General features: G+C 68.2%; 103 protein-coding genes, 1 tRNA gene, 1 rRNA gene and 3 riboswitches. Of the genes, 47 read left to right on the top strand and 58 right to left on the bottom strand.

The features are described from left to right. Positions 1-20 precede the first annotated feature (20 nt). The 3 genes from AB4Y91_RS00525 to AB4Y91_RS00515 all read left to right on the top strand — a co-directional run bounded on the left by AB4Y91_RS00525 (position 21) and on the right by AB4Y91_RS00515 (position 2779). Positions 21-953 carry a 3-keto-5-aminohexanoate cleavage protein gene (locus AB4Y91_RS00525; protein ID WP_441416642.1) on the top strand — a complete coding sequence of 311 codons (933 nt, stop codon included), beginning with the start codon at positions 21-23 and terminating at the stop codon, positions 951-953. Positions 954-957: 4 nt separating this feature from the next. Continuing rightward, positions 958-1947 (top strand): glycerate kinase, encoded by a 990-nt coding sequence (locus tag AB4Y91_RS00520; RefSeq protein ID WP_441416641.1) that lies wholly within the window; start codon positions 958-960, stop codon positions 1945-1947. 313 nt (positions 1948-2260) lie between these two features. Beyond that, positions 2261-2779 (top strand): carboxymuconolactone decarboxylase family protein, encoded by a 519-nt coding sequence (locus tag AB4Y91_RS00515; protein WP_441416640.1) that lies wholly within the window; start codon positions 2261-2263, stop codon positions 2777-2779. Positions 2780-2786: 7 nt separating this feature from the next. Here the strand turns inward: AB4Y91_RS00515 and AB4Y91_RS00510 are convergent, their stop codons facing one another. The 5 genes from AB4Y91_RS00510 to AB4Y91_RS00490 form a co-directional block, all read right to left on the bottom strand. Continuing rightward, on the bottom strand, positions 2787-3869 hold the full coding sequence (locus AB4Y91_RS00510) for an SDR family oxidoreductase (RefSeq protein ID WP_441416639.1): 1083 nt from the start codon (positions 3867-3869) through the stop codon (positions 2787-2789). Between the two features lie 132 nt (positions 3870-4001). Next, on the bottom strand, positions 4002-5051 hold the full coding sequence (locus tag AB4Y91_RS00505) for a sulfate/molybdate ABC transporter ATP-binding protein (RefSeq protein ID WP_441416638.1): 1050 nt from the start codon (positions 5049-5051) through the stop codon (positions 4002-4004). Further along, positions 5048-5881, bottom strand: coding sequence for an ABC transporter permease (locus AB4Y91_RS00500; RefSeq protein ID WP_441416637.1), 834 nt, complete (start codon positions 5879-5881; stop codon positions 5048-5050). The genes AB4Y91_RS00505 and AB4Y91_RS00500 overlap by 4 nt, the downstream gene beginning before the upstream one ends. Further along, positions 5878-6648 carry a molybdate ABC transporter substrate-binding protein gene (modA, locus tag AB4Y91_RS00495; protein WP_441416636.1) on the bottom strand — a complete coding sequence of 257 codons (771 nt, stop codon included), beginning with the start codon at positions 6646-6648 and terminating at the stop codon, positions 5878-5880. The genes AB4Y91_RS00500 and modA overlap by 4 nt, the downstream gene beginning before the upstream one ends. Continuing rightward, the gene (locus tag AB4Y91_RS00490; RefSeq protein ID WP_441416635.1) at positions 6645-7055 is read right to left on the bottom strand and encodes a TOBE domain-containing protein; all 411 of its coding nucleotides are present in this window, start codon (positions 7053-7055) and stop codon (positions 6645-6647) included. The genes modA and AB4Y91_RS00490 overlap by 4 nt, the downstream gene beginning before the upstream one ends. A gap of 94 nt (positions 7056-7149) precedes the next feature. Between AB4Y91_RS00490 and AB4Y91_RS00485 the strand changes: the two genes are divergently transcribed. Continuing rightward, positions 7150-8019 carry a DUF4031 domain-containing protein gene (locus tag AB4Y91_RS00485; protein WP_441416634.1) on the top strand — a complete coding sequence of 290 codons (870 nt, stop codon included), beginning with the start codon at positions 7150-7152 and terminating at the stop codon, positions 8017-8019. An 88-nt stretch (positions 8020-8107) separates the two neighbouring features. Here the strand turns inward: AB4Y91_RS00485 and AB4Y91_RS00480 are convergent, their stop codons facing one another. From AB4Y91_RS00480 to AB4Y91_RS00465, 4 genes are all read right to left on the bottom strand, one after another. After that, entirely contained in the window at positions 8108-8596 is a 489-nt protein-coding gene (locus tag AB4Y91_RS00480) for an SRPBCC family protein (protein WP_441416633.1), read from the bottom strand. Between the two features lie 44 nt (positions 8597-8640). Further along, a complete protein-coding gene (locus AB4Y91_RS00475; RefSeq protein WP_441416632.1) occupies positions 8641-9042 on the bottom strand; it encodes a YccF domain-containing protein in 402 nt (133 codons plus the stop codon). A gap of 76 nt (positions 9043-9118) precedes the next feature. After that, positions 9119-9670, bottom strand: coding sequence for a YceI family protein (locus AB4Y91_RS00470; protein ID WP_441416631.1), 552 nt, complete (start codon positions 9668-9670; stop codon positions 9119-9121). A gap of 154 nt (positions 9671-9824) precedes the next feature. Next, entirely contained in the window at positions 9825-10424 is a 600-nt protein-coding gene (locus AB4Y91_RS00465) for a phosphoribosylanthranilate isomerase (protein WP_441416630.1), read from the bottom strand. 130 nt (positions 10425-10554) lie between these two features. Here AB4Y91_RS00465 and AB4Y91_RS00460 point away from each other — a divergent pair, with 130 nt between their 5' ends. Beyond that, a complete protein-coding gene (locus tag AB4Y91_RS00460) occupies positions 10555-11169 on the top strand; it encodes a HutD/Ves family protein (RefSeq protein WP_441416629.1) in 615 nt (204 codons plus the stop codon). On the opposite strand, the gene AB4Y91_RS00455 is transcribed toward AB4Y91_RS00460, so the two are convergent. From AB4Y91_RS00455 to AB4Y91_RS00440, 4 genes are read right to left on the bottom strand one after another with little or no spacing between them, the layout of a single operon-like run. Continuing rightward, positions 11166-11993: an ABC transporter permease gene (locus tag AB4Y91_RS00455; protein WP_441416628.1), complete on the bottom strand. Its 828-nt coding sequence runs from the start codon at positions 11991-11993 to the stop codon at positions 11166-11168. The two genes, AB4Y91_RS00460 and AB4Y91_RS00455, sit on opposite strands and share 4 nt — an antisense overlap. A gap of 24 nt (positions 11994-12017) precedes the next feature. Next, positions 12018-12944 carry an ABC transporter permease gene (locus AB4Y91_RS00450; protein ID WP_441416627.1) on the bottom strand — a complete coding sequence of 309 codons (927 nt, stop codon included), beginning with the start codon at positions 12942-12944 and terminating at the stop codon, positions 12018-12020. Between the two features lies 1 nt (position 12945). Beyond that, on the bottom strand, positions 12946-14130 hold the full coding sequence (locus AB4Y91_RS00445) for an ABC transporter substrate-binding protein (protein WP_441416626.1): 1185 nt from the start codon (positions 14128-14130) through the stop codon (positions 12946-12948). A 47-nt stretch (positions 14131-14177) separates the two neighbouring features. Beyond that, positions 14178-15251, bottom strand: coding sequence for an ABC transporter ATP-binding protein (locus AB4Y91_RS00440; RefSeq protein ID WP_441416625.1), 1074 nt, complete (start codon positions 15249-15251; stop codon positions 14178-14180). A 249-nt stretch (positions 15252-15500) separates the two neighbouring features. Here AB4Y91_RS00440 and AB4Y91_RS00435 point away from each other — a divergent pair, with 249 nt between their 5' ends. The 6 genes from AB4Y91_RS00435 (at position 15501) to AB4Y91_RS00410 (ending at position 19669) form a co-directional block, all read left to right on the top strand. Then, on the top strand, positions 15501-16241 hold the full coding sequence (locus AB4Y91_RS00435) for a FadR/GntR family transcriptional regulator (RefSeq protein WP_441416624.1): 741 nt from the start codon (positions 15501-15503) through the stop codon (positions 16239-16241). A 40-nt stretch (positions 16242-16281) separates the two neighbouring features. Further along, positions 16282-17022, top strand: coding sequence for a cache domain-containing protein (locus tag AB4Y91_RS00430; protein WP_441416623.1), 741 nt, complete (start codon positions 16282-16284; stop codon positions 17020-17022). Between the two features lie 16 nt (positions 17023-17038). Continuing rightward, positions 17039-17106: riboswitch (guanidine-III (ykkC-III) riboswitch) on the top strand. A gap of 9 nt (positions 17107-17115) precedes the next feature. Beyond that, a complete protein-coding gene (locus AB4Y91_RS00425; protein ID WP_441416622.1) occupies positions 17116-17439 on the top strand; it encodes a DMT family transporter in 324 nt (107 codons plus the stop codon). Then, entirely contained in the window at positions 17439-17840 is a 402-nt protein-coding gene (locus AB4Y91_RS00420; protein WP_441417824.1) for a DMT family transporter, read from the top strand. The genes AB4Y91_RS00425 and AB4Y91_RS00420 overlap by 1 nt, the downstream gene beginning before the upstream one ends. A 147-nt stretch (positions 17841-17987) precedes the next feature. Then, positions 17988-18998 carry an aldo/keto reductase gene (locus tag AB4Y91_RS00415; protein ID WP_441416621.1) on the top strand — a complete coding sequence of 337 codons (1011 nt, stop codon included), beginning with the start codon at positions 17988-17990 and terminating at the stop codon, positions 18996-18998. A gap of 20 nt (positions 18999-19018) precedes the next feature. Then, positions 19019-19669, top strand: coding sequence for an MBL fold metallo-hydrolase (locus tag AB4Y91_RS00410; protein WP_441416620.1), 651 nt, complete (start codon positions 19019-19021; stop codon positions 19667-19669). A gap of 113 nt (positions 19670-19782) precedes the next feature. Here AB4Y91_RS00410 and AB4Y91_RS00405 read toward each other — a convergent pair whose 3' ends face one another. The 3 genes from AB4Y91_RS00405 to AB4Y91_RS00395 all read right to left on the bottom strand — a co-directional run bounded on the left by AB4Y91_RS00405 (position 19783) and on the right by AB4Y91_RS00395 (position 24635). Next, positions 19783-21690, bottom strand: coding sequence for a DEAD/DEAH box helicase (locus AB4Y91_RS00405; protein ID WP_441416619.1), 1908 nt, complete (start codon positions 21688-21690; stop codon positions 19783-19785). A 409-nt stretch (positions 21691-22099) separates the two neighbouring features. Then, positions 22100-23506 carry an MFS transporter gene (locus AB4Y91_RS00400; protein WP_441416618.1) on the bottom strand — a complete coding sequence of 469 codons (1407 nt, stop codon included), beginning with the start codon at positions 23504-23506 and terminating at the stop codon, positions 22100-22102. 94 nt (positions 23507-23600) lie between these two features. Then, positions 23601-24635: an Lrp/AsnC family transcriptional regulator gene (locus tag AB4Y91_RS00395; protein WP_441416617.1), complete on the bottom strand. Its 1035-nt coding sequence runs from the start codon at positions 24633-24635 to the stop codon at positions 23601-23603. A 130-nt stretch (positions 24636-24765) separates the two neighbouring features. On the opposite strand from AB4Y91_RS00395, the gene AB4Y91_RS00390 reads away from it, so the two are divergent. Further along, positions 24766-26028 carry a M20 metallopeptidase family protein gene (locus AB4Y91_RS00390; protein WP_441416616.1) on the top strand — a complete coding sequence of 421 codons (1263 nt, stop codon included), beginning with the start codon at positions 24766-24768 and terminating at the stop codon, positions 26026-26028. Positions 26029-26052: 24 nt separating this feature from the next. After that, positions 26053-27342 carry an MFS transporter gene (locus tag AB4Y91_RS00385; RefSeq protein WP_441416615.1) on the top strand — a complete coding sequence of 430 codons (1290 nt, stop codon included), beginning with the start codon at positions 26053-26055 and terminating at the stop codon, positions 27340-27342. Positions 27343-27367: 25 nt separating this feature from the next. Here the strand turns inward: AB4Y91_RS00385 and AB4Y91_RS00380 are convergent, their stop codons facing one another. Then, positions 27368-28648: an MFS transporter gene (locus AB4Y91_RS00380; RefSeq protein ID WP_441417823.1), complete on the bottom strand. Its 1281-nt coding sequence runs from the start codon at positions 28646-28648 to the stop codon at positions 27368-27370. A gap of 163 nt (positions 28649-28811) precedes the next feature. On the opposite strand from AB4Y91_RS00380, the gene trmB reads away from it, so the two are divergent. Both trmB and AB4Y91_RS00370 read left to right on the top strand, forming a co-directional pair. Next, positions 28812-29735 (top strand): tRNA (guanosine(46)-N7)-methyltransferase TrmB, encoded by a 924-nt coding sequence (gene trmB / locus AB4Y91_RS00375; protein WP_441416614.1) that lies wholly within the window; start codon positions 28812-28814, stop codon positions 29733-29735. Between the two features lie 152 nt (positions 29736-29887). Then, positions 29888-30706 (top strand): DUF1206 domain-containing protein, encoded by an 819-nt coding sequence (locus AB4Y91_RS00370; RefSeq protein WP_441417822.1) that lies wholly within the window; start codon positions 29888-29890, stop codon positions 30704-30706. Positions 30707-30714: 8 nt separating this feature from the next. Here the strand turns inward: AB4Y91_RS00370 and AB4Y91_RS00365 are convergent, their stop codons facing one another. Both AB4Y91_RS00365 and AB4Y91_RS00360 read right to left on the bottom strand, forming a co-directional pair. Further along, positions 30715-31389, bottom strand: coding sequence for an anti-sigma factor family protein (locus tag AB4Y91_RS00365; protein WP_441416613.1), 675 nt, complete (start codon positions 31387-31389; stop codon positions 30715-30717). Further along, positions 31386-31886, bottom strand: coding sequence for a sigma-70 family RNA polymerase sigma factor (locus AB4Y91_RS00360; protein WP_441416612.1), 501 nt, complete (start codon positions 31884-31886; stop codon positions 31386-31388). The genes AB4Y91_RS00365 and AB4Y91_RS00360 overlap by 4 nt, the downstream gene beginning before the upstream one ends. Before the next feature lie 153 nt (positions 31887-32039). Here AB4Y91_RS00360 and AB4Y91_RS00355 point away from each other — a divergent pair, with 153 nt between their 5' ends. Then, the gene (locus tag AB4Y91_RS00355; protein WP_441416611.1) at positions 32040-32606 is read left to right on the top strand and encodes a COG4315 family predicted lipoprotein; all 567 of its coding nucleotides are present in this window, start codon (positions 32040-32042) and stop codon (positions 32604-32606) included. Here the strand turns inward: AB4Y91_RS00355 and AB4Y91_RS00350 are convergent. Further along, positions 32603-33502: a DMP19 family protein gene (locus AB4Y91_RS00350; protein WP_441416610.1), complete on the bottom strand. Its 900-nt coding sequence runs from the start codon at positions 33500-33502 to the stop codon at positions 32603-32605. The genes AB4Y91_RS00355 and AB4Y91_RS00350 overlap by 4 nt on opposite strands. A 163-nt stretch (positions 33503-33665) precedes the next feature. On the opposite strand from AB4Y91_RS00350, the gene AB4Y91_RS00345 reads away from it, so the two are divergent. Together AB4Y91_RS00345 and AB4Y91_RS00340 are read left to right on the top strand one after the other, a co-directional pair. Beyond that, on the top strand, positions 33666-37124 hold the full coding sequence (locus AB4Y91_RS00345) for a DEAD/DEAH box helicase (protein ID WP_441416609.1): 3459 nt from the start codon (positions 33666-33668) through the stop codon (positions 37122-37124). 109 nt (positions 37125-37233) lie between these two features. After that, positions 37234-38859 (top strand): FG-GAP-like repeat-containing protein, encoded by a 1626-nt coding sequence (locus AB4Y91_RS00340; protein WP_441416608.1) that lies wholly within the window; start codon positions 37234-37236, stop codon positions 38857-38859. A gap of 16 nt (positions 38860-38875) precedes the next feature. Here the strand turns inward: AB4Y91_RS00340 and AB4Y91_RS00335 are convergent, their stop codons facing one another. The 7 genes from AB4Y91_RS00335 to AB4Y91_RS00305 form a co-directional block, all read right to left on the bottom strand. Then, positions 38876-39274 carry a hypothetical protein gene (locus AB4Y91_RS00335; protein WP_441416607.1) on the bottom strand — a complete coding sequence of 133 codons (399 nt, stop codon included), beginning with the start codon at positions 39272-39274 and terminating at the stop codon, positions 38876-38878. Positions 39275-39532: 258 nt separating this feature from the next. Further along, entirely contained in the window at positions 39533-39955 is a 423-nt protein-coding gene (locus tag AB4Y91_RS00330) for a heat shock protein transcriptional repressor HspR (RefSeq protein ID WP_441416606.1), read from the bottom strand. A 10-nt stretch (positions 39956-39965) separates the two neighbouring features. Continuing rightward, the gene (locus AB4Y91_RS00325) at positions 39966-40949 is read right to left on the bottom strand and encodes a DnaJ C-terminal domain-containing protein (RefSeq protein WP_441416605.1); all 984 of its coding nucleotides are present in this window, start codon (positions 40947-40949) and stop codon (positions 39966-39968) included. 94 nt (positions 40950-41043) lie between these two features. Continuing rightward, entirely contained in the window at positions 41044-41694 is a 651-nt protein-coding gene (locus AB4Y91_RS00320) for a nucleotide exchange factor GrpE (protein ID WP_441416604.1), read from the bottom strand. A gap of 2 nt (positions 41695-41696) precedes the next feature. After that, entirely contained in the window at positions 41697-43556 is a 1860-nt protein-coding gene (dnaK, locus tag AB4Y91_RS00315) for a molecular chaperone DnaK (protein WP_175322345.1), read from the bottom strand. 324 nt (positions 43557-43880) lie between these two features. Further along, positions 43881-44333: a hypothetical protein gene (locus tag AB4Y91_RS00310; protein ID WP_441416603.1), complete on the bottom strand. Its 453-nt coding sequence runs from the start codon at positions 44331-44333 to the stop codon at positions 43881-43883. A 206-nt stretch (positions 44334-44539) separates the two neighbouring features. Beyond that, a complete protein-coding gene (locus AB4Y91_RS00305) occupies positions 44540-46765 on the bottom strand; it encodes an MMPL family transporter (protein WP_441416602.1) in 2226 nt (741 codons plus the stop codon). A 176-nt stretch (positions 46766-46941) separates the two neighbouring features. On the opposite strand from AB4Y91_RS00305, the gene AB4Y91_RS00300 reads away from it, so the two are divergent. The 4 genes from AB4Y91_RS00300 (at position 46942) to AB4Y91_RS00285 (ending at position 49646) form a co-directional block, all read left to right on the top strand. Continuing rightward, a complete protein-coding gene (locus AB4Y91_RS00300) occupies positions 46942-47445 on the top strand; it encodes a MarR family winged helix-turn-helix transcriptional regulator (RefSeq protein ID WP_441416601.1) in 504 nt (167 codons plus the stop codon). Between the two features lie 63 nt (positions 47446-47508). After that, positions 47509-48324 (top strand): methyltransferase domain-containing protein, encoded by an 816-nt coding sequence (locus tag AB4Y91_RS00295; protein ID WP_441416600.1) that lies wholly within the window; start codon positions 47509-47511, stop codon positions 48322-48324. A gap of 86 nt (positions 48325-48410) precedes the next feature. Then, a complete protein-coding gene (locus AB4Y91_RS00290) occupies positions 48411-48962 on the top strand; it encodes a dihydrofolate reductase family protein (protein ID WP_441416599.1) in 552 nt (183 codons plus the stop codon). A gap of 60 nt (positions 48963-49022) precedes the next feature. Beyond that, on the top strand, positions 49023-49646 hold the full coding sequence (locus AB4Y91_RS00285) for a LysE family transporter (protein ID WP_441416598.1): 624 nt from the start codon (positions 49023-49025) through the stop codon (positions 49644-49646). A 19-nt stretch (positions 49647-49665) separates the two neighbouring features. On the opposite strand, the gene AB4Y91_RS00280 is transcribed toward AB4Y91_RS00285, so the two are convergent. The 6 genes from AB4Y91_RS00280 to AB4Y91_RS00255 all read right to left on the bottom strand — a co-directional run bounded on the left by AB4Y91_RS00280 (position 49666) and on the right by AB4Y91_RS00255 (position 56286). Further along, positions 49666-51258 carry an acyl-CoA synthetase gene (locus AB4Y91_RS00280; RefSeq protein ID WP_441416597.1) on the bottom strand — a complete coding sequence of 531 codons (1593 nt, stop codon included), beginning with the start codon at positions 51256-51258 and terminating at the stop codon, positions 49666-49668. Between the two features lie 42 nt (positions 51259-51300). Continuing rightward, on the bottom strand, positions 51301-52644 hold the full coding sequence (locus AB4Y91_RS00275; protein ID WP_441416596.1) for an MFS transporter: 1344 nt from the start codon (positions 52642-52644) through the stop codon (positions 51301-51303). A gap of 41 nt (positions 52645-52685) precedes the next feature. Beyond that, positions 52686-53141, bottom strand: a complete 456-nt coding sequence (locus AB4Y91_RS00270) for a MaoC family dehydratase (protein WP_441416595.1) — start codon at positions 53139-53141, stop codon at positions 52686-52688. A gap of 79 nt (positions 53142-53220) precedes the next feature. Continuing rightward, a complete protein-coding gene (locus tag AB4Y91_RS00265; protein WP_441416594.1) occupies positions 53221-54441 on the bottom strand; it encodes an acyl-CoA dehydrogenase family protein in 1221 nt (406 codons plus the stop codon). 1 nt (position 54442) lies between these two features. Beyond that, positions 54443-55336: an amidohydrolase family protein gene (locus AB4Y91_RS00260; RefSeq protein ID WP_441416593.1), complete on the bottom strand. Its 894-nt coding sequence runs from the start codon at positions 55334-55336 to the stop codon at positions 54443-54445. Further along, positions 55333-56286 carry an SDR family NAD(P)-dependent oxidoreductase gene (locus AB4Y91_RS00255; protein WP_441416592.1) on the bottom strand — a complete coding sequence of 318 codons (954 nt, stop codon included), beginning with the start codon at positions 56284-56286 and terminating at the stop codon, positions 55333-55335. Before AB4Y91_RS00255 ends, AB4Y91_RS00260 begins: the two co-directional genes overlap by 4 nt. Positions 56287-56409: 123 nt before the next feature. Here AB4Y91_RS00255 and AB4Y91_RS00250 point away from each other — a divergent pair, with 123 nt between their 5' ends. Further along, positions 56410-56889 carry a MarR family winged helix-turn-helix transcriptional regulator gene (locus AB4Y91_RS00250; RefSeq protein ID WP_441416591.1) on the top strand — a complete coding sequence of 160 codons (480 nt, stop codon included), beginning with the start codon at positions 56410-56412 and terminating at the stop codon, positions 56887-56889. A gap of 54 nt (positions 56890-56943) precedes the next feature. Here AB4Y91_RS00250 and AB4Y91_RS00245 read toward each other — a convergent pair whose 3' ends face one another. Further along, positions 56944-57972: a S1C family serine protease gene (locus AB4Y91_RS00245; protein ID WP_441416590.1), complete on the bottom strand. Its 1029-nt coding sequence runs from the start codon at positions 57970-57972 to the stop codon at positions 56944-56946. A gap of 191 nt (positions 57973-58163) precedes the next feature. On the opposite strand from AB4Y91_RS00245, the gene AB4Y91_RS00240 reads away from it, so the two are divergent. Both AB4Y91_RS00240 and pabB read left to right on the top strand, forming a co-directional pair. Beyond that, a complete protein-coding gene (locus AB4Y91_RS00240; protein ID WP_441416589.1) occupies positions 58164-58751 on the top strand; it encodes a low molecular weight protein-tyrosine-phosphatase in 588 nt (195 codons plus the stop codon). Then, on the top strand, positions 58748-60844 hold the full coding sequence (gene pabB / locus AB4Y91_RS00235; RefSeq protein ID WP_441416588.1) for an aminodeoxychorismate synthase component I: 2097 nt from the start codon (positions 58748-58750) through the stop codon (positions 60842-60844). The genes AB4Y91_RS00240 and pabB overlap by 4 nt, the downstream gene beginning before the upstream one ends. A 21-nt stretch (positions 60845-60865) precedes the next feature. Here the strand turns inward: pabB and cls are convergent, their stop codons facing one another. After that, complete coding sequence (gene cls / locus AB4Y91_RS00230) at positions 60866-62341, bottom strand: cardiolipin synthase (protein ID WP_441416587.1); 1476 nt, start codon at positions 62339-62341, stop codon at positions 60866-60868. Between the two features lie 93 nt (positions 62342-62434). On the opposite strand from cls, the gene AB4Y91_RS00225 reads away from it, so the two are divergent. From AB4Y91_RS00225 to AB4Y91_RS00210, 4 genes are all read left to right on the top strand, one after another. Continuing rightward, positions 62435-63412 (top strand): aminodeoxychorismate lyase, encoded by a 978-nt coding sequence (locus tag AB4Y91_RS00225; protein WP_441416586.1) that lies wholly within the window; start codon positions 62435-62437, stop codon positions 63410-63412. A 121-nt stretch (positions 63413-63533) separates the two neighbouring features. Then, a riboswitch (SAM riboswitch) is annotated at positions 63534-63648 on the top strand. Positions 63649-63662: 14 nt separating this feature from the next. Beyond that, positions 63663-63980, top strand: coding sequence for a DUF1737 domain-containing protein (locus AB4Y91_RS00220; protein ID WP_441416585.1), 318 nt, complete (start codon positions 63663-63665; stop codon positions 63978-63980). Continuing rightward, positions 63977-64423, top strand: a complete 447-nt coding sequence (locus AB4Y91_RS00215) for a rhodanese-like domain-containing protein (protein ID WP_441416584.1) — start codon at positions 63977-63979, stop codon at positions 64421-64423. Before AB4Y91_RS00220 ends, AB4Y91_RS00215 begins: the two co-directional genes overlap by 4 nt. Beyond that, positions 64420-65628, top strand: a complete 1209-nt coding sequence (locus AB4Y91_RS00210; protein ID WP_441416583.1) for an O-succinylhomoserine sulfhydrylase — start codon at positions 64420-64422, stop codon at positions 65626-65628. The genes AB4Y91_RS00215 and AB4Y91_RS00210 overlap by 4 nt, the downstream gene beginning before the upstream one ends. Here the strand turns inward: AB4Y91_RS00210 and AB4Y91_RS00205 are convergent. The 5 genes from AB4Y91_RS00205 to AB4Y91_RS00185 all read right to left on the bottom strand — a co-directional run bounded on the left by AB4Y91_RS00205 (position 65625) and on the right by AB4Y91_RS00185 (position 71601). Next, positions 65625-66854, bottom strand: a complete 1230-nt coding sequence (locus AB4Y91_RS00205) for a glutamate--cysteine ligase 2 (RefSeq protein WP_441416582.1) — start codon at positions 66852-66854, stop codon at positions 65625-65627. The genes AB4Y91_RS00210 and AB4Y91_RS00205 overlap by 4 nt on opposite strands. A 61-nt stretch (positions 66855-66915) precedes the next feature. Continuing rightward, the gene (locus AB4Y91_RS00200; RefSeq protein ID WP_441416581.1) at positions 66916-68439 is read right to left on the bottom strand and encodes a UDP-N-acetylglucosamine 1-carboxyvinyltransferase; all 1524 of its coding nucleotides are present in this window, start codon (positions 68437-68439) and stop codon (positions 66916-66918) included. Positions 68440-68535: 96 nt separating this feature from the next. Then, positions 68536-69339: an energy-coupling factor transporter transmembrane component T family protein gene (locus AB4Y91_RS00195; RefSeq protein WP_441416580.1), complete on the bottom strand. Its 804-nt coding sequence runs from the start codon at positions 69337-69339 to the stop codon at positions 68536-68538. Then, positions 69336-70955, bottom strand: a complete 1620-nt coding sequence (locus AB4Y91_RS00190) for an ABC transporter ATP-binding protein (protein WP_441416579.1) — start codon at positions 70953-70955, stop codon at positions 69336-69338. Before AB4Y91_RS00190 ends, AB4Y91_RS00195 begins: the two co-directional genes overlap by 4 nt. 13 nt (positions 70956-70968) lie before the next feature. Then, entirely contained in the window at positions 70969-71601 is a 633-nt protein-coding gene (locus AB4Y91_RS00185) for an ECF transporter S component (protein WP_441416578.1), read from the bottom strand. Between the two features lie 69 nt (positions 71602-71670). Next, a riboswitch (TPP riboswitch) is annotated at positions 71671-71814 on the bottom strand. Between the two features lie 146 nt (positions 71815-71960). On the opposite strand from AB4Y91_RS00185, the gene AB4Y91_RS00180 reads away from it, so the two are divergent. Both AB4Y91_RS00180 and AB4Y91_RS00175 read left to right on the top strand, forming a co-directional pair. Then, positions 71961-72506 (top strand): heme-degrading domain-containing protein, encoded by a 546-nt coding sequence (locus tag AB4Y91_RS00180; RefSeq protein WP_441416577.1) that lies wholly within the window; start codon positions 71961-71963, stop codon positions 72504-72506. Positions 72507-72542: 36 nt separating this feature from the next. Continuing rightward, complete coding sequence (locus tag AB4Y91_RS00175) at positions 72543-72806, top strand: DUF4235 domain-containing protein (protein WP_441416576.1); 264 nt, start codon at positions 72543-72545, stop codon at positions 72804-72806. 21 nt (positions 72807-72827) lie between these two features. On the opposite strand, the gene mnhG is transcribed toward AB4Y91_RS00175, so the two are convergent. Genes mnhG through AB4Y91_RS00145 form a run of 6 tightly spaced genes read right to left on the bottom strand, consistent with a single transcriptional unit; the run spans position 72828 to position 79223 of the window. After that, positions 72828-73226, bottom strand: a complete 399-nt coding sequence (gene mnhG / locus AB4Y91_RS00170; RefSeq protein ID WP_441416575.1) for a monovalent cation/H(+) antiporter subunit G — start codon at positions 73224-73226, stop codon at positions 72828-72830. After that, entirely contained in the window at positions 73216-73494 is a 279-nt protein-coding gene (locus tag AB4Y91_RS00165; protein WP_175322314.1) for a monovalent cation/H+ antiporter complex subunit F, read from the bottom strand. The genes mnhG and AB4Y91_RS00165 overlap by 11 nt, the downstream gene beginning before the upstream one ends. Continuing rightward, complete coding sequence (locus tag AB4Y91_RS00160) at positions 73491-74036, bottom strand: Na+/H+ antiporter subunit E (RefSeq protein WP_441416574.1); 546 nt, start codon at positions 74034-74036, stop codon at positions 73491-73493. The genes AB4Y91_RS00165 and AB4Y91_RS00160 overlap by 4 nt, the downstream gene beginning before the upstream one ends. Further along, positions 74033-75646, bottom strand: coding sequence for a Na+/H+ antiporter subunit D (locus AB4Y91_RS00155; protein WP_441416573.1), 1614 nt, complete (start codon positions 75644-75646; stop codon positions 74033-74035). The genes AB4Y91_RS00160 and AB4Y91_RS00155 overlap by 4 nt, the downstream gene beginning before the upstream one ends. Further along, positions 75643-76209, bottom strand: a complete 567-nt coding sequence (locus tag AB4Y91_RS00150; RefSeq protein WP_441416572.1) for a Na(+)/H(+) antiporter subunit C — start codon at positions 76207-76209, stop codon at positions 75643-75645. The genes AB4Y91_RS00155 and AB4Y91_RS00150 overlap by 4 nt, the downstream gene beginning before the upstream one ends. Next, complete coding sequence (locus AB4Y91_RS00145; RefSeq protein WP_441416571.1) at positions 76206-79223, bottom strand: Na+/H+ antiporter subunit A; 3018 nt, start codon at positions 79221-79223, stop codon at positions 76206-76208. The genes AB4Y91_RS00150 and AB4Y91_RS00145 overlap by 4 nt, the downstream gene beginning before the upstream one ends. Positions 79224-79455: 232 nt before the next feature. On the opposite strand from AB4Y91_RS00145, the gene AB4Y91_RS00140 reads away from it, so the two are divergent. From AB4Y91_RS00140 to AB4Y91_RS00130, 3 genes are read left to right on the top strand one after another with little or no spacing between them, the layout of a single operon-like run. Next, on the top strand, positions 79456-80856 hold the full coding sequence (locus AB4Y91_RS00140; RefSeq protein WP_441416570.1) for an MFS transporter: 1401 nt from the start codon (positions 79456-79458) through the stop codon (positions 80854-80856). A gap of 39 nt (positions 80857-80895) precedes the next feature. After that, a complete protein-coding gene (locus AB4Y91_RS00135) occupies positions 80896-81378 on the top strand; it encodes a cation:proton antiporter regulatory subunit (protein ID WP_441416569.1) in 483 nt (160 codons plus the stop codon). A 5-nt stretch (positions 81379-81383) separates the two neighbouring features. Continuing rightward, positions 81384-82580: a cation:proton antiporter gene (locus tag AB4Y91_RS00130; RefSeq protein ID WP_441416568.1), complete on the top strand. Its 1197-nt coding sequence runs from the start codon at positions 81384-81386 to the stop codon at positions 82578-82580. 16 nt (positions 82581-82596) lie between these two features. Here AB4Y91_RS00130 and dcd read toward each other — a convergent pair whose 3' ends face one another. The 3 genes from dcd to AB4Y91_RS00115 all read right to left on the bottom strand — a co-directional run bounded on the left by dcd (position 82597) and on the right by AB4Y91_RS00115 (position 85463). Then, positions 82597-83172 (bottom strand): dCTP deaminase, encoded by a 576-nt coding sequence (gene dcd, locus AB4Y91_RS00125; protein ID WP_441416567.1) that lies wholly within the window; start codon positions 83170-83172, stop codon positions 82597-82599. A gap of 66 nt (positions 83173-83238) precedes the next feature. After that, a complete protein-coding gene (locus AB4Y91_RS00120; protein WP_441416566.1) occupies positions 83239-83682 on the bottom strand; it encodes an SRPBCC family protein in 444 nt (147 codons plus the stop codon). Positions 83683-83885: 203 nt separating this feature from the next. After that, on the bottom strand, positions 83886-85463 hold the full coding sequence (locus AB4Y91_RS00115; protein ID WP_441416565.1) for a sugar transferase: 1578 nt from the start codon (positions 85461-85463) through the stop codon (positions 83886-83888). A 498-nt stretch (positions 85464-85961) separates the two neighbouring features. Between AB4Y91_RS00115 and AB4Y91_RS00110 the strand changes: the two genes are divergently transcribed. The 3 genes from AB4Y91_RS00110 to AB4Y91_RS00100 all read left to right on the top strand — a co-directional run bounded on the left by AB4Y91_RS00110 (position 85962) and on the right by AB4Y91_RS00100 (position 87447). After that, a tRNA-Gly gene (locus tag AB4Y91_RS00110) sits at positions 85962-86035 on the top strand. Between the two features lie 105 nt (positions 86036-86140). Further along, entirely contained in the window at positions 86141-86290 is a 150-nt protein-coding gene (locus AB4Y91_RS00105; protein ID WP_441416564.1) for a hypothetical protein, read from the top strand. Next, complete coding sequence (locus AB4Y91_RS00100) at positions 86287-87447, top strand: N(5)-(carboxyethyl)ornithine synthase (protein WP_441416563.1); 1161 nt, start codon at positions 86287-86289, stop codon at positions 87445-87447. The genes AB4Y91_RS00105 and AB4Y91_RS00100 overlap by 4 nt, the downstream gene beginning before the upstream one ends. A gap of 110 nt (positions 87448-87557) precedes the next feature. On the opposite strand, the gene AB4Y91_RS00095 is transcribed toward AB4Y91_RS00100, so the two are convergent. Continuing rightward, positions 87558-88922 (bottom strand): MFS transporter, encoded by a 1365-nt coding sequence (locus AB4Y91_RS00095; RefSeq protein ID WP_441416562.1) that lies wholly within the window; start codon positions 88920-88922, stop codon positions 87558-87560. Between the two features lie 160 nt (positions 88923-89082). On the opposite strand from AB4Y91_RS00095, the gene AB4Y91_RS00090 reads away from it, so the two are divergent. Further along, entirely contained in the window at positions 89083-89937 is an 855-nt protein-coding gene (locus AB4Y91_RS00090) for a LysR substrate-binding domain-containing protein (protein ID WP_441416561.1), read from the top strand. A 218-nt stretch (positions 89938-90155) separates the two neighbouring features. Beyond that, complete coding sequence (locus AB4Y91_RS00085) at positions 90156-90512, top strand: hypothetical protein (RefSeq protein ID WP_441416560.1); 357 nt, start codon at positions 90156-90158, stop codon at positions 90510-90512. A 157-nt stretch (positions 90513-90669) separates the two neighbouring features. Here AB4Y91_RS00085 and AB4Y91_RS00080 read toward each other — a convergent pair whose 3' ends face one another. Beyond that, complete coding sequence (locus tag AB4Y91_RS00080; RefSeq protein WP_441416559.1) at positions 90670-94230, bottom strand: bifunctional proline dehydrogenase/L-glutamate gamma-semialdehyde dehydrogenase; 3561 nt, start codon at positions 94228-94230, stop codon at positions 90670-90672. A gap of 250 nt (positions 94231-94480) precedes the next feature. After that, positions 94481-95944: an amino acid permease gene (locus AB4Y91_RS00075; RefSeq protein ID WP_441417821.1), complete on the bottom strand. Its 1464-nt coding sequence runs from the start codon at positions 95942-95944 to the stop codon at positions 94481-94483. A 142-nt stretch (positions 95945-96086) separates the two neighbouring features. Between AB4Y91_RS00075 and AB4Y91_RS00070 the strand changes: the two genes are divergently transcribed. The 3 genes from AB4Y91_RS00070 to AB4Y91_RS00060 all read left to right on the top strand — a co-directional run bounded on the left by AB4Y91_RS00070 (position 96087) and on the right by AB4Y91_RS00060 (position 98581). Then, the gene (locus AB4Y91_RS00070; RefSeq protein ID WP_441416558.1) at positions 96087-96995 is read left to right on the top strand and encodes a LysR substrate-binding domain-containing protein; all 909 of its coding nucleotides are present in this window, start codon (positions 96087-96089) and stop codon (positions 96993-96995) included. A gap of 70 nt (positions 96996-97065) precedes the next feature. Then, positions 97066-97494: an aspartate 1-decarboxylase gene (gene panD / locus AB4Y91_RS00065; protein WP_441416557.1), complete on the top strand. Its 429-nt coding sequence runs from the start codon at positions 97066-97068 to the stop codon at positions 97492-97494. 160 nt (positions 97495-97654) lie between these two features. Next, entirely contained in the window at positions 97655-98581 is a 927-nt protein-coding gene (locus AB4Y91_RS00060; RefSeq protein WP_441416556.1) for an AEC family transporter, read from the top strand. A gap of 56 nt (positions 98582-98637) precedes the next feature. Here AB4Y91_RS00060 and AB4Y91_RS00055 read toward each other — a convergent pair whose 3' ends face one another. Then, on the bottom strand, positions 98638-100785 hold the full coding sequence (locus AB4Y91_RS00055; protein WP_441416555.1) for a discoidin domain-containing protein: 2148 nt from the start codon (positions 100783-100785) through the stop codon (positions 98638-98640). 383 nt (positions 100786-101168) lie between these two features. Here AB4Y91_RS00055 and AB4Y91_RS00050 point away from each other — a divergent pair, with 383 nt between their 5' ends. Then, complete coding sequence (locus AB4Y91_RS00050) at positions 101169-102281, top strand: GmrSD restriction endonuclease domain-containing protein (protein WP_441416554.1); 1113 nt, start codon at positions 101169-101171, stop codon at positions 102279-102281. A 72-nt stretch (positions 102282-102353) separates the two neighbouring features. Here the strand turns inward: AB4Y91_RS00050 and AB4Y91_RS00045 are convergent, their stop codons facing one another. Next, positions 102354-103343 carry an LLM class flavin-dependent oxidoreductase gene (locus AB4Y91_RS00045; protein WP_441416553.1) on the bottom strand — a complete coding sequence of 330 codons (990 nt, stop codon included), beginning with the start codon at positions 103341-103343 and terminating at the stop codon, positions 102354-102356. Positions 103344-103521: 178 nt separating this feature from the next. Between AB4Y91_RS00045 and AB4Y91_RS00040 the strand changes: the two genes are divergently transcribed. The 4 genes from AB4Y91_RS00040 to AB4Y91_RS00025 all read left to right on the top strand — a co-directional run bounded on the left by AB4Y91_RS00040 (position 103522) and on the right by AB4Y91_RS00025 (position 108042). Then, positions 103522-104391, top strand: a complete 870-nt coding sequence (locus AB4Y91_RS00040; protein WP_441416552.1) for an aldo/keto reductase — start codon at positions 103522-103524, stop codon at positions 104389-104391. Between the two features lie 60 nt (positions 104392-104451). Beyond that, a complete protein-coding gene (locus AB4Y91_RS00035) occupies positions 104452-105153 on the top strand; it encodes a type 1 glutamine amidotransferase domain-containing protein (protein ID WP_441416551.1) in 702 nt (233 codons plus the stop codon). 75 nt (positions 105154-105228) lie between these two features. Then, positions 105229-106929 (top strand): helicase HerA-like domain-containing protein, encoded by a 1701-nt coding sequence (locus AB4Y91_RS00030; protein WP_441416550.1) that lies wholly within the window; start codon positions 105229-105231, stop codon positions 106927-106929. Between the two features lie 120 nt (positions 106930-107049). Further along, positions 107050-108042, top strand: coding sequence for a hypothetical protein (locus tag AB4Y91_RS00025; protein WP_441416549.1), 993 nt, complete (start codon positions 107050-107052; stop codon positions 108040-108042). Positions 108043-108165: 123 nt separating this feature from the next. On the opposite strand, the gene AB4Y91_RS00020 is transcribed toward AB4Y91_RS00025, so the two are convergent. From AB4Y91_RS00020 to rrf, 4 genes are all read right to left on the bottom strand, one after another. Continuing rightward, complete coding sequence (locus AB4Y91_RS00020; RefSeq protein ID WP_441416548.1) at positions 108166-110130, bottom strand: NHL domain-containing thioredoxin family protein; 1965 nt, start codon at positions 110128-110130, stop codon at positions 108166-108168. Then, on the bottom strand, positions 110130-112283 hold the full coding sequence (locus AB4Y91_RS00015; RefSeq protein WP_441416547.1) for a cytochrome c oxidase assembly protein: 2154 nt from the start codon (positions 112281-112283) through the stop codon (positions 110130-110132). Before AB4Y91_RS00015 ends, AB4Y91_RS00020 begins: the two co-directional genes overlap by 1 nt. 110 nt (positions 112284-112393) lie before the next feature. After that, a complete protein-coding gene (locus AB4Y91_RS00010) occupies positions 112394-112681 on the bottom strand; it encodes an HU family DNA-binding protein (RefSeq protein ID WP_011776355.1) in 288 nt (95 codons plus the stop codon). Between the two features lie 318 nt (positions 112682-112999). Next, positions 113000-113087, bottom strand: a 5S ribosomal RNA gene (rrf, locus tag AB4Y91_RS00005); the annotation flags it as partial.

Genomic DNA, 113087 nt, shown 5'->3' with positions numbered 1-113087 from the left:
GCCCCGAAGGAGCAACCCCCATGGCTGCTGCACGCAAAGTCATCATCACCAGCGCCGTCACCGGCGCCATCCACACCCCGTCCATGTCCCCACACTTGCCGGTCTCCCCGGACGAAATCGCCGACGCCGCGATCGGCGCCGCAGAGGCCGGCGCTGCGATCGTCCACATGCATGCCCGCGACCCGAAGGACGGCCGGCCCTCGCAGGACCCGGAGCACTTCGCCCCGATCCTGGACAAACTCAAGCGCAACACCGATGCCGTCATCAACATCACCACCGGCGGCTCCCCCCACATGACCGTGGAGGAGCGCATGCAGCCTGCCGCGCTGTTCAAGCCCGAACTGGCCTCGCTGAACATGGGGTCGATGAACTTCGGCCTCTACCCGATGCTGGACCGTTTCACGGACTTCGGGCACGAGTGGGAGCGCGAAGGACTCGAAAAGAGCCGCGACCTGGTCTTCAAGAACACCTTCCAGGACATTGAAACCATCTTAGGGCTGGGCAACGAGAACGGCACCCGGTTCGAATTCGAGTGCTACGACATCTCCCACCTGAACAACCTGGCCCACTTCCACGCCCGCGGCCTGGCCCGCGGCCCCCTGTTCGTCCAGTCCGTTTTCGGCCTGCTCGGCGGGATCGGCGCCCACCCGGAAGACCTCATGCACATGCGCCGCACCGCTGACCGGCTGCTGGGCGATGATTACCAGTGGTCCATCCTGGGCGCCGGCAAGAACCAGATGCCGCTCGCAACGATCGGTGCGGCCATGGGTTCGCATGTCCGCGTCGGACTGGAGGACTCGCTCTGGATCGGCCCCGGCCAGCTCGCCACGTCCAACGCCCAGCAGGTCACCCGGATCCGCACCATCCTGGAGGCGCTCAACTTCGAGATCGCCACCCCGGACGAGGCCCGCGAAATGCTGCAGCTCAAGGGCCGCGACAAAGTGGGATTCTAGGCCGGTGAGCATCCTCGTTGCCCCGGACAGTTTCAAGGGGACCTTCCCGGCAGCGGACGTCTGCGCCCACATCGCTGCCGGGATCCGCGCGGCCGGGGCGGCCGCCGTCCAACTGCCGGTGGCCGACGGCGGCGAGGGGACCTTCGACGTGCTGGTCCGGGGCCTCGACGCCCGGCCGGTCCGGGTTCGCACGGTGGGACCCTGGGGCGATGACGTCGAGGCGGTCATCGCGCTGGCCCCGGACGGGACCGCCGTCGTCGAACTTGCGTTTGCCAGCGGCCTGAACCTGCCCAGCACCGGCGACCGGGACCCCGTCCGTGCCAGCACGTACGGCACCGGGGTGATGATGGCGGAGGCCGTCCGGCTCGGTGCCCGGCGGGTGCTGGTGGCGGCCGGCGGCTCCGCGACCACCGACGGCGGGGCCGGGGCCATCGCCGCCATCGAGGAGCGCGGCGGCCTGGACGGCGCCGAGGTGGTGGTGCTCAGCGACGTGACCACCCGCTTCGCCGACGCCGCCCGGGTCTTCGGCCCGCAGAAGGGCGCGGACCCGGCAACGGTGGAGGTACTCACGTGGCGGCTCAACGAGCTGGCGGACGGGTTTGCCCGCGAACTGGGCCGGGACCCCCGGCCGTTGGAGCGGACCGGGGCCGCCGGCGGCTTCTCCGGCGGCATGTGGGCGAAGTACGGGGCCCGCCTGGTCTCCGGCGCCGACCATGTGCTGGACGTGCTCGGCTTCGAGGCCCACGCCGCCGCCAGCACCGCGGTGGTGGTCGGGGAGGGCCGGCTGGACTCCCAGACCGGCCAAGGCAAGATCATCGCCGCCATCCTGGCCCGCAGCGGCACGACGCCCGTGTACGCCGTCGTCGGTTCCGTCCACGAGGACCTGGGCGACTATGCCGACCACTTTGCCGGCGTAATCGTGGCCAGCGATGCGAAAGCCCTGGTGGCCGCGGGGTCGCAGGTGGCACGCATCGCCGGACACGCCCTGCCCTGACCCGGGGCCGCTCCCCCGGAGGACGGACATGCCCATTCCCGGCCTCGAACGGTGGGCATAATCCCACTATGTCCATTCTTCGTGCCAAGGGTTGGGCATGTCCCAGGGGCGGCCGCGGGGAGAGGGGGCATGCGCGGCGGCAGGCGTCGAGGGTTGGACATGTCCCGCAAAAAGAAGCGATCCGGCGGTCGGCTCCCCCAAGGAACCGACCACCGGATCGAATTATGGCTACACGCAAAGCTTGTCACACGTTTGACAACTTTGTCACATGACGCGCGGGCGGTACTGGCCGGACCTCTGTAATCTGGGAGTCATGGATGAGACTCCGGCACCCGGGCACAGCACCCGCAGCGTTTTCCTGGACAAGGCGCACCCCGCCGCGTGGCGCGCGCTCAACGGCCTGGGCCTGAAGGCCAAGGAAGCCGCGGAGGAGGCAGGGCTGGACCAGACGCTGATCGAGTTGCTGAACGTCCGCATCTCGCAGATCAACGGCTGTGCCTTCTGCCTGGACCTTCACGTGGGGGACGCGGTCAAGAACGGTGAATCAGCCCAGCGCCTGTCGGTGCTCCCGGCCTGGCGCGACACCACCCTTTTCAGCGAAAAGGAACGTGCGGCCCTGACTCTGGCCGAGGCGATCACCAACATCTCCGACGCCGAGGCCCGCGAGCGCGAAGGAGGCCGGGCGCGCAGGCACCTCACCGACGTCGAGTTCTCCGCCATCAGCTGGCTGGCGATCACGATGAACGCCTTCAACCGCGTCTCGATCGTCAGCCAGCACCCGGTGCGGAACAAGGCCCAGGGCAGCAAGGACCAGGAAACCCAACCCAAGTAACCGGCGGCTACGGGATCAGCCGGTCCGCCCGGAGCCGGTCAAAGAGCACTGTGAACGAGTCCAGGGTCCGGCGGTATCCGGTGAAGCCCGCGAGGCGGCTCTTGCTCATGTCGGCCAGCACCTCGATGTTGCGTCCCAGGTCGCCGTCGGTGTGCCACCACGAGGAGACCCGCGCGAGGTCCGGTTCGGCGAGTCCATGCCGGGCGGCCAAATCTGCCCACACCGTTTCCATGCCCCGCATCTGCTCTTCCAGCGGCCTGGGTTCGTTCTCGAAGCCAACGGCTTCGACGCCGAAATATGCGGCAAGGCGCGGCCACATCCAGCGCCAGCGGAAGACGTCGCCGTCGACGATGTTGTACGCCTGATTGCCTGCCGACTCCGCGGTGGCTGCCCAGAGCATGTGCTCTGCCAGCAGTCCACTGTCGGTCATATCGGTGAGGCTGTTCCACTGCGTCTCCGAGCCGGGGAAGATGAACGGCCGGTTCAGCTCCTTGCAGAGTGACGCCTGTACCGCGAGGGTGGTCCCCATGTTCATGGCGTTGCCCACCGCGTGGCCGATGACCGTGTGCGCACGGTGAACCGACCAGCTGAACCCCTGTCGTTCGGCCGCGGCCCACAGTTCGTCCTCCTGGGCGTAGTAGAAGTTGGGCACCGGCAGCCGCGGTTCCTCCTCATGGAAGGGCGTGTCCGGCATTTCCCCCGCGGCGTAGGCCTCAAAGGGGCCCAGATAGTGCTTCAGCCCGGTCATCAGGGCGACGTGTTCCACCGGGCTGTCGCGCAGGGCGTTAAGCAGGTTCCGCAGCAGCGCGGCGTTGACTTCGATGTTTTCCCGTTCGGTGTCCTGCCGCGACCAGGCGGTGAAGAACACGTGGGTCGGGCTTTCGCCCGCCAGCGCGGCCGTAAGGCTCTCCGGTGAGCTGAGGTCCGCACTAACGGGCCGCACCCCGGGACGGGCAACGACGCCGCGGGACAGGGCCAAGACGTCCCAGCCTGCTTCCCCAAGGAGGGTGACGAGGGCGGACCCGGCGATGCCGCTGGCTCCGACCACCAGTGCGGTGCGTCCATGGGCTGGGGCTGGGTTGTTCTGCACGAGATTCCTCCTGGTTGCGGGGCGGGCCTCTCTCCAGCCTAGGCCGTGGGGCCGGCCCGGCTGATACCGGGGCGTGGCCCAGAGGCGCCGGGCCCGGGGCGTGGCCTAGACCCGGCCGGCACTCCAGTGCCCCTACGCCGGGTAAATCGACACCGCCGCCGCCTTGACCACGAAGTAGACGCCCACTCCGGGCGCCAGGCCAAGGTCCGCCGACGCGGCGGGCGTGACGTCCGCGGACAGTTCCCCGGCCCGGACCCGGATCTGGTCGCCGTGCGGTTCCAGGTCGGTGACCGTGACCGGGAAGGAGTTGCGCGGGCTGCCGTGTGCTTCGCTGAGGAAGACTGAGACGGCCGACGGCGGGAAGGCCGCCACGCCGCTTTGGCCGGGAACCGCCGGATCCTCATGCCGGCCGGCGAATTCCTGGCCCGCGGCCGTCCGGAGCCCGGCCGCGGTGACGGTGCCGGCCACGAGGTTCAGCCCGGCCAGCCCGGCGGCGAAGCGGCTGCGGGGCCGCTGGAGCACGTCCCGGGTGGGGCCGTCCTCGGTGATCCGGCCCTGTTCCAGCACGATCACGCGGTCGGCGAGCATGTAGGCGTCCAGGACATCGTGCGTGACGATGATGGCCCGGCGCCCGGCCAGGACCCGCTTCAGCAGCCGCCGCAGCAGCGGGGCCGCATGGACGTCTAGGGCGGCCATCGGCTCGTCCAGCAGGAGCAGCCCGGGATCGGCGGCCAGCGCCCGGGCCACCGCGACCCGCTGGGCCTGACCGCCGGAAAGTTCCCCGGGCCGCCGTCCGGCGAGGTCCGCCGCATCGACCTCCGCCAGCCAGCGCCGGGCCGTCCGCCTTGCGTGGGCCCTCGGGGCCCCGGCACTCCGGGGGCCGAAGGCAACGTTTTCGAGGACCGTCAGATGCGGAAACAGCAGCGGCTCCTGGGCCAGCAGGGCGATGCCGCGGCGGTGCGGCGCGGTCCAGGTGTTCTGCCCGGGTCCCAGCTCGAAGAGGATCCGGCCGTCCACCTGCGCCCGCCCGGCATCGGGGCGGAGCAGGCCCGCGACCACGGAGAGCAGGGTGGACTTCCCGGCCCCGTTCGGCCCGAGCACGGCCACCGTCTCCGCGTCCGCCAGGCTCAGCGAGACGTCGAATCCGCGGGCGGCGACGGCGGCGTCGAGCGTGAACGTCATCCCCGCACCTGCCCGGCGGCCGCGGGGCTGCCCGCCCGGCGGCCGGCCGCGGCCGGTCCGCGGTAGCTGAGCCCGACGACGATGACCGCCACCGCGACGAGCAGCAGCGAGAGGGCGACGGCGGCGTCGGCGTCGGTCTCGCGCTGCAGGTAGATTTCCAGCGGCAGGGTTCGGGTGACGCCCTGGAGGCTGCCGGCGAAGGTGAGGGTGGCGCCGAATTCGCCGAGGCTGCGGGCGAAGGAGAGCACGGCCCCTGAGGCGAGGCCCGGCAGGACCAGCGGTACGGTGACACGGCGCAGCACCGTGGTGGGACGGGCGCCGAGGGTTGCCGCCACCGCCTCGTAACGGCTGCCCGCGGAGCGCAGCGCCCCTTCGAGGCTCACCACGAGGAAGGGCAGCGCGACGAAGGCCTGGGCGAGCACCACCGCCGTCGTCGAGAACGCGATCTGGATGCCGGCCACCTCGAGGCTCCGGCCCAGCAGGCCCTGCCGGCCGAAGGTGTAGAGCAGCGCGATGCCGCCCACCACCGGCGGCAGCACCAGCGGCAGCAGCACGAACGAGCGCAGCAGCCGCTGGCCCGGGAAGGCGCCCCGGGCCAGCACCAGGGCCAGCGGGACGCCGAGCAGCACGCAGAGCACGGTACTCGCCGCCGCCGTGCGCAGGCTGAGCCCCAGGGCCGTGAGCGAGGCTTCCGAGGTGAGCAGCGGGACGAACTGCGGCCAGTTGACCCTGGCGACCATGGCGGCGAGGGGCAGCAGGACGAACAGCGCCCCGGCCGCGGCGATGGCCAGCACCCAGCGCGGAATGCCGCTGTAGCCGTGGCGCGTCACGGGCTGCCGAAGCCCGCGTCGGCGAGGACCTTCCGGCCCCCGGCTCCGGTGACCAGCGAAACGAAGGCGTCCGAGAGCTCCTGGTTTCTGCTGGTCTTCAGCGCGGCGATCGGATAATGGTTGACGGCGGCGGCCGCCTCGGGGAACGGGATCCCCCTGACCTTGCTCCCGGCCGCCCGGACGTCGGTGACATAGACGAGTCCGGCGTCGGCTTCTCCCGAGGTGACCTTGCCCAGCACGTCGGTGACGGAGGATTCCTCACTGACGGGCTTCAGGGCCACGCCGCTCCTCCCCTCGACCGACTTCGCCGCCGCTCCGCACGGGACCTGGGCCGCGCACACCACCACTTTGACCCCGGGTTTCGCCAGATCCGCGAAGGAGCCGATGCCCGCGGGGTTGGCCGGAGGCACGGCGATGGCCAGGACGTTGCTGGCGAAGTTCCGGGGCGCGCCTGCCACCAAGCCTGCGTCGGCGACCTTGGCCATGTTCTTCAGGTCCGCGGAGGCGAACACGTCCGCGGGTGCGCCTTGGCTGAGCTGCGTGGCGAGGTCGGCGGACCCGGCGAAGCTGAGTACCACCTTGGTTCCGGGGTGGCCGGCCTCAAACTCCCGGGCCAGGGCAGTGAAAGGCGCCTTGAGCGAGGCCGCCGCGAACACTGTCAGGTTCTTCTCCGCCCCTCCCCCGCCGGCCGGTGCGGCGCAGGCGGCGGTCCCTGCTGCGAGGGCTCCCGCCAGCAGGAGGGCGGCGACCTTCCGGAGCCGGCTCATACGAGGGCCCTTCCATGCGGGCTTTCGATGATCACCGTGGTGGCTTTCACGACGGCGGTGGCCACGGAGCCCAGTTCCAGGCCGAGTTCGCGGACCGCCTCGCTGCTCATCAGCGACACCACCCGGAAGGGCCCGCACTGCAGCTCCACCTGGGCCATGACGGTGTCGGCCGTGATGGCCGTGACCAGTCCGACGAAGCGGTTCCGGGCCGAACTCCCGGCACGGGCAGGGTCCTCGGGCAATTTCGCCTGCTCCCGGGCCAGGGTGGCGAGCTCGAGCCCGTCCACGGCGAGCCGGCCCGATTCATCCCTGAGCGGCGTGAGGCTCCCGTTTTCGGTCCAGCGGCGGACGGTGTCGTCGCTGACGCCGAGGAACCGGGCGGCTTCCGAGACGCGAAAAGTAGGCATAGAGACACTGTAACCCGCATTTGCGGAGAATCCGGCCGTTTTCCTTTTCATCTCCGGGTCACCGCCCAATTCGGCCGCCTCGTAGACTTCCTGCATGGCCGTATACCTCGATCCCCCGCTCTGGCCCGCCCACGGAACGCACTTTTCGCACCTCATCTCGGACAGCTCGCTGGATGAGCTCCACACCTTCGCGCGGGCCGCGGGCATCCCGGAGCGGGCGTTCGACGGCGACCACTACGACGTGGCCGAGGCCCGCTACGACGCCCTGGTGGCGGCCGGCGCCGTCCCCGTCGAGGGCCGGATCCTGGTCCGCAAACTGATCGAAAGCGGCCTGCGGATTCCTGCGCGGCGACGCAACGGATCGCTGAAACTGCCGCTGCTGACCCGCTGGAACGAGGCCCTCCCCGGTCACGACGCGCTCTTCCTCGACCTGCTGGACCGCTGGGGCGAGGAGCACCGGAAGTACCACGGCCGCACCCACCTGCTCGCCGTGTTGGAGGCCCTGGACCGGCTGACCGCGCCGGCACGGCCACCGCGGACCGTGCTGCTCGCGGCCTGGTTCCACGACGCCGTCTACCTCGGCATCGCCGGCGAAGACGAGGAGGAGTCTGCCCGGCTCGCCGAGGAGCGGCTGGAGCGCGCGGGGCTTCCCGCCGACGAGGTCGACGAGGTCGCGCGGCTGGTCAGGATGACGGCGGACCATCGGCCGGATCCCGACGACGAACCCGCCGCCCTGCTCAGCGATGCCGACCTCTCCGTCCTGGCCGGCGATCCCGGCGCCTACGCCCGCTATCTTGCGGCCGTCCGCGAAGACTTCGCCCACATTGGCGACGCAGATTTCGCCGCCGGACGCGCCGCCGTCGTCCGCCAGCTCCTTGAACTGGACCCCCTCTTCCACACCGCGCGCGGCCGCGAACTGTGGCAGGACACGGCCCGCCGGAACCTGCAGGGCGAACTTGCCTGACTCGGTCCCGCCACCACATCGCGGGGTCACTTGGCGCCTATAAATCCCTTCGGGATGGCGCTAAGTGACCCCGCGATGCTTGGTTGTTTCAGGCCGCCTTGCGGAGGTGGTCGGCGAGACGGTCGAAGGACTCCCGCCAGCCGGTGCCGTTGCTGTCCCGGTTCTCCGCCGTGTCAAAGGGTCCCTGCGTGAACGCCATCCGGGTACCGCCGTCGATCTCCTCCAGCCGGAAAGTCACCTCGGTCTCAAAGCCGCGGGTGCCGTCGGCCTTGTCCCAGGCATGGGTGAACACGAACAGGTTCGGCGGTTCGATGTCCGTGTGGACGCCGCTCCACCAGTACTGCTGGCCAGTGGCGTCCTGGATCATGCAGGCGCGATAGAGGCCGCCAATTTCCAGGTCGGCATCGATGCTCTCCCGCGGGGTATGGAAACCGCGCGGCCCCCACCACGCGGGCGCCTGCTCCGGGTCGGTCAGGGCGGACCATACCGCCGAAATCGGGACCTGGAACTCGCGGGTGATGACCAGCATCAGTTCATCGCTACTGGTCTCTGCCTCCGGGATTGTTGGCTCTGGCATTGCTCTTCCCTCGGCTTCCTGTGGTTGTCCGGACCGGGCGCGCCCTAGCGGTAGGTGACGGCAAACGGCCGGTCTGTGGGCACGATCTGCTTGCCCAGCGGCATCAGGGATACCGGAATGAGCTTGAGGTTGGCGATGGCCAGCGGGATGCCGACAATCGTGATGGCCATGGCGAAGGCCGTGACAACGTGCCCGATCGCGATCCAGATGCCCGCCACGAGCAGCCAGATGACGTTGCCCAGCAGGGTGAACACGCCGTTTCCGCCGGGCTTGTCCACCACCATGCGGCCGAACGGCCACAGGGTGTAGGACGCGATACGGAACGAGGCCAGCCCCCACGGAATGGTGATGACCAGCAGGCAGCAGACGATGCCGGCAAGGAAATACCCGAGCGCCAGCCAGAGGCCGCCGAAAAGCAGCCAGATGATGTTGAGCAGTGTCTTCATGGCTTCATTGTCTCCCGCGAGCCGCAGATTCGGATCAGGGGTTGGCCCTGATCAATCCCTGATCTTCGGACCGTTCTTAGGTGTCAGCCTGCTTGACCATGGCCGCTTCGACGTTGATCTTGACCTTGTCGCTGACGAGCAGTCCGCCCGCCTCGAGGGCGGCATTCCAGGTCAGGCCGAATTCCTTGCGGCTGATGTCCGCCTCGGCGCTGAAGCCGGCCCGGGTCGCTCCGAAGGGATCCACCGCGACGCCGGTGAACTCGACTTCCAGGTCCACCGGCTTGGTGACGCCGCGGATGGTGAGGTCGCCGGTGAGCACGTAGTCCTCGCCGTCGCCCCGGACGGACGTTGCGCGGAAGGTCATCTCGGGGAAGTTCTCGACGTCGAAGAAGTCGGGACCGCGCACGTGGCCGTCGCGGTTGGCGTCGCCGGAATCGAAGCTGGCGGTCTTGATCGTGGCGTGCAGGCTGGCATCGGCCAGGGAATCCCGGACCCGGGCCTCCGCCGACGCCTCGTTGAAGCGGCCCCGGACCTTGCTGATCCCGGCATGCCGAACGCTGAAGCCGATCTCACTGTGGGACATGTCCAGCGTCCAGACGCCGGGGGTCAATCCATTGGGCAGGGTCATCGCCGTTTCTCCTTCACGTGGGTGACGAGGGGGCTCGCCTGGATTCGGAGGGCCTAAGAAGCATGCTAACGAGGAAGCCCGCACGGCGATAGGTCCGTCCGCCGGATGGTGCCGCCTCACGCCGTCGGGCCGCCGTCGGGACGTCAACTGGCCGTCAGAACCCCTTGGCTGCCGCCACGAAAGCCCGGATTTTCGCGAGGTCCTTGACCCCCCGGGATTGCTCGACGCCGGAGGAGACGTCCACGCCCCAGGCGCCGGCCGCCGCGGCCGCCACGGCCACGTTTTCCGGGTCCAGCCCGCCGGCCAGCAGCCATTCCCGGTCATCCAGCCCCAAGGCGCGGACCGACGCGTAGTCCCAGGCCTCACCGGAACCGGGAACCGCCGCGTCGATGAGCAGCAGCTCCTCGCCCCAGTCCGCAAACGCGTCCGGAGCCGCGGACATGGTGACGGCGCGGACAATTTTGAGGCCGGCGTCGTGCACCGTGCGGACATCATCGGCGGTGCGGTCGCCGTGCAGCTGCACCCATTCCAGCCCGGCTTCGCGGGCCACGGCGACGGCGTCGGCCGCCGCCTCGTGCCGGAAGACACCTACCGCGGGAAGCCCGCCCGGCACCGCGGCGAGGAGTTCACGGACGAGGTCCGGGGACACCTCGCGCGGGCTGCGGGTCAGCACGAAGCCGAGCGCATCGGCCCCGGCGTCGACCGCGGCCAGCACCGATTCTGGGGTGCTGAGGCCGCACACTTTGACGAACATTCCGGCTCCCTCCGCAGTTTTTCGCTGCTTTGACGTTAGCAAGCCCGCACCGGCCGTGCTGACGTTACGTTCATTGGGCCCCGCGCCGGGAGGTCCCCGGGGGCCTGCGGCCGGCGGCTAGGCTGGGTTGATGGAGATCATCCGGTATGCCGAGCTCAAGCCCCGCCCCTGGAGCAACGGCGGCGGGGTGACCCGCGAACTGGCCAGGTTCCCGGAATCAGCCGCCGGGCGGGCTGCCGCTGCGGATGACGCCTGGGACTGGCGGGTGAGCATCGCCGAGGTGGCGCGGGCCGGCGCTTTCTCCCGCTTTGCCGGGATGGAGCGGGTCCTCACGGTGGTCGAGGGCGAGTTGCTGCTCCTGACCGTGGACGGCGCCGAGCATCCGCTGGAGAAATACCGGCCGTTCCGGTTCTCCGGCGACGCGGACGCCGCCGGCGCCCTGCCTACCGGCGACGTCCGGGATCTGAACGTGATCACCCGCACGGGCGCCTTCAAGGGCTACACCTCCATCATCGAACTCTCCAAGAAGCGCGCCCACCCGGTCTTTGCCGGCCAGTTCGGCATCCTGATGCAGGGGCAGGCCACCGTCAGCGTCGGTGACACAGCCGACCCGGCGCCGCAACCGCTCGGCCGGTACGACGCCGTCGTCGGCTCCGACAGCGACACCCCGGAAATCCTAGGCCGCGGCTTCCTCGCCGTCGTGTCAATCGACCCGGCTGAGCCGGCCGGCGAGGGCACCGGCTAGCTTTCGTCGGCCTTCGCCCTCGCCGCACCGACCCCCACGGATTCGGCCGAGAGCCGCTGCGCCAGCCAGATCGGGACGATTGAAACAACGATCAGCACAACGGCCACGACGTTGACCACCGGCGCCTGGTTAGGCCGGAAGAGGTTCTGCAGGATCCAGATCGGCAGCGTCGTATCGCCGGCGCCGATGGTGAACGTGGTCACGATGATCTCGTCGAAGCTCAGGGCAAATGCGAGCAGGCCTCCGGCCAGCAGCGCCGAGCGGAGTTGCGGGAAAGTCACCAGCCGGAAGGTGGTGAACACCCCGGCGCCCAGGTCAGCGGAGGCTTCCTCCAGGCCGCCGTGCATCCGGCGGAGCCGGGCAATAACGTTGTTGAACACGGTTACCATGCAGAACGTGGCGTGCGCTATCACCACTGTCCAAAGGCTGAGCGATACGCCGAGGATGGTGGTGAACATGTTGTTTAGGGCGATGCCAGTGACGATTCCGGGCAGGGCGATCGGCAGGATCACCAGCAGGCTGATGACGTCCCGGCCGAAGAACTTGTAGCGTTGCAGGGCGATCGCCAGGAGGGTCCCCAGCACCAGCGAAATGACAGTGGACACCACCGCCACCCAGACCGAGGACAGCAGAGCCTCCCGCACGCCGGTGGAATCGAGGGCCCGGCCCCACCACTCCAGGGTGAAACCCTTGGGCGGCCAGCCGAACGTCCGGTCCGAGTTGAAGGAGTTCACCACCACCAGCAGCAGCGGGAGGTAAATGAAGAGCAGCACCAGTGCGGTGACGACGCCGAGGATGGCCTTGGCGCTTCGGGAAAGTCTCACGGTGCTCCTTATTTCCGGCGGTCGTCAAAGGTTGTTGAGGGCGCCCGAGCGACGGACGATAAACAGGTAAGCCATGATGATGACGATCGGAACGAGGGACACCGCCGCGGCCAGCGGCAGGTTGTTCGCGGCGCCGACATTGGCGTACACCACGGTGCCCAGCATCTGGGTGGTTCCGCCGACAATCTGGGCCGTGATGTAGTCGCCCAGCGAGAGCGAAAACGTGAAGATCGTCCCGGCGATGATGGAGGGCACCAGCAGTGGCAGCATGACTAGCCGCATGGTCGCCAGAGGTTTCGCGCCGAGGTCGCCGGACGCCTCCAGGAGCGAGTCCGGGACACGGTCGAAGCCAGCGTAAATGGGCAGAATCATGTACGGCAGCCAGATGTAGGACAGGGTCAGAATGACGGCGGTCTCGCTGTAGCCGGGCGACGCCAGGCCGATCGGTGCTCCCACCCACTCCAGCAGGCCGCCCTCGGCGAGGACATTGCGCCAGGCGTAGGCCTTGACCAGGTAACTGGCCCACAGCGGCATCAGCACCGCGATTACCAGCAGCTTCTGCCAGCGGGCACTGGCCACCTTGGCGATGAAGAACGCCATCGGCAGCGCGATGACCATGTCGATCACGGTCACGGCCGCCGCGATCCACAGAGTCCGGAGCGCGATCCGCTGGTAGACCGGATCGGTCACCACCGTCACCAGGTTGTCAGTTGTCCAGACCGTGGACACCTTCCCGGTGAACGTGTCCACGGTCCACAGCGAGGTGATCAGCAGGGCCGCGAGCGCGGCGATGTACACGAGCACCAGCCAGCCGGCGGGAGCCGTGATCAGCCCCGCCAGCCGTAATCCGGGCGAGCGGTGCAACATCGCTGAGAACTTGTTGGGACGTGCCCGCGGCACGCCGGCGGCCGGCGGCGAGCCGGGCGCCGGGTGCAGCGTCTGCAATGCCATGTCAGCCCTTGATCTCGGTCCAGGCCTTGGTCCATTCGGAGTAATCCGTGCACTTGGCGTCCTTGCGGCCGTCAAGGCATTCGGCCACCGGCGTGGTCCAGTACCAGATCTTCTCTGCGTACGCCGCGTCACCCGAGTGGTAGGTTTCGCAGTGCTTCTTATCCTTGGTCAGCTCGCAGGCCTTCGGGTTTGCTGGTGACTCACCGAAGTATTCGGCCACCGCAGCATTGGCCTTCGGGCTGGCGATGTAGTCCAGCCACTTGTACGCGCAGTTCTTGTTCTTGGACTGCGCCCCGATCATCCAAGTGTCAGACCAGCCGGTGGCACCCTCCTGCGGGAGCACGGTCGCTACCTTGGTCCCGTTAGCGGCGGCGATATTGGCACCCACCTGCCACGTGGTTCCGACCACGGTGCTACCGCCGGCGAAAGCCTGGACCTCCTTGACGACGTCGCTCCAGTATTCGCCGATGTGCTTGCGCTGCTGCTTGAGCAGATCCACGGCGGCGGCAAGCTGGTCCTTGTCCAAGGCGTAGGGGTTCTTTATGCCGAGTTCCGGCTTGTGCGCCATCAGGTACACGGCGGCGTCGGCGATGTAGATGGGTGAGTCGTAGGCCGTGACCTTCCCGGTGTACTTGTCGGCGTCGTCAAAGACGGCGCTCCAGGAGGTGGGGGCGGGCGTGACCTTGGTGGTGGAGTACATCAGCAGGTTTGCGCCCCAGCCGTGGGGCATCCCGTAGTTCTTGCCGTCCACCGTGTTCCAGGCCTTGTCCTTGAGGAACGGGTAAACGTCGGCGTAGTTCTTGAGCAGGCTCATGTTGACCGGCTCCACGTTGTTGCCGGCGATCAGGCGCAGGGAGGCGTCACCGGAGGCCGAGACGACGTCGTACTGGCCGGTCCGCATCAGCGTCACCGCTTCGTCGGACGTGCCGAAGGGCTTGAAGCTGACCTTGCACTGGGTCTCTTTTTCGAAGGGCGTGACCCAGTCGACGGCGGGGTCGTTGCTCCCGTTCTCGACGTAGCCGGGCCACGCGAGGATCGAGAGCTGCCCTTCGCCCTGGCCGATTTCGGTTTTGAGCGGCTGCGCCGACGGGGCGGCCCCGCCGCCGCCGCTGGTTCCGCAACCCGCCAAGGCGAGGGCGGCTGCGGCCACCCCGGCCACGAGGGAGGCCTTCATTCTTGTAGCCATGATTCTTACCTTTCGTTGTGGGGTGGAAAGTTACCTGCGGCTCGGCCTCAGGCGACGTCGGACGGCAGCCAGACGACGGCGTCGTCGTCCCAGCTCACCGACACGCGGCGCCCCAGCAGCTCGACATCGCTGCCCGGCAGCGAATCCGGCTCTAGGACAACGACGACGGGGCCGTCGTCGAGCTGTACCCGTACCTGCGTGGCGTGCCCCACGTACACGAGTGAGGTCACAGTGCCGGGACGAGCCGTGACACCGACGCCCGTCTCCGGCGCGCCCGACCAGGACAGGCGCAGCCGTTCGGGGCGGACGCACACGGGCTCGGGGCGGCCGTAGAGCTGCCGGGCGTGTGCGGCGTCGAAGATGTTGGAGGTCCCCACGAAGTTGGCCACGAAGGTCCCCGCCGGGCGTTCGTAGATCTCATGGGCGGTACCGATCTGTTCCAGGCTGCCGTTGTTGAAGACGCCGATCCGGTCGCTCATGGTCAGCGCCTCCTCCTGGTCGTGGGTGACGAAGATGAAGGTGATGCCCAGCGAGCGCTGCAGTTCCTTGAGTTCCACCTGCATCTGCTGGCGGAGTTTGAGGTCGAGCGCGCCGAGTGGCTCGTCCAAAAGCAACACTTTGGGTTCCACCACGAGCGCCCGGGCCAGGGCTACCCGCTGGCGCTGGCCGCCGGAGAGCTGGGCCGGTTTGCGGCCCACGAATTTGCCCAGTTGCACTCGTTCCAGGGCCTCGCGGGCACGTTCACGGCGCTCGGCCCTCGGCACTCCCCGCACCCTCAGGCCGTACGCGACGTTGTCCACGAGGGACATGTGCGGGAACAAGGCGTAGTCCTGGAAGACCGTGTTGACGTCGCGTTCGAAGGGAGCCAGCCTCGTGACGTCCCGGCCCTCCAGTTCGATGCTCCCCGAGGTCGGCAGTTCGAATCCTGCGATCAGCCGCAGCACGGTGGTTTTCCCGGAGCCGGACGGGCCCAGCATGGAGAAAAATTCGCCCTGCCGAATGTCCAGGTCGATGCCGTCGACGGCGACCGTGTCTCCGAAGACCTTGGTGAGTTTGCGCAGGCGGATAGCCGGGACGCTGCCGGAGGCGGTCGACGTTCCGGCCGTGCGCGTTTCGGTCATGTGGATGCCTAACTCAGTTGCCGGAAGACCGTTGCCGGACCTCCGGTAAGGTGACGCCGCGTGATGTGATTCACGCCACAATGCGGTATTGGGCCAAATACTATTACTTCATAGGTTTTGTGTATAGACCCTGGCCACGGGCGGCCATAGGATGGCATCACCCGCCGCGCGGCCGGCAACCGCACCGCTTCCGGAAACCGCGGGCGGACCGGACGGGAGACGCCAGACCGGAGTGCGAGGGAGGAACGGATGCTGCTTTCACCACAGGGCGCATCCCGCAGCCTTGCAGCGGTGTTTACCCCCATCAAGTCCCGCGGCCTGGTCGACGAGGTGTGCGGGAGAATCGAGCAGGCGGTCGAGACCGGACTGCTCACCAGCGGTCAGCGGCTTCCCAACGAGACCGAACTCGCCTCCGCGCTCGGCGTTTCAGCCGTTACAGCCCGCGAGGCCCTGTCCCAACTCCGTTCCTCGGGGATCATCCGGACCGTCCGCGGGCGCAGCGGCGGAAGCTTTATCGCTGACAATGTCCTGCCATCCCGGGAACGCGCCCTGGAGCAACTCGATGAGCTGACCCGGCTCCAGATCAGCGACCTGGGGCTGCACTATCAGGCCATCGCTTCCGTCTGCGCCAGCCTCGCGGCACGCCGCTCCGACGCGGCCGACGTGGATACCCTGCGCTCCTTCATCCCGGCCACCGACGCCGACCCGCTGAGTTGGCGGCTGGCGCTCTCGGAGTTCCTGCTGGAGGTGGCCGCCATAGCCCGCTCCGCACGACTGGCCCGCGAACTCATCCGCCTACAGGCCGATCTGGGCACGCTGACACTCCTGCCGTGCGCCGACGCCGGCTACCGGAACGCGTCCGCCCGGATTCTGGAGGGGACCGCCGGCGCCATCGAGGCACACCAGCCGGCCGAGGCGGAAACCGGAGTCAAGTCGCTCATTTCGACAACGACTAGTTGGCTCCTGGCCGAGCACGCCAGGCGCATTTGAATGCCTGCGCCGCCATCTCCAGACCGAGGGAAGGATCCCAATGACGGATAGCTCCACTTTCAGCTCCGGCGGTGCCGATTCTGCCGCTACCGACGACGCCGCCCGGGCCGCGGCGTGCGAGCTGGACGCCGTCGTCGTCGAAATCGAGTCGAGGCTCTCGGTCTGGGCCCGGGAGGCAGGTGCGGCCTTGGCGGCACTGGACGGCAAAGTGTCCGGAACTGCGGTGGACAAGCTTATCCGGCCGGTGGTGGAGGGACTGGTTCGCACCCCGGAGGGCTACGCCGCGGGCGCCGGCTTCCTTGCCAATGCCGGGCTGCTTGGTCCCGAGCGCAGCTACATCGCTTGGTGGCAGGGAACCGAGATGGAGCATGTGGACGCCCTGGCCAATTTCAGCCCGAACGCCATCAGCCGCTACGTGCGGGCCGAGTGGTTCCGAATTCCGGTGGAAACCGGCCAGCCACACGTCACGGGACCCTACGTTGATTTCCTCTGCACGGACGAAAATGTCCTGACTTTCACCCACCCGGTGTTTTGCCGCCCGGACGGCCCGGTGGCAGGCATTGTGGGCATGGACGTCACCGTTCAGCGCCTGGAACGCGGTGCAGTGCCGGCGCTGAGGCGCATCGGGGACCGCGCCACTCTCGTCAACCAGGACGGCCGTGCAATCGTGTCCGCGGCGTCCGATATCGACGCCGGGGATCTCGCCGTCGCCGCTGAGGGATGCCGGGTCTTCGGGGTGGGCCGACGCTTCAGTATCTGGAGCGGCGCCGCGGGCATCTAAGCTTGCTACGCTGGAATCAAGGCCCCTCCTTCGGCGGCCTCCGGACGACGGTTCAGTACCCGGCACGCGACAAGACTGGCCACAGGAGCAGTCATGTCGTGGTTGATTCTCATCCTTTCCGGGTCGCTGGAAGCCGTGTGGGCCGCAGCCCTGCACCGGACCTCGCAGGCCACCGGCCGCGGCCGGATCGCGCCGGCCGCCGTCTTCCTCGTGTCCGTGCTGGCCAGCACCGGCGGGCTCGCCATCGCCATGCAGTCCATCCCGACCGGCACCGCCTACGCCGTCTGGGTGGGCGTCGGCGTCGTGCTGACCGCCGTCTACGCGATGGTCACGAAAGTGGAGTCGGCAACCCGCGGTCGGATCCTGCTGCTCGGCGGAATTGTTGTCTGCGTGGCCGGCCTGAAGGTCGTGGCGTGATGGCAGCGGACCGCACACCCGCGGCGGCAAAGGCACCGGCGGCGACGCTGGCCTGGCTGATCCTGCTCGCCTCCGCCGTGCTGGAGGCTGTCTGGGCCACGGCCCTGGGACTGTCCGACGGCTTCACTCAGCCGCTGCCCACGCTCGTGTTCGCCGTGGCCGCCACCCTGAGCCTGGCCGGGCTGGGCCTGGCCGTGAAGAGCATCCCGCTCGGCACCGCCTACGCCGTCTGGGTGGGGATCGGCGCGGCCCTGACGGTCGGCTGGGCGATGGCGACCGGCGTCGAGCCCGCCAGCCCGCTAAAGCTGGTGTTTATTGCCGGAATTGTGGGCTGCGCGGCCGGGCTGAAGCTGTTGCCGGCCGCGAATCCTGCGTCATCCCGGACGCTCCCGCCCAGTTAGTGCGCGCCCCGAGGGGCAATCCCGGGCGACACGCCGTGGCTCCGGACCGCCCGCCGGCATGAACTGGGCGGGATCGCCGGAATAGCCGCGCGCTTGCCGGGGTTCTTGGCTGGGACGGCAAATTCCGGCAGTGATAGGAGATCAAAGATGACTTCAGCAACAGTCCAGCTCGGCGACGGACTCAGCGTCAGCCCGCTGGGGTTCGGCGGCATGGCCCTGACCCCGGTGTACGGGGAAGTGGATCCTGCGGAGGCCCTGGCCACCCTGCACCACGCGGTGGACGCGGGCGTGAGCTTCATCGACACGGCGGACATCTACGGCGGCGGGAGCAACGAGGAACTGATCGCCCAGCTGCTCAAGGATCGCCGCGGCGAGGTGCAACTGGCCACCAAGTTCGGCCTGGTGGGAACCCCGTCGACCGGCTACTCGGACATCCGCGGTGACGCCGCCTACGTGAAGCAGGCGGTCGACCGCAGCCTGCAGCGCCTGGGCACCGACACCATCGACCTGTACTACATGCACCGCCGCGACCTCCGCGTTCCGATTGTGGAAACCGTGGAGGCCATGGCGGAGCTGGTGCAGGCCGGGAAGGTGCGGCACCTTGGACTGTCCGAAGTGACGGCCGAGGAACTGCGGGACGCCAGCAGCGTCCACCCGATCACCGCAGTCCAGAGCGAGTGGTCCATCTGGAGCCGCGACGTGGAACGCAACGTTGTTCCTGCCGCCGCCGAACTTGGCGTAGGTTTTGTGCCCTACTCGCCGCTGGGCCGGGGATTCCTCACCGGCACAGTCGACGCCTCGAAGCTGGGCAGCAACGACTTCCGCCGGAACATCCCGCGCTTCGCCGAGACCGCGTTGGACGCCAACCAGGCCGTAGTCGCCGCGGTCCAGTCGGTCGCAGCGGAGCTCAGCAGCCCCGGTCACGCCGCGACGCCGGCCCAGGTGGCGCTGGCCTGGCTGCTCGCGCAGGGCCGGAAACTGGGGCTGCCGGTGGTCCCGATCCCCGGGACGCGCAAGGCCTCCCGGATTGATGAAAACCTCGGCGCCCTGTCGCTCGACCTGACCCCGGCGCAACTGGAGAGGCTCGACGCCGCCGCGGACGCCGTCGTCGGCTCCCGCTCGGCAGACCCCAACTGGGTCTCCCAGGGCCGCGAATAGGCCGTCCTAGACTAATGCCCATGGACTCGCTCATTCATTCACTTCGTGACATCACCATCCGCCGGATTTCGGTCAGCGAGATGGACAACAACGTGTACCTGCTCACCGCCAAGGCGTCCGGCGCGCAGCTCCTGATCGATGCGGCCGATGATCTGGCCGCCATCCAGGGGCTGCTGGCCGACGCCGCCGCGGATACCACCGCGACGCCGAAACTTGCTCTGATCGCCACCACCCACCAGCACTGGGACCACGTCCGTGCGCTGCCGGGCCTGGTGGAAGCGACCGGGGTGAAGACGGCTGCCGGGACGGATGACGCCCCGGAACTGCCGGTGAAGGTCGATGTGCTGCTCGATCACGGCGACGTCGGCAATTTCGACGGGTTCGACGTGACGGCGGTGCACCTGCGCGGCCACACCCCGGGTTCGGTGGCATTCGTGTACCAGGACCCGGAGGGACCGGCGCACATCTTCTCCGGCGACTCGCTGTTCCCCGGTGGAGTGGGCAATACACAGCAGGATCCGGAGCGGTTTGCCCAGCTGCTCACGGATGTCAGCGAGCGGCTGTTCGACGTGTATCCGGACGACACCGTGGTGCACCCGGGCCACGGGAAGCCGACCACTCTGGGCGCGGAACGCCCGCACCTGGAAGAGTGGCGCGCCCGCGGCTGGTAACTGGCGCTAGAGGTTGTGACTTGCGCTGCGCATAATGCCGGTCGCTGCGGGAATTCCCGTAGCGACCGGCATTTTGCGCGTCATCAGCTACTTTATCTAGCGCACAAGCGACCTTAGCGGCTGCGGCGTTCGTTCGACGCCGGGGCCGACGCGCGGCGGGGTCCGCCGCTGCGGGCCGGACGGCCTTCGCCGGAGCGGCCGTTGCCGCCGCCTGCGTAGGATCCGCCGGAGGTGCCGCCGGTGTTGGAGGACCAAACCGCTGCGGAGCCGCCGGACTTGGCGCCTGCCGCGGCACGCTGGCCGGTTGCGGGGCGTCCGCCGCGCTGGCCGCCGGTCGAGGCGCCGGTACGGCCTGCGCCGGCGCGGGGTGCGCCGCCGGTGCGCGGTGCAGAACCGGTGCGGGGTGCGGAACCGCCGCGGGAGTCGCTACGACCCTCCGCAGCGCGACCGTCCGAGCCACGGCCAGCCGAGGCGCGGCCGCCGGCTGCGGGAACATCGTTGTGGTGCGCGTAGGCCGTGGTGCGGCCACGGCCCCGGGCGTTGCGACGCTCGGCGCGCTCGGCGTCGGCCCGGTCCTGGTTCTTTTCCGCGACGCGCTCTGCGGCGTTGCGGGCAGCGGCCTGGCCTTCGTAGGCCACGGCGCGGCGCTCGGCACGGGGAAGATCGGTGCGGGGAGCCTCGGCTCCGACGCGTCCTCGTCCGCCACGGCCGCCACGGCCACCCGCGGTGGGTGCAGCCTGGGTGGTGCGGCGGGCGCGCTTGCGCTCGGCGTTGGCACCGGTGGAGGTGCCGCCGCCCTGCTGCTTGGCCTTGGTGGCCAGCAGCGCGGCGCGGGTGCGCGGATCGATCTTATCGGCCATCTCGCCGACCAGCTCGGCAACCAGCGGGGAGTTGGCAGTGACGCGCTCGAAGTTGACCTCGACGCCGGCAGCCTTCATCAGCTTCTTGACGTCGGACTGCTGCTCCGGCAGGGTCAGCGTGACCACGGTGCCGTCGGAACCGGCGCGGGCGGTACGGCCCGAGCGGTGCAGGTACGCCTTGTGCTCCGTGGGCGGATCCACGTGGATGACCAGCTCGACGTCGTCGACGTGGACGCCGCGGGCGGCGACGTCGGTGGCCACCAGCACGCGGACGTCGCCGGAGGAGAACTCGGCGAGGTTGCGGTCACGGGCGTTCTGCGAGAGGTTGCCGTGCAGATCGACCGCGGGGATGCCGGCGTCGGTCAGGGTCTTGGCCAGCTTGCGGGCATGGTGCTTGGTGCGCATGAAGAGCACCCGGCGGCCGGCGCCCGAGGCGAGCTCGACGATCAGCTGCTTCTTGACGGTCTGGTCGTTGACGACCAGGACGTGGTGCTCCATGGTGGTGACCGCAGCCTGTGATTCGTCCACGGCGTGGGTCAGCGGGTTGGAGAGGTAGCGCTGCACGATCTTGTCCACGCCGTTGTCCAAGGTGGCGGAGAAGAGCAGCCGCTGGCCCTGGCTGGGGGTCATGTCCATGAGCTTCTTGACCACCGGGAGGAAGCCGAGGTCGGCCATGTGGTCTGCCTCGTCCAGGACGGTGATCTCGACGGCTTCGAGGGTCAGGATGCGCTGGCGGATCAGGTCCTCCAGGCGGCCCGGGCAGGCGATGACAATGTCCACGCCGGAGCGCAGCGCCTTTTCCTGGCGGGCCTGGGAGATGCCGCCGAAAATGACGGTAGTGGTCAGGCCCATGGCCTTGGCCATCGGCTCGATGGTCGCGTTGATCTGGGTGGCCAGCTCGCGGGTGGGCGCCAGGACCAGGCCCATCGGGCGGCCGGGCTTGCGGAAGTGCGCGGCTTCCCGCTCGGCGAGCCGTGCCACCAGCGGAATGGCGAAGGCGATGGTCTTGCCGGAGCCGGTACGGCCGCGGCCCAGGACGTCGCGTCCGGCCAGGGTGTCCGGGAGCGTCTTGACCTGGATGGGGAACGGTTCAACGATCCCCTGGGCGGTGAGGGTGTCGGCGAGGGCCTTGGGCGTGCCGAGGGCAGCAAAAGTAGTCATGTGTTTCAAAGGTCTTTCAGGCGGTATCCAAGCGGATATCGGCCCCCGGTGCCGGTTGGCCCAGGGGTTCGCCGAAGAAAAGTCAGGTGATCAACCGGGCCGCTTGCAAAGTTTTGCAGGCCGCCGGGACCAAATAGAACGCGTTCATCGACGCAGGATGTGCCTCTCACATGAATAAAGCCCACGGCCTGCATTTGGAGTCCGGAGGAATCCTGCAGGGGATCCGGCCGGTGAACCGAGGCTGACCAAACCGAATCCAAAGTGGGCATCACTGCACATCAAGTTCCTCCAGTCTAGCATCTGCGCGTGCCCTCCCGTTTTCAGGGCCTCCCAACTAGCTCGCAGTTGTTGTCGTTTTGCGCGCTCATAACGACAACAATTGCGAGTCAGTTGGGCGGGCCTGCGGCGCCTAGGCTCGCCCGGATCCGGACACCCGGGGAGCGACCGCCACGCCCGCCACGCCGATCGCCGCAGTAAGCGCGAAGACCCCCGCGAAGGGCGCGACGCCGGTGCCGGCCGCCGTCGTGAACGCCGCGAAGACGATCCCCGTCGCGGCCAGCGCCAGGGCGCCGCCGAGGGAGTCGGAGATGGACATTGCCGAGCTGTTGAAGCCCTCGGTGTCCTTCGTGGACAGCGCCAGGGTCATCACACTCAGCCGCGGATACATCAGCCCCATCCCGCCGCCGGCGAAGATCCAGCCGGTGATCGCGACGGCGGCCGGCCACGCCAGGAGCGTGGTCGCCAGCGCCAGCAGCACGGCGCCGAGGACCAGCGCCGAGCCGATCCTGATCGCGCGGCGGTGGTCCAGCCTGGCCCCGAGCCGGCCCTGGATCGCGGAGGCCGCGGCCCAGGCGAGCGCTCCGCCGGTGAGGGTCAGGCCGGCGAAGGTGGGCGAGAAGACATAGCGCTCCACCAGCAGGTAGGGCAGGTACACCTCGGCGCCGAAGAACGCCGCGGACGCGAGCCCGCGGGCGAGGATGACGGCGGGCAGGCCGCGGCGGGCCGTCAGCGTCCCGCTGGGCACCAGGGGGCGGACGGCCACCAGCGCGACGACGACGGCGGCCGCCGCCAGCACCCAGCCGGCCGCCGGCAGCTCCACGGACAGGTTCAGCCCCAGCACGGCGAGCGCCGCGAGGCCGGCCCAGGCCAGCCGTCCGTAGTCCCACGGTCTGGGCGACGCCGCGCCGTCCTCGGCGCCGCCGGAGAGTCCGCGCAGGGCCGGGACGATCATCAGCAGGGCCGGCACCACCAGCCCCACCACACCGAGGAAGACCCAATGCCAGCTGGCCAACTGGGCGACCAGCCCGGCGGCGAAGGGGCCCACCAGTGAAGGAATGACCCAGGCCGCGGCGAAGGCGGCGAAGATCTTGGGATGCAGCACGGGCGGATAGACGCGGGCCACCACCACATAGAGGGCCACCGTCACCGCGCCGCCGCCGAGCCCCTGAACCAGCCGTCCGGCCAGGAGCATGGCCATGGTCCCGGCCGATCCGGCGATCAGCAGGCCCAGGACGAACAGCGCCACGGAAGCATAGAGCGGGCCCACCGGGCCGCGCCGGTCCGACCAGTTCCCGGCGGCCACCATCCCGATGACGCCGGTCGCCAGCGGCCCGGCGAATGCGAGGGCGTAAAGGCTGGCGCCGTCCAGTTCGCGGCTGACCAGCGGCATGATGGTGGTTACCGCCAGCGATTCAAAGGCCGCCAGGAAGACGAGGGCCAGGGCGCCCAGGGTCACCAGCAGGTAGCTGCGGTGGAAGATGCCGCCGGTATCCGGGGCGGTATCAGTGCCCGGTACGGGAGGGTCTATTTGAGGCACGTGCCACAGCCTACTAGAGGGGTGCCGGGCGGGTGCCCCAGCCGGGACGGAGCGCCCAGCCCGCCGGGCGGTCCCCGGCCATCACCGAAAATGCTCACCCGGGCGCGTCGAGCCCCTGGGCCGAAACCACCACGGCGCCGCTCGCCCTGGAATCCGGATTCAACATCCAGCCCACCCGTTTGACCGTGCTGAGCATGACGACGCTTTCGACCAGCTCGATCCCGGGCACCTTCTCCTGAAGCGCCAACTCGATGCCCATGACATCCGCCAGGGACTGCAGCCACATGATGATCACGAAGTTGGTGGGACCTGTGGTGGAAGCGCTGAGCCGCACATTCCGCATCGTCTTCAGCTCGGCGGCCGCCGCCTCGTGCCGGCCGGCCGGGACGTTGACGAACCACTGGCAAGTGACGGGGAAAGCCGAAAACCTCTGGGCAACCTCGCAGCGGAAAGACAGGATCCCGCTCGCGAGCACCCGGTTCAGCTGCCGCTGGACGGTGGCCGGGTGCCTGCCCAGTCCGCGCGCGATCTCCGCCGCCGTCGCCCGGCCGTCCTTGGCCAGGAACGGCAGGAGCGCCAGGTGGCTGGCCGGCAGGCTCTCCCTGGCGGCAGTCGGGGCGACGCCGGTGGCCTCGGGGCCGGCCATTGCCTTCACGGCGGCCTGCTGTGCGCGGCTGAGCACGTTGAGCCGCCAGGACCCGCCGCTTGCGTGCAGCCTGGTGCACAGCGCGGTCTGATATTTGAGCAAGCCGTCAATCTCCTTCAGCCGTTGGATCACTTTCGTGCTGAACTCGTCCAGGGAGGGCGTGATAACGGTCAGCATCAGGTCCCGGTTGCTGGCCGCCTCCTCGACCGTGATGATTTCCGGCATCCTGGCGAGCCTGGCCGTGACTTCAGCGCGCCGGTGCATTTCGCAGTCAACGGCAACGAACGCCAGGCACATCTGATGGGGGTCGCCGATCAGGTGGGCGGTAATCCAGGAGACGCCCGAAGCCCGCAGCCGTTCCCAGCGGGCGGCCAGGGTGGTGGCGTGGACGCCCAGCACCTCCGCAGCATCCGCCCAGCTCAGGCGCGGCGCGATCTGCAGGACGTTGATCAGGGCGAGGTCGTCCTCGCTGAGTTCCACCATTCACTCCTTCACTCATGCACAAAAACTGTGATGCAGATCAGTTCCTGCATATTTCCAGCCCTTTGGCCGCATGTGAACCACGTCACTTCAGAATAGACGAGAAAGCCGAACCCACCACATAGGAGAACACGTGCCGATCACCGCAGACGCCCGGGAAATGCAGGCTGACCTTGCCCGGTTCCGCCACGAGCTGCACCAGGAGCCCGAGATCGGACTGACCCTGCCCCGCACCCAGGAGAAGGTGCTCCAGGCACTCGACGGGCTCGGCTACGAGGTCACCCTCGGCACGGACACAACGTCCATCACCGCGGTTCTGCGCGGCCAGGCGGCCGGGAACGGCGTGGATACCCGACCGGCGGTACTCCTGCGCGCGGACATGGACGGCCTGCCGGTGCAGGAGAAAACCGGCGTGGACTTCACGTCCAGGGTCGACGGCGCCATGCACGCCTGCGGCCACGACCTTCACACCGCCATGCTCACCGGCGCCGCGACCCTTCTGGCCGAGCGGCGGCACCGGCTGGCTGGCGACGTCGTGCTGATGTTCCAGCCCGGCGAGGAGGGCTTCGACGGCGCCGGCCACATGATCCGCGAGGGCGTGCTCGATGCCGCCGGCCGGCGCGTGGACGCTGCCTACGGCATGCACGTGTTCTCCGCGCTGGAACCGCACGGCACCTTCTGCACCAAGCCGGGCGTCATGCTCAGCTCCTCCGACGGACTGATGGTCACCGTGCTCGGCGCCGGCGGCCACGGTTCGGCCCCGCATTCAGCCAAGGACCCGGTCACGGCCGCCGCCGAAATGGTCACCGCCCTCCAGGTCATGGTCACCCGCCAGTTCAACATGTTCGACCCCGTTGTCTTGTCCGTGGGGGTGCTCCAGGCCGGCACCAAGCGCAACATCATCCCGGAAACCGCGCGCATCGAGGCCACCATCAGGACCTTCTCCGAGCAGTCCCGGCAGAAAATGATGGACACCGTGCCGCGCCTGCTGAAGGGCATCGCCGCGGCGCACGGCCTCGACGTCGACGTCGACTACCAGCAGGAATACCCCCTCACCATCACCGACGAGGACGAGACGCGCACCGCGGAAACCGTCATCGAGGGCCTATTCGGCGACTCCCGGCTCGCCCGCTGGGCCACCCCGCTGAGCGGCTCCGAGGACTTCTCGAGGGTCCTCGCCGAGGTCCCCGGCACCTTCATCGGGCTGAGCGCCGTCCCCCGCGACGCCGACCACGCCACCGCCGCGTTCAACCACTCCCCGTACGCGACGTTCGACGACGGTGTGCTGGCCGACGGTGCCGCGCTCTACGCGGAGCTCGCCATTTCCCGGCTTGCCGCACTTGCGGCAGCCAACGCCCCCGCCGCGGCCACGGCCGCCGGCTCAACCCTTTCCTAGCCCCATCCCCTGAGGGAGAAGACCATGACAGCAACCGCGTCCAAGCCGACGGCAACCCGGACCTCCACCCGCAAGACAATCATCGGCACCGGCATCGGCAACGCCGTCGAATGGTACGACTGGGCCATCTACGCCACGTTCACGCCATTCATCGCCAGCCAGCTCTTCAGCAAGGCCGATCCCGCTTCGGCGGTGCTGTCGACGCTGGCGATTTTCGCCGTCGGCTTCGTGGCCCGGCCCTTCGGCGGCTTCCTGTTCGGCTGGATCGGTGACCGGATCGGCCGCAAGGCTTCGATGACCCTGGCCGTGGGGCTCGCCTCGGTGGGCAGCCTGATGATCGGCATCGCGCCGACCTTCGCTGCGGTCGGCGCGTGGGCCTCGCTCATGCTCCTGGTGGCGCGCCTGGTCCAGGGGCTGGCCCACGGCGGCGAGCTGCCGTCGTCGCAGACGTACCTGTCCGAGATGGCGCCGAGGGAACACCGCGGCTTCTGGGCCACCCTGATCTACACCTCCGGCACGGTGGGAATCCTGTTCGGAACCCTGCTGGGCGCCGTCCTGAACATGGTCCTCAGCACCGAAGTGATGAACGCGTGGGGCTGGCGCATCCCGTTCCTGGTGGGCGCAGCCATGGGCCTCTACGCGCTGATCATGCGGTCCCGGCTGCACGAAACGGACGTCTTTGCCGGCGAAGCCTCGGCGGAGAAGCACGCTCCGATCTGGCCGCAGATCGTCCGCCACCGCAAGCAGGCCCTGCAGGTGATCGGATTGACGGTCGGCTTGACGGTGATCTACTACATCTGGGGTGTTGTCGCTCCCAGCTACGCCACCACGGCCCTGAAGATTGACCGCGGCGAAGCCCTGTGGGCCGGCGTGATCGGCAACATCGTCTTCATCGCGGCACTGCCCTTCTGGGGCAAGCTCTCAGACCGGATCGGCCGCAAGAAGGTCCTGTGGGCCGGGGCGATCGGCGCAGGCATCATGCACTTCCCGATGACCGCGCTGCTCAAGGACTCCGCCTGGCAGCTGGCCGTCAGCATGTCCGTGATGCTGGTCTTCATCGCCGCCAGCGCTGCGATCGTTCCGGCCGTCTACGCCGAACTGTTCCCCACGAGCATCCGCACTGTCGGCGTCGGCGTTCCCTACTCGATCTGTGTGGCACTGTTCGGCGGCACTGCGCCCTACCTGCAGCAGTGGCTCGGAACCAGCCTGCAGATGCCGCAGCTGTTCAACGTCTACGCCGTGCTGCTGCTCGCCATCTCCGCCGTCTTCGTCTTCACCATCCCGGAAACGAAGGGCAAGGACCTCACCCTCTGAGGTGGCGCACCAGGGCCGGCCTGCGTCAGTCGCCGACGAAACGATCCTTGCCGGCCCGGTACCCGAACACGGCGGCCAGCGAGCCGACCACCAGGAAGAGCACGCCCGCCGCGGCGAAGGATCCGGTGGCCTGGTGCAGCTGTCCGACCAGCAGGGTTCCGGCCGAGCCGACGCCGTAGCCCACCCCCTGCATCATGCCGGACAGGTGGGCGGCGGTGTGGCCGTCGCGGGTGCGGAGCATGATCATGGTCAGGGCCACCGCGGTGAGGCTGCCTTGTCCCAACCCCAGCAGCCCGGTCCACACCCAGACCAGGTCCAGGGGGCCGAAGATGCTCAGGGCGAAGCCGCCGCCGGTCATCAGCGCCACCACCGTGTTGATGGCGCGCTGGTCCCGGAGCCGGGCGGCGAGGGCGGGGGCAAACAGGGAGCCGAGCATCTGCAGCACGATCGAGGCGGACACGATCAGGCCGGCCGTACCGCCGTCGACCCCGCGTTCGCGCAGGATCGGCGCCAGCCAGGCGAAAACGCTGAAGGACATCATGGCCTGGAGCACCATGAACCCGGTCACCTGCCAGGCGACCGCCGAGCGCCACACGTTGATCCCGCTGGTCGCGATCTGGTGCCGCCCGTGGCGCTGGGCCGCCGCCAGCGGCAGGAACAGCAGGAGCACGACGCCGGCCGGCAGCGCCCAGAACCACAGCGCCGCCGTCCACTGGCCGCTCGCGCTGAACAGCGGGTAGGTGAAGCCGGCGCCGAGGGCCGCGGACGCGCAGATCGCGGTGGTGTAGAGCCCGCCCATCAGGCCGAGCCGGTGCGGGAAGTCGCGCTTCACGAGGCCCGGAAGCAGGACGTTGCAGAGTGAGATGGCAGCGCCGCAGGCTGCCGTGCCGGCCAGGAGCGCGGGCAGGTGGCCCAGGCCGGGTACGTCCAGGGGGCGCAGCAGCAGGCCTGCGGTCAGCACGGCCATGGCTCCAAGCAGCACCCGTTCGGCCCCGAACCGGCGGGCCAGCCGCGGCGCGAGCGGGGCGAACACACCAAGCAGGGTCACCGGCGCCGTGGTCAGCGCGACGACGGCCCAGCCGGGCAGGCCGACGTCGGCCGTCACTTCCGGAAGGACCGCGGCGAAACTGGAGAAGACGGTGCGCAGGTTCAGTCCGATCAGCACCAGGCACACGCCCAAATAGGCCAATGCGCGGCGGCTGCCGAGTAGGGTGGGCTCCGCGGCGGGAACGTCGTCTATCTCCGCGTCCACCAGGGGATCCAGCCGCTGGTGCGGGTGGCCGCCGGCAGCGGTGCGGGCGGGCACGGGTGCGTTTCCAGGTGTCGTCACCGACCCATTCTGGCAGGCGCGGGGCGCCGCTTCGAAAGAATGGCGGAGCGACGCATGGACGCCCGGACCGTCCTCCGCGTGGCCGTATGGTGGTTCCCCGGTCCGTCGGGCCTGCGCGAACTCCACTATTCTGGGAGTGATGAGCGAATCCCCAGAATCCCCCCAGACGCCGCAGCCTCCCCGCCCGGTTACTCCCGGCAGCCAGGCATCGTTCGGCACCTACGGCGGCCGGCCGGTCAGCTTCGTACGCCGCGGCACCCGCCTACAGGGACGCCGCCAGGCCGCGTGGGAAGAGCACTCGGACCGGTGGGCGGTGGAGGTCCCCCGGCACATCGCCAACACGTCCGTGCACCCCGCTTACGTGTTCGACGCCGAGGCCGAGTTCGGCCGGACGGCTCCCTTGATTGTCGAGATCGGCTCGGGGCTGGGCGACGCCGTCTGCCACGCGGCCGAGGAGAACCCGGACAAGGACTTCCTGGCCGTGGAGGTCTACACCCCGGGCCTGGCCAACACCCTCATCAAGATCAACAGCCGCGGGCTGAGCAACGTCCGGGTGGTGGAGGCCAACGCCCCCGAGGTGCTTGCCACCATGCTCCCGGCGGGCTCGGTCACCGAGCTCTGGGTCTTCTTTCCCGACCCCTGGCACAAGTCGCGGCACCACAAGCGGCGCCTTATCCAGCCGGCCTTCGCCGAGCTCGCGGCCCGGGCGCTCAAGCCCGGCGGTATCTGGCGGATCGCGACCGACTGGTCCAACTACGCCGTGCACGTACGCGAGGTCCTGGCCGGCTCCGCCGACTTCGAGAACCTGCACGAGGGCGAGCGCAGCGGCGCTGACAGCCCGCTCACGCAGGTCTGGGAGTCCGGGGTGGAGTCCGTTGTGGGCGGGGCCCCGGTCAAGGAGGGCCGCGCGCCGGTCAGCACCGAACACACCGGGCCCAACGAAGGCGTCGACGAGACCGGCGGCTGGGCGCCTCGGTTCGAGGGCCGGATCCTGACGAGCTTCGAGAACAAAGCCCACGAAGCGGGCCGGCTGATCTTCGACCTCTGCTACCGGCGCCGCTGACACACGCACCCGCCCGGTCCCGGTGCCGGGACAGCGGCCGGCGTGGCACAAGTGCTGTTGCGCAGCAGGTTCCCGTGGCACGATTACCGAAGATGCATGGCTAGCGGCGGCACGAAGGCGCCGGCCGAGCCAGAAGACGCGAAGGACCGATCATCAAAAAAGAACTTAAGGACGCCGCGGAAGTCGCCGAGGACGTCACCAACTCCAAGCCACTCGAGTACGCGGCACGGGCAGGGTTCGCCGTTTCCGGCGTCCTGCACTTCCTGATCGGGCTCGTCGCGATCCGGCTCGCGATGGGCGGGCAGGGGCAGGCTGATGTCAGCGGCGCCGTTGAGGAACTCGCCAAGCAGCCGGCTGGACCGGCGCTGCTGTGGAGCGCCTTCGCGGCCTGCGTCGCCCTGGCCATCTGGCAGACCAGCGACGCGGTGTTCGACTTCAACCGCCTGCCCACCAAGGACAAGGTCGGCAAGAAGCTCAAGGCCGCCCTCCAGGCCGTGGTCTATGCCGGGTTCGGGCTCACGCTGGCGTCCGTGGCCCTCGGGGCCCACGCAGACCACCGCCGCTCCACCAGCGACCTCACGGTCCAGCTCATGAAGGCCCCGGCCGGCGTGCTGCTGCTGATCGTCATCGGCGCTGCCATCGCGGTCACCGGCGTCGTCTACGCCATCCGTGGCTTCCGGAAATCGTTCCTCAAGTACCTGCGCCTGCCCGCCAACGAGCACACCCGCACCGCGGTGACCGTCGCCGGTGTCGCCGGCTATGCCGCCAAGGGTGTGGCCCTGCTGTTGACCGGGCTGCTGATAGTCATCGCCACCGTGAAGGCTAACCCGGCGGAATCAACCGGGCTCGACGGCGGGCTGAAGGCCCTGCGCGAGCAGCCGCTCGGGATGTACATGCTCGCCGCCGTCGGCGCGGGCCTGATCTGCTACGGCATCTTCCTGGCCGTCCGGGCCCGGCTCGCCCGGATGTAGGGGCTTCCCTACCGCGGCGGCACGGTGATGACCGCGACGGTCTGCTGCTGGCCGTTACGCATCTCGATGCTGGCGATGCTGGCCAGCTGCAGCGGCGTGGCCCCGGTGATGCGCACCTTGCCGCTGGGGGTGGCCGTCCAGGCGCACGCCCGGTCCTCGCCGCCGTCGCGGCCCTTCACCCAGAGCGAGAGGGTGCCGTCCACTGGCATGCTCCTGCCATCGACTGCCAACTCGGTGCCCCACGTTTTCTTCACGAGGCCGACGGTGAACTGCGGCCCGTTGCCGGCCGCCACGGAATAACTGGCGTCCGGCTGGGGCTGCTGTGCCAGCAGCGGCCCGGCCAGGAAACCTACCGCCAGACAGGCCGCGGCAACCGCCGCCAGCGCCGCCGACCACAGCCGTCGCGCCTTCCGCCGGCGGGCCGCGAGCGCGGCCAGCAGCCCCCGAGGGACGGACACCGGAGCAGCCTCGGCGGCCGGGGCGGGCCGCGTGAGTGTGGTGAGCGCGACGGCGTCGGGCACGGGGACGGCGTCGAGCAGCGCCGGGAGGCTGGCGAGTTCGTCGAGGGCCGTGCGGCAGTCCCGGCAATCGGCCAGATGCCGTTCGAAAGCCGCAGCCTCACCGGGTTCCAGGCCGCCGAGCAGATACGCGCCAAGCAGCTGGTGGAGTTCGGTTCCGTTCACTGCTGCACCCCCATTTCGTCGAGGATCGTCCGCAGGGCCCGCACCGCGTAAAAGGCCCGGGACTTCACCGTACCGGCTGGAATGTTCAGGTGCGCGGCGGCTTCCTGGACGGTGAAGCGGCGGTAGTGGAGGGCGACCAGGACGTCCCGGTGCTCGGCACTGAGGCGCAGCAACGCCTCCTCCATCAGGACCCGGTTGAGCAGCTCATCGACGCGTTCCGCGGCGCCCGCAGGGTCGGCGACCTCACGCTCGGCGGCCTCCCGCGGCCGGCGCTGGGCCTTGCGGTAGTTGTCGATCATGATGTTGCGGGCGGTCCGGAATAGATAGCTGCGCAGGCTGCCGGTGATCTGCGGCGCCTGCTGCCAGACGCGCAGCACCGTTTCCTGCACGACGTCGTCCGCCAGCTGCGGGTCGTGGCACGCGCCCAGGACGAACCGCCGCAGCGCCGTTCCGTGCTCGCGATAGATCGCGGCCACCACGTCTTCATCCAGCGGCATGCGGCACCTCCCGGGCTTGGTCCCTCTGCCCCACTAGGACGTACACGCCGGCCCGAAAGTTCAACGGAACACCCTTGAACCATTCTTCACCCGCCGCCGTCGTAACAGCTAGCCGGACAGCGAGATGGCCGGCACCTAGCCTAGGAGCCAACAATGACAAAGCACTTCGGCGCCACCCTGTCTGCCCTCGCTCTTGCCGTCGTCGTTTCCGGCTGCGCTGGGGGCAGCGGGACCACGACGCCGGCGCCGGCTGCCGGCACAACGGCGGCCTCCGCCACCACAGCGGCTGCCTCCCCGGCGCCGGCAACTTCGGCGACCGGCACCTCCGGGTCCAGCGCCCCGGCGTCGGCCGCTGAGCTTAAGACTGCCGCGACCAGCGCCGGGCAGGTGGTCGTGGACGCCAAGGGCATGAGCGTCTACCTCTTCGCCAAGGACACCAAGGACTCCGGCACGAGTGCCTGCACCGGTTCCTGCATCGCCGCCTGGCCGCCGGTGCTTGCCGGCTCCGACGCACCGGCGGCGGAAGGCGTCACCGGCAAGGTGGGCACCATCCCCACGCCGGACGGCAAGAAGCAACTGACCATTAACGGGATGCCCTTGTACTACTACGCCAAGGACCGGGCGCCCGGTGACACCACCGGCCAGGGCGTCGGGAACGTTTGGTACCTCGTCAACCCTGCCGGTGAAATGATCACTTCCGCCGCTGGCGGCGGCTACTAGGCCCCGGACGCGAGGCCGTCGTCGGACTCGTCCTCGAACTCGACGGCGGCCACGATCTCCCGGGTCTCCGGGTGGATCATGTACGCCTCCTCGTCGTCCTCCAGCATGAGGAACTCGCCCTGGTCCGTGGTGAAGTGCCAGGCCAGGACGCGTTCGCCGTTGTGGTCATGGTTCGGGTCGCCCATGGTGATCTTGAGCAAGCTGTGTCCGGCCACCTCGCAGAGCTCCCGGATGATCAGCTCAAACTCCGGCGCGCTGCTGAGTTCCTCCTCGGTCGCCGCTGCCTGACGCTCCGACAGGTTCGGGATCCGGGACACCCGTTCGTGGATGTGCCGGTCGAGTTCGTCCTCGTCCAGGACCAGCAGGTCCGGCTGGCCGCGGAGCCAGGCGGCATTGAGCGCGACAATGTCCTCGGTTTCCAGCAGCGGCTCGAATTCGTCGTCGAGCTGCTCCAGGAGCTGGACCGCCTCGGGTACCGCCGCCGCACCGCCGTCTTCACCACCCAGCTCGGCGTCGCCGTCGAGATAGGCCTCCGCTTCCTCCTCCGAGAGCGAGTCATAGGCTGCCACGCTGCGGTTGAACAGGTCCAGGTGCGCGGCGGCGCCCATGCCGGCCAGCCCTTCGCGGACGTACTCGTCGATCTCCTCGCGCTCCGGCACGGTGAAGACGTACTGGGCGAAGCCGCCGCCGAGCGACTGCGTCAGATAGAAGTCCACGTAATAGCTGCGCAAGGCGTTGGCCGCGATTTCCTCGGCATCCAGCAGTTCCGCGTACATGGCGTTGACGACGTCGACGTTGTTGTCCACGATGTCCACGTTGCCGCCGTTGAGGCTCTCCCTGGTCAGCACCGGGGCATGGCTGGTGGCGGTCGGGCTCTGGGTCGGGCTGGTGCTCATGGGGATCCTCACGGTGGTGGGGTGTGCTGCTCCGGTCCCTTCCACGGTAGGCCCGCCCGGTTCCGGGGCGCCCGAGCGCGAGGTGAACGTCAGGCGAAGTTTCCGGGCACCGCCAGGCTGGCTAAGATGGATCAGATGACCAACTGCTGGAAGTAGTGCGCACATGCCATCCCATCCGGACGAGAGTGCGGCACTGGCAATACAGACCCCCGCAATCAACGACCGCTCCCTCGCGGCCGGACTTGCTTACGCCATGGGGAGCCGGGTTTCCGGGATTTCCTTCGACGCCGCCACCGGGCTGATGCTGGGCAAGGTCCGCGGCGGCGCGGACGTGCCGTATTCGACGACGGCGAAGCTGGTCCGCAAGGGCGGCGGCTGGAGCTGCACCGTCGGTGTCTGCAGCTGCCCGGTGCGCAAGGACTGCAAGCACGTGGCGGCCCTGCTGTTTGCCGCCGAGGACAACCCGGCGACCCGCGTCCAGCTGCTCGCGCCCGCGGAATCCTCCCGGCTGTCGCGCCAGCCCTCGGCGCTGGACCTGCCGGACTGGGAGCAGGCCCTGAGCCCGCTAATCGCCCGGCCTGGGATCACCCAGTCGACCAACGGCGTGCCGCTGGCACTGCAGTTCGAGATCGAGGAACCGGCCCCGCACTTCTCCTACACGGGCCGCCGGGACCCGCTGCGCAGCGTCCGCCAGCTCAAGGCCCGGCCCGTCATCATGGGGGCCAAGGGCAAGTGGATCCGGGGCGACGTCTCCTGGAACACCCTGAGCTACCTGAACTACCGGCGCGAATGCAACGAAGCCCACGTGGAGTGGATGCAGGAATTCCTCGCCTCGCACACGGCCCTGGCCAACCGACAGCACGCCGGCACCGCGCCCTGGCTGGGACTGAACACTTACGCCGGCAAGAACCTCTGGAGCCTGCTGGCCGAGGCCCGGAAGATCGGCCTCGCCCTGGTCCACGGCCGGGGCGACGAACCCGTACGGCTGGCCGACGAGCCAGCCGCCGTCGGACTCAACCTGACCCGGCTCGGCGCCGAGGAGGCCGACGGCGGCGGGCTGGCGCTCGCACCGACGATCACCGTCGAGGGCGCGGTGGTGGATCCGGCATCGGTCGGGACCATCGGCCGCCCGGCCCACGGCATCTTCCTGACCTCCGGCGCCGACGCGCTGCCCGGCGTCGCCCCGGGCGACTCCGCGATCACCCTCGCACCCCTGGAGGCCGGACTCAGCGAGGAACTCCTGACCTTCGTCACCGCCGGCACCACGCTACATATTCCGTCCCGGGACGAGGGGCGCTTCCTCACCGGCTTCTATCCCAAGCTCAAGCAGACCGCCCGGGTGACCGCCTCCGACGAATCCGTCGAGCTGCCCGCCCTGGCCGTCCCCACCCTGTCCCTGCTGGCCAACTACGGCGCGGACCACCGGGTCCGGCTGCACTGGGAGTGGCACTACAAGGCCGGAACCCTGGTCACGGCCCAGCCGCTGTGGCGGCACCCCGGCGACCACGGCTACCGCGACGACACCGCCGAGGCCCGCATCCTGGAAACCGTGGGCCAGCCGTGGGACATTGTGCCGAAGCTCGGCGAATCCGCTACCGGAGGCTGGGGCACTCCGCGGCTGGCGGCGTCCGCGGAGCTCAGCGGCCTGGACACCCTCGCCTTCACCGAGGAGGTCCTCCCTAAGCTGCGCGAGCTTCCGGAAGTTTCCGTGGACACGGCCGGCGAGATTGCCGACTACCGCGAGGCCGAGGAAGCCCCGGTGGTGTCGATCTCCACCAAGGCCACCGACCAGCGGGACTGGTTCGACCTGGGCATCCAGATTTCGCTCGAGGGCCAGCCGGTGTCCTTCGCCGCCGTTTTCTCCGCCCTGGCGTCGGGCCAAACCAAGATGCTGCTGCCCAGCGGCGCGTACTTCTCCCTGGACCTGCCCGAGCTGCACCAGCTGCGCGCCCTGATCGAAGAGGCGCGGGAACTGCAGGACAACAAGGACGCGCCGCTGCAGATCAGCCGGTTCCAGGCCGGGCTCTGGGACGAGCTGGCACAGCTGGGCATCGTCGACGAACAGGCCGCCGCGTGGCGCGAGGCCGTCGGCGGGCTGCTCGAGGGCGGCGTCAAGGGCCTGCCGCTGCCCGACACCCTGGACGCCGAGCTGCGCCCGTACCAGCTCGAGGGCTTCAACTGGCTCAGCTTCCTCTACCGCCACGGGCTCGGCGGCGTCCTGGCGGATGACATGGGCCTGGGCAAGACCGTCCAGGCGCTGGCGCTGATCTGCGCCGCCAAGGTCGCCGCCGCCGAGACCGCCGCGTCCGCCGTCGCCGCCACTGTCGCCCCCGGGGCCGCGGCCGACGTCGTCGTCAGCCCGCCCGGCGGCGCACCCGGCGGGGCGCCCTTCCTGGTGGTCGCGCCCACCAGTGTGGTCGGCAACTGGCAGGCTGAAACCGCGCGGTTCGCGCCGGGCCTGACGGTGCGGGCCATCAGCGAGACCTTCGCGAAAAGCGGCTCGGTGCCGGCCGAGGCAATGGCCGGGGCCGACATTGTGATCACCTCCTACGCGCTGTTCCGGATCGACTACGAGGCCTACGCCTCCCGGCAGTGGGCGGGGCTGGTGCTCGACGAGGCGCAGTTCGTAAAGAACCACCAATCCAAGGCCTACCAGTGCGCCCGGAAGCTCCCGGCCGCCTTCAAGCTGGCGATCACCGGCACACCGCTGGAGAACAACCTGATGGAGTTCTGGGCGCTGACCTCGATCGTGGCGCCGGGACTCTTTTCCAGCCCCAAGCGCTTCGCCGAGTACTACCAGAAGCCCGTGGAGAAGAACGGGGACCGGGCACAGCTGGAGAAGCTCAGGCGCCGGGTCCGGCCGCTGATGATGCGCCGCACCAAGGAACAGGTCATCCACGACCTGCCGCCCAAGCAGGAGCAGGTCCTCGAGGTCGTGCTGAACCCGCGGCACCAGAAGGTCTACCAGACGCATCTGCAGCGCGAGCGGCAGAAGATCCTGGGCCTGATCGAGGACGTCAACAAGAACCGTTTCACGATCTTCCAGTCGCTGACCCTGCTGCGGCAGCTCAGCCTGGACCCGTCCCTGATCGACCCCTCGCTCTCGGGGGTGCGCTCCAGCAAGCTGGACGTGTTGTTCGAGCAGTTGGAGGACCTCGTGGCCGAGGGCCACCGCGCGCTGATCTTCAGCCAGTTCACCGGCTTCCTCGGCAAGGTCCGCGAACGGCTCATCGAGGAAAATATCGAGTTCTGCTACCTCGACGGCAGCACCCGCAACCGCACCGACGTCGTCAACGAGTTCAAGAACGGCGCCGCACCGGTGTTCCTGATCAGCCTCAAGGCAGGCGGCTTCGGCCTGAACCTGACCGAGGCGGATTATGTGTTCCTGCTGGATCCCTGGTGGAACCCGGCCTCCGAAGCGCAGGCCGTGGACCGGACGCACCGGATCGGGCAGGCCCGCAACGTGATGGTCTACCGGCTTGTGGCGAAGGACACCATCGAGGAAAAAGTCATGGCGCTCAAGGCCAAGAAGTCCCAGCTGTTCGCCGACGTGATGGAAGGCGACGCCCTCTCCGGCGGCGCACTGACGGCGGAGGATCTGGCCGGGCTGTTCACCGACTGACGCCCGGACCGGCCCGTCCGCGCAGGGGCGTCCAGCCCTAGCGGAGGGCGTCGATCCGGGTGTCCAATGGTGCGTATCGGGAAGAGCCTGGGCGAAGGAGCGGGTGGCCATGGCCGCGCGTATGAGGTTCATTGGCACCGCGGCGCACCCGCGGCGGCCCGCATCGGCGCTGGCGTCGGTGGTGGCAGCCTTGGCGCTGGTTTTGGGCCTGCTGCCGGCCACCGCTCCGCCGGCGCAGGCGGCCGCCCTGTACGGACATGACATCTCCTGGCCGCAATGCCCGACGGCGGTCGGCGGCCTGGGCCTGCCGTTGCCTCCGGCGACTACCCAGTTCGTGGTGCTGGGCCTGACCCGGGGACTGCCCTTCACCGAGAACCCGTGCCTGGCCAGCCAGGTGGCCTGGGTCGGCACCAATAACAAGCGCGCCCACGCCTACACCATGGCGGCTTTCCCCACCGCCGCCCAGCTTGCCACCTACCGCGCGCAGGGGCCGTGGTCCGCCAGTACCCGGGCCGGAGAGCTCTCCAACGTCGGTTACGCCGAAGCCCGCTACGCCCTCGCCAGCCTCCAGCGGGTGAGCTTCCGGCCACCCGTCGTCTGGATCGATGTGGAGCCGCGGCCGGCCCAGCCCTGGCCCGCCGCCACCGCGGTGCAACGGCGCGAGAACCGGTACGTGGTGGAAGGCCTGATGCGGGGCCTCCGGGACGCGGGATACTCCTACGGCCTCTACTCCTTCGCCTCCGGCTGGCAGGACATCACCGGCTCGTGGAGGTTGCCGGGGGTGCCGGTCTGGGCCACCGCCGGGCGCCTCGACTACCCGTCCGAAGCCCTGGACCGGTGCCGGCAGGCCAGCTTCTCCGGCGGCCGGGTCTTCCTGTCACAGTGGTACGACGACGTCCGCGACTACGACCTCACCTGCGCCCCCTACGCGTTTACCGCGCTGCCCGTGCCGGCCTCCGCGCTCTCGGGGGCGACCGCGGATTTCAACGGCAACTGGAACAACGATGTCCTGGCCCGGGTCGCCGCCACCGGCGAGCTGCGGCTGTACCCGGGGACGGGGCGCGGCGGGCTGTTTCCGGGCATCCGGATTGGGGCCGGCTGGGCCGCGTACAACGCCCTCGAGACTCCCGGGGACTTCAACGGCGACGGCCCCCTGGACGTCCTGGCACGGGAGGCCGCGACCGGCAAGTTGTGGCTGTACCGCGGCAACGGCACCGGCGGATGGCTCAGCCGTATCCTGGCCGGCAATGGCTGGCAGATCATGAATGGCATCCTCGGCCCGGGCGATTTCAACGGCGACCAGCGCGTCGACGTGCTGGCCCGCGAGGCAGCGACCGGCTTCCTCTGGCTCTACCCGGGCAACGGCGCCGGCGGCTGGCTCCCGCGGGTGCGGGTCGGGGGCGGCTGGAACATCTTTAATGCGCTGGTGGCCCCGGGCGATTTCGACGGCGACGGCGCCGCGGATGTCGTGGCGCGGGAGACTGCCACCGGCCGGCTGTGGCTGTACCGCGGCAGCGGCACGGGCGGCTGGCTCCCCCGGGTGCTGCTCGGCGGCGGCTGGAACGGCATGACCGCCCTGATGAGTCCCGGGGATCTCAACGGTGACCGCACACCGGACATCCTGGCCCGCGATAGCGCCGGAAGCCTCTGGCTTTACCCGCGAAGCAGTGGCGGCACGTGGCTGGTGCGGGTGCGGGTCGGAGGCGGCTGGAACACCCTCAACGCGATTTTTTGAGCCGGCGCCCCGGGGATCACACGGCGGCGGATGCCACAGCCCGCGGCGCCGGCAGGCTCTTGCGGAGCCAGCGTCCCAGGGCCTTGCCCTTGCCCGTCCACCAGCTGTCCTCGTCCGTGTCGTGGTGCCAGCGGAAGATCACCGCAACCAGGACGAAGACCCCGGCGGCCACCTGTTCCCAGGCGCCGGACGCGGCATGGACCAGCACAACGAGGGACATGCAGAGGATGGACGGAAGCGCCAGCGTCCGGAACACGGTGTTGGCTACGTAGCGCCGCCTGGAGCGCGGCACCGAGACTGCCCGGACCATATCGAAACAGACGCAGACCACCACAACGGATTGGCCAAGGGTGAGCAGGAGCAGGCCCGGCAGGGAATGTCCGAAGAGTGCGACGGCGTACAGTCCGCTGTTCATGGCCGGCCCGCGATCGTTGCGGACGCCGGCGCTGCTGCGTCCGGAATAGTTGACTGAAGCATGTGCTGTGCCCCCCGACATTTTGCACTGGAGCCGAGTCATATCGGCTGTCCACTCGGCGGCCACCCGGCTGCCAAGACCATTCAACCGGCCGCGCAGGCGGGAAGTCACTGCCTGGCGGTACCCGACTATGCGGATTAGGCCACCCGAATTTGCGACCGAGTACTCAGTTCGCCCGGGCCGACTACTTGGAGGCGGTCAGGGCGTCTCATGCGGCCGCCATACCACCAGGGCCTGCGAACGGGCGCGGGGCCGCTGTCCGCGGGCCAATGTGACGACGTCGCCGGCTGCCCCCGCGGCGAAAATGCGGGAGTCCAGCGGCTGCCGGCGCCGGCCCAGTTCCTCGGTCAGCTCGGTGACCCGGCGCTGCAGCGCCGCAACCTGGTTTTCCAGTTGCAGGATCCGCTTGATGCCCTCGAGTGAGACGCCCTCCTGGGAGAGCCGCTGCACCTCGCGGAGCATGTTCACGTCGCGCTGCGAGTACCGCCGGGACTTGCCGGGGGCGCGGCTGGGCGAGACGATGCCGAGCCGGTCGTACTGGCGCAGCGTCTGCGGGTGCATGTCCGCCAGTTCCGCGGCGACGGAGATGACGAAGATCGGCTGGTCGAACTCGATGTCCATGGCAGGACTCCTACAGCCGGGCCTTGGCTGCCAGGCCGGCGCGGACGTCCTCGCCGGAGGTGGCCGCGGCGAAAGCCTTCACGGCTTCCTCGGCGTCCTTGCTCAGCTTCTTCGGCACGGCGACGTCGATGGTCACCAGCAGGTCACCGGTGGCCTTGGTGTGCTTGACGCCGCGTCCCTTGACGCGGAGCGTGCGCCCTGACGGGGTGCCGGCGGGAACGCGGACCCTGACCTTGTCCCCGTCGATGGTCGGAACCTCGATGTCGGCGCCCAGGGCGGCCTCGGCGAAGGTGACCGGGACATGGATGCGCAGGTTGTCGCCGTCGCGGGTGTAGAAGTCGTGCGGTTTCACCGTGACGGTGACCATGAGGTCGCCGTTGCCGGCCGGACCGTACTGGCCCTTGCCGCGGACGCGGACCTTCTGGCCGTCCTTGATGCCGGCCGGGATGCGCACGTCGATGACTTCGCCGTCCGGTTCGCGCAGCCCGATGGTGGTGCCGCGGATGGACCCGGCGAAGGAGATGCTGGTGGACGCGGTCCGGTCAGCACCCTTCTGGGGTGCGCGCTGGAAGGACTGGCCACCGCCGCCGAAGCCGCCGCCGCCAAACAGGTCGGCGAACTCGGGCGGGATGCCGCCGGCGGTGCTGTAGCCGCCGGAGTGGCGTCCGCCGCCGCCGGTGAACAGTCCGCCGAAAAGGTCCTCGAAGCCGGCACCGCCGGCCGCCCCGCCGGCGCCGCCGGGGGCGAAGCGGGCGCCGCCGCCCATGGCCCGGATGGCGTCGTACTGCTGGCGCTCGTCGGCGTCGGAAAGCACCGAGTAGGCCTCGGAGATGTCTTTGAACTTCTTCTCCGATGCAGTATCCCCGGCGTTGGTGTCCGGGTGATGCTGCCGCGCGAGCTTCCGGTAGGCCTTCTTGATGTCGGCGTCGGAAGCGTCCTTGGCGACACCAAGGATCTTGTAGAAGTCCTTGTCCACCCAGTCTTGGCTAGCCAATGGCGTTTCCTTTCAAAAGTGTGTGCCGAGATGACAGTTCACGCCAATGTTTGCGGGAAACACCGGCGCGAACTGTCATCTCGATGACGTGCTGCTAGGCAGGGACGGCCACGATGACCTGGGCCGCGCGGAGCACCCGGTCGCCGGACTTGTAGCCCGAGCGCAGGACCTGGCTGACGGTGTCGGTCTCGACATCCGGGCCGGGCTGCTGGATGAGGGCCTCGTGGATCGTGGGATCGAACTCCACGCCGGTCTCATCGATGCGCACCAGGCCGTACGTCTTCAGCGCGTTCTCCAGCTTCGCGGCGATCGCGGCGAACGGTCCGTCCGCCAGGTCGCCGTGCTGCCGGGCGGCGTCGACGTCGTCCAGCACCGGAAGCAGGGCGTTGAGGACGCCGATGACGGCCATCTCCCCTGCCACGGCGCGGTCACGTTCAACGCGCTTGCGGTAGTTGACGTACTCGGCCTGCAGGCGGCGGAGGTCGTTCTTCAGTTCCTCCGCCTCCCCGGCACCTGCGTCCTGCGCCACGGACTCCGCTGCCGGAACCTCGACGCTATTGAGGATGTCCTCGGCCTGGGACAGTGCGTCCCCGGAATCGGGCTCCCCTGCGGCGGCGCGCTCCTGGTCGGGATGGCGTGCCTGGCCGGTCTTCGGATCAACCTTGCGGTTGTCGTGGATCACCGGCTTCTGGCTGTCATCACGGCTCTCGTCGCCGTGCTCTTCTTCGTTACCGTGGTGCGGCATGATTACTTCTTCTCGTCTTCGTCAACGATCTCGGCATCAACGATGTCCTCGTCGGAAGCCGCCTGCTCGCCGGCCGGAGCACCCTGGGCGCCAGCGGCACCGTCGGGGGAACCGGGCTGGGCGTAGATGGCCTCGCCGAGCTTGGTCTGGGAAGCCTGCAGCTTCTCAAACGCGGTCTTGACGGCGGCGTCGTCGGTGCCTTCGAGCGCTGCCTTGAGGGCGTCGACGTCGGCCTGGACCTCGGTCTTGACCTCTTCCGGCAGCTTGTCGGCGTTGTCGGCGATCAGCTTGTCCACGGAGTACGCGAGCTGCTCGGCAGTGTTGCGGGTGTCGGTCGCCTCGCGGCGGGCCTTGTCCTCTGCTGCGTGCTCCTCGGCGTCGCGGACCATGCGGTCGATGTCTTCCTTGGAGAGGCTGGAGCCGCCCGTGATGGTCATCGACTGTTCCTTGCCGGTGCCCTTGTCCTTCGCGGAGACGTGCACAATGCCGTTCGCATCGATGTCGAAGGTGACCTCGACCTGCGGCACGCCGCGCGGGGCGGGTGCGATGCCGGTCAGTTCGAAGGTGCCCAGCGGCTTGTTGTCGCGGGTGAACTCACGCTCGCCCTGGAAGACCTGGATGGCCACGGACGGCTGGTTGTCGTCCGCCGTGGTGAAGGTTTCGCTGCGCTTGGTGGGGATGGCCGTGTTGCGCTCGATCAGGTGCGTCATGACACCGCCCTTGGTCTCGATGCCCAGGGACAGCGGGGTGACGTCGATCAGCAGCACGTCCTTGCGCTCACCCTTCAGCACACCGGCCTGCAGTGCGGCGCCGACGGCGACGACCTCGTCCGGGTTGACGCCCTTGTTCGGCTCCTTGCCGCCGGCGAGTTCCTTGACCAGCTCGGAGACGGCGGGCATACGGGTGGAGCCGCCGACCAGCACGATGTGGTCGATGTCGGAGAGCTTGATGCCGGCTTCCTTGATGACGTCGTGGAAGGGCTTCTTCGTGCGCTCCAGCAGGTCCTTGGTGAGGTCCTGGAACTTCGCGCGGGTCAGCTGCTCGTCCAGGTGGACCGGGCCGTCGGGGGTGACGGAGAGGTACTGGAGCGAGACGTTGGTGCTCGAGGAGGAGGAGAGTTCCTTCTTGGCCTGCTCGGCAGCTTCACGCAGGCGCTGCAGGGCGATCTTGTCCTTGGAGAGGTCGATGCCCTTGACCTTGAGCTGGTTCAGCAGGTAATCCACGACGCGCTGGTCCCAGTCGTCGCCGCCGAGGCGGTTGTCACCGGCGGTGGCGCGCACCTGGATGGTGGAGAAGTCGTCTTCGTCCTTGCCGACTTCGAGGAGGGACACGTCGAAGGTTCCGCCGCCGAGGTCGAAGACGAGGATGAGCTCGTCTTCCTTGCCCTTATCCAGGCCGTAGGCCAAGGCAGCCGCAGTGGGCTCGTTGACGATGCGCAGGACCTTGAGGCCAGCGATCTCGCCGGCTTCCTTGGTGGCCTGGCGCTCGGCGTCGTTGAAGTATGCAGGAACGGTGATCACGGCGTCCGTGACCTTTTCACCGAGGTAGGACTCGGCGTCGTTCTTGAGCTTCATCAGGATGCGCGCGGAAATTTCCTGGGCGGTGTACTTCTTGTCATCGATCGCGACGTTCCAGTCGGTGCCCATGTGGCGCTTGACCGAGGCGATGGTGCGGTCGATGTTGTTGACGGCCTGGCGCTTGGCGATCTCGCCGACCAGGACTTCGCCGGACTTGGAGAATGCAACAACCGACGGCGTGGTGCGGCCACCCTCGGCGTTGGCAATGACGGTGGGCTCGCCACCTTCGAGAACGGAGACGACGGAGTTAGTGGTTCCGAGGTCAATACCTACTGCACGTGACATGTGTTGCTTCCTTCTTTCCTTGGAAACTTGCTGGCCCCCGGCAATCGGGCGGGTGCCCGGCGGCCGGGCCATACCCGGCGATCGAGCCCGTCGAAAACGAGGAGCGCCCACTTATTGAGCGCTCTGCACTCAACTTTACCCAGCCCGGGATGGATGTCAATCCGAAGTTGAGTCCATTCGACTCAACTTGGAGTTACGAGTGGTGCTTCCGGGCCGGGAAGCGCCGCAAAGCCGCGGATTTGAGCGGATTTAGGGCAGCGCAAACGCTCCGCAGCCGTGATTTCGCTGTGCGAGAACGGGCCCGCGCCAGGTGCGGCAGCGGAACTAGAGCTCCTCGCGGCCCGCATCGTCCCGGACGGTGCCATCCCGCCCTGCCGGTTCGTCGTGGGCGGCATCCTGGGTGCGGCGGCCTGTGCGCTGGGCGCCCGCGGCCCCGGCGGCCCCATAGTCGCCCTCCGGATATTCGCCCTCCTCGACGCCGGCGGCGTCCGGACCGGTTGCGCCCGCCGCCCCGTAGTTGCCTTCGGGGTAGTCCCCCTCTTCGGCGCCGACGGTGGAGCCGCTGGCTACTCCGGCCCGGCCGTAATCCCCTTCTGCATATTCACCCTCGGGGGCCGCTGCCGGATTCTCCCCCGCAACGCCCGCCCGGCCGTAGTCGCCCTCGACGTACTGGCCGGCGTCGCCCTCGGTCGCCGGTTCTTCGGCGGCAGCCGGAACCGGGGCGGTGCCGTGCTGCTTCTCTGCTGCCGTTCGATCAAACTCACTGTTTTCAGACATGTTTGGATCCCTCCTGCAAGCGTGGGCGCCCGCGCGGGCGCAGTCGCAGTCTATCGAGCGCCGCGGGGAGGCAACAGGGGTCCGCCCGAGCGTGCGGCACCCCGGCTGCCCCCCGGCGCCGCTTAACGAAGCAGCCGCCGCCACCGCACCTGGTGGGGGCCAGGGACGGTGACGGCGGCTGCGGCAGGGGGTTCGCCGGGTTCCGGCTAGCGGAGCCCCGCCTCGGCGGATTCCGGCTCCGGGGCGGCCGGCAGCTCGCGTGCCGCGGCATCGGATGAGGGCCGTCCCAGCTTGCTCGGCCACCAGATCCGCGGGCCAATGTCGTAGGCCAGGGCAGGGACCAGCAGGGACCGGACCAGGACGGTGTCCAGCAGCACGCCGAACGCGACGATGAAGGCCAGCTGCACCAGGAACATGATCGGAATGACGCTCAGCGCCGCGAAGGTGGCCGCCAGGACCACGCCGGCCGAAGTGATCACGCCGCCGGTGACGCCGAGGCCCCGCAGGATGCCCGGACGGGTGCCGTGTTTGAGGGACTCCTCGCGGACCCGGCTCATCAGGAAGATGTTGTAGTCCACGCCCAGCGCCACGAGGAAGACAAAGCCGAAGAGCGGGACCGTGGCATCGGCCCCCGGGAATCCGAGGATGTGGTTGAAGACCACGGCGGAGACGCCCATCGCGGCCCCGTAGGAGAGCACCACCGAGGCGACCAGCAGGACCGGCGCCAGCACGGAGCGCAGCAGCAGCATCAGGATTACCAGGATGACCGCGAGGACCACCGGGATGATGGTGACGAGGTCACGCTGGGCCGTGGTGTTGGTGTCCAGGGCCGTGGCGGTCACACCGCCGACGAGGGCGCCGCCGTCGATCCTCTTCAGTTCCTGCCGCAGGTTTAGCACGACATTTTCGGCCTCATTTGAGTCCGCGGCGTAGTTCAGCGTGGCGTTGATCAGCACCTTGCCATCCCTGACCGCCGGGGCGGTGGGGGCTGCGGGGGCGCCGGGGGCGCCCTGCGCGCCGGGGATGATCGGCACGTTGCCTTCGGCCAGCAGGTAGGCATCCCCGACGCCGTCGCTCGTCTTGGTCCTGTCCAGCACCTCCTGCGCCTTGGCCTGGTCGGCGACGATCACGGCGGGGCTGCCGGAGCCGGCGTCGAAGTGCCGGGCCAGGGCGTCCTGGCCGTCCACCGCATTGGAGGCTGCGAGGATGACGTCGGTCTGCGGTACCCCGTTGGCCTTGAGCTGGAGGACGCCGGCGGATGCCACCAGGAGCAGCAGTACGGAGGCGATCCAGACGGTGCGGGGCCGGCGGGACACCAGGGACCCGGTGGCGCGCCAGATGCCCTTCTGGCCCTCCAGGCCGGTGACGAGTTCGGGTTCGCGCTCTGTCTCCGGGAGCAGCTTGGGGCGGAACGGCCAGAAGGCGACGCGGCCCAGCAGCGCCATCATCGCCGGCAGCAGGGTCAGTGCCGCGAAGAGCGAGCACAGGATGCCCGCGGCCGCCACCGGGCCGAGGGCCTTGTTCGAGTTGAGGTCGGAGAAGAGCAGGCAGAGGAGCGCGATGATGACCGTGGCGCCCGAGGCCAGGATCGGCTCCCAGGCGGCCTTCCACGCCGTGAGCGCCGCGGCCGTGCGGTTGGCGGTGTGCGTCAGGGCTTCCCGGAAGCGTGCCACGTAGAGCAGTGCGTAGTCTGTGGCGGCGCCGATCACCAGAATGGAGAGGATGCCCTGGCTCTGCCCGTTGAGCTGGATCCAGCCCAGCTTCGCCATGCCGAAGACCAGCAGGATGGCGGCGCAGAGCGCGAACACGGAGGTGAACAGCACGGCGATCGGCAGCAAGAGCGAGCGGTAGACGACCAGCAGGATCAGGAAGACCGCCGCCAGTGCCACGAGCAGCAGGATGCCGTCGATGCCGGCGAAAGCACTGACCAGGTCCGCCGTCAGCCCGGCCGGGCCGGTCACAAAGGTCTGCATTCCCTCCGGAGCGGAGGACTTCACCTCGTCCCGAAGTTCCTTGATGACGGTCTTCACTTCATCGGAGGACGCGATGGGCACCACGAACTGCACCGCCTTCGCGTCCTCCGACGGGATGGGTCCGATCACGGTGCTGCCAAGCTGCAGGGCTTCGAGTTTGCCCTTCAGCGCAGCGGCCTCGCCGAGCTGGGCCCGGGTGAACTCGGTATCGCTTTCGATCACAATAACGGCCGGGATCTCCTTGGAGTCCCGGAATTTAGCCTGCCAGTCCTGCGCCTCGGTGGCCTCGGCGCCCGCGGGAAGGAACGACGCCTGGTCGTTGGAGGAGACCTCGCTTAGCCGCCCGAACGTGGGGCCGCCGATCCCGGCGATAGCGAGCCAGGCGACGACGAGCACCACGGGCACCAGCCAGCGCAGCCAGAACGGGACACGGGTGGAGTTTTGCCGGTTGCGTTTCATGGTGTCCTTCTCGGGGTGGCGGTGCGGAGTAGACTTTAGTAAATCATAGATTATCTCCATGATCGATATAAGTGACAGCCTAGAAAGATTTTGACCGTGAAGGCTTACGGGCTGGAGTAAACTCCGGAAGGCGCGAACCGCGCAGGCCTCCCGAGGCGCCGAGCAGGAAGGGTGAAATGTCAACAGAGATGCCGGCAATCCCCGACGCCGCCGGCCCGTCCCCGCTGGTCAGTCTGCTTCAGGAGTTCAGCCTCGAAGCCAACCGCTACGCGGACTCGGCGGGCGCCCGCAACGACATGCACCGCACCGACCTCAACGCGTTGTCCGTGATCATGCAGCACACCGCGAAGAACCAGGTGGTCACGCCGGGCGTGCTGCGTAGGGAGCTCCATCTCAGCTCGCCCGCCACCACCGCGCTGATCGACCGGCTGGACAAGTCCGGGCACGTGGTCCGGGAACGGCAGGGCACGGACCGCCGGCAGGTCCAGCTCAGGATGACCCCCAAGGCGTACCGCGACGGCGGCGCCATGTTCCTGCCGCTCGCCCGGCACATGGGGGCCGCCCTGGAGGAGTTCACCCCGGCCGAGCTGGAAATCGCCACCCGGTTCCTGCACGCGATGATCGATGCCACGGTCCGCGCCGGCGAGGAAGCCGCCGCGGCCCCGACTGACTCGCAGTAGTCGCCGGCAACTGGCGCCGGTCAGTTGGGCCCGCCCCGGCTGCGGGAGGCGTAGCGTTTCCTTATGAGTGCCGAGCAGCCTGACGATGTCTACACCCACGGCCACCACGAGTCGGTGGTCCGCGCGCACGCCTCGCGAACGGCGGAGAACTCCGCAGCGTTCGTCCTCCCGCATTTGACCCCCGGAGTTTCGGTGCTCGACGTCGGTTGCGGGCCCGGCAGCATCACCTGCGATTTCGCCGCGCTCGTCGCCCCCGGCGAGGTCACCGGAGTGGACCGCTCCCCCGAGGTCATCGCCCACGCGGGCGCCCTGGCCGCGGAGCGCGGCGTGGCCAACGTCCGCTTTGTCGCCGGCAACCTCTACGAGCTGGACTTCCCGAACGAGACGTTCGACGTCGTGCACGCGCACCAGGTGCTGCAGCACCTCACTGATCCGGTGGCCGCCCTGCGGGAAATGCGCCGGGTGGCCAAGGCCGGCGGGATCGTGGCGGTCCGCGACGCCGACTTCCACGGCATGAGCTGGTACCCGGCCGTGCCGGAGTTGGACGAGTGGATGGAGCTCTACCAGCGGATCGCCCGACGGAACGGCGCCGAGCCCGACGCCGGACGGCGGCTCGTGTCCTGGGCGCAGGCCGCCGGGTTCACCGACGTCGCGCCGTCGAGCAGCAACTGGCTCTACGCAACCGGCCAGCAGCGGCGCTGGCAGGCCCGGGTCTGGGGCGAGCGCGTGCTGCACTCGGCCTTCGCAGACCAAGCGCTCGAGTACGGTTTCGCCACCGAAGCGGACCTGGCCCGGATTTCCGCGGGCTGGCACCGTTGGGGCTCCACGGACGACGGCTGGTTCCTGATCCCCAACGGCGAAGTGATCGCCCGGGCCTGAGCCACAAAGCAGGTTCCCGCCAGCCATTCCCTGCTTTCCAAACTGCCGCTAGGGTGCACTCAAAGACCCAGCAGCGAGGAGAAACCATGCGCAAAGTGACGGCCGGCCTGTTCAGTTCCGTGGACGGAGTGGTTGAAGACCCGTTCTTGTGGCAGTTCGACAGCTTCGACGAGGAACTGGGGGCCGGGATGGGCGAGATGATGGGCCGGATCGACACCGGGCTTCTGGGCCGGGTCGGGTACCAGCAATGGGCGCAGTACTGGCCCAACGCCGAAGCGGACGCGGATTTCGCAGGGTTCATCAACCCGCTGCCCAAATTTGTGGCGTCCCGGACCCTGACCGGTGACCTGGAATGGCAAAACTCCCGGCTGATCGAAGGCCCCTTGGAGGACTTCGTCGCGGACCTGAAACAGGGCGAGGGCGGCGACATCGGCATCTTCAGCAGCATCTCGCTGGTCCACCAATTGCTGTTCGCCGGCCTGCTGGACAGCCTGATGCTGATCGTCCATCCGGTGATCGCGGGCAGCGGCCGGCGGCTCTTCAACGACGGCGATCCCCTGACGCGGCTTGAACTGCAGTCGTCCCAGCAGACCAGCAAGGGCAACATGATTCTCAGCTACGGCCTCCGCGAGGGCTGACGACGGGCAGAGCCGCGTCATCAGGCAGGGCAGCCGGGGCCGGAACCGTAGACTTGGTAGGTGCAACTTTCCCTCTGGCTGGCCCTGGCCGGCGCCGGCGTCCTGATCAGCTTCACGCCGGGTGCGGGCGCCATCAACACCATGAGCAACTCCCTGAACTCCGGCTTCCGGCGTTCCATCTGGGGCATCCTTGGCCAGCAGGCCGCCTTGGTGGTGCACATCCTGATCGTGGCCCTTGGCGTCGGGGTGCTGGTGGCGAGCTCGCCGCTGGCCTTCAACATCATCCGCTACGCCGGAGCCGCCTACCTCGTCTACCTGGGCATCCAGCAGTTCCGGCACAAACCCGATCTGGACCAGGAGAAGGCCGCCGCGCTCCGCAACGAGCCGGCGCTCTCAATGTTCCGCCGCGGCCTGTGGGTCAACCTGCTCAACCCTAAGGCGATCGTCTTCTTCCTCGCCTTCATGCCGCAGTTCATCCGCCCGGACCAGCCACTCCTGCCGCAGTACCTCGTGCTGTCCGCCACCGTGATCGTGATCGACATCCTGGTCATGTGGTTCTTCTTCGCGGCAGCCGCCACGAGCTTCCAGCGCTTCACCCACGACGCCCGCGGGCAGCGGATCCTCAACCGGACCTTCGGCGTGCTGTTCATGGCCGTCGGCGTGCTGCTGGCGCTGATCCACTAGCCGCCGCGGACCCGGGCCGCTACTGTCCGTTCGCCGTAGTCAGTTTCCGCAGATCTGCCTTCCGGATCTTGCCGCTGGCGGTCCGGGGCATTTCGGCCACGAAAACCACGGACTTGGGGATCTTGTACCGGGCCAGCCGGCCTTCCAGGTGGCTGCGCAACTGCTCTTCGGTAAGCCGGGCGCCGTCGCGAAGCAACACCACGGCCCGCGGCACCTCACCCCACCTCTCGTCCGGCACGCCGATCACCGCGACGCTTCCGACGGCGTCGAGCTCGGCGATCGCTTGCTCCACCTCGGCCGGGTAGATGTTCTCCCCGCCGGAAATGATCATGTCCTTGAGCCGGTCGGAGATGAACACGAAGCCGTCCGGGTCCTTGTAGCCCATGTCACCGGACTTGAACCAGCCATCCGGGGTGTAGGAATCGGCCGAGGCCTCAGGACGGTTCCAGTACTCCCGGATGACGTTCGGGCCCTTGATCTGGATCTCCCCGACCGTTCCGGGCGCGGCCGGGCCGGCCTCCGGATCAATGGGGTCGGCCACCCGGACATCCGTGAAGAAATGCGGCAGCCCCGATGACCCGGCCTTGTCCCGGGACCGCGCGGCAGGCAGGGTGGTGGCACCCGGGGCCGTTTCGGTCATGCCGTAGCCGTTGGAGAACCGCAGGCCCCGCCGCTCGTAGGCCTCCAGGACGCGCATCGGTACCGCGGAGCCGCCGCAGGTCAGCTTGTTCAGCGAGCCGAGGTCCGTGGCGTCCCAGTCCGGGTGCTCACACAGCATCTGGTAGGTGGTGGGAACCCCGCTGATGGTCGTGGCGCGGTGCTGCTGGATCAGTTCCAGCGTCCGGCGCGGATCGAACTTGGCTTCCAGCACCACGGTGCCGCCCTTCAGGAGCGTCGGCAGCACGCCCATATCCAGCGAGGCCACGTGGAACATCGGAGAGATCATCAGGGCCACGTCGGTGGAGGAGAAATCGAAATCCACCAGCACGTTGAGGCAGTTCCAGGTGATGTTGCCGTGCGTCAGCAGCGCCCCCTTGGGGTTGCCGGTTGTTCCCGAGGTGTAGAGAATCATGGCCCCGTCGTCGAGGCCCACGGGCTCATCCGGCGCCAGCTCGGAACCGGACGCCACCACGTCTTCAAAAGCCTCGACGCTGCTGGAATCGGACCCTGTGCCCTCGGTACCGCCGTCGGGCGCTGCCCCGTCGGGCAACGGCGAGTCGACGACGACGATGCGGGCACGCACCTCGGTCGCCGCCGAGCCGCGCTCCGCGAGCCCGGCGAGCGCCGCCGCGTGGACCAGAAGCGCGGCGCCGCTGTCCCGGAGCTGGAACTGGATCTCGGGCGGAGCCAGCCGGGTGTTGAGCGGCACGAAGACCGCACCGAGCAGCCCGGCGGCAAACAGTGTTTCCAGGAAGGACGGATCGTTCTCCCCGAGGTAGGCCACCCTGTCACCTTTGACCACCCCGCGATCGCGGAAGGCGTTGGCGAGGCGGGCGGCCCGCCGGGCAAGCTCCTCGTAGCTGAGCTCCCGTGTTCCGGCGATGACGGCAGTCTTAGTGCTCGACTTTGGTCTGCGTCGTTGCAGCCACGAGCCGATGCCAAGATTCTCCACGGCAAATCCTTTCTAGTTAGACGGTAATGCCTGCGGGGCCGGTTAGGACCGGACGGCTTCCAGATCGTTGTTCTTCGGCTCCCGCGTCAGCAGGATGAAGACGATCGATACGACAGACATGATGGCGAGGTACCAGACGACGGACGAGGTGTTCTGGCCGGAATCCTTGAAGATCTGCGCCACAATCCCAGGCGTGAACCCTGCCCCCAGGAGGGTGGCGAGCTGGTAGCCCAGCGATGCGCCGGTGTAGCGGGAGGTGGTGCCGAACTGTTCGGAGACAAAGGCCGCGAGCGGGCCGAACAGCGTCGAGTGGATCATCAGGCCCACCGCGAACGCCACGAAGATCAGGCCGATGTTGTTTGAGGACAGCAGCTGGAACATCGGGACGAGGTACGCGATGAAGAGGAGCAGCCCGCCGATCATCACGGGCCGGCGGCCCAGCTTGTCGGAGAGCCGGCCGCCCATGACCACGAAGATGATGGAAACGAACGACGCCGCCGCGAAGGCGTAGAGCACGCCCTGCCGGTCGGCGCCCTTGGACACCGCGTAGGTCACGGAGAAGGTCGCCAGCACCACCTGCAGCGCAAATCCCGCCGCACCGGCCAGCATGGTGAAGATGAGGGCCTTGGGCCGCCGCAGGACCTGGAGCAGCGGGATTTCGCGGCGCCCGGCGCCCTCTTCGGCCTGTTCGGCTATTTCCTGCTCGAGGGCAGCCTTGAAGATCGGGCTTTCGGAGACCTTGAGCCGGACAAACATGCCCACCCCCAGCAGGACGAAGGACAGCAGGAACGGCACGCGCCAGCCCCAGGCGAGGAACTGTGCGTTTGGCAGGGCGGAGAAGGCGCCCATCACGAGGGTGCCAAGCACGGCGCCGGTGGGGGCGCCCGCGTTGACGAAGGACGCGGCGAAGCCGCGCCTTCCGGACTCCGAGTGTTCCAGCGCCATCAGGGCGGCCCCGCCCCATTCGCCGCCGACGGCGATGCCCTGGAACACCCGCAGGATCACCAGCAGAACCGCACCCCAGGGGCCGGCCACCGAGGCGTCCGGTACGAGCCCGATCAGGGTGGAGGCAATCCCCATCATCAGCATCGAGACGATGAGCATGCCCTTGCGGCCCAGCTTGTCGCCGAAGTGGCCAAAGATGATGCCGCCCAGCGGACGCGCGACGTAGCCCGCGGCAAAGGTGCCATAGGCGGCTACGACGCCCACCCAATCGTCCATGCCGGAAAAGAAGACCTTGGGGAAGACCACGGCGGCAGCCGTGGCATAGAGCAGGAAGTCGTAATACTCGATGGTGCTGCCGAGGTAGCTGGAGGCGATGACGGTCCGCGCCTCCCTGCGACGCGTGCCAGCGTCCATGGACTGCAACTGGGAAATCTGGGACATCGTTGTTCCTTGGGGCGGTGGGGATACTGGGGGTGAACGGTTTACTTGTAGAAGCGGGCGAGGAATTCGGCGACGACGGCGGGCCGTTCCTGGCCTTCGATCTCGATGGTGTTGGAGACCTTGATCTGGGCGCCGCCCTTGACCTCGGTCACTTCGGCGATCGTGGCGCGCATCCGGATCCGCGACCCCACTTTGACCGGGGAGGTGAAGCGGACCTTGTCCAAGCCGTAGTTCACCTTGGTGGTGACGCCTTCGACGTCGAACAATTCGCCCCAAAACGGGATGATGAGCGAGAGCGTCAGGAAGCCGTGCGCGATCGGGGCGCCGAAGGGCCCCTCCTTGGCGCGCTCCGGGTCCACGTGGATCCACTGGTCATCGCCGGTGGCGTCGGCGAATTTGTTGATCTGTTCCTGGGTGATTTCGCGGTATTCGGTGACGCCGAGGTCGGTGCCGGCGAGGGTGAGCAGTTTGTCGAAGTCGACGACGAGGTTGGGCATCTTTGGCTCCTGGTGTAGGTGGGTGGGGCGACGGCGGACCCGGCTGGAGGGCACCGCCTGGTGGCAAGAGGGTGGACGCTTAGTGGGTGAAGGCGCTGTGCCCGGTGAGTGCGCGTCCGATGATCAGGGCATTGATTTCGTGGGTGCCTTCATAGGAATAGACGGCCTCGGCGTCGGCATGGAACCGGGCGACGTCGGCCTCGAGCGTGATGCCGTTGCCGCCCACCACTTCACGGGCGAGCGCCACCGTTTCGCGCATCAGCAGGGAAGTCTGCATCTTTGCCAGGGCCGAGTCCTGGTCCCGGTAGATGCCTTTGGCTTGTTGTTCGGTCAGCCTGACCACGAGGGACAGGGCCGAGGTGACGTTGCCGAGCATCCGGGCGAGCTTCTCCTGGACGAGCTGGAAAGACCCCAGGGACCGGCCGAACTGCTCCCGCTGCGTGACGTAGCGGGTAGCTGCCTCGAACGCGCCGGCGGCCACGCCGGTTGCGATCCAGGCGACGTCCGAGCGCATGGCCCGGAGCATGGCGGCCACATCCCGGAACGAGTTGACGTTGTGCAGGCGCATGGACTCGGGGACGCGGACCTCTTCGAGCGTGATGTGCGCATTCTGCATCATCCGCAGGGATGTCTTGCCGTGGATTTTCTCCAGGGTCACCCCGGCGGCCTCACGGTCCACGAGGAACGCTTTGACCTGTGCGTCCGCCTCGTCGCGGGCGAACACCGCCAGGACATCGGCGGTGGCTGCTCCCCCGATCCAGCGCTTGGCGCCGTTGATGACCCAGGTGTCGCCCTCCCGCCGGGCGCTCGTGGAGAGCCCGCCGGCGATGTCCGAGCCGGACTCCGGTTCGGTCAGCGAAAAGACGCCTTTGAGGGAGAAATCGAGGACCTTGGGCATCCACTCGGCCTGCTGTTCCGCGGAGGCGCCGACCCGGATGGTGGTCCGGAACAGCCCGGCCTGGGCCGTGTAGAACGTGGCCAGGGACGCATCGGTTCTGGCGAGTTCGAAGATCCGGAAGCCGTGGTAGATGCCGCGGGCGGGTGTTTGCCCTGCACCCGGGGCGCCTGTCAGTTCCGCGGGCTCCATCAGGTCCAGGTCGATCAGCGGCCGGGCCAGCTGGTCCGGGAACTCGCCGCGCTCCCAGTACTCGGCGAGCAGCGGCCGGGCCTGTTCGTCCAGGAAGGCGCGCAGCCGGCCCAGGACCCGCCGTTCGGCGGGGGTGAGCAGGGATTCCGCGTCGTAGAAATCGCAGACGCCGTAGAGCCGCTCCTGCGCGGCGATTTCCGAGTCCACGCTCACCTCAGGCCTCCAGACCGAGCAGGCGGACGGCGTTGTCCTTGAGGATCTTGGGCCGGACCTCGTCCTTGATCGGCAGGTCCGCGAAGGCGCCCAGCCATTTCTGCGGGGTGATCAGCGGGAAGTCGGTGCCGAACAGCACTTTGTCCTGAAGCACCGAGTTGGCCATCCGGACCAGCGACTCGGGGAAGTACTTCGGGGACCAGCCGGACAGGTCGATGAACACGTTGGACTTGTGCGTGGCGATCGAGTTGGCCTCGTCCTGCCACGGCACCGAGGGGTGCGCCATGACGATCTGAAGCTCCGGGAAGTCTGCGGCGACGGCGTCGAGCAGGAGCGGGTTGGAGTAGGCGAGCTTGATGCCGAATCCGCCGGGCAGTCCTGCGCCCATGCCGTTCTGGCCGGTGTGGAAGATCGCCGGCAGGCCCAGTTCCTGGAGGGCTTCCCAGAGCGGATAAGACTGCTCGTTCGAGGGGTCGAAGCCCTGCAGGCTGGGATGGAACTTGAAGCCGCGTGCGCCGAGATCCACGGCCTGGTGCTTGGCGCCCTGGATGGCCTCGGCGCCGGTGCGCGGGTCAACGCTGCCGAACGGAATCAGCACATCGTTGTTCCGGGCCGCCCCGGCGATCAGCTCGGGAATGCTGTTGGGTTCGTGCTTGAGCTGGGTGCGGGCGTCGACGGTGAAGATGACGGCTGCCATGTTCAACTCACGGTAAATCTCCGCGATCCGGTCCAGTGACGGCGTCCGGTCCTCGGCTTTGAAGTACTTGGCCGAGGCTTCGGTGAGTTGGTCCGGCAGGGAGCCGTGGCCGTGGCCGTCGACCTCGAGGTGGACGTGCATGTCGATCGCAGCGAGCTTTGCGGCGTCGACGCCGAGTTCGTAGCGTGCGACGGTCATGGCTGGCCGACCTTCGCAGGTGCCGCTGCCGGTTCCGGCTGCAGGTCCTCCGGCAGCGGCAGGAACTCCTCCCCCACGCTCTGCAGTTTGTCGCCGAAGAGCGCGCCGAAGTTCTCGACAAGGTCCTGGTAGCCCCAGCCGCCCTCGCGGTACTCGGTGGCCGCCGCCTCGGGATGCGTCCAGAGCTGCAACCTGTCGCCGCCTGCGCCGATTGCCTGGCCGCTGATTCCGGAGGCAGCGTCGGAGGCCAGGAAGGCTACCAGCCCGGCGACGTCGTCGGCGGTGCCGAAGCCGAGGTCGTGGCGGAAGAAGGCCGGCATGGCCTCGCCGCGTTCGTCCGCCTCGACGGCCTTCTGGAAGTACGGCACGGTCTTGGTCATCGCCGTGGCGGCCACCGGGATGACGGCGTTGGCGGTGACGCCCGCCTTCTTCATCTCCAGCGCCCAGGTGCGGACCATGCCCACGATTCCGGCCTTGGCGGCGGCATAGTTGGTCTGGCCGAAGTTGCCGCGCTGGCCGGTGGGAGAGCCGATGGTGATGATCCGGCCGGGGATCCCGTTCTCCTTGAAGTAGCCGAACGCTTCCCGGGCACAGGTGAAGGTGCCGCGCAGGTGGACGTTGATGACGGCGTCAAAATCGTCATCGGTCATCTTCAGCAGTGACTTGTCCCGCAGGATTCCCGCGTTCGTGACCAGGATGTCCAGCCGGCCAAACTCAGTAACGGCGGCCTGCACCAGCTGCCTGGCGACCTCGGAGCTGCCCACCGGCGCGACGACGGCGGCCGCCCGTCCGCCGTCGGACTCAATGGTCCGGACCGCATCGGCCGCGACACCTTCATCCACATCGTTGATCACGACGGCGGCGCCCTGCCGGGCCAGCTCCCGGGCGTAGGCCAGGCCCAGGCCGCGGCCGCTTCCCGTGACGATTGCTACTTTTCCTGCCAGGCTCATCGCTGCTCCTTTGCTAGCTGCCGTGTGCATCCTGCCGCTCGGCATGGGATGCTGTTCTGCATCCATGAAAGTATGGATAATTGAGAATGTCAATGATTTATTTTCTGGACTATTGGAGTGGGCATGACGACCGAAGTAGACGAAGCGCCGGGCACCCGGGCCGCGGACAAGCTCGTGGCGGCGTCGATCAGCCTGGATGCCGGTTTCCTGCTGGCCAAGCTGCACGCCGCCGGCTCGATCCTCAACAACCGGGCACTGGCCGAATTCGGACTCAAGGAACGCTCCTACTCGGTACTGGCCCTGGCCAACAGCGGACTGGAGCCCACGCAGCGCGAAATGGCGGAATTCCTGAGCCTCGATCCCAGCCAGATCGTGGCCCTCATAGATGAACTCGAGAAGCGCGGCCTGGTGCTCCGCGCACCCGGAAGACAGGACCGCCGGGCCAAAATTGTTTCCGCCACGGCGGAGGGATCCGCCGTCTTCCGGCAGGCCGAGGCAGCCGCACGGGCGGCCGAATTCGAGGCCCTCGCCGGTCTCAGCCACGCCGAGGTCGTCGAGCTGAAGGGCCTGCTCCGGAAGGCGCTCTGGAACGAACAACCCTGAGTCCGCGCCCCACCCGCCCGCAGGGGCGAGCCGCCCCGGTACCCGCGGGCGGGATCAGCCGCCCGCGCGAAGGCCCGGCAGCAGCGCCCTGACCGTGTCCGCCGCGATCGCGAAGCTGATCCCGTTCGCAGCGGTCCGCGAGGTCGACGTGGCCACCATGGTGTTGATGCCGACCACGCGGCCCCCGGCGTCAAGCAAGGGGCCGCCGGAGTCGCCCGAGCTGATCGACGCATCCGTCTGCAGCAGATTCACCAGCCGGGACTTCCTGCCGAAGCCGGCCTCGGCCGCGGTGGTCCGCCCGGTGGCCGAGATGATGCCGGTGGTGACGCTGGGTCCCCCGTCCAACCCCAAGGCGTAGCCGATGGCAACGACGGCGTCCCCGGGCGCCGCAGACCCCGAGTCACCCAGCTCCAGCACCGGCAGGTTCTTCACGCCCTCAACCCTCAACAGCGCCAGGTCGTGATCGCTGTCCGCGGCAACGATGCGGGCGGCGCGCGTGCTCGAGTCGTGGAAGGTCACGGTCACGCCTGAGGCTCCGCCGGCCACGCCCCTGACCACATGGGCGTTGGTCAGGATTTCCCCCGAGCTGCCGATTACTATCCCCGTCCCCTCGGCCGTCGCCCGGCCGCCTTGATCCAGGAACGGGTTGGACTGCGTGGTGGTGGCCTTCACGGCGACCACCGCGGGCAGGGCTGCCGCGAGCAGTGCCTTGATATCGGCGGGATGGTCGGACACCCCGCCGCCGGTGACGTACTGCTTGACCACGGTTTCGGCTCCCCAGCCACTGGCGCGGGCAACAAGCAGGGCCGAACCGGCTCCGGCGAGCGCGGCGACCAGGAGGATGCCCAGCAGCTGCAACAGGCCCAGCGAGAACCGGTTGGCCCGGCCGCCGGATGCTTTTGTCCCTGTCCGCGCGGCGGCCGCCTCTGCAGATGGCGCAGGCCTGGCTGGCCCGGCCGTACCGCCCGTCCCGTCCGACCCGTCCCTCCCGTCCGAGGCGGCCTCCGGCGCAGCCCCGTACGGCGCGTCCCCGTCCGCGGCTCCGAACCCAGGCGTTTGGACCGGGGAATCCTGATCCGTCATGGGACACAGTCTGGGAGCGGCACCGACGGCGGTCCAGAGCATTAGGGCCCGCCGGGACCGCCAAGGGCGGCGGCCCCGCCAACAGCGGCGGCCCGGCACACTTGACGCGAACGGAAAGCCGTATGACAGGACTTGTAATATTGCTCGGGTTCCGGCTAGCCAAGAGGCCTCGGCATCCGCCATGCTTAGTCATGACCTCAATGTCGAGCCAGTACCGGATTATCACGGTCTGCACCGGAAACATCTGCCGGTCCCCGATGGCCGAACTGATGCTGGCGGAGGCCGCGGCCGCTGCCGGGCTTACCGGCGTCGACGTCGATTCTGCCGGCATCACCTCCTACGAGGCGGGCCGCCCGATCGATCCCCGGGCCGCCCGCAAACTGGCAGCCCACAACATCCCTTCCGAGCTGCATGTCGCGCGCGAGTGGCGCAGCGAGTGGTTCCACTCGCGCGAGCTGATCCTGGCCCTTGATGTGGACCATTACGGCTGGCTGCGCCAGGCCGCGCCGGATCAGGCCTCGCTGGCGAAGATCCGAATGTTGCGCAGCTTCGACCCCGCGGTCGCCGACAGGGATCCGCTGGATCAAGGCATCGAAGACCCCTGGTTTGGCGGGCACACCGACTTCGACAACACCTGGGAGCTGATCCACGCCGCCGTCCCCGGCATCCTCAAGCACGTTCGCGCCGCCCAGCTGCAGGCCCGGGCAGGGCAGCCGAAGCAGCAACAAGACCAGCCGCACCGGGACGACGCGGGGCACCGGGTACGCTCTAGTTCATGAGCCGCGCACCCGTCATCATCGCCATCGACGGGCGCTCCGGCGCAGGAAAGACCACCCTCGCGATCGAACTCGCGGCCCGGCTCCGGGAGCACCATAAGGTCTCGCTCTTCCACCTGGAGGACATCTACCCGGGCTGGAACGGCCTGGCCGCCGGCATCGAACGCTATGCCGCCACCGTGCTTGCCCCGCTGCGCCGCGGCGAACCGGCCCGTTGGGTCAGCTGGGACTGGGTACAGCACTACGACGGCGCGATCCGCCTCACCCAGCCGGCCGAAATCGTCCTGGTCGAGGGTGTGGGCGCTGCCGCCGCGGCCGCCATGCCGTTCCTCGACGCCGTCGTCTGGGCCGATTCCCCCGAGCAGGAGCGCCGCACCCGGGCCCTTGGCCGCGACGGCGCGAGCTATGAACCCTACTGGGAGCAATGGGCCGGGCAGGAAGACGAATGGCTGGCCGCCGACGATGTGCCCTCCCGCGCCGACGTGCGGGTACTCAACCGCGCCGACGGTGCTGCGCCGAGCGAGGTGCTGCAGGCCCTCCAGTACCTCCCAGCCCTGGCCCCGGCGCTGCTTCCCGAGCTGTCGGCCCGCCGCGGACTCCAGCTGACCGCCGAGCGGATCGATGCCGCGCCGGACCCCGCCCGGCTCTTCGAAACGCTCTACGGCCTTTCGCCGAACGCGGTCTGGCTCGACTCCTCCCTGCCCCCGGACGGCCCGGACGGCCGGGACGGCGAGGACGGCCCGGACGGCCGGGCCTGGGCCCGGGAGGCCGCCGAACGCAGCCGCTTCAGCATCCTGGCGGACGACGGCGGCAGCTACGGCCAGTCGGTCCGGCACCGCTCCGGCCGGACCCGGGTGCGTGTCGGCAACGCCACCGTGCAGACCGAGGGAGGGTTCTTCCGCTGGCTAGACGGGGTCTGGGGGCGCCGGGCCCTGCGCGCCCCGGAGGGCTACCCGTGCGAGTTCACCCTCGGCTGGCTCGGCTACCTCGGTTATGAACTCAAGCGCGAGACGGGCGGCAGCGACGTCGAAGCCGACACCCCGGATGCCAGCCTGATCTTCGCCGGCCGCGCCGTGGTGCTGGACCACCGGGAACGCACGGCGTGGCTGCTCGCCCTCGACGCCCCGGACGCCGGCGACTGGCTGGCCGCGGCACGCGCGGCCGTCGCGGCGGCGGCCATGGACCTGGAGCCTCCCGGCGGCACGCCCGGCGGCGCCGCCGGGAACACCCGGGCCGCAGAGTTCAGCGCCCGGGACACCGAAGCCGCGTACAAGGCCAAGATCGCCGCGGCGCAGCACGAAATTACCGAGGGCAACAGCTACGAGGTCTGCCTGACGACGGCGCTGACGGCCACCGCGGCCGCCGGGGAGCTCGATCCGTGGCAGGCATACCTGGCGCTGCGCCGTCGCAACCCGGCACCGTTCGCGAGCTACCTGCGCCTGGCCGGCCTCACCGTCGCCAGCACCTCCCCGGAGCGCTTCCTGCGGATCGCCGCCGACGGCGCGATGCGCGCCGAGCCGATCAAGGGCACCCGGCGCCGGGCTTCCGACCCCGCCCGCGACGAGCTGCTGCGCCGCGAGCTGGAAACTTCACCCAAGGACCGGGCCGAGAACATCATGATCGTGGACCTGCTCCGCAACGACCTGAGCCACTTCGCGGTGCCCGGCTCCGTATCGGTCAGCAGGCTGTGCGCGATCGAAAGCTACGCCACCGTCCACCAGATGGTCAGCACCATCGATGCGCGTCTCCGGCCGGGCATGCCGCGGGCCGAGGCCGTGGCGGCCTGCTTCCCCGCTGGCTCCATGACCGGTGCCCCCAAGGTCAGCACCATGGCCATCCTGGACCGGCTTGAGACCGCACCGCGGGGCGTCTATTCCGGGGCGATCGGCTACTTCTCGCTCAGCGGGGCCACCGACCTCGCGGTGGCGATCCGGACCCTGGTGGTGGCTGCGGGCGCGGACCGGGGAACCACACTCAGCCTCGGCGTCGGCGGCGCCATCACCGCGGATTCCTCACCCCAGGAGGAGTACGAGGAGATCCGGACCAAGGCCTTCGGCGTGCTCTCGGCGCTCGGCGCGGAGTTCCCGGCGGGCTAGTCCACGCGTGAGCCGGCCTGGCTACTGCAGGGTCGACGTGAGCCGGGCGACGTTGTCCACGTACTTGACCCCCATGGGCCGCTTCATCCAGTCCTCGAGCGTCAGTTCCCTCGAAATGCCGCGGTACGTGTCCTCGACGGCGCTGATCCGCTGCACGATGTCCTCGCCCAGGAGCATCACCGAGACCTCGAGGTTCAGCGAGAAGGAGCGCATATCCATGTTGCTCGAACCCAGCACGGCAACCTCGTTGTCGATCGTGAAGTGCTTGGCGTGCAGCACGAACGGGGCCTTGTAGAGGTAAATCCGCACCCCGGCCTCCAGCAGCGCCTCGTAGTAGGACTGCTGGGCGTGGTGGACCAGGAACTGGTCGCCCTTTTCCGAGACGAAGAGTTCGACGTCGACGCCGCGCTGCGCCGCCGTCGTCACCGCGTAGAGCAGCGAGTCGTCCGGGACGAAGTACGGGCTGCAAATGGAGATCGTGCGCTGCGCCGAGTAGATCAGCGTGTTGAACAGGCGCAGGTTGTTTTCGGTGATGAAGCCGGGACCGCTGGGCACCACCTGGGCGGTGATGTTGCCGGCGTGCAGTTCGGGCCGGTGGGCGAGCTGGTGCTCCAGGGATTCGTCGGTCTCACTGAGCCAGTCGGTGGCGAAGACCACGTTGAGGGTGGTGACGATCGGCCCGCGCAGGCAGGCCATCAGCTCGACCCATTCCCGGCCGATCTTGCGGTGCCGCGGGTTGTTGTAGGACGGTTCGATCAGGTTCTGCGACCCGGTGAAGGCGACCTCGCCGTCGATCACCATGATCTTGCGGTGGTTGCGCAGGTCCGGACGGCGCCACTGGCCGTGCACGGGCCGCAGCGGCAGCATGGGCCGCCAGCGGATCTTGCTGGCCTTGAGCCGGGCGATGAGCTTGCTGTACCCCTTGATCCGCAGGGTGCCCAAGTGGTCGAACAGGAGGCGGACTTCGACGCCGCGCTCGGCGGCCTCTTCCATCGCCGTCAGCAGGTCATCCGTGATGTGGTCCGAGCTGAGGATGTAGAACTCGGCGTTGATAAAGGACTCGGCTTCGCGCACGGCCGCCGCCATCGCCTTGATCGAATCCGGGTAGCCGGGCAGGAGCTCCACGTGGTTGCCGTCCACCATGGGCAGGGAACCGAGCGTCTTGTTCAGCTCCGCTGCGGAGGACACCCATTCCGGGCCCTCGTACTTGCTTTCCACCATGGCCAGTTCCGACGTCCCGGCCCGCACCCGGGTGTTCACCGCGTCCTGCTGCGCCCGGCGCTTGCGGGAGAGCCGGAAGTTGCCGAAGAGCAGGAAGAGGACCACGCCTACGGCCGGAACGAAAAAGATGATCAGGAGCCAGGCCATGGCCGTGGTGGGGCGGCGGTTGCCCGGGATGATGCCGAGGGCAACGACCCGGATACCGAGGTCGATGACGGTCAGGATCAGGATCACCCAGGACGGAAGTGACCCCGCCAGCGAAAATGGCCACAGCACAGGCAAACCCCTCAAGCTCCAGACCCGCGGAACAGTTCCGGAACGGGCAACCCGCACAGCTTATCCCGACCCGGGCCGCACTAAGCTGAAGGCATGACTACCCCCGCCTCTGTTCCGGCCCGCGCGACGGTGCTGGTGTTCCTCGATCCCGCGTTTGAGAACGGCCGCGTCGCCGACTCGTCCAAGCCGCAGCTGATGGCCACCGACCAGGGTGCCACCCGCGGCGACGGCGTTTTCGAGTCGCTGCTGGTGGTGGGGGGACGCCCGCGCAAGCTGCAGGCCCACCTGACCCGGCTGGCCGGCTCGGCGCGCGCGCTGGAGTTGGACATCCCGGCGGAGGACGCCTGGCGGCGCGCGATCGAGACCGCGGTCAGCGAATACCGCGGCCGGGCCGCCACGGCGGTCGGAGCCGCCGGCGACGGGGCCGGCGGAGCGGACGAGGTCGTGGTGAAGCTGCTCGCCAGCCGCGGCGTGGAGGGCGCGGCCACGCCGACGTGCTGGGTGCAGGCCTCCCCGCCGCCGGAAGCCGGCCGCCGGCAGCGCGAGACCGGCATCGACGTCATCCTGCTGGACCGCGGCTACGACAGCGAGGTGGGCGAACGCGCCCCGTGGCTGCTGCTGGGCGCCAAGACCCTGTCCTACGCGGTCAACATGGCGGCGCTCCGGTACGCCCACCACCAGGGCGCGGACGACGTCATCTTCACCTCCGCCGACGGCCGGGTCCTGGAGGGCCCGACGTCGACCGTGCTGCTGGCGCACCTGGAGACCAGCGACGACGGCGCCGGCGGCGTCCGCACCGTGCGCCGGCTGATCACCCCGCAGCTGGACAGCGGAATCCTCCCGGGCACCTCGCAGGGCGCCCTGTTCACCGCGGCCAAGGCCGCCGGGTGGGAGCTCGGCTACGGCCCGCTGGTACCTGCCGATCTGTACGACGCCGACGCCGTCTGGCTCATCTCAAGCATCCGGCTCCTCGCCCCGGTGAACCACATCGACGGCAAGGAGATCGGCACCCCCGAACTGCGGCGGCAGCTCACGGCCGAGCTCAACGAACTGTTCGCCACGATCGAGTAGGATCCGGCCGGTCCCGGGTGATGCTGCTCCGCCCCCGGAAAGGTGCCATGCCAGCGTCCGCGTGACTTAACATGACGACGCCGCCGGTGCCGCCGGCGTCGTAAGTGCTACGTTTTTGGGGAGTAATGAGACCCGGCGCCAAGCCCTGACTGGCCGGTCGGCAACCCTCCCTTTCGCGGCGGGGTGCCTCAGGTGAATACTCGGCATATCGACCATTCGAGCTGCAAGCGTGAAAGTAAGGAGATCCGTCGTGCCCGACGCATCCGCACCCGCTGTGCCCGCCACAGCCCCAGCCCAATCCCCCGCCGCACCCGGACCCGCCGAGGAAAGACTGGCGTACCGGCTGTTCACCGGGCCCGATGACCGCAGCTTCTGCGAGCGCGTTTCGGCCGCCCTGGCCGAGGGCTACGTCCTGCACGGCAGCCCCTCCGCCACCTTCAACGGCAGCACCGTGATCGTGGCCCAGGCCGTCGTGCTGCCGGCCGCGATCGCGAGCGCCGACGCCGCCGTCGCCAACGCGGTGGATGAGCTCGACGGCGCCGAGTTCACCGGCGAGGGCCACGCATGAGTTACGCCGGAGACCTGAGCCCGCAGGAAGCCTGGGCCAAGGTCGGGGCGGGCGCCATCCTGGTGGACGTCCGCACCGAGGCGGAATGGTCGCAGATCGGCGTCCCGGTCACCGGGGCCGGCACCGAAGACCGGCAGGCTCCGCTCTTCGTCCAGTGGACCCTGGCCGGCGGAGCCCCCAACCCGCGTTTCCTGGAGCAACTGCAGCAGCAACTCCAGCGGCAACTGCGGCAGCACGCGCCTGGCGCCACGGCGGCCGAGCTCATCTTCCTGTGCCGTTCCGGCGCCCGCTCGGTCGCCGCCGCGAACGCCGCCACGGCGGCCGGCTTCACCGCCTACAACGTCCTCGAGGGCTTCGAAGGCGAACCGGGCCCGACCGGCGCCCGGACCGTGAACGGCTGGAAGAACCACGGCCTGCCGACCAACCTGGAAAGCACTAAGTGAGCTTCAATCCCAATGCCCAGGGCTGGAGCCCGGACACCCAGGCCGTCCGCGGCGGACTCGACCGCACCGGGTTCCAGGAAACCACCGAACCGATCTTCCTGAACTCGGGCTTCGTCTACGAATCCGCCGCCGCGGCTGAGCGCGCCTTCACCGGCGAGGACGAACGGTTTGTCTATTCCCGCTACGGCAACCCCTCGGTGGCCACCTTCCAGGAACGCCTCCGGCTGTTGGAGGGAACCGAGGCGTGCTTTGCGACGGCGTCGGGCATGTCAGCGGTGTTCACCGCGCTCGGGGCATTGCTGGGGGCCGGCGACCGCGTGGTCGCCGCCCGCTCGCTCTTCGGATCCTGCTTCGTCATCCTCAATGAGATCCTGCCGCGCTGGGGCGTGGAGACAGTCTTCGTGGACGGCCCGGACCTAGAGCAGTGGCGGTCGGCGCTGGCCGTGCCGACGACGGCCGTGTTCTTCGAATCTCCCTCGAACCCCATGCAGGAAATTGTGGACATCGCCGCCGTAAGCGAACTGGCGCACGCCGCCGGTGCGACCGTGGTGGTGGACAACGTCTTCGCCACTCCCCTGCTGCAGCGGTGCGGGGAGCTGGGCGCGGACGTGGTCGTGTACTCCGGCACCAAGCACATCGATGGCCAGGGCCGGGTGCTCGGCGGCGCGATCCTGGGCACCCGGGAATTCATCGAGGGCCCGGTCAAGCAGCTCATGCGCCACACCGGCCCGGCATTGTCCGCCTTCAACGCCTGGGTGCTGAGCAAGGGACTGGAGACGATGGCCCTGCGGGTGAACCGCTCGTCCGCCTCGGCGCTTCGGCTGGCCGAATGGCTGGAGGCCCAGCCCGCGGTCAGCTGGGTTAAGTACCCGCTGCTGCCGTCCCACCCGCAGTACGAGCTGGCCGCCAGGCAGATGAAAGCCGGCGGCACGGTGTTGACTCTGGAGCTTTCGCCCTCGCCCGGCCGCTCCGCCAAGGAAGCCGCGTTCGCGCTGCTGGACGCGTTGCGGATCATCGATATTTCCAACAACCTCGGTGATTCAAAGTCCCTGATCACCCATCCGGCCACCACCACGCACCGCGCCATGGGCCCGGAGGGGCGCGCGGCTATCGGGCTGAGCGACGGCGTCGTGCGGCTCTCGGTGGGGCTGGAAGACGTCGAGGACCTGATCCGCGACCTCGGGCAGGCGCTCAAGCAGGTCTAGCCCCGGCGCACCCGCGAAAGCACGGGGGCCGGTTCTGACATTCCCTCGGCGTCCGCACCGTGCATCGTGACCCGCACGGCATGGGCGACGACGGCGGCCAGGCCGGCGTCGTCGGAGGGGGTGTCCAGCCCCGGAGCGCAGAGCGCCTGGCGCTGCAACTGCGAGCCCGTGCCGTGCGCCAGGACGCGGTCCACGCCGCGGCGCACCAGGTCCAGCTCCCCTTGCTCCGCCAGGACGGGGGCCACGAAGTCGACCAGGGCGTGCGCCACCTCGCCGGCGGGAGCGGGACGGAAGCTGCCGAAGTCCAGCAGCTCGCCGCGCAGCCCGCAGTTGCTGGCCTGCCACGCGGCCATTTTTAGCAGGACCGTCGGCACCGGGGCCGGATCCACGCCGTCGCGCCACTCCCGGCTGGCGGACTCCACGAGGGCGCGCACCAGCACCGCGATCAGCGCCGCGTCCTCCGCCCGCAGGCAGACATCCGCGACCCGGACCTCCACAGTGGGGTGGTGGCGGGCCAGCCGGGCATCAAAATAGATCATCCCTTCGTCGAACAGCACCCCGCTTTCCAGCAGCCTCGTGACCACCCGCCGGTAGACCGGAAGGCTCCCAAATATCATGGAGGGCCCCGCCGCCGGCCAGCGGTTCCAGGCCTGGGTGCGGTAGCTTTCGAAGCCGGTCTCCGTCCCGTTCCAAAAGGGTGAGTTGGCGCTGAGCGCGATCAGCACCGCCAGTTTGTCCCGGATCCGGTCGAGGACGGCGACGCCCTCCTCGGGGGACTCGATGAAGGTATGGACGTGGAAGCCGCACGTCAGCTGCTCCTGCACCGTAAGGCCGAAGCGCTTCTGCATGGTGGCGTACCGCGGGTTGGGCGTCGTGTGGGTGGCAGCTGCCAGCGGCGATGTGGCCAGGGCTGCCACCCGGGCTCCGTGCATCCGGGCTACGCGGCCCGCGAAAGCCCGGGACTGCCTGATTTGCTGGAGCAGCGCGCTGTGGTCAAGGCAGGGCACGGTCTGGGTCTCGATCTGCTCCAGCTTGAGCTCGAAACTGAAGCCCGAGTCATCGTGGTTCGGATCCGCGGCAGACGCCGCCGTGGCGTCGGCAGACGCCGCGGCCGCTGCCGCGGTGGCGGGTTTCAGTCCGCGCAACAGTGCGTCGGCCAGTGCCAGCGGGACCCCGGTAACGGGATCCACGATCAGCAGTTCCTCCTCTACGCCAAAGGTGCGCATGCAACCATTGTGCGTCAGCACCCGCCCCGGCGCGCTACCCCAAAATCGCCGCTCAGACGATTCAGTCCTGGAAATACTCGATCTTGGCGCCGATGGTGTTAAGCCGCTCGGCCAGGTCCTCGTAGCCGCGTTCGATCACGTAAATGTTGCGCAGCTCTGACACACCACGCGCGGCGAGCATGGCCAGCAGCAGGCAGGCAGCCGGGCGCAGGGCCGGCGGGCAGCCGACTTCCGCGGCCCGCCACTTGGTGGGCCCGTTGACGTAGATCCGGTGCGGATCCAGCAGCTGGACCTGGGCGCCCAGCTTGTTCAGCTCGGTCAGGTAGATGGCCCGGTTCTCGTAGACCCAGTCATGGATCATCGTCTGGCCGTGGGCGTTGGCGGCGATGACGGCGAAGAACGGCAGGTTGTCGATGTTCAGGCCGGGGAATGGCATCGGGTGGATCTTGTCCGTTGGCGCCCGCAGCTCGGAGGGTTTGGTGGTGACGTCCACCAACCGGGTGCGGCCGTTGCGGGCAAGGTACTCCGCGGATACCTCCAGCCGCTGGCCCATCTGCTCGAGGGTCGCCAGTTCGATCTCCATGAACTCGATCGGGACGCGGCGGATCGTGACTTCGGAGTTGGTCACGATGCCGGCGGTGATCAGGCTCATCGCCTCGATCGGGTCCTCGGACGGGAAATACTCGATGTCGGCGTCGATCGACGGGCGGCCGACGATCTTCAGCGTCGTGGTTCCCACGCCGTCGATCTCCACGCCCAGCATCTGCAGGTAGAAGCAGAGGTCCTGGACCATGTAGTTTGGGCTGGCGTTGCGAATGATGGTGGTGCCGCGGCGGTGGGCGGCGGCCATGATGGCGTTTTCGGTCACGGTGTCGCCGCGCTCGCTCAGGACGAAGGAACGGTCGTGGCCGTCTGCGGGCGGTGCCTGCACGCTGTAGAAGCCGGACTTCGCCTCGACGCTGAGGCCGAACTGGCGCAGGGCCTGCATGTGCGGCTCCACGGTGCGGGTGCCAAGGTCGCAGCCACCGGCGTAGGGCAGCCGGTATTCGCTGGACTCATCGAGCAACGGGCCCAGGAGCATGATGACGCTGCGGGTGCGGCGGGCGGCCTCGACGTCCATCGAGTCGAGGTCCAGCACGGCCGGTCGGCGGATCTGCAGGTCGTTCGCGTCGAGCCAGGTGCACTCGACGCCGATGCTGGTCAGGACCTCCACGATCCGGTTGACCTCTTCGATCCGGGCCAGCCGCCGCAGGACGGTGGTGCCGCGGTTGATGAGGCTCGCGCACAGCAGCGCGACGCCGGCGTTCTTGCTGCTGTTGACATCCACGGCGCCGGAGAGCGTGCGGCCGCCCTCCACCCGCAGGTGGGTCATCTGCGGCCGGCCGACTTTGACGATGGCGCGGCCGAAAATGGATTCGAGCCGCTCAATCATTTTCAGGCTCAGGTTCTGCTTGCCCTGCTCCATCCGGGCGATGGCGCTCTGGCTGGTTCCCAGCTCGGCCGCGAGCTGTCCCTGGGTCCAGCCCTTCTCGCCGCGGGCGTCCCGGAGTACGGCGCCGACATATTCAGCAGTCTGTTGAGTCATATGCAATAAATATCACGGATGAGCTATTTTGACGGGCCAAAACCCCGGAACTGCAATATAGCTCACAGAATATCCGTCTCGTGCGATATGCGGACGCTACTGCTGGCCGAGGAACACCATGTTCCACGTCCCGGCAGCGACGGCCGCGGCCACGGCGGCACCCGAGATCAGCAGGCCACCGAGGACCACCCACGCGTCCAGCCGGCTGAACGTCGCCTTCCGCGCCCAGGTCCGCTGCGCGCCGCCAAAGCCCCGCGCTTCCATGGTCACCGCGAGCCGGGAGGCACGGCGGACGGCCTGGACCATCAACCCGAAGCTCTGCCCCAGCGTGGCCTTGAGCCGCTGCGCCGGGTTTCCGTGTGAGCCGACACCGCGGGCTCGCCGGGCCATGCCGATGGTCTGCCATTCCTCGGCCATGAGCCCCACCAGCCGCATCGCGGCCAGGGTGCCCAGCACGAAGCGGTGCGGCAGCTTCGCCTGCTGCGCCAGGGCGTCGGCCAGGTCCGTCGGGTCCGTGCAGCTCATCAGCAGCACCGCCGGCAGCGCGATCGCGAGGCCGCGCAGCAGGAAGCCCAGCCCGAGCTGCAGCGAGCCCTCGCTGATGGACCAGATGCCGACGTCGAGCAGTATCCTGCCATGGTCCGGGGCCAGGATCGCGGTGCTCCAGCCGCCCACGGCGGCCGCGAGGATCAGCGGCCAGCCGCGCTGCCAGAGCAGGGCCAGGGTCAGGCCCGCCAGCGGGAACAGCAGCAGTTCGAAGGCGAGCGCCACGGACGCGGACACCCAGTCGATGGACAGCGCCAGCGCGACCGTGATGAGCACGACGCCGGAGAATTTCGCCAGCGGGTTGGCGCGGGTCAGCAGAGCGTGGTTTCCGCGCAGGGTCAGGGCGTCCCTCATGGCGCCGCCACCCCCGGATTCGTCCTGCCGGGTAGTCCCGGCGCGCCCGACTGCGGTGCGCCGAGCTTCAGCTCGGTGCCGCCCAGGACCTCGCTGAACTCCGCGTCGTGGGTCACCGAGACCACCGCGGTCCCGGCGTCGAGAAGCTCGGAGAGGAAGGAGGCCAGTTCCGCCCAGGTGTTGGCGTCCTGGCCGAAGGTGGGTTCGTCCAGCACCAGCACCTGCGGGTGGGCAGCCAGCACGGTGGCCACGGAGAGCCGCCGTTTTTCCCCGCCGGAGAGCGTGTAGGGGTTGGCGTCCACGAGTTCGCGGAGCCGGAGCCGTTCCAGCAGCTCGTCGACCCGCTCTTCGCCGCGGCCCAGCTGGCGGGGACCGAACATCAGTTCGTCCAGCACCCTGCCGGTGACGAACTGGTGCTCGGGTTCCTGGAACACCGTGCCGATCCTGGCGATCAACTGCTGGGCCCTCCATTTGTACGGATCGATGCCTGCGCCGGCGCTCAGCTCGGTGGTGGCGGACACCGCGCCGGAGACCGGGGAAAGCAGGCCTGCCAGGGTCAGGGCGAAGGTCGACTTCCCGGCACCGTTGGGGCCGGTGACGGTCAACGCCTGGCCGGACCGGACCCGGGCCGTGATGCCGGACTGCACCGGGACGGGTGTTACCGTGCTGAAGCCCCGCAGCAAACCGGTGCGGCGGGGCCGTTCGCGGGACACGGCCAGTTCCTCTGCGGCCAGCAGCAGCTGGCCGGCCCCGGGGTCCCCTTCCGGTCCTGTTCGGCCGCGGCGGGCCCGGGTGGCGGGCACATGGCCCGGCACCCAGACGCCGGCGGAGATGAGCATGTCCCGCGCCCGCTCCAGGACCAGGTCCGGGGGCCCGTCCAGCAGCACGGCGGAGTCCGTGGCGGATCCGGGCTGCAGCACGACGATCCGGTCCACAAGGTCTTTCCAGACAGCAACCCGGTGCTCCACCACCACCAGGGTGGCCCCGGTCTTGTCCAGGCACCGTCCCACGGCGTCGCGGACCTCCAGGACACCGGCCGGGTCAAGGTTGGCGGTGGGCTCATCGAGGAGCAGCAGCCCGGGCCGCATCGCGAGGATCCCGGCGAGCGCCAGCCGTTGCTTCTGGCCGCCGGAGAGCGACGACGTCGGGTGATGCAGCGGCAGGCCGCCCAGCCCGACGTCGTCGAGCGCCTCCCCCACCCGCCGCCAGATGTCCGCCGGGGGGACCGAGAGGTTTTCGGCCCCGAAGGCCACGTCGTCGCCGAGCCGCGACAGCACCACCTGGGTCTCCGGGTCCTGCTGCATCAGCCCGGCCCGCCCGCGCCGGGCCCTGGGCGGGGCTCCGTCGATCAGCAGGCTGCCGGTCTCATCGGAGTCCTCGGCATCAGCGGAAGCAGCAGCGGACGCGGCTGCCGCAGTGCTGTCCCCCAGCACACCGGCCAGGGCGTGCAACAGCGTGGACTTGCCGGCGCCGGACGGGCCCAGCAACAGCACGCGCTCGCCCGGGCGGATGTCCAGGTCCAGGCCGCTCACGGCGGCCCGGGCCCGGCCGGCGTGCCGCCAGCCCCAGCCGCGGGCGCTGACCGCGGCCGGGCGTACGTCGTCGACAGACCTCATGCGTGTGCGGGCATCAGGAGAAGACGGGTTCCGATGCCGCCTTGCGGGACCCGAACGAGGCCAGCACCCCGGTCTTGGCCAGGCCGCGGGTGGCGAGCCAGGACAGTCCCCCGGCAATCACCGCTCCGGAGATGGCGCAGAAGACGATGTAGGCGAGCTTGTCACCGGTTTCGTACGCGATGTTCCAGCCCCAGGGCAGGAAGGAGTCGTTCAGGCCGCAGAACAGGCCCGCGCCGGCACCGGCCAGCAGGGACACCGGAAGGTTGAACTTCTTGTACAGGAACGCGGCAAAGATGAGTTCGGCGCCCAGGCCCTGCAGGATGCCGGAGATCAGCACGGTGGTGCCGTACTGCGAGCCCATGATCAGCTCGCCGGTGGCGGCCACCGCTTCGCAGAACAGCGCCGCCCCGGGCTTGCGGATAACGAGCATGCCCAGCACCGCCGGGATCATCCAGCCGCCGGCGTAGAGCCCGGTCAGCGGCGGGTAGACCGCGTTGAGCGGGACGGAAACAAGGTTGGAACCCTGGGACCAGGCCCAGAAAATCACACCGCCGGCAACAGCGATCAACGCGGCCACCACAATGTCGACCACGCGCCAGCTGTATTTGCCGGTGGTCAGTGTCTGCTTCGCAGAAATGTCAGTCATATCGTCCTCCTGAGGAACAGGAGGGGAGGGTGCTCCGGCGGCACCGCGGCCTTCGCCACGGGTGCCGGGCACCCTGAGAACTCGACTCCCTTGCGCCGGTACTAACCGGATCAGGTTCGAGGGTCTGCGGCTGTCCGCACTCTCAGCGCCCACCTACGGTTACCTTGGATTTCTCCAGTGATGCCCGACGGCGGCGCTCCCCTGTCGTATCTAAATCGCCCTTGTGGGCTGGCTCAGTTTACACCCGGCGGCACTCCCAAGTGACTCGCAGTCGTTGTCGTTTTGAGGGCTCATAACGGCAACAACTGCGAGTCAGTTGGGCTTGCGCGGCGGCGGCCACCTAACGGAAGCTGAGTCCCATGACCGACGCACCAGTGCCTTCCCCCGAGTACGACCCGGACTCCGCGGAACCACAGCCGCCGGGATCCCTGGCCGCGCTCATCGGCCGCATCCTGGCCGAAATCGACGAACTGCAGTTCCGGTCCTTCAGCAAGGACGACGCGCTGGACCTGGGCCTCCTCCTGGTCCAACTCGGCCGCCAGCGCTCCTACCCGATCGCCATCGACATCAGCAAGGGCGATCAGGTCCTCTTCCACGCCGCACTGGAGGGCGCCACCCCGGACAATGAGCGCTGGATCAAGGCCAAACAGCGCACCGCGGTGCGGTATGAAGTCCCGTCGCTGCTGGTGGGCCTGCGGGCGCGTGCTGCCGGTCAGAGGATCGAGGACAACGCCTGGTTCGACCAGCGGGAGTTTGCAGCCCACGGCGGCTCGTTCCCCATCTACCTGCGCGGAACCGGGGTGGTAGGCACCGTCACGGTGTCGGGGCTGCCGCAGAAGGACGACCACGAGCTGGTGGTCGAGGCACTGACCGAAATCCTCGGCCGCCCGGGGACGCTAGGCTAGGGGAAGCCCTGTTTCCTCCCGCAAGGAGTACGAAGTATGAACATCTTCATCAAACTGCTTGGCACCGGCGTCAGCCTCCTCGCCGGCTTCGTCGGCACCAAGGTAGTCGACACCGTCTGGGAAAAGACCACCGGCAACAAACCGCCCAAGGGCCACGACGACGACGTCCCCACCACCCTGCGCCAGGCCCTGACCTTCGCCCTCATTTCGGCCTCGGTCAGCGCCATCATCCAGGTCCTCGCCAACCGCGGCACGCAGCGGGCGATCACCCGCTTCGCCAAGACCCAGGACCTGGTCTAAGCCATATCGCCGCCGGCGGCGTTACTCGTCGTCGTCGTCCGTGAATCCGCGCTTGCCGGCCGCCTGCTGCACCACGGCTTCCAGCTCGTCGGCGCTCAGCAGCTCGGGGTGCAGGTGCTTGGTGCGGTAGCCGGCGCGGCCAACCATGTGGGCGGAGACCGGCACTGTGAGCAGCTGGAAGATCCACGCGACCACCAGCACCGGCCACACCCACCAGGTGCGCAGCTGCAGCCCCACGGCGCAGAGCAGCAGGAAAAGCCCCAGCACCTGCGGCTTGGTCGCGGCGTGCATCCGGCTCATGAGGTCGGGGAACCGCAGCAGGCCGATGGCCGCGCCGAGGGACATCAGCGCCCCGACCACCATGAACACAGCCGAGACGGTGTCGATTACGGCGTCGGCGGAAATCGTGTCAGGACTCATTGGGCTGCTTCCTCCGGTCGGCCACGAATCGGGCCACCGTCACCGAACCGACAAAGCCGATGATCGAGATGGACACCAGCAGCATCAGGTTGTTCAGGTGCCGGTTCACGGCCATGTCGATGCACAGCGCCGCGCCTAGGATGGCCAGCAGCACGTCGGCGGCCAGCACCCGGTCCAGCAGCGAGGGCCCCCGCGCGATGCGGATGATCGCGCCGGCCGCGGCGAGCGACAGCACGACCGCGGTAATGGTCAAAACCAGCGGCATCATGCCCCGGCCTCCTGCTTCAGTGCGGACAGTTCGGCCCTGGTGCCCATGATCCGGATCAGCCCGGCCTCGGTGTCGCGGACCTCCTTGCGGAGCTTGGCCGCGTCCTCGGCGTCTCGGACATTGATGCCGTGGATGTAGAGCGTGGACGTGGACCTGTCCACCTCCACCACCACGGACCCCGGGATCAGGGAGATGACGTGTCCCGTGGCGGTCACCAGCAGGTCTGAATGGCTGCGGAGCGGGACGGCTATGACGGCGCTGATCACCCGCGGACCACGGACCACGGCCAGGTACAGGACCTGGAAGCTGGCCGCCACGACCTTGGCCAGGAAGACCAGCGCGAACGGCACGGCGCGCAGCACGTTGAAGCGGCCCCCCAGTTCCACCGGCGGCAGGTAGAACAGCCGGGCCACCACCACCGCGATCAGGGCGCCGAAGAGCAGGTTTCCGGCGCTGAAGTCCTGCCACAGGGCGCCCCAGACAATAACGAGCCAGACCAGCAGCGGCAGCTCCTGGCGCAGCGAGACCCTCTTCCGTGTCATTTGCCGCCCTCCTGCCGCATCGGCTGGGCGATTACCGGAACCGGCGCCTCGTCCCCAAGCACGGCCTGGATATAGGCGGACCGGTTCAGCATCTCCCCGGCGGACTGGTCCGCCACCCGGAAGAGCGGCCCGGCAAACACCGTCAGCGCCACCCCGAACAGCACCAGGCCCAGAGTGGAGCCCACCATGGTCCGCGGCAGCAGGGTCACGTTCTGCTGGCCCGCGCGGTGGCCGGTGGCCGCGTCGGCGGGGGCGGCGAGCAGCACGGGATCGGGATGTTCGGCGTCCTCGGGCTTGCGCCAGAAGGCGCGGTTCCAGACGCGTGCGATGGCCAGCAGGGTCAGCAGGCTGGTCAGCACGCCGCCGGCCACGAGTGCGTAGGCCAGCGGGGTGCCGAGGGCGACGCCGGCCTGCAGGAGGCSCAGTTTGCCGAGGAACCCGGAGAACGGCGGGATCCCGGCCAGGTTCATGGCCGGCACGAAGAACAGCACCGCCAGCAGCGGCGAGAGCTTGGCCAGCCCGGCGATCCGGTCCACCGAGGAACTCCCGGCGCGGCGCTCGATCAGGCCGGTCACGAGGAACAGGCTGGTCTGGATGGTGATGTGGTGCGCCACGTAGAACACCGCGGCCCCCAGCCCCGCCACGGACGACATCGCCAGGCCGAACACCATGTAACCGATGTGGCTGACCAGGGTGAAGGAGAGAAGTCGCTTGATGTCGCTCTGCGCCAGGGCGCCCAGGATCCCCACCACCATGGTCAGCAGGGCAGCGACCATCAGCGGGGTGTTGAACGTGTCCCCCGGGAAGAGCAGGGTCTCGGTCCGGACCATGGCGTAGACCCCCACCTTGGTGAGCAGGCCAGCAAACACGGCGGTGACCGGGGCGGGGGCCGTCGGATACGAGTCCGGGAGCCAGAAACTCAGCGGGAACACGGCGGCCTTGATGCCGAACGCCACGAGCAGCAGCACGTGCAGCAGGTTCCGGGTGCCCTGGTCCAGATCCATCAGCTTGATGGCAAGGTCCGCCATGTTGATGGTTCCGGTGGCGCCGTAGATCATGGCGATCGCGATCAGGAACAGCACCGAGGAGACCACCGAGACCACCACGTACGTCACACCCGCGCGGATCCGCGGACCCGTCCCGCCCAGGGTCATCAGCACGTAGCTGGCGGTCAGCAGGATCTCGAAGCCCACGTAGAGGTTGAAGAGATCACCGGAGAGGAACGCGTTGGACACGCCCGCCACCAGGATCAGGTAGGTGGGGTGGAAGATCGAGACGGGCGCGTCGCGGTCGCCGTCGGCCATGCCCTGCCCGGTGGCGTAGACCAGCACGGCAAGGCTGACGGTCGAGGACACCACCAGCATGAGCGAGGAGAACTGGTCCACCACCATCACGATGCCCCAGGGCGGCAGCCAGCCGCCGATGTTGACCGCCGCCGTGCCGCCCTGCCAGACGGAGGCCAGCAGCAGGCATTCGAGCAGTAGCGTCAGCGAGAGGAGGGCGATGCTGACGGTCCGTTGCGCCCGTGGTTGCCGGATCAGCAGGAAGGTCAGGGCGGCCCCCAGGATGGGGAGGACGACGGCGAGCGGGGCAAAGCTTGCGATGTTCACTTGGTCCCTCCTTCCGGGCCGGGCGTGATGTTGCGGGATCCGGGTTGTTCCTCGGAGGCGGCGTCCATGGCCGGCATCCGGCGGGCGCCCGCCTGCACGGTCTCCGTCGGGTCGGGTCCCCCCGCAGCGTCCGTCGGATCGGCCGCCACGAGAGGGAACTCCGAGGTCTCCGCCGGGATGACGGCGTCGTCCTCGGCGTCGAAGCTGGGGGTCTCGGCCACCCGGCGGTCCTCGGCGTCGTCCTGGATTTCGTCCTGCCGGGCCAGCACCCAGGTGCGGTAGATGATGCCCAGCATGAAGGCCGTGACGGCGAAGGAGATCACGATCGAGGTCAGGATCAGCGCCTGCGGGAGCGGGTCGCTGTAGTCGCCGGCGGCCGTGTCTTTGTTGAACAGCGGTGCGAGGCCCGCATAGCCGCCAGTGGCCAGGATCAGCAGGTTGGTGGCGTTGGCCAGCAGCATCAGGCCCAGCAGGACCCGGGTGAGGCTGCGTTCCAGGATCAAATAGATGCCGCAGGCGTAGAGGGCTCCCATGACCGTCAGCAGGGTCAGATTGACGCTCATGCGCTCCCCTTGGCGGTGGTTTCGGCCGGGACGCCGTCGGCTTCCCGGTCGTCGGACGGCTCCGCGGGTTCTGCCGCGGGCTGTTCCTCGAAATGTTCGTCGATTTCCGCGCCGAGGCTGCGGAGCACGTCCAGCGCCAGGCCGACAACGACGATGTAGACGCCGATGTCGAAGATGGTGGAGGTGACGAACTTGATGTCGCCGAAGACCGGCAGCCAGAGTTCGATCACGGCACTTTGGAAGACCTGGCCGCCAAGCAGCAGCGGCGCGACGCCGGACGCCGCGGCCGTCGCGAGCCCGATCCCCAGCAGGGCGCCGGCGCTGACCGGGGTGGCCTCGCGCAGCTCAAAGCGGCCCCCGGCGAGGTAGCGGATGGTGAGGGCGAGCCCGGCCGTGAGCCCGCCGGCGAAACCGCCGCCGGGAAGGTTGTGTCCGGCGAGCAGCAGGTAGATGGAGAAGACGATCATCGAATGGAAGATCAGCCGGGTGACGACTTCAAAAATGATCGACCGCCGCTCCGGGGCCATGGTCCGTCCCGCCACTAGCCACGCGTCGCGAGTCGACGCGGCAAACCGCCGGCTCAAGGCCAGCGCCGCGTTGTCCCTGGTATGGGCGGGCTGATGCGTCCGGCGGCCGACGGTTCCTTCCGCCACGGACGACGAGGGCCCGATGCGGTCGCCGCGGCCGCGGACGAAGATCAGGCTGGCGACGCCGGTGGCGGCGAGCGCCAGCACGGAGATCTCGCCAAAGGTGTCCCAGGCCCGGATGTCCACGAGGGTGACGTTGACGACGTTCAGTCCCCCGCCGCCCTCGTAGGCCAGGCGCGGGAACTCCAGCGAAACCGGAGTGGCGACCCGGGAGCTGAGGGCATAGATCGCTACGAAGACCATGGTGAGGCCGAACGCCGCGCCGATGATCACCCGGGTCACCCGGTACTTACCGCCGGTGCGGTCCCGCAGCTCCGCCGGCAGGCTCCGCATGGCGAGGACGAAGGCCACCAGGATGATGGTTTCCACCAGCATCTGGGTCAGGGCCAGGTCCGGGGCGCCCTGGAGCGCGAACATCAAGGCGATGCCGTAGCCGGTGACCGACACCATCAGCACGGCCAGGAAGCGCTTGTTGGCCCGGACCGCGGCGAGTGCGCCGATCACGATGCCGGCGCCCGCGACGAGCTGCAGCGGCGAACCGGGGTCGATGAAGTACAGGCCGCCGGGCAGCGGCTTGTTGGCCAGCAGCATCGCCGTGAGCGGCAGGACGAAGGCCACCGTCAGGATGACGGCCAGGTAGAAGAAGAGTGAGCCTCGCTGGGTGCGGCCGGTGACCCAGACGGCGACGTCGTCGAGGGCGCCGATGGTGCGCTGGTAGCTGCGGTCGCCGTCGATCCAGCCGGGCACCAGCGCCTGCGCGCGGGAAACGGCGTTGCGTCCGTAGAACATCGCCAGTCCAAGGGCGAACGTGATCGCGGTCAGGCCCAGCGCCGGGGTGAACCCGTGCCACAGCGCGAGGTGCCCGGCGGCGTCGGGATCCACGCCACCGGCTTCGGCGTGGCCGGCGAAGAGCGCCGCGTACGGCTGGATCCAGGCGTCCACCGGCGCCGGCCACATGCCGTAGAGGAGGGTCAGCAGGCTCAGCACGGCGGGGGCGGCAAGGAATGCCGGCTTGACGGCCTTGAAACGGGTGGCCGGCACGCCGGATTTGACCGCGAAGGCGCCCCACATGAAACGTGCGCTGTAGGCGAAGGTCAGGATGGAGCCCAGCACCAGGCCGACCAGGATAACCAAACCCCACGGCCCGGTCCCGGCCTGATGCACGAAGGCCTCGAAGACGGATTCCTTCGCCACGAAACCTGCCAGCGGCGGCACTCCGGCCATCGATGCGGCACCGATCGCAGCCACCACGGCCAGGGCGCGGGAGGACCGGTAAACCCCGGAGAGCTTGCGGATGTCGCGGGTCCCCGCCTGGTGGTCGATGATGCCGACCACGAGGAACAGCGTGGCCTTGAAGAGGCCGTGGGCCAGCAGCAGGGCGAGGCCGGCGAGCGCCGCGTCGGGCTTGCCGAGCCCCACCACCATGGTCAGGAAGCCGAGCTGGCTGACCGTGCCGTAGGCGAGGATGAGCTTGATGTCCGTCTGGCGCAGGGCCCGGTAACCGCCCACCAGCATGGTGGCCAGGCCGAGGGCCAGCACCAGCGGGAGCCAGTACGCCGTCTCGGCGAACCCGGGGGCAAGCCGCGCCACGAGGTAGATGCCCGCCTTCACCATGGCGGCGGCGTGCAGGTACGCGCTCACCGGCGTCGGCGCGGCCATCGCCCCGGGGAGCCAGAAGTGGAACGGGACCAGCGCGGACTTGGTGATCGCGCCCACCAGGACCAGCACGACGGCGGCCGCCACGGCGGCCGCGGCCGGTCCCGTCACCAGCTCGGGCGCCATCTGCAGGATGGTCGAGATCCGGTAGGTACCCGCGGTTGAGCCCAGCATGATCAGGCCCACCAGCATGGCCAGGCCGCCTGCAGTGGTCACCACCAACGCCTGCAGCGCCGAGCGACGGGCCGACAACCTCGTGCGGGCGTAGCCGATCAGCAGGTAGGACAGGACCGTGGTGAGTTCCCAGAAAATAAACATCAGGAGCAGGTCGTCGGCGGTGACCAGGCCGAACATGGCCCCGGCAAACGCCAGCAGTTGGGCTCCGAAGCCGCCGAGATGGCTGTCCTTGTCCTTGAAGTACCGGGCACAGTAGACCAGGACCAGCGCACCGACACCCAGGACCAGCAGGGACATGACCCAGGCCAGGGCATCCATCCGGAACGCCAGCTCCAGCCGGAGGTCCGGAATCCACGGGAGGGTCACCGCGGTGGACCCGGCGTATGAATACACCGCGCCGTGCTGGAGGAGCAGCCAGACGAACGAGCCTGCGGGCACCGCGGCCAGCGCGAAGAACGCGTTCCTGCCCAGCCTGCGGAAGAGGAACGGCGCCACAGCAGCCACCGCGAAGTGCACGGCAAGGACTGTGATCACTGGTATCTCCGCAACGTCAGGAATTCGATTGTCAAAAAGTTGGAGCAGGCGGGGCAATTGGTTAGGTTCGGTGCGGCTAGTTTACCAAGCGTGCACAAATTGTTTTTACGGTGACGTGCGCGGAGGACGCCAGCCATTGGAGCCGCGGTTCCACCGGCCCGGCAACGAAGACCCGGCGTTGCCTAGCCGTTTCTCCGCCGGCGGTCCGCCGCGGACGGCTAACATTCAGGCTATGAACTCCGCCACTGCCCCCGAGGCCATGCGTCCGGCCTCGGAACTCGAGTCCGGCAGCCATGCCACCGGCAAGGGCCGGGTCGTGGCCTGGGCCGCCTGGGACTGGGGCTCCGCGGCCTTCAATGCGGTCATGACCACCTTCGTCTTCACCGTCTACCTGACCTCCAAGGCCTTCGGCGGCGAAGACGAAGCCTCGGCGGTCCTCGGCTCCGCCCTGGCCATCGCCGGGGCGGCCATCGCCCTGCTGGCCCCGGTCACCGGCCAGCGTTCGGACAGCGGAGGCCGCCGCAAGCTGTGGCTGGGGGTCAACACGGCCGCCGTCGCGCTGCTGACGGGGCTCTGCTTCTTTGTCTTCCCGCGTCCCGAATTCCTGCTCCTCGGGGTGACCCTGATCGCGCTTGGCAACGTGTTCTTCGAATTCGCCGGCGTCAATTACAACGCCATGCTCGCCCAGATCTCCACGCCCGCGAACATCGGCAAGATCAGCGGCTTCGGCTGGGCCTCTGGCTACCTCGGCGGCATTGTCGCGTTGCTGATCGTGCTCCAGCTCTTCGTCCAGCCCAGCTTCGAGTGGTTCGGGGCATCCACCGAGGAGAGCCTGAACATCCGTCTTGTGGCGGTGTTCTCCGCGCTCTGGTTCCTGGTCTTCGCGATTCCGGTGATGCTCGCAGTCCCGGAAGTGCCCAAGGCCCGGCAGTCCGGTCTGGGGTTCTTCGCCTCCTACAGCCTGCTCGTGCGCCGCATCCGCGCCATCTACCGGACAAGCCCGCACACCATTTACTTCCTGCTGGCCAGCGCCATCTTCCGCGACGGGCTGGCCGCGGTGTTCACCTTTGGCGGGATCATCGCCGCCGGCACTTTCGGCTTCGAACTCAAGCAGGTCATCTTCTTCGCCATCTTCGGCAACGTTGTGGCCGCGGTTGGCGCGCTGCTGGGCGGTTTGCTGGACGACCGGGTAGGGCCCAAGGCGGTCATCATCGGTTCGCTGATCGGCCTGCTGATCGCGGGCAGCGTGCTCCTGGCGCTGGGGAACGGGAACTATTCCTTCTTCGGCATGGACTGGGCCGGAAGCACGACGTTCTGGGTGTTCGGCCTGTTCCTGTGCCTCTTCGTGGGTCCGGCCCAGTCCTCGTCCCGCGCCTACCTGGCCCGGCTCGCGCCGCACGGTGAATCGGGCGAGCTCTTCGGCCTGTACGCCACCACCGGCCGGGCCGTCAGCTTCCTAGCGCCGGCACTCTTCACCCTGTGCATCGCGGTCGCGACGCCCCTGGTTGCGCCCGGCGAAGCGCAGCGGTGGGGCATCCTCGGCATCATGGTGGTCCTGCTGGCCGGGCTGCTGGTGATGCTGCCCGTCAAGCCGCCGGGCAGGACGGAAATCGCCGTCGTGCCGGGGGCCTGAACCCGCCCCAAAACTCCGCCGGGACACTAGGCTGGAGGCATGAACGTGGATGAGACAGACCTTCCCGGCCTGGGCCGGCGCAAGGACTTCATGACCGCCTCGGGACGCCGGATCGGCGTCGTCGAGTACCGCGAAGGCCAGACCGAGCTGATCGTCTCGACCTGGGACGACCCGGACACCTGCCAGGCCTCCATCCCGCTGACCGCCGACGAGGCCGCCGCCCTCGGCAACCTTCTGGGCGGACAGCGCATTGCCATGCAGCTGTCCGAAGCGCACCGGGAGATCCCCGGGATCGTCACCCGGCAGTTCTCCATCGCCGCGGATTCCCCCTTCCAGAACCAGCCCATGGGCAAAGCCTGCATCCGGACCCGCAGCGGCGCCTCGATCGTGGCCATCATGCGCGAGGGCGAAGTCCTCCCCTCGCCGGGCCCCGACGTCGTCCTGCACCCCGGCGACCTCCTCGTCGCCGTCGGCACGCAAGAAGGCCTGGACACGGCAGCCAGCATCCTGCGCAACGGATAAGCGGCATGGATCCGCTCGCCCTGACCCTCATCGAACTGGGGGCCGTCGTGTTCTGTCTTGGCCTGCTGGCCAGACTGGCCGGGCGGATCGGCATGTCCCCCATTCCGCTTTACCTCGTCGGCGGCCTGTTCTTCGGGGCCGGCGGTCTGGTCAAGCTGGAAGGGATGCACGAGTTCGCCCATCTCTCCAGTGAGATCGGCGTCATCCTCCTTCTGCTTATGCTCGGGTTGGAATATACGGCGGCCGAGCTGGTGACAGGCCTGCGGCGGTCCTGGCAGGCCGGCGTCCTGGACCTGGTGCTGAACTTCCTGCCGGGGGCGGGCCTGGCACTGCTCCTCGGCTGGGGGCTGGTGGGGGCGATGGTGATGGGCGGTGTCACTTACATTTCCTCGTCCGGGATCGCCGCGAAAGTCATCACGGACCTCGGCCGGATCGGTAACCGCGAGACACCCGTGATCCTGTCCATCCTGGTCTTCGAGGACCTGGCCATGGCCGTCTACCTGCCAATCCTGACGGCCACTCTCGCCGGAGTCAGTTTCCTGGTGGGGCTGCAGACGGTGGGGATCTCACTCGCCGTCGTCACCCTGGTGCTGGTGGTCGCCTTGCGGCACGGCCACCACGTGTCCAAGGCCGTCCACAGCGAAAACTCCGAGGTGTTCCTGCTCAACCTGCTAGGGGCCGCGCTGTTGGTCGCGGGACTGGCCGCCGCCATGCAGGTCTCCGCCGCCGTCGGCGCCTTCATGCTCGGGATCGCGATCTCCGGAGCCACCGCGCACAGCGCCACACGGATCCTTGAACCCCTGCGTGACCTTTTCGCCGCGATCTTCTTCGTGGTCTTTGGCCTCAACACGGACCCGACGTCCATCCCGCCCGTGCTTGGCTGGGCCCTGGTCCTGGCCGTCCTGACGGCGGCCACCAAGATGATCACCGGAATCTGGGCAGCCAAGCGGGCCGGCATCGCCCTGCCGGGCCGCTTCCGTGCCGGGGCGGCCCTGATCGCCCGCGGAGAATTCTCCATTGTGATCGCCGGGCTCGCGGTGGCTTCCGGCGTGGTGCCCAGGGAGCTCGCTGCCCTGGCCACCGCCTATGTGTTGATCATGGCCGTGATGGGTCCGCTAGCTGCCCGCTTCGTGGAGCCGATCGTGCGGACGCTGCGCCGCCCGGACAGGCGCACTGCCCTCCCGGTCCGGCCCGCAGGCTAGGACCCTTCCGGCCCGCCTAGATCTCGGTGCGGTGGAAGTTCAGGTGGCTGCGGCTTGCCGTCGGGCCGCGCTGGCCCTGATAGCGGTTGCCATACTCGCCGGAACCATACGGGTGTTCGGCGGCCGAGGACAGCCGGAAGAAGCAGAGCTGCCCGATTTTCATGCCCGGCCAGAGCTTGATCGGCAGGGTGGCCATGTTGGAGAGCTCCAGTGTGACGTGTCCGGAAAATCCGGGGTCGATGAACCCCGCCGTCGAATGCGTCAGCAGGCCAAGGCGGCCCAGCGAGGACTTACCCTCGAGCCGCGCCGCAATATCGTCCGGCAGCGTGACGGTCTCGTAGGTGGAGCCCAGCACGAACTCGCCCGGGTGCAGGATGAACGGCTCGCCCGCGTCAACCTCCACCAGGCGGGTCAGCTCGGGCTGGTCCTCGGCAGGGTCAATATGCGCGTACTTGTGGTTATCGAAAAGCCGGAAAAAGCGGTCAATCCGCACGTCCACCGACGACGGTTGAACCATGTCAGGGTCGAACGGCTCCAGCACAATCCGCTGGGAGTCGATTTCGGTACGAATGTCGCGGTCAGAGATCAGCACAGGATCAAAAATACCCCAGTAATTGCCGGCTGGTCCGCGTGGGGCAAGTGTTACTCCCGTGAGGCCCTATGCGGCGGCCCGCTGGTGCTCCAGCACGGCCTTGAGCCGCTCGAGCTGCGCGACCTGCGCCTTCATGGCCCGGCGCACCCTTGGATACATCAGTACCCCGGCGCCGGGCGGCCGGTACCGGAGGGCGAAGCGGACGCGGGTGCTGCCTCCCTCTGTGCTCAGGTAGTAGCCGCCGTGCGGACGCGCCGGTCCGGCAATGACCTGGAACTGGATCTCGGCTCCGGGCCGGGTCGCGGTGAGTTCGAAGTCGGCAACCGCCGGCCGCCCCGTGCCGGCAAAGACCGGGCGGTAGACCGCCCCCATCGATCCCGCTGCGCCGGAAATGAGTTCAACACCGCTGATCCCGTCCCGCCAGGACGCCAGGTTCCGGGGATCCAGCAGGAAGTTGTAAACGCTCATCGCGTCGCGTTGGATCACGACTTCGTACTCGGCAAAGGCCACGGAAATCCTCGTTAGGCGGACGGCTAATGGACGTAGCCCGTTCCCCGGAGACTGCAGCTAACCCCTTCAGGGTACCCAGCAGGGCCCGGCACACCACCCCTGCGCGGCAGGCCTTTACCGAAGAGTTACCGACGGAGTTGGTGTCCGGGCATCACGGTGGGGCCGGTCCCGGCTGCGTAGCCGATGCGAAAAGTCATCGCCCCTCAGTACGCGCCGACGGGGCTGCGCATGGCCCTGAAAGTCCTCCACATGATGATGAGGTCGCCGGTGAGGGACCAGTTCTCCACGTAGTACAGATCCAACCGGACGCTCTCCTCCCACGGAAGAGTGGAACGGCCATTAACCTGCCACAGTCCGGTGATTCCAGGCTTGATGAGCAGTCGGCGGTTGGTGAACTTCTCATACCGTTCAACTTCCGATGGCAGCGGCGGCCGAGGGCCGACCAAGCTCATCTCACCGGTCAGCACGTTCCAGAACTGCGGGAGCTCATCCAAGGAGTACTTGCGCATCCAGCGTCCGCACCTGGTGACCCGCGGATCGTTCCGGATTTTGAACAGCAGTCCGGATCCTTCGTTGAGTTCCCGCACGGACTCCAGGTCCTTTTCGGCGGTTTGGACCATCGATCGGAACTTCAGCATGTAGAAAGGCTCGCCGTTTCTGCCTGCCCTCAACTGGCGGAAGAAGATGGGGCCGGCGCTGTCCCGCTTGACGATGATGGCGAGAACCAGCATGAGCGGCGACAGCACCAGCAATGCCAGCGACGCGACGGCGATGTCGATGACGCGCTTGAGAACGTGCTTGCCGCCCGCATATTGGGGAAGCTCGACGTGCACGAGCGGCAATCCATCAACCGGACGCCAGTGGATTCGCGGACCGGCAACGTTGGTGAGGGTGGAAGCCAGGACGAGTTCCGTCGCCGTCGCCTCCAGCTTCCATCCCAGCTCCCGGATGTACTGGCTGCCACCGGGTACCCGTCCCGCGACGATGACCGCGTCCGCGCCCGCGACTTCTACCATCCTCGACACGTCCGCCAGGGTGGACACCACCGGGATCCGGTACCAAGGCGACCGGAGCTCGGTGGACTTCTCCAGGGTCGGCAACCCCACGCCGGAAATTTCGTAGCCGGCGGTAGGGTTCTTTTCGATCTGGTTGATGACGTACTCGACGTCGCTCCGGTCTCCGATCACTATCACCCGCGACAGGTACTTGCCTTCCGCCCTCTTGCGGTTCAACCACCGGCGCCAGAGCCAGCGGTTGCCGGTAAGCAGCAGGAGCCCCAGGGGCAACGCCACAGCGAAGTAGCCGCGAACCACTTCAAAGCGGAAGAAAACCATCGCAATGGCCAGGGCGCCGAACAGCTTGAGGGTGGCCTGTGCAACTCTCTTGTATTCGGCTCCGCCGACGCCAAACGTCCGGCAATCGCGGGTGTGGTAAATCTCGAGGGAAGCGATCCAGGCAACAAGGAGCAGTGTGGAGACCACCAGATATTTCGCTTCAAATTCCGCCCCGGCCGAGGTTGTTGCTTCGGAGCCGAACCTGAACACGTAAGCCGACGCCACCGCGACGGCAATGGCTGCCCCGTCGGTGATTCGAAGGCGGTTGGCGAAGTTCCTCCACCGAAGTGAGACCGCCCTCCTGGAGGCCGCCATGTCAATCCGGGATTCGTCGTCCCACACCGAGTGCTGCGGCCTCGCCGAAGCCAACTTGCGCTGCGGGATGCTCGCTGGGGCGGCCAACCGGGCCGCTGCGTGCAAAGGCCGGCGGTGTTTGAGTTCGCTCATGACCGCCGCCGCGCGGAGCCGGAAGCCTCTTCAGCCCTTTGAGCGAGGGGCTGGACATTGTCAAAGCCAGAGCCCCGCCATTTGCCTATATCCAATAGTCGGACAACAGGAACAGGGATAAGCGCTCCACGAACCATGATGAGACCTTCTAGCGACTAGGGGTTGGCTGCGATCTCCCCTAGTCAAGTGGATGGTCTTTGGGGGCACACGAGTGTGGGCTACCTCTTTTTGCCTTCTGACCACGCGACAGTGGAGGCAGGTATACGCGCATCTGAGATGGGTCTACCCGTTGAAATTCGAGTCCGTCCTGAATTGGCAAAGCGAGGTGTCCGCCGGACGGGAAGGGGAGGCCGGAGATCCGGTCTTCCAGGGGTAGAGGCCCTGGGCTCCTCGCAGAATGGCCCCGGTGTGGCTGTTCCAAGTGGGCTTCAGACTGCGGTAGTGTAAATCTCGTTGTTTTCGCCGGGATTATTGGCCAGATTATTGGCCAGTCCCACTGCGGCTGTAGCTCAATGGTAGAGCGCTAGCTTCCCAAGCTTGATACGCGGGTTCGATTCCCGTCAGCCGCTCCAGTTCGTCCACCGCTCCGCGCCCGCACCACTGCACCGGAGTCGGTTAGGTAGCTACCTGTATCGTCAGGAGTCAGGAACCTCTTCGGTTCCGCTACAGGAGCAATCATGGCTGACAAGTCCCCCCGTCAAGCAGCATCCAAGAAGTCCGGCAAGTCCATCAAGGAAAAGCGCGCTGACAAGAGGGCCGCCGCGGCGCCGCCCAGCTCCCTCGACAAAGTGACCGCCGCCAAGACGGCGAGCCCCAAAAAGAAGTGACCGGTTCCCCGAACCACCTCACCCTCGGTGTCCTGGCCACCACACGCAAGCCGGACGAACGCCGCCTTCCCATCCATCCCCGGCACTTTGAACGCATTGCCCCGGAGCTCAGGCAGCAACTGATCCTGGAAGAAGGCTACGGCGAGCGCTTTGGCGTTTCGGACGCCCACTTGGCCGGTCTCGTGGGCGGCATCGTGCCGCGGGCGCAGCTGTTGGCCGAGGCCGACGTCGTACTGCTGCCCAAGCCGCAGCCGGAGGACCTCGCCGAATTGCGCGACGGGCAGGTCCTCTGGGGCTGGCCGCACTGCGTCCAGGATGCGGCGATCACCCAGCTGGCGATCGACAAGAAGCTCACGCTCATCGCGTTTGAGGCGATGAACCACTGGGCCAGCGACGGCGGCTTCGGCCTGCACGTCTTCCATAAGAACAACGAGTTGGCTGGCTACTGCTCGGTGCTGCATGCCCTGGCCCTGACCGGCACCACGGGGGACTACGGCCGCCGGCTGAGCGCCGTCGTAATCGGTTTCGGCGCCACCGCCCGCGGCGCCGTGACGGCCCTCAACGCCCACGGCGTCCACGACGTGCAGGTGCTGACCAACCGCGGAGTCGCCGCGGTGGGTTCACCCATCCACTCGGTGCGGATCGCGCAGTTCGACCACGACAATGAGGCGCCGTTCCTGAGCGAAGTCATCACCGAACGGGGCCGGGTGCCGCTGGCGCCCTTCCTCGCGGAGAGCGACATCGTGGTCAACTGCACCCTGCAGGACCCGAACGCTCCGCTGACCTACCTGCGCACCGAAGACCTGGACGCTTTCCGGCCGGGCAGCCTGATCGTGGACGTGTCCTGCGACGAAGGCATGGGCTTCAGTTGGGCGAAAACCACCACCTTTACCGAGCCCATGTTTACGGTAGGCGACCACATCGACTACTACGCGGTGGACCACAGCCCGTCCTACCTCTGGAACTCGGCCAGTTCCGAGATCAGCGAGGCGCTGCTGCCGTTCCTGGAGACTGTGCTCGCCGGGCCCGCAGCCTGGGACAGCAACGAAACCATCCGCCGCGCGATTGAAATCCGCGACGGCGTGGTGCTCAACCCGGATGTGCTGGAGTTCCAGCAGCGGCAGTCGGGGTACCCGCACCTGCCCGTGGCCGGCTAGCAGCTTCGCGCCGCACCCGGTTTTCTGCTCCGTTTCCGGTCAGCCGCTACGCCGATCCGCGTAGCGGCTGTCCGTTTTCGGCGCGAAAAGTCGTAGCCGGCGCGGAAAGCCTAGGCCGGGACGATCCGGAGCAGGCGCCGCCGGTCCTTCAGGTCCACCTTGAGCGTCAGCTCGCCACGCCGGGCCAGCACGACGGCGACCACCGCGGCCGCCAGCGCGGGCACGCCGCCGGAAACCAGGATCGCCGTGCGGGGATCCAGGTGCTCTGCCAGCCATCCCATCAGCGGACCGCCGATCGCCTGCCCGCCGATCAGCACCATGATGTACAGGCTCATGACCCGGCCGCGGATTCCCATGTTGGCGCTGACCTGGACGAGCTGGTTGGCCGCGGTGAGGAACATCAGGCACCAGAAGCCGGCCAGCACCATGGCCGCACCGAACCACTCCCTCGAAGGTGCCGCGGCGGCCAGGCAGAGCATCAGCCCGTACATTCCTGCCCCCAGCATGACCGAGCGCAGCCGGAGCTGCCGGCGCCGGGCGGATGTGATGGCCCCGGCCAGTGCCCCGAGTGCCACCAAAGAGTTGAGCAGCCCGTAGCCGCCCGCACCGGCGTGGTACACGTGGTCGGCGAAGGCCGCCAGCAGCACCGGCAGGCTCATCGCGAACACCGCGACGAAGCCCGCCATCAGCCAGGGCCAGTAGATCGTGGGCTTGGCCAGGGCGTAGCGCAGCCCCTCTTTGAGCATGCCCTTCCGTTTGGCGGCCGGCAGCGTGAGGTGCAGCTCGTCCCTGCGCAGGACCAGGAGCATCGTCAGCGTGGAACAGCATGCCACCGCATTGGCGGCGAACGCCCAGCCCGCCCCCACCGCGCTGAGCAGGACCCCCGCAACGGCCGGGCCGATCAAGCCGCCGAGCTGGAAGATGGTGGAGTTCACGCTGATGGCGTTCCGCAGATACGCCGGGCCCACGAGTTCGTTGACGAAGACCTGCCGCGCCGGCTGGTCCAGCACCGTGACCAGACCCAGGACCAGCGCGATCGTGTAGACGTGCCAGACCTCGATCCGCTGCGTCAGGGCCAGGCTTGCGAGGGTTGCCGCCAGGACCGCGGCCGCGCACTGGCACAGCACCAGGATTTTCCGCTTGGCGAAGCGGTCGGCCATCATGCCGCCCCAGGGGCCCAGAAGAAGCGAGGGCAGGAACTGCAGGGCCACGGTGACGCCGACGGCGGTGACGGAACCGGAGAGCTGGAGCACCAGCCAGTCCTGGGCGATCCGTTGCATCCACAGGGCGACGACCGCGATGAAGTGCCCGACCGCGAAAATCCGGAAGTTGCGGACCTTGAGTGAAATGAAGGTGTGCCGCCACGGCAGCCGCTCACTGACGACGCCGACCGGCTGGGTGACAGGTGGCAGCGAGAGCTGCGCGGGGTGGTCATGCTGGGAATCGGCGGCCTGAAGAGGCGGAGGGGGTGGCACGGAAGATCCTCAGGGGAACGGGGCCTACGGGGGTTGGCTTAACGCTAAGCTAGCCGCAATCGATAATGGAAGGCTATTCAGCGCATAACTAGCATCACGAAACGCAATGGACTGGGGGCGATGGTGGACCGAGCAAGAGACGCACTGACCGGGAGGCCGCATGTTTGAACCCGCCCAGCTCCGTTCCTTCCTGGCGGTGGCCGAGACGCTGAGCTTCACGAGGGCGGCAGAACGCCTCGGACTGGCGCAGCCGACCGTGAGCCAGCACGTCAGGAAACTGGAGGCCGCGGCCAGGCGCACCCTGATAGCCCGCGATACCCGCGATGTGCGCCTGACGGACAACGGCGACGCCATGGCCGGCTTCGCGCGCAGCATCCTTGCCGCCCACGATTCCGCCGCCCGCTACTTCTCCGGATCGGCCATGCGCGGCCGGCTGCGCTTCGGCACAGCGGACGACCTGGCGATCACCGGGCTCCCCCGGATCCTGCGCGAGTTCCGCCAGATCTACCCACAGATCAACCTCGAACTCACGGTGGGCCAAAGCGACCAGCTCTACAAACGGCTCAATGCCGGCCAGCTGGACCTCGTCTTCGTCAAGTGGGTGGCCGGGGCCAAGGACGGCACCGTGGTGCAGCAGGACTCCTTCTCCTGGGTGGGGCTGGAGCAAACTGTCCTGGACCCGGGCAATCCGGTGCCGCTGATCGCCTACCCCGCGCCCAGCCTGAGCAGGAAGCTGGCCATCGACGCCCTCGAAGCCACCGGCCGGACCTGGCGCATCACCTGCACCACCCGGCAGATCAGCGGCGTGCTCGCCGCCGTCCGGGCAGGCATCGGCGTCGCCGTGATGCCGTCCTCTCTGGTTCCGGAGGACCTGAAAATCATCACCCGGCGTTTCGACCTGCCGCCCGTCGGCGACGTCGACTTCACCCTGATTCGCAACCCGCTGGCCAACACGGAGGTCATTGAAGCGCTCACCCAGACCATTGTTGGCCGGGCCCTCAACCGCTCCACCTAGCTCGCCTACCCGGGTACCTACTCAGCCGGGACCCGGTACCTACTCCCAAATTACTCGGCCGGACGGGTCGGTACGCACCCATTGAACACAGGTGGTACTTGCCCTATCCTGACCTTGTTGAAGGTCAAGCAGAGGCCCGCCACCACTATTCGAAAAACGAACGCTCTCCCCTGTCGCTCCGAGCGGCAACGGCGGAAAGCGCTCGGGATAGGCCAGCAATGACGCCAGCCATAAACCACCCCCACCCCACAGTGCGGTCCAGCCGCCCGCTGAATGCCGCCCGGCCCCTGGCGGCAACGGCACGCCTCGAGAGCGTGCCGCATCCCGGCCTCGGCCGGCTCGACCCGCACGCCCCCCTCGCCCGGAGCGACGACGACTTCGTCGGGATCCCCTATTGCGAGCGGTGCGGGACCGACGAGTTTGTGTACCTCGAGACGTTCGTTCCCGCCAAGCACCGCCGGGATGGCTCCGTCAGCAGACTGGGCGAGGTCACCTACTTCTGCTCGGGATGCGAGGACTTCTCAGCGCACGCCGTCCCGGCGTCCTGGGTGCCGCCAGGCTGGTACCTAGGCTGAGAACTGCACCCGGGCTGCTGGAACCGCACGCCCCTTAAACGGCCATCGCCGCCGCTCCCGCACCCTGGTGCGGTTGCGGCGGCGATGCTGTCTGCCGGGAAACTCTACCTGCCTCGGCGGCGCCACGGCCCGGGAGAACTAGGCCGGGCCCGGAGAGTCAGACCAGCCCGTCCGAGAGGTGGTTGGCGGTGCCGAAGCGGTGCGCCGTGATGCTGACGGCCTGCTCGTGCAGGAACGGCAGCAGCTCCACCCGCCCGGCCTCCGTCACCGGGTGGGAGTAGACGGCCAGGTCGGGACGGCCGCCGGTGGCGTCTGCCAGCGCCTTCGCGTCCCCGCCGATCAGGCGGATCCGCGTCACGGACGGCTTAGCGGCCCCGGCGAGCCGGGCCACGGAGGTCAGCCAGTCGGCGTCGTTCTCCACCGTGATCGCGATGCCCAGGCCGGCGAGTACGGCGCGCAACTGGGACGGCAGCTCGACGGCGCTGGACACCGCGAGCGTTGATCCCGCCTGGACGCCGGCGGCAACGGTCCGGACGAGTTCGCCAAGCGGTTTCCCTTCGGAGAGGCGCACCGTGACCGGCAGCGGGCGGTAGCGGAACACGTTGCGTTCGGCGCTCAACCCGGAGACGTCCTTGGCGGTGCCGAACTCCCCGGCCCAGGCCACGGCATCGGAGGCCAGCGAGCGCTGCAGCGGGGCCAGTTCCTCGGCGGTCAGGAAACCCTTGGCCGCGTCCTCGATCCGGCGGACGCCGGAGTGCAGCGGGGCGGGGGCCACCGCCCCGGTCTCGGCTGCGGTGCTGGGCTTGCTGACCCATTCGCCGAGTCCGGCGAGGTAGTTGGGTCCGCCGGCCTTGGTGCCGGCACCCACTGCGGACTTCTTCCAGCCGCCGAACGGCTGGCGCTGCACGATCGCGCCGGTGATGCCGCGGTTGACGTAGAGGTTTCCGGCCTCGACGGTGTCCAGCCAGAGTGCCAGTTCGTCCGAGTTGAGCGAGTGCAGGCCGGAGGTCAGGCCGTACTCGATCTGGTTCTGGATCGCGATGGCCTCCTCCAGGGTCTCGGCGGTCATGACGCCGAGCACCGGGCCGAAGAACTCGGTGAGGTGGAAGTAGGACCCGCGCCGGACGCCGTGGCGCACACCCGGGCTCCAGAGCTTGCCGGAGTCGTCCAGCTGCTTCGGCTCCACGGCCCAGGCTTCACCCTCGCCGAGGGTGGTCAGCGCATTGAGGAGCTTGCCGCTGGCGGGTTCGATAATCGGGCCCATCTGGCTGGCCGGGTCCTCCGGGTAGCCGACCTTGAGCGAGGTCACGGCGTCGATCAGCTGGTTGTGGAAGCGCTTGGACTTCGCGACGGACCCCACGAGGATCACCAGGGACGCCGCGGAGCACTTCTGGCCGGCGTGGCCGAAGGCGGAGTAGGCAACGTCCTTCGCCGCCAGGTCCAGGTCGGCGCTCGGGGTGACGATGATGGCGTTCTTGCCGCTGGTTTCGGCAAGCAGCGGCAGGTCCTTGCGGAAGGAGCGGAACAGTTCGGCCGTCTCGTAACCGCCGGTCAGGATGACGCGGTCCACGGCGGGGTGGGAGATCAGCTGCCGCCCGAGCTCACGCTCGCCCAGTTGCACCATGGTGAGCACGTCGCGCGGGACGCCGGCCTCCCACAGGGCCTCGATCATCACGGCGCCGCTGCGGCGGGCCTGCTTTGCCGGCTTGATGACGACGGCGGACCCGGCGGCGAGTGCCGCGAGGGTGGAACCGGCCGGGATGGCCACCGGGAAGTTCCACGGCGGCGTCACCACGGTCAGCTTCGCCGGCACGAAGGTAGCGCCGTCGACGTCGTCGAGCTTGCGGGCCGACTCGGCGTAGTAGTGCGCGAAGTCCACGGCTTCGCTGACCTCGGGGTCGCCCTGGTCGATCGTCTTGCCGGTTTCGCTGGCCATCACCTCGAGGAGATCGGCGCGGCGGGCTTCGAGCACGTCACCGGCGCGGTGCAGGATCTCGGCCCGCTCGGCGCCGGAGAGGGCGCCCCAGGCTTTGCCCTTCTCAAGGGCGGTATCGATGACGGCGTTGAGCGTTGCCTCGTCGTTGATCGTGGCTGCTTCGACGGCGGCATTGCCCAGGGTCGACGTCGCCACGCGGCCCAGGATGGCACGGCCCCAGTCGCGGTTCGCGGGCAGCGACGGATCGGTATCCGGGGTGTTCTCGAACGAGTCGTGCGGCATCGGCGCGGCCGGAAGGGCGCGGTTCTGCCGGCGGTTGGGGGCCGGGACCTCGTCGTCGAGCTTGGCGAGGGAGGCGAGGAAGCGCTGCTTCTCACGCTCGAAGAGGGATTCGTTTTCGCTGAGTTCGAAGACCGCGGACATGAAGTTGTCCTGGCTGGCGCCCTCTTCGAGGCGGCGGATCAGGTAGGCGATCGCGACGTCGAACTCGGCCGGGTGGACCACCGGCGTGTAGAGCAGGAGCGAGCCGACGTCCTGCTTGACCGCTTCGGCCTGGCCCTGGGCCATGCCGAGCAGCATCTCGAACTCGATACCCTGCTGTGCGGTATCCGCGATGCCGCGCTGCTTGGCCAGCAGCCAGGCGAAGGCGATATCGAAGAGGTTGTGGCCGGCGACGCCGATCCGGATGTTGCGGATCCGGTCCGGGTGCAGCGCGTAGTTGATGACGCGCTTGTAGTTGGTGTCCGAGTCCTGCTTGGTGCTCCAGGTGGCGAGCGGCCAGTCGTGCAGCGAGGCTTCGACCTGTTCCATCGGCAGGTTGGCGCCCTTGACCACGCGGACCTTGATGGCGGCACCGCCGTCGGCGCGCCGGGCGGCAGCCCAGTCCTGGAGGCGGATCATGGCGGCGAGGGCGTCCGGCAGGTACGCCTGGAGCACGATGCCGGCCTCGAGGTTCTTGAACTCGGGCTTGTCCAGGATCCGGGTGAAGACCGCGATGGTCATGTCCAGGTCCTTGTATTCCTCCATGTCCAGGTTGATGAACTTGGCTTTCTGCCCGTCGGTGGCAAAGGATGCGGCGCGGGTGAAGAGCGGGGTGAGCTTTTCGACCACGTGCTCCACGGCCTCGTCGAAAGCCCAGGCGGAGTGCGGGGCCACGGTGGAGGAAACCTTGATCGAGACGTAGTCCACATCGGGCCGGGCAAGCAGGGTGTGCGTGCCTTCGAGCCGGCGGGAGGCCTCGTGTTCGCCAAGCACGGCCTCGCCGAGGAGGTTGACGTTCAGCTTGATGCCGTCCTTGCGGATCTTCGCGATGGCCGGGCCCAGCTTGGCGTCGGTAGCGTCGACAATGAGGTGGCCGACCATTTCGCGGAGCACCCGGCGTGCGATCGGGATGACCACCCGGGGCAGTGCCGGGGCCATCGTTCCGCCGAGGCGGACGGCGCTGCGCATGTACCACGGCAGGAACGCCGGGACTTTGGGGGCGAGGGCGGCGAGGTTGCGGGCGGCGACCTGCAGATCCTCGGGGCGCACGACGCCGTCGACGAATCCGACGGTGAAGTCCAGGCCGTTCGGGTCCTTCAACACACCGGCGAGCTGCGCGGCGGAGGCGTCGACGGGGACCTTGGCTGCCGCCGTGAGCCAGCGGCGGACCAGCGAGATGGCCTCCTCGGCGAGGGCTGCAGCCTCAAGCACGGGCGAGCCTTCCGAAACGGCGGCGTGCGTGGCTCCCTTGCCCGCGTGCGCGCCGGCGTTCAGGCCGGATTCCGTTGAGGTGTTGGTCATGGTGGCACTCGTTCTTTCTCAATATGTGGACCGTTCTTGAATCAGTATGCGACCGGATTTTCATAAGATAAAGCGATGTTTTCCGAGCAATACTGGTTAGGAAAATCGCACGTTCCAGCGCCCCTCCCCCACCTCGGGCACACCAACGGCGAACCCTCCCCCACGAGGTGAGGGAGGGTTCGCCGGAATTGGGCCGGATCTGACGGAGCACCCGGATAAGGGCCGCAGACCGTGAGGGAGCGTAGGCGGTTTAGCCGACGTGGCGGTGCATCTCCACGGCTTCTTCATGCCGCGGGCTGTCCGGGTTCATCAGCGAGTGCTTCCGGCCGTAGCCGAAGTAGATGGCCAGCCCGACGACCAGCCAGACGCCGAACCGGACCCAGGTCTCCCAGTGCAGCTGAAGCATCAGGAACGCGGACGCGAGCATGCCGAAGAGCGGAACCACCGGCATGAAGGGCAGCCGGAAGGTGCGCGGGGCGTCCGGACGCTTGTAGCGGAAGATGATCACCGAGAGGCAGACGACGACGAACGCGGCCAGGATGCCGATGTTCGTCAGGTCGGCCACGGCCTTGATCGGGAAGACGCCGGCCAGCACGGCCGAGGCCACGCCCGCGATCCAGGTGACGCGTTGCGGGGTGCCGTGCCGGTCGGTCTTGGCGAACCAGCCCGGCAGCAGCCCGTCGCGGCTCATCGAGAACCAGACGCGGGTGACGCCGAGCAGGAAGGTCAGCATGACGGTCAGGATGGACAGCACGGCGAAGACGGAGATGATCGTGGCGATCACCGGCAGGCCGACACCGTTGAAGGCGGACGCGAAGCCGGCCTTGGGATCGATGTCCTTGTAGTTCTGCATGCCGGTGAGGACCAGGGTCGCCGCGACGTAGAGGAGCATGGCCACGATCAGGGACAGGATGATCGCCTTCGGCATGTGCTTCTTGCCGTCCGTGGCCTCCTCCGCAGCCGTACTCATCGCGTCGTAGCCGAACACGGCAAAGAACACGGTGGCGGAGCCGGCCAGCACCGGGCCGAAGCCGCTGGGCATGAACGGGTTGTAGTTGTTGGTGTTGATGTAGAAAATGCCCAGGCCGATGATGAACAGGATCAGGACGACCTTGATGGCGACGGCCACGAGCTCGAAGCGCCCGAAGGTCTTGGTGCCGCGGGAGAGGATCCAGGTCACGAGCAGGCAGACGGCAATCGCGGGGAGGTTGACGATGCCGCCCTTGCCCTCGTCGAACGTGGAGGTCATCCAGGTCGGCATGTGGATGCCAATGCCGGAGAGAAACGCGTCGAAGTAGCCGGAGATACCAATGGCCACCACCGCCACGATGGCAATGTATTCCAGCAGCAGGTCCCAGCCGATGAACCAGCCGATCACCTCGCCCAGGGCCACGTACCCGTAGGTGTAGGCCGAACCGGCGCGGGGGATCATGCCCGCGAATTCAGCGTAGGACAGGGCGGCGGCCGCGGAGGCCAGGCCGGCGATCAGGAAGGAGAACAGCACGGCGGGGCCGACGCCGGGTTCACTCTCGCTGCCGTGGGCGACGAGGCCCGCGAGCGAGAAGATGCCGACGCCGATAATGCCGCCGACGCCGATGGCCGTCAGCTGCCAGAGGCCAAGGCTTTTGAACAGGCCGCTGTGCTTGTTCTCTTCTTCGATGTCGTCGATGGGCTTGCGCCGCATGATTGATTTGGTTAAATCTCTGGTGCTCATCAGGGTCTCCTGCTCGGAAGTGGCGCCCATCAATCCACCCTGTGATGGGGGTAACTCAGTGACAACAGTATGCAAGCCCGATTGCATTAGATAAAGTGAATTCTCCTAATCAATAACCATTAGAATTCACAAAGGAATAGCGATGCTCGACGTCCGGCGGCTGCGCCTCTTGCGCGAACTCAAGATCCGGGGCACCCTCGCCGAAGTCGCCGAAGCTCTGCAGTACAGCCCGTCCTCGGTCTCGCAGCAGCTGGCGTTGCTGGAAAAGGAAGCCGGCGTCGAGCTCCTGCGGAAGACGGGCCGCCGGGTGCAGCTCACCCCGCAGGCCGAAGTGCTGGTCGCCCACACCGCCCAGCTGCTGGAAACCCTGGAGCAGGCGGAGGCCGATCTCGCAGCCTCGCTGACCACCGTGACCGGAACGGTGCGGATCGCCGTCTTCCAATCCGCGGCCCTGGCCCTGATGCCCGATGCCCTGACCCGGATGTCCGCAAGCTATCCGGAGGTCCGGATCGAGATGATCCAGCGCGAACCCGAAACGGCCCTGCATGAAACCTGGGCGCGGGACTTCGACCTGGTCATCGCCGAGCAGTATCCGGGCCACGCGGCACCCCGCTACGCCGAACTGGACCGGATCCGCCTGACCGGCGATGCGATCCGCCTGGCAGTGCCGCCCGCTTCCCCGGAGCGTCCCGCCGTCACGTGCCTGGCCGACACCGCGGGGATGTCCTGGGTGATGGAACCCCGCGGTGCGGCGTCCCGGCACTGGGCCGAGCAGGCCTGCCGGAGCGCGGGGTTCGAGCCGGACGTGCGCTTTGAAACCGCCGACCTGCAGGCCCAGATCCGGCTCATCGAGTCGGGCAATGCGGTGGCGCTGATGCCGGACCTGGTCTGGACCGGGCGAGGCACGACGGCGCAACTGATCGATCTCCCGGGGGACCCGCACCGCACCGTCTTCACCTCCGTCCGCCGCTCCAGCGCTACGCGCCCGGCCATCCTGGCGGCGCGCGAGGTCCTCGCCGAGACGGCCGCTTCCATCGCCCCCGCGGCCTGACACGGGCCTCCTCGGCGGTGTTTCCTGGCTCACAGCGCGCCGCGTGCGCCGGCGTTAGACTGGTGACGTTATGAATCGCACAATGTTCAAGTCCAAAATCCACCGCGCCACGGTCACCCACGCGGACCTTCACTATGTCGGCTCGGTCACCGTGGACCTGGACCTGCTGGAGGCCGCCGACATCCTGCCAGGCGAACTCGTGGCGATCGTTGATGTCACCAACGGTGCCCGGCTTGAGACGTACACGATCGCCGGCGAGCGCGGCTCCGGTGTCATTGGCATCAATGGCGCGGCCGCTCACCTGATGCACGAAAATGACATCGTCATCCTGATCACCTATGCCCAGATGACCACGGAAGAGGCCAAGGCCTACACCCCCAGGGTGGTCCATGTGGACAAGGACAACAAGGTGGTCCAGATCGGCAGCGACCCCGCGGAGGGCCACACCGCCGGCCTGACGCGCCCGCCGCACGCACTGAACAACGCCGCGCTGAACTAACGCGCCAGCCGCAGACCCCGCCGAAAGTTCCCGGGACGCTCCCGCGCGGACAGGTTCATGTCGCCCCGTTGCCAGCCCTGAAGGGTTGGCGGGGAAAATCTGATTATTGTGGGACGGTGCCTGACACCCTTGACCCGACCACGCCGTCACGGACTGCCGCATGCTAGGCGTCCTGGCCGGCTTCTTCGTCGTCTGGTTCATCATCCTGGTCGGCATGTTCGTCGGCCGGCGCAACATTCTGGGCGATAACGCCCGCTCCGTCCTGAGCGCGCTGACATTCTTCGTGGCGAGCCCGGCCCTGCTGTTCGAGACGCTCAGCAAAGCCAGGCTGAACGACGTCTTCGCCGCTCCACTACTGGTGACGGCGGTGGGGGCGGTCACGACGGCGGCCATCTACTTCGGCGTCGTGCGCCTTCTGCTAAAGCGCTCCCTGCCCGAAGCCCTGGTCTCCTCCATGAGCGCGTCCCTGGCCAACTCCGCCAACCTTGGCATTCCGATCGCCGTATATGTCCTGGGTGACGCCAGCTATGTGGCGCCCTTGTTGATCTTCCAGCTGGCCTTCTTTACGCCTCTGTTCCTCATGCTCCTGGATGCCACCACTAGCGCCCACCGGACAACGCCGCTGAGTTTTGCCCTGATGATCCTGCGGAATCCCATGATCGTTGGTTCCGGGCTCGGGCTGCTGGTGGCCGGGACGGGCTGGGAGATTCCGCAACTCATCTTGCAGCCCATCCACCTGATCGGAGGCGCCGCGATCCCGGCCATGTTGTTGTCCTTCGGTATGAGCCTGAACGGCTCCCGGCCGCTGCAGGCCTCGGCGGAACGCCGGACCGACACCCTGCTGGCCAGCGGTTTCAAGCTCATCGTCCACCCGCTGCTGGCTTTCCTCTTCGCCCGGTTCGCCCTTGGCCTGCAGGACCAGGCACTCTTCGCCGTGGTGGTGACCTCCGCGTTGCCGACGGCGCAGAACGTCTTTGTGGTGGCCAATCGGTACAGAACCGGGCTCACCGTCGCCAAAGACACCGTGCTGATCACCACCGTGGTGGCCGTCCCCGCGATGATCGGGGTGGCCCTGCTCCTCGCCTGAGAAGCACCCGGCGCGGGCGGACGACGGCGCCCAGCACCTGCGTGATGCGCCGCTCCTTAGCCCGGGGCAGTAGCCACTGAGATGCTGTAGGGCGGCAGCGTTATGGTGGCGTGCCTGTCCGTGCCTACGCTGGTGCTCACCGGCGGGTCATTCGGGTCCGGATACCCTCCGTTGCCCCTGCCGTGTGACGGGTTCCACTTGTACTGCTCGGCCGAGTACTGGTCGAGCTCCAGGCCGCCCTTAACAACCTGGGAATTGCCGTCTTTTTCCTGCATCAGCCGGACGGTGATGGCCCGTTTGGGATCCTTGTTGAACAGGAGCACGCTGAGCTTGCCGTCGGGGCGTCGCACCGTATAGGCAGTGACCAGCTCCTGGCCCTTCGCGTTGCGCACGTCACTGGTGGTCTGGAACATGGTGTGGCTGCCGGTGCCGGCCTCCAGCCAACTGTGGTTCACCAGCCTGGCAGCTTGGTAGGCGGCCACGGGCCGGATTTCCCACTCATCGTAGAACTGGAACAGCATCAGGTTGCCCCGCGTATCGCATTTCTCGCCGACTTCGTCCTGGAACACCCAGTTCGGCTCAATGCCGTAGAAGTAGCTGCTCTCCCCGCCCATCGCCAGGAACATGGCGGACGTTTCCGCGTTGACTATGGCGCCGGGCAGCTCCAGTTCGACCTGTCCGACAAACGAGGAATAGCCGTACTCCGTGATGACCTTGGGAACTTCGGCGGGCAGGCCGGCATCCTCCTCGCGTTTGAGCAGCCGCCTCAGCAACTCCGGGTTCTGCGGCAGAGTCCCGGCGGGGTCGGCACACACATTATCGAAGGGGTACCACTCGAAGGAAAAGAAGTCGAAGTCCGACATTGCGTCGCGGTGCCGCAGGTAGGAAACAAAGCGACCGGTCCAGGACCGGACCCCCTTGTCGTCCGGCCAGTGCACCCAGTCGGGCAGTGTGGTCTGGTAGCCCGGGCCGCCGAACTCCAGGGACGGGTTCACAGCCCGCATGGCCGCGGCCATCTGGACGTACAGCGCCCCGTAGTGCTCCGGCTGTGCGAGCTGACCGTCCGGTTCCTCACCGATCTCAATCCGTTTGATCGGATAGCCGCGCTTACCGAGGTAGCGGGCCAGGGCCGCGGCGTCGTCGGGCGTTCCGTACAGGGCCGGAACCGGGACCATCATGGGCTCGTCCTTGGTAATCCCGCTGGCAAGAAGCCGCTCGAAGCTGGCGTGCTCATAATCTTTGTCGATGTCGTCCTTGCTGTGCCACGGGTCCGTCGAGGAGGTCCACATGACCGTTTGCCGTTGGGACGTCCGGTGCCGAACGTGGTCGAGGAACGCACCGCCTTGCTGCTGCCCGATATAGATTTCTCGCACGGCCACCCCCAGCCGGTCGCGGATGTCGCGGGACCCAGCAGGGGCGGTGTTCGAGTCCGCAGTGAACAGGATGCGCACGTATTGGGCGTTTATCGGCGTGGAAGCGATCCGTACCGTCTGGGTCCCCCCGGTTCCCTGCTGCACGGCCTGCGGGAAGTCACGCCAGGTGCCCTTGTCAACGGGGAAGCGCGCGTCGCGGCCGGTCCAGTACTGCACCTTGAACCGGGTGGCGTACGGGGTACCCCAATCGAAGCGGACGGTGTCCATCGGCAGGGCCTGCGGGAACTCAACCATGATCCACTGCGGATTGAGGCTGTCAGGTTCTCCGGTGAAGTGGGCGTCCAGGTAGGGGTTGCTCTTCCAGAAGGTGTCAACGTCGCCGTCGTTCAAGCGGGAGTGGCCGCTGTTCTTTCCTTGATCGATGGTGTTGCCGCGCCGGGGAAGGCGGTAGCCGTACGAGACCCCATAATCTTCCGCGGGCTCGGACGACGACGTCCAGTACCCCTGCTCCTTGTCCGGCTGGCTCCACGTCCCGTGCGGGTTCCAGTGCCACGCCTTGACGCCCAGTTCGGTGCGCAGCCGGTAACTCACCGGGCCGAATCCGGCTGACTTCATGGCTTGGACATTCGGTGGCGACCACACCCGGTCGATCTCGTTTTCTTCGAGGCCGTCGACGCCGACCCCCATGGCGCGGTGGCCATCGAACTTGTTCACCGGATTGTCCATCTCGATGCTAATGATGCCGTCGGCGTGCGGAAGCGGCTCTGGCCCCGCGCCCCGCATCGCGACGGTCGAACCAAGCCAGAGACCCACCGCAGCAAGGGCCGCCACGGAGATCATGGTTGCACGCCGAGATGGTCGAAGAGTCCGCTTCTTACGCTCGGGGTCAGGCGCCATGGCATCCTCGGGTCCGGTGTTGTCCGTTCAAGGCTCGGGGGAACTTGTTGGGGCAGCCCCGGCCTCATGCCGCGCGCCACCCGCCCCCAAAGGGCATCGCTGTACTGGTTGTTGACGATCAAATCCCAGTGTGCACGGACGTGCCGGAAATAGCTACGGACTTCTTGCCCTTCCCCGCTGCATGACCGAGCGGTCCCTCGCCCGCCGGGACCCCGGCGTGGCACCGGCCCGACGTCGGGGACTCCGCCGGTAGGCTGTGAAAGGCCGGACACCGGCCCGCCGACGGGCAAGCAGTGGGGCAAGCAGCGGGGCAAGTAATGGGGGAAGAATTGCGCAGGATTAATACACGCGGAGCTGGTAACGGGCGGGTTCCATCCGACACCGGCCGCCGCAGGGGCGCCGTCGACTGGATCGCCTGCGGCGTCGCCGGGCTGCTGCTGGTCTCGTCCACCGCCTGCGCCGGAACCGCAGCTGTCCCCGGTAAGTCCGCCGTCGAGAGTGCATCACCTGGTGTGGCGCCCCCCGGGTCCGCCACGTCCCGTTCCGCTCCGACGCCGGTGGCCGCGCCCACAGCCGCTTTGACCGGGGCGTCGGCCCCACATAAGCAGCCGGCCTACGCCAGCAAGGCGCTTGAGGTGCTGGCCACGCTGCCGGTCAAGGGGAGGGCGCCCAAGACCGGGTACTCCCGTGGCCAGTTCGGACAGGCCTGGGCCGACGTCGACCGGAACGGCTGCGACACCCGCAACGACACGCTGCGCCGCGACCTCACAGCGGAGGCGCTCAAGCCCGGAACCCGGGGCTGCGTGGTGCTTTCCGGGATTCTGAAGGACCCCTACACCGCGAGGCTCATCAACTTCCGCCGCGGAGCCGACACCAGCAGCGCGGTCCAGATCGACCACGTCGTGGCCCTCAGTGACGCCTGGCAAAAAGGCGCACAGCGGCTGAGCCCCGCCCAGCGGCTCGCCTTCGCCAACGATCCGCTCAACCTCCTGGCCGTGGACGGCCCGGCGAACATGCAGAAGAGCGACGGCGACGCCGCCACCTGGTTGCCGCCGAACAAGTCCTACCGCTGCGCTTACGTGGCGCGCCAGATCTCGGTCAAGGCCAGCTACGCATTGTGGGTCACCCGGGCCGAGCACGACGCGATGGCGCGGATCCTGGCGGACTGCCCGGGCGCCCTGGCCCCCACCGGCCGGCAGCCGACGACTCCCGCGCCGGCCGCTCCGCCGGCGCGGAAAGCCCCGGCCACGGCACCCGCCCCGGTGGCACCCGCCCCGCCTGCGCCCGTTCCGGCAGCGCCCGTTCCGGCAGCGGTGTACTACGCAAACTGCACTGCCGTCAGGGCCGCGGGCGCCGCACCCATCCGGCTGGGGCAGCCCGGTTACAGCAGCAAATTGGACCGCGACGGCGACGGCGTCGGCTGCGAGTAGCCCACGCCTGAAAGGCTGATCGAGGCGCCCTTCAGGGCACCGGCGGGCGCGTCTGGCGGGCGCTGTCCCGGCTCAGACCCGGGCGAGCCCGGCGACCTCCGCGAGGAGCTCCACGGAACGCAGCCTGTCCTCCACTCCGGCGCTCTGGTGCGCGACGATCAATTCGTCGGCGTCGGCGTGCGCCGTGAACTCGTCCAGGTATTCCAGCACTGCGCCCGGGGTGCCCACGGCGGAGTACTTCATCATCTGCGCCATGTGCTGGCCCTGCGGGGAGTCCAGGATCATATCCGCCTCGTCGTCGCTGAAAACGCGGCCGTTGCCGAAGAAGAGCGAGACCCGGGCCCGTTTGGTGGCCTGGAACATTGCCTGCGCGTCGGCGGCGGAATCCGCGGCGATCACGTTGACGCCGGCGATCACGTGCGGGGCCTCCAGCTGCGCGGACGGCCGGAATTCACGGCGGTAGAGCGCTACGGCGTCCTGCAGGGCGTTGGGGGCGAAGTGCGAGGCGAAGGCGTAGGGCAGGCCCAGCTGCGCCGCCAGCTTCGCCCCGAACAGCGAGGAGCCGAGAATGTAGAGCGGCACGTTGGTGCCCTTGCCGGGGGTGGCCTCCACACCGGGGATGCGGGTAGGACCGGTCAGGTAGCCCTGCAGTTCCAGGACATCCTGCGGGAAGCTGTCAGCGCTCATCGGGTCGCGGCGCAGGGCGCGCATGGTGTTCTGGTCACTGCCGGGGGCCCGGCCCAGGCCGAGGTCGATCCGGCCCGGGTGCAGGGTCTCGAGCGTGCCGAACTGCTCGGCGATGGTCAGCGGCGCGTGGTTGGGCAGCATCACACCGCCGGATCCGAGCCGGATGGTCCTGGTATGCGCGGCGATGTGGGCGATCAGGACGCTCGTCGCGGAGGAGGCGATGGACGACATGTTGTGGTGCTCGGCGTACCAGATCCGGCGGTAGCCCAGTTCCTCGGCGCGCTGCGCCATGGCCACGCTGCCGGCGAAGCTTTCCGCCGCCGTCTGGCCCTTGCCGATGATTGCCAGGTCAAGGATGGAAAGCGGAACAGTCACGGAAAAGCCGGCCTTTCGTAGCGGAGCAGGGTGTCTGGAAAATCTGGCGCAAGCCGGATTCCGGCAGGCGCATACTGGTGCCAACGACGGCGGGGCCGGGCTTATTTCTGCGCGGCCGGAATCACCGGCAGGAGTGCGCGGAAGGAATACTCAGCACCCTTAGTGGGTTGCCGCCCTTATGAGCCACGACAACCCACAGCATCCGGAATCATCCGCAACGATCGAGTTGAAGGAGCTGGGCACGGTGCACCGCCTGGGCTTCGGCGCGATGCGCATCGTCGGCGACGGTGTCTGGGGCGAACCCGCTGACCGGGGCACGGCCATCGCCGTCGTCCGCCGGGCCGTCGAGCTCGGCGTCGACTTCATCGACACGGCCGACTCCTACGGGCCCAATATCAGCGAGGAGATCCTTGCGGAGGCCCTGCATCCCTACAAGCACGGCCTCAAAATCGCGACCAAGGTCGGATTCACGCGCACCGGTCCGAACGAATGGGTGCCGCTGGGCCGGGCCGAGTACCTGCGCCAGCAGACCGAGCTGAGCCTGCGCAAGCTCAAGGTGGACGCGCTGGATCTGCTGCAGCTGCACCGGATTGATCCCAAAGTCGATCCGGAAGAGCAGTTCAGTGTCCTCCGCGACCTGCAGAAAGAAGGCAAGGTCAAGGCCCTGGGCCTGTCCCAGGTCAGCGTGGCCGAGCTGGAGCAGGCCAGCCAGTACTTCACCGTCTCCACCGTGCAGAACCGCTACAACCTGACGGATCGCAGCTCGGAGGATGTCCTCGACTACGCGGAGGAGCACGGCATCGGCTTCATCCCGTGGGCCCCGATCTCGGCCGGCGAACTTTCCCGTCCGGGCGGCCCCCTGGATGAGGCCGCCACGCGGCTGGGCGCCACCACCTCCCAGGTGGCCCTCGCCTGGCTGCTTCGCCGCTCACCCGTCATGATGCCGATCCCGGGCACCGGCTCGGTCAAGCACCTCGAAGAGAACCTGGCCGCCGCCGGCGTCGTCCTCGATGACGCGACGTTCGCCGAACTCGAAGCCGCACGCTAAGAACCCACCCCCATCCCCACCTTTGACCGGCTCCTTGGCCGGCAGAACAGGAGCAAGAACATGGCTAACATCCTGATGGTCGTATCCGCAGCAGATTCCCTCACCATGCGCGACGGCAGCAAGCACCCCACCGGTTACTGGGCCGAGGAACTCGTGGTCTCCCACCAGACCCTGCTGGGCGCCGGACACACCGTCCGCATCGCCACTCCGGCCGGCGCCAAGCCCACAGTGGACGAGGTCAGCCTGGCCGCAGAATCCGCCGGCGGCCAGGACCGCGCCGACGGCTTCCGCAAGTACCTGGCCGAGATCGACGCCGAGCTCTCCGCCCCGCTGGTGCTGGCCGACGTCGACCTTTCCGGGTACGACGCGATCGTGATGCCCGGCGGCCACGGCCCCATGGCCGACCTGTTTGAGGATGCGGACCTCGGCCGGCTGCTGATCGAGGCGAACAAGGCCGGCAAGGTCATCGCGCCCTTCTGCCACGGTCCCGCCGGCCTGCTGAGCGCCGTCGACGACGCCGGGAACTTCGCCTTCGCGGGGCGCCGTCTCACCGTGTTCACCAATGAAGAGGAACTGGGTGGCGGCACCGGGGAGAACACGCCGTGGTTCGTCGAGGACGAGCTGAAGGAAAAGGGCTCAGTCGTGGAAAACGGGGCCGCCTGGAGTTCACACGTGGTCCGCGACGGCAACCTCATCTCCGGACAGAACCCGCAGTCCAGCGAGGACGTGGCGAAGGAAGTCCTCAAGGCCCTCGCCGAATAACGACGGCGGCGAAGCAGAAAAATAAACATCGGCCGTGGCCGGGTCCGGTCTTCCGGACCCGGCTAAGCTAACGGCATGGCCATCAAATCCACTGCAGATAAAGTCGCCACCATCCAGAAGGGGTACACCCTGGAGGGGCCCACGATTGAGCTGGGGGCCGCGATCGTCGACGGCGAGCTCCACAAGGAAGCCCCTGTCCGGTTGCCGCTGGCCATGATGAACCGCCATGGCCTGGTGGCGGGTGCGACCGGGACCGGCAAAACCGTCACCCTGCACATGATGGCTGAGCAGCTCTCCACCGCCGGTGTCCCGGTGTTCCTCGCGGACATCAAGGGCGACCTCTCCGGCCTCGCCACGGCCGCCGCCGGTTCAGAGAAACTCAAGGCGCGCACCGACAGCATCGGGCAGGCCTGGTCCGGCAAGACTTTCCCGGTGGAATTCCTGGCCCTCGGCGGCGACGGCGCCGGCATACCGGTCCGGTCCACCATCACTTCCTTCGGCCCCATCCTGCTGTCCCGCGTGATGGAGCTCAACGAAACCCAGGAGTCCAGCCTGCAGCTGGTCTTCCACTTCGCGGACAAGAACAACCTCGAACTGATCGACCTGAAAGACCTGCGCGCGGTCATCCAGTTCCTGACCTCGGACGAGGGCAAGGACGAACTGGAGAACCTCGGCGGCCTCTCGAAGTCCACCGCCGGCGTCATCCTGCGCGAACTCATCACGCTTGAGGCGCAGGGGATGGAGAAGTTCTTCGGCGAGCCCGAGTTCGACACCGCTGAACTGCTGCGGACCGCCCCCGACGGCCGCGGCGTCGTGACCTGCCTGGAGCTGCCGACCCTGCAGACGAAGCCCATGCTGTTCTCCACCTTCCTGATGTGGCTGCTGGCGGACCTGTTCGAGGACCTGCCCGAGGCGGGCGACTTGGACAAACCGAAACTCGTGTTCTTCCTGGACGAGGCGCACCTGCTGTTCAACGGCGCCTCCAAGGCTTTCCTTGACGCGATCACCACGACGGTCCGGCTGATCCGGTCCAAGGGCGTGGGCATCTTCTTCGTGACCCAGACACCGAAGGATGTCCCCGCGGACGTCCTGGGCCAGCTGGCGAACCGGGTGCAACATGCCCTGCGCGCCTTCACCCCCGAGGACGCCAAGGCACTCAAGGCAACGGTTTCCACGTTCCCGATCAGTGACTACGACCTTGAGGAGACGCTGACCTCGGCCGGAATCGGCGAGGCCGTGATCACGGTCATGAATGAGAAGGGCGCGCCCACCCCGGTGGCCCTGACCCGGCTGCGGGCGCCGGAGTCCGTGATGGGACCGAGCGATGATGCGCTAATAGCCAGCACTGTGGCCGGGTCCGCCCTACTCGCCAAATACGGCACCGCCGTGGACAACGTCTCCGCCTATGAGAAGCTCGCGAGCCAGTCGGCAGCGTCCACCGGCCCCGCCGCCGGGTCCGACGCCGGTTCGGGTTCCGGCACCGGCCTGGACCCCAACGCCGTCGATGCCGACGCCCGGCGGATCGAGGAAGAAATCCTCGGCCGACCCAGCAGCCGCTCCACACAGTCGCCGACGCCCGATCGGGAACGCACCCCGCAGCGTCGCGCCCCGCAGCCGCAGGAATCCAGCGGCGGAATGGCCGGCGACCTCGCCGGCGCGCTGGGCGGCGCCCTCGGCGGTGGGCTCAAGAGCATGGCACGTTCGCTGGGCACGCAAATCGGCCGGGAGCTGCTCCGGGGCGTCTTCGGCACCTCATCCCGGCGGCGCAGGCGCTAGGCGGTCTTCCGCAACCGGGCCGCCGCGGCCGGGACCGCCCGGCGGGCATGGTGCACGTCACAACGGGCGCCCGTGACACCTGCGTTCAGCGGGCGTGCAGGTAACGTAAGGTACGTGCAGATGAGTCAGGCGTTGGTCAGGATTGCAGCCGTGTGGCTGTTGGGCCTGATGCTCGCCATAGCCGGCGCGGTCGTCGCGATCAATCTGGTGAACAATTCCATTGCCAGCCCCCAGCAGCCGGTCCGCGAGTATCTGGACGCGCTGCAGAAGGGCGAAGGCGAGAAGGCGCTCGGCCTTCTTCACGCCTCCGTGCCGCAGAGCAACCCGGCGATGCTGGACGGAGAGGCGCTGAAGACCGCCGCCGCGAGGATATCCGACGTGAAGATCGGCAACGCGCAGGACCAGGGCGGCAACCAGGTCATGGTTCCGATCGATTACACCATCGACGGCAGCCAGTTGCGCACCGAGTTCCTGCTGCAACGGTCCGGCACCCAGTGGCTCTTCTTCCATGACTGGTCCTTCGTCCCGGCCGCGCTGCCGGTGATCGACGTCACCGTCGTGAATTCGAACCAGGCCCTGCTCAACGGGGTCCCGGTCAACATGCCCAACGGTCGCAACTCCTTTGCCGTGTTCTACCCCGGCGAGTACGAGGCGGCCCTGAACGGCCAGTTCTTCGCCGCCCCCGCGACCCGGACAACCGTGACCAGTCGGGATATGCCCTCGGCGCCGTTGAACCTGCTCACCCAGGCCACGGACGGGCTCAAGGACGCCGTCACCGCGAAGGTCAAGGAGTTCCTGGACAGCTGCGCGGAGCAGGCGGACAAGCAGCAGCGGCTTCAGCCGGACTGCCCGTTCTACCACGCCACCAACAACCGGGTCGTGGACGGCACGATCGACTGGAGCATCGCCGACTATCCGGCCGTCAGCATCGAGCCCTTCGGCGGCCGCTGGGTCGTCGCGCCGCTGGACGGCAAGGCACGGATCAAGGCACGTCAGGTGGACCTGTTCACCGGCGCGGTTACGGAGCTCAACGCAGTCCACGATTTCAGCTTCACCACGCGCCTGGACATCGACGGCGACACGGTCAAGCTCACCCCGCAGCTAAGCAACTAAGCCTGCTGTGCGGCGGCCGCGGCCGCCGGCTCCCCCGGACACGCAAAAGGCTGCCGTCCGTGACACCCAAGCCACGGACGGCAGCCTCACAGCGCCAAGTACCTCAGGACTCCAGCCGGGCGCTTAGTCCATGCCGCGCAGGTCCAGGACCAGCTCGGTGTCCCCGTCGGCCTGCAGCAGCACCGGGATGCCCCAGTCCTGCTGGTACAGGTGGCACGCCGCGTGATCCGGGATCTCCCCGTCCTCGGTCTCCGGACCGTCGCAAGCCGCGGCCCGTGCGGTTATGTGCAGCACGCCCTCGGGGACGTCGGAGGCGAGCTCCAGGGTGCGGAGCAGGCCCACGGAGGTCCCGCCGCCGGCCACCAGCAGCTCCGGCGGGGTGGAGGAAATCTTCAGCTGCGTCGGGTCACCCCAACGGTCATCCAGCTTCTGCCCGGTCGGGGCCGTGAACCGCACGGTCAAGGACAGCAGACCTGGGGCCACCGGGCTCTTGGGCCGGTGGGTCTGCGCCGCCCCTTCGTCCACCTGCTGCGCTTCCTTGGGGATGGGCACATAGACCAGCTGGTGCTTGTTCGCCTCGACCACCACCAGCAGCGGCTCGGTGCCGGCCACCTGGGTGTGGTCCACGATGACGTCGGAGGGCTCGGACAGCCCCCTCGCGAGCGTTGACACCGTGCCGGTAGCGGGGTCGTAGCGCCGGACGGCACCGTTGTAGGTGTCCGCGATCGCCACCGAACCGTCGGGCAGGACCGTCACACCCAGCGGGTGCTGGAACCGGGCCTCGGCCGCCGGTCCGTCGCGGAAGCCGAAATCGAACAATCCCTTGCCGACGGCGGACTCGACCGTGATGGCGCCGTCGTCGGCGATCACGAGTTTGCGCAGTGCCGAGGTCTCCGAGTCGGCGACCCAGATGTTGCCGTCGGCGTCTTCGGCGAGGCCGGAGGACTGGGCGAACCAGGCCTCCGCGGCCGGGCCGTCGAGCAAACCTTCGAGGCCGTTGCCGGCGATGATGGACACAGCACCGGTAACCGGGTCGAAGCTGAAGATCTGGTGCACGCCGGCCATCGCCACCACGACGGCGTTGAGCTTGCTGGACCAGACGACGTCCCAGGGCGAGCTCAGCGAGACCTGCCGCGGATCCGCTTCAAGCCGGCCACCGTAGGCGGCGCCCTCTTCGTCCACGCGCGCCGGGCCGGTCTCGAGCAGCCGCTGTACCCCGTTGCCGGCAAGGGTGGTGGCGCTGCCGTCCGCGAGGAAAAGCCCGCGGAGCCGGTGATTGACCGTGTCGGCAATCACGACGTCGTAGCCGGCCTTCGCGGCCACGTCCTCCGGAAGCAGGACCAGGCCCTGCGGTTCGTTGAAGCGGGCCTCGGCGGCACCGCCGTCGGCGTGGCCTTTCTCGCCCGAACCATAGGTGCCCAGCACCGTCTCAAAGTCGGTGGACAGCTCGACCAGGCGGTGGTGGCCGGTGTCGGTCACCAGCCAGGAGCCGGCGTCGGCCGCTGCGGCCGAGTCGCCGCGGCCGGCCGGAAGGTAAAGGGCCTTGCCCGGGAACCGCAGCGTGCCCGACGTCGGCTCCGGGGCCACGTACGGGCCGTCGCCGCGGTGCAGGGTGCCCTTCGCTTCGTGCTCGGCGATCAGTTCGGGGATGAGCACGGCCAGGCCGTCCGCATGGCCCTCACCGGAAAGGTGCGCCACGATGTAGCCCTCGGGGTCGATGACCACCAGGGTGGGCCATGCACGGGCGGTGTACGCCTTCCACGTGTCCAGCTCCGGGTCGTCCAGGACCGGGTGGCGGATCTCGTAGCGCTCCACGGCGGCCGCCAGGGCCACCGGATCTGCTTCGTGCTCGAACTTGGGCGAGTGCACGCCGACGGTCACGAGGACGTCCGAGTACTGCTGCTCGAGCGGCCGGAGCTCGTCCAGGACATGGAGGCAGTTGATGCAGCAGAAGGTCCAGAAGTCGAGCAGCACGATCTTGCCGCGCAGGGATTCGAGGTCCAGGGATTTGCCGCCGGTGTTCAACCAGCCTCGGCCTACGAGTTCGGAGGCCCGGACCCGGAGGTGGGTGCGTACGGTTTCGCTCATCAGCGTCCTTCCAGCTTTGAATTGCGTTCTGCCAGCTTCGCGTCGCGTTCGGCGAGCTGGGCAAACATATCGTTGTAAGCGGTGAGATCGGCGTCGTTATTCCTGTCCGCGGCACGGTCGGTCCGTTTGGACTCCCGTGCGTCGGAGCGGGACCACATGACGGCGACGCCGATCGCCACCAGCAGGGTGGGCACTTCGCCGATCCCCCAGGCCACCGCGCCGCCCATCTGCTGGTCCAGCAGGGCCGAGGGGCCCCAGCTGCGGCCCAGGTTGCCGAAGTAGTCGGCGGCCAGCAGCCCGGTGCCGCCCATGATGGCGACGCCGAAGAAGGCGTGGAAGCCCATGGTGGCCAGCAGGAGGAGCAGCCGCATCGGGTACGCCGCCCGGCGGGGCAACGGGTCTGTGCCGATCATGGTCAGCACGAAGATGTAACCGGTCAGGGCGAAGTGCAGGTTCATCAGTTCGTGGCCCACGTGGTCGCGCATGGCGTAGCCGAAGGCATCCGAGTAGTAGAACAGCACAATCGACCCGGCAAAGTTCGCCGCGGCGAAGAGCGGGTGAGTGACGAGCTGCGAGAACCTCGAGTGCACGAAGATCAACAGCCATTCCCTCGGCCCGCGGGAGCTGTCCCGCCGCGCGGCCAGTGCCCGCAGCGCCAGCGTGACGGGGGCACCGAGGACGAGGAAGATGGGGGCCACCATGGTCAGCGCCATGTGGTCGACCATGTGCGCCGAGAACAGGACCCGGCCGTAGACCGAGGGCGGGCCGGAGGTCACGTAGGTGAGGACCACCAGGCCGATGACCCAGTTGACGGTCCGGAACCAGGACCAGGCGTCGCCGCGCTGGCGGACTTTGCGGATGCCCAGGAAGTAGGACACCAGGCCAAAGACGGCGACGGCGACCCAAAGCCAGTCGAGCCGCCACTCCGTGAGCCAGCGTTGCGGGGTCAGCTCGGGAGGCAGTTCGTAGCCGGAGAGGATGAAGGCCGGCGACGCGTCCGCGGCGAAGGTGCTGGGCTGCGGCGGGGCCGAGCGGCCGAGCGCGACGGCGATTCCCGACGTCGCACCCATGATCAGCAGCTCCACGAGCACCAGCTGCCAGAGCACACGGCGGGCGGTCAGGCCGGCCCCCTTGACGCCCAACTGAGGGATGACCCATTGGCGGTGCATGAATCCCACGCCGCCCAGGACGAGCGCGGCCACCGTCTTGGCCAGGATCAGCTGTCCGTACGCCGACCCGAACAGGTCTGCCCAGCTGGAGATCCTGATGCTGGCGTTGACCACGCCGGAGGCGAAGACCAGTGCGAAGGCGAAGCCGGCCAGGGCCGAGAAGCGGCGGAGGGTCGGTTCCGTGATGTCGGCCCGGCCCGGGGCTCCGGCGGCCGTAGCGGCACCAAGAACGCCGGAGAGGAGGGCCAGCACAATGATGCCTCCCACCCAGGCCGAGACTCCCAAGAGGTGAAGGCCCAGGGAGTTGATCGCGCCTTCGTGGTCGCTTGAGCTGGACGAGTGGCCGATCAGCGCCGCCGGCACCAGCCCTATGACGGCAAGGATCAGCGTGAACGCCAGTGCACCCCTCGAACGGACGCCGAACAGCGCAGTGGTGGTCACAGCAGCGATGATGACGACGGCCAGCCAGGCCCTGCCGGTTTCGATGTCGGTCATGAAGTAGACGAGGGACTTCGTGAATTCCGGGTCCCCTGAGATCGCCTGGCCCGCGATGTCCGAGTAGCTCAGGACAAGCACTGCAACCGCTGAGAGGGTCCAGGCGATGCCGGCGACGGCGGCGACGGCCAGGGCGCGTGTGAAGGCGGGATGCTCGGGGGCGGCTTTGTCCTTGGACTGGCGGCCGGAGAGATCCTTGGGCAGGATGCCGACGGCGAAGATGAGGCCGCCGATTACCGTGGCGAGGGAGACGTTGTGGATGGCCTTGCTGATGGGCAGCCCCCAGCGGACCAGCGCGCCGGGATCCGAAACTTCGCGGGCTCCGGCCGCCCCGGAGAAGAGCAGTGCCGCCACCAGGCCCAGGAACAGCGCGGCCAGGCCGGCGAGCTGCCAGGGCCCGGAGATTCCCGGCGCTCCGGCACCTCGGCCACGCGCTCCGCCCGTCGGGGTGGTCGCTGGTGAAGTCTGGGGTTTCGCTGCGGAAGGCACAACTCCATTGTCCGCTACCCCTGCCCGCGCGCCGAATCCTCTCGGCGGCGGTTAACGCAAAGGAGCGGCAACCCGAGGGGTTGCCGCTCCTTTCAAGCGTTTGAAGAAGACTACTTCTTCTTGGCGACTGCAGCCTTCAGCTTGGAACCGGCGGTCAGCTTGACGCTGTGGCCGGCGGCGATCTGGATGGTCTCGCCGGTCTGCGGGTTGCGGCCGGTGCGGGCTGCACGGTCGGTGCGCTCGACGGCGAGCCAGCCCGGGATGGTGATCTTTTCGCCCGCGGCGACAGAGGTCTCGAAAACCTCGAACAGTGCATCGAGCACGGAGTTGACGGCTGCCTGGCTGGTGCCGGCCTTGCCAGCTACCTCTGCAACAAGTTCACTACGGTTCTTAGCCATTTATGTCCTCCTGGACGGTTCTAATTTCTGAAGCCTGCACGCGGCATGCGTGCAAGCCACTCTTCGAAAACTTACCAGCTTGCCGCCGCCGAGGTGGCAAATTCCGCGTGTTTTCGCCCTTTTTTGGGAAAAATTCCGGATTTCGAGCGCCCTGGAGTACCTTTTCAGCCGTCAGCGGACGCTACCCGGGCCGGTGCCGGCCGACGACGCAGCGGCGGCGGTGCACGACGGCGGTGGGCGGGTGCCGTGGTGGGTGGTTTTGGGGTTAAAGGGGGAGAGCCTCCAACCTGGTGGTTGGAGGCTCTCGACCTAATGTATGTCCGGCGGTGACCTACTCTCCCACACCCTCCCGGGTGCAGTACCATCGGCGCTGTGGGTCTTAGCTTCCGGGTTCGGGATGGGACCG

Origin of the sequence: Arthrobacter sp. YAF16 (assembly GCF_052113385.1) — a bacterium.
Classification (GTDB): Bacteria; Actinomycetota; Actinomycetes; order Actinomycetales; family Micrococcaceae; genus Arthrobacter.
Note: the sequence above shows the minus strand (reverse complement) of the source record. Positions and strands in the feature narration are given on the sequence as shown.

Coding starts and splice junctions, on each gene's coding strand:
- AB4Y91_RS00525 (WP_441416642.1), top strand. CDS start 21: ATGGCTGCTGCACGCAAAGTCATCATCACCAGCGCCGTCACCGGCGCC.
- AB4Y91_RS00515 (WP_441416640.1), top strand. CDS start 2,261: ATGGATGAGACTCCGGCACCCGGGCACAGCACCCGCAGCGTTTTCCTG.
- AB4Y91_RS00505 (WP_441416638.1), bottom strand. CDS start 5,051: ATGACGTTCACGCTCGACGCCGCCGTCGCCGCCCGCGGATTCGACGTC.
- modA (WP_441416636.1), bottom strand. CDS start 6,648: ATGAGCCGGCTCCGGAAGGTCGCCGCCCTCCTGCTGGCGGGAGCCCTC.
- AB4Y91_RS00490 (WP_441416635.1), bottom strand. CDS start 7,055: ATGCCTACTTTTCGCGTCTCGGAAGCCGCCCGGTTCCTCGGCGTCAGC.
- AB4Y91_RS00485 (WP_441416634.1), top strand. CDS start 7,150: ATGGCCGTATACCTCGATCCCCCGCTCTGGCCCGCCCACGGAACGCAC.
- AB4Y91_RS00480 (WP_441416633.1), bottom strand. CDS start 8,596: ATGCCAGAGCCAACAATCCCGGAGGCAGAGACCAGTAGCGATGAACTG.
- AB4Y91_RS00475 (WP_441416632.1), bottom strand. CDS start 9,042: ATGAAGACACTGCTCAACATCATCTGGCTGCTTTTCGGCGGCCTCTGG.
- AB4Y91_RS00470 (WP_441416631.1), bottom strand. CDS start 9,670: ATGACCCTGCCCAATGGATTGACCCCCGGCGTCTGGACGCTGGACATG.
- AB4Y91_RS00465 (WP_441416630.1), bottom strand. CDS start 10,424: ATGTTCGTCAAAGTGTGCGGCCTCAGCACCCCAGAATCGGTGCTGGCC.
- AB4Y91_RS00460 (WP_441416629.1), top strand. CDS start 10,555: ATGGAGATCATCCGGTATGCCGAGCTCAAGCCCCGCCCCTGGAGCAAC.
- AB4Y91_RS00450 (WP_441416627.1), bottom strand. CDS start 12,944: ATGGCATTGCAGACGCTGCACCCGGCGCCCGGCTCGCCGCCGGCCGCC.
- AB4Y91_RS00445 (WP_441416626.1), bottom strand. CDS start 14,130: ATGGCTACAAGAATGAAGGCCTCCCTCGTGGCCGGGGTGGCCGCAGCC.
- AB4Y91_RS00440 (WP_441416625.1), bottom strand. CDS start 15,251: ATGACCGAAACGCGCACGGCCGGAACGTCGACCGCCTCCGGCAGCGTC.
- AB4Y91_RS00435 (WP_441416624.1), top strand. CDS start 15,501: ATGCTGCTTTCACCACAGGGCGCATCCCGCAGCCTTGCAGCGGTGTTT.
- AB4Y91_RS00430 (WP_441416623.1), top strand. CDS start 16,282: ATGACGGATAGCTCCACTTTCAGCTCCGGCGGTGCCGATTCTGCCGCT.
- AB4Y91_RS00425 (WP_441416622.1), top strand. CDS start 17,116: ATGTCGTGGTTGATTCTCATCCTTTCCGGGTCGCTGGAAGCCGTGTGG.
- AB4Y91_RS00420 (WP_441417824.1), top strand. CDS start 17,439: ATGGCAGCGGACCGCACACCCGCGGCGGCAAAGGCACCGGCGGCGACG.
- AB4Y91_RS00415 (WP_441416621.1), top strand. CDS start 17,988: ATGACTTCAGCAACAGTCCAGCTCGGCGACGGACTCAGCGTCAGCCCG.
- AB4Y91_RS00410 (WP_441416620.1), top strand. CDS start 19,019: ATGGACTCGCTCATTCATTCACTTCGTGACATCACCATCCGCCGGATT.
- AB4Y91_RS00405 (WP_441416619.1), bottom strand. CDS start 21,690: ATGACTACTTTTGCTGCCCTCGGCACGCCCAAGGCCCTCGCCGACACC.
- AB4Y91_RS00395 (WP_441416617.1), bottom strand. CDS start 24,635: ATGGTGGAACTCAGCGAGGACGACCTCGCCCTGATCAACGTCCTGCAG.
- AB4Y91_RS00385 (WP_441416615.1), top strand. CDS start 26,053: ATGACAGCAACCGCGTCCAAGCCGACGGCAACCCGGACCTCCACCCGC.
- trmB (WP_441416614.1), top strand. CDS start 28,812: ATGAGCGAATCCCCAGAATCCCCCCAGACGCCGCAGCCTCCCCGCCCG.
- AB4Y91_RS00360 (WP_441416612.1), bottom strand. CDS start 31,886: ATGCCGCTGGATGAAGACGTGGTGGCCGCGATCTATCGCGAGCACGGA.
- AB4Y91_RS00355 (WP_441416611.1), top strand. CDS start 32,040: ATGACAAAGCACTTCGGCGCCACCCTGTCTGCCCTCGCTCTTGCCGTC.
- AB4Y91_RS00350 (WP_441416610.1), bottom strand. CDS start 33,502: ATGAGCACCAGCCCGACCCAGAGCCCGACCGCCACCAGCCATGCCCCG.
- AB4Y91_RS00345 (WP_441416609.1), top strand. CDS start 33,666: ATGCCATCCCATCCGGACGAGAGTGCGGCACTGGCAATACAGACCCCC.
- AB4Y91_RS00340 (WP_441416608.1), top strand. CDS start 37,234: ATGGCCGCGCGTATGAGGTTCATTGGCACCGCGGCGCACCCGCGGCGG.
- AB4Y91_RS00335 (WP_441416607.1), bottom strand. CDS start 39,274: ATGAACAGCGGACTGTACGCCGTCGCACTCTTCGGACATTCCCTGCCG.
- AB4Y91_RS00330 (WP_441416606.1), bottom strand. CDS start 39,955: ATGGACATCGAGTTCGACCAGCCGATCTTCGTCATCTCCGTCGCCGCG.
- AB4Y91_RS00320 (WP_441416604.1), bottom strand. CDS start 41,694: ATGCCGCACCACGGTAACGAAGAAGAGCACGGCGACGAGAGCCGTGAT.
- dnaK (WP_175322345.1), bottom strand. CDS start 43,556: ATGTCACGTGCAGTAGGTATTGACCTCGGAACCACTAACTCCGTCGTC.
- AB4Y91_RS00310 (WP_441416603.1), bottom strand. CDS start 44,333: ATGTCTGAAAACAGTGAGTTTGATCGAACGGCAGCAGAGAAGCAGCAC.
- AB4Y91_RS00305 (WP_441416602.1), bottom strand. CDS start 46,765: ATGAAACGCAACCGGCAAAACTCCACCCGTGTCCCGTTCTGGCTGCGC.
- AB4Y91_RS00300 (WP_441416601.1), top strand. CDS start 46,942: ATGTCAACAGAGATGCCGGCAATCCCCGACGCCGCCGGCCCGTCCCCG.
- AB4Y91_RS00295 (WP_441416600.1), top strand. CDS start 47,509: ATGAGTGCCGAGCAGCCTGACGATGTCTACACCCACGGCCACCACGAG.
- AB4Y91_RS00290 (WP_441416599.1), top strand. CDS start 48,411: ATGCGCAAAGTGACGGCCGGCCTGTTCAGTTCCGTGGACGGAGTGGTT.
- AB4Y91_RS00275 (WP_441416596.1), bottom strand. CDS start 52,644: ATGTCCCAGATTTCCCAGTTGCAGTCCATGGACGCTGGCACGCGTCGC.
- AB4Y91_RS00270 (WP_441416595.1), bottom strand. CDS start 53,141: ATGCCCAACCTCGTCGTCGACTTCGACAAACTGCTCACCCTCGCCGGC.
- AB4Y91_RS00260 (WP_441416593.1), bottom strand. CDS start 55,336: ATGACCGTCGCACGCTACGAACTCGGCGTCGACGCCGCAAAGCTCGCT.
- AB4Y91_RS00255 (WP_441416592.1), bottom strand. CDS start 56,286: ATGAGCCTGGCAGGAAAAGTAGCAATCGTCACGGGAAGCGGCCGCGGC.
- AB4Y91_RS00250 (WP_441416591.1), top strand. CDS start 56,410: ATGACGACCGAAGTAGACGAAGCGCCGGGCACCCGGGCCGCGGACAAG.
- AB4Y91_RS00245 (WP_441416590.1), bottom strand. CDS start 57,972: ATGACGGATCAGGATTCCCCGGTCCAAACGCCTGGGTTCGGAGCCGCG.
- AB4Y91_RS00240 (WP_441416589.1), top strand. CDS start 58,164: ATGACCTCAATGTCGAGCCAGTACCGGATTATCACGGTCTGCACCGGA.
- pabB (WP_441416588.1), top strand. CDS start 58,748: ATGAGCCGCGCACCCGTCATCATCGCCATCGACGGGCGCTCCGGCGCA.
- AB4Y91_RS00225 (WP_441416586.1), top strand. CDS start 62,435: ATGACTACCCCCGCCTCTGTTCCGGCCCGCGCGACGGTGCTGGTGTTC.
- AB4Y91_RS00215 (WP_441416584.1), top strand. CDS start 63,977: ATGAGTTACGCCGGAGACCTGAGCCCGCAGGAAGCCTGGGCCAAGGTC.
- AB4Y91_RS00205 (WP_441416582.1), bottom strand. CDS start 66,854: ATGCGCACCTTTGGCGTAGAGGAGGAACTGCTGATCGTGGATCCCGTT.
- AB4Y91_RS00200 (WP_441416581.1), bottom strand. CDS start 68,439: ATGACTCAACAGACTGCTGAATATGTCGGCGCCGTACTCCGGGACGCC.
- AB4Y91_RS00195 (WP_441416580.1), bottom strand. CDS start 69,339: ATGAGGGACGCCCTGACCCTGCGCGGAAACCACGCTCTGCTGACCCGC.
- AB4Y91_RS00190 (WP_441416579.1), bottom strand. CDS start 70,955: ATGAGGTCTGTCGACGACGTACGCCCGGCCGCGGTCAGCGCCCGCGGC.
- AB4Y91_RS00185 (WP_441416578.1), bottom strand. CDS start 71,601: ATGACTGACATTTCTGCGAAGCAGACACTGACCACCGGCAAATACAGC.
- AB4Y91_RS00180 (WP_441416577.1), top strand. CDS start 71,961: ATGACCGACGCACCAGTGCCTTCCCCCGAGTACGACCCGGACTCCGCG.
- AB4Y91_RS00175 (WP_441416576.1), top strand. CDS start 72,543: ATGAACATCTTCATCAAACTGCTTGGCACCGGCGTCAGCCTCCTCGCC.
- mnhG (WP_441416575.1), bottom strand. CDS start 73,226: ATGAGTCCTGACACGATTTCCGCCGACGCCGTAATCGACACCGTCTCG.
- AB4Y91_RS00165 (WP_175322314.1), bottom strand. CDS start 73,494: ATGATGCCGCTGGTTTTGACCATTACCGCGGTCGTGCTGTCGCTCGCC.
- AB4Y91_RS00160 (WP_441416574.1), bottom strand. CDS start 74,036: ATGACACGGAAGAGGGTCTCGCTGCGCCAGGAGCTGCCGCTGCTGGTC.
- AB4Y91_RS00150 (WP_441416572.1), bottom strand. CDS start 76,209: ATGAGCGTCAATCTGACCCTGCTGACGGTCATGGGAGCCCTCTACGCC.
- AB4Y91_RS00140 (WP_441416570.1), top strand. CDS start 79,456: ATGAACTCCGCCACTGCCCCCGAGGCCATGCGTCCGGCCTCGGAACTC.
- AB4Y91_RS00135 (WP_441416569.1), top strand. CDS start 80,896: ATGAACGTGGATGAGACAGACCTTCCCGGCCTGGGCCGGCGCAAGGAC.
- AB4Y91_RS00130 (WP_441416568.1), top strand. CDS start 81,384: ATGGATCCGCTCGCCCTGACCCTCATCGAACTGGGGGCCGTCGTGTTC.
- AB4Y91_RS00115 (WP_441416565.1), bottom strand. CDS start 85,463: ATGAGCGAACTCAAACACCGCCGGCCTTTGCACGCAGCGGCCCGGTTG.
- AB4Y91_RS00105 (WP_441416564.1), top strand. CDS start 86,141: ATGGCTGACAAGTCCCCCCGTCAAGCAGCATCCAAGAAGTCCGGCAAG.
- AB4Y91_RS00090 (WP_441416561.1), top strand. CDS start 89,083: ATGTTTGAACCCGCCCAGCTCCGTTCCTTCCTGGCGGTGGCCGAGACG.
- AB4Y91_RS00085 (WP_441416560.1), top strand. CDS start 90,156: ATGACGCCAGCCATAAACCACCCCCACCCCACAGTGCGGTCCAGCCGC.
- AB4Y91_RS00080 (WP_441416559.1), bottom strand. CDS start 94,230: ATGACCAACACCTCAACGGAATCCGGCCTGAACGCCGGCGCGCACGCG.
- AB4Y91_RS00075 (WP_441417821.1), bottom strand. CDS start 95,944: ATGAGCACCAGAGATTTAACCAAATCAATCATGCGGCGCAAGCCCATC.
- AB4Y91_RS00070 (WP_441416558.1), top strand. CDS start 96,087: ATGCTCGACGTCCGGCGGCTGCGCCTCTTGCGCGAACTCAAGATCCGG.
- panD (WP_441416557.1), top strand. CDS start 97,066: ATGAATCGCACAATGTTCAAGTCCAAAATCCACCGCGCCACGGTCACC.
- AB4Y91_RS00060 (WP_441416556.1), top strand. CDS start 97,655: ATGCTAGGCGTCCTGGCCGGCTTCTTCGTCGTCTGGTTCATCATCCTG.
- AB4Y91_RS00050 (WP_441416554.1), top strand. CDS start 101,169: ATGGGGGAAGAATTGCGCAGGATTAATACACGCGGAGCTGGTAACGGG.
- AB4Y91_RS00040 (WP_441416552.1), top strand. CDS start 103,522: ATGAGCCACGACAACCCACAGCATCCGGAATCATCCGCAACGATCGAG.
- AB4Y91_RS00035 (WP_441416551.1), top strand. CDS start 104,452: ATGGCTAACATCCTGATGGTCGTATCCGCAGCAGATTCCCTCACCATG.
- AB4Y91_RS00030 (WP_441416550.1), top strand. CDS start 105,229: ATGGCCATCAAATCCACTGCAGATAAAGTCGCCACCATCCAGAAGGGG.
- AB4Y91_RS00025 (WP_441416549.1), top strand. CDS start 107,050: ATGAGTCAGGCGTTGGTCAGGATTGCAGCCGTGTGGCTGTTGGGCCTG.
- AB4Y91_RS00020 (WP_441416548.1), bottom strand. CDS start 110,130: ATGAGCGAAACCGTACGCACCCACCTCCGGGTCCGGGCCTCCGAACTC.
- AB4Y91_RS00010 (WP_011776355.1), bottom strand. CDS start 112,681: ATGGCTAAGAACCGTAGTGAACTTGTTGCAGAGGTAGCTGGCAAGGCC.